This window comes from Pseudarthrobacter sp. TE3704 (assembly GCF_056279405.1).
Window position 1 is genome coordinate 171,641 of record NZ_JBWCCJ010000004.1, and the last position, 111,176, is coordinate 282,816.

The 111,176-nt window shown below is 65.6% G+C and carries 111 protein-coding genes and 1 tRNA gene (2 of these 112 running past the window's edge); 47 read left to right on the forward strand and 65 right to left on the reverse strand.

Annotated features, from left to right (window positions below):
* Positions 1–704, forward strand: partial view of a pirin family protein gene (locus tag ACZ9BC_RS11865; RefSeq protein WP_476246115.1) — the 3' portion only. Its footprint begins 313 nt before the window's first position; only the last 704 of its 1,017 coding nucleotides appear in the window; its start codon lies beyond the left edge, outside the window; the stop codon is at positions 702–704.
* A 44-nt stretch (positions 705–748) separates the two neighbouring features.
* Here ACZ9BC_RS11865 and ACZ9BC_RS11870 read toward each other — a convergent pair whose 3' ends face one another.
* Together ACZ9BC_RS11870 and ACZ9BC_RS11875 are read right to left on the reverse strand one after the other, a co-directional pair.
* Complete coding sequence (locus ACZ9BC_RS11870; RefSeq protein WP_476246116.1) at positions 749–1,690, reverse strand: N-acetylglucosamine kinase; 942 nt, start codon at positions 1,688–1,690, stop codon at positions 749–751.
* An 84-nt stretch (positions 1,691–1,774) separates the two neighbouring features.
* The gene (locus ACZ9BC_RS11875; protein ID WP_476246117.1) at positions 1,775–2,749 is read right to left on the reverse strand and encodes a LysR family transcriptional regulator; all 975 of its coding nucleotides are present in this window, start codon (positions 2,747–2,749) and stop codon (positions 1,775–1,777) included.
* 171 nt (positions 2,750–2,920) lie between these two features.
* Here ACZ9BC_RS11875 and ACZ9BC_RS11880 point away from each other — a divergent pair, with 171 nt between their 5' ends.
* A complete protein-coding gene (locus ACZ9BC_RS11880; RefSeq protein ID WP_476246118.1) occupies positions 2,921–4,159 on the forward strand; it encodes an MFS transporter in 1,239 nt (412 codons plus the stop codon).
* Between the two features lie 154 nt (positions 4,160–4,313).
* Positions 4,314–4,817, forward strand: a complete 504-nt coding sequence (locus ACZ9BC_RS11885) for an Lrp/AsnC family transcriptional regulator (RefSeq protein WP_079597362.1) — start codon at positions 4,314–4,316, stop codon at positions 4,815–4,817.
* 12 nt (positions 4,818–4,829) lie between these two features.
* On the opposite strand, the gene ACZ9BC_RS11890 is transcribed toward ACZ9BC_RS11885, so the two are convergent.
* Positions 4,830–6,080: an MFS transporter gene (locus ACZ9BC_RS11890; RefSeq protein WP_476246119.1), complete on the reverse strand. Its 1,251-nt coding sequence runs from the start codon at positions 6,078–6,080 to the stop codon at positions 4,830–4,832.
* Positions 6,081–6,232: 152 nt separating this feature from the next.
* Here ACZ9BC_RS11890 and ACZ9BC_RS11895 point away from each other — a divergent pair, with 152 nt between their 5' ends.
* From ACZ9BC_RS11895 to corA, 3 genes are all read left to right on the forward strand, one after another.
* Positions 6,233–6,730 carry an Lrp/AsnC family transcriptional regulator gene (locus tag ACZ9BC_RS11895; protein WP_115525159.1) on the forward strand — a complete coding sequence of 166 codons (498 nt, stop codon included), beginning with the start codon at positions 6,233–6,235 and terminating at the stop codon, positions 6,728–6,730.
* 72 nt (positions 6,731–6,802) lie between these two features.
* Entirely contained in the window at positions 6,803–7,228 is a 426-nt protein-coding gene (locus tag ACZ9BC_RS11900; protein WP_476246120.1) for a DUF1761 domain-containing protein, read from the forward strand.
* A gap of 34 nt (positions 7,229–7,262) precedes the next feature.
* Positions 7,263–8,258 (forward strand): magnesium/cobalt transporter CorA, encoded by a 996-nt coding sequence (corA, locus tag ACZ9BC_RS11905; RefSeq protein ID WP_079597366.1) that lies wholly within the window; start codon positions 7,263–7,265, stop codon positions 8,256–8,258.
* A 7-nt stretch (positions 8,259–8,265) separates the two neighbouring features.
* Here corA and ACZ9BC_RS11910 read toward each other — a convergent pair whose 3' ends face one another.
* The 5 genes from ACZ9BC_RS11910 to galU form a co-directional block, all read right to left on the reverse strand.
* Positions 8,266–8,946 carry an HNH endonuclease family protein gene (locus ACZ9BC_RS11910; protein WP_476246121.1) on the reverse strand — a complete coding sequence of 227 codons (681 nt, stop codon included), beginning with the start codon at positions 8,944–8,946 and terminating at the stop codon, positions 8,266–8,268.
* 46 nt (positions 8,947–8,992) lie between these two features.
* Positions 8,993–9,065 (reverse strand) — tRNA-Ala (locus ACZ9BC_RS11915).
* 151 nt (positions 9,066–9,216) lie between these two features.
* Positions 9,217–10,155 carry a hypothetical protein gene (locus ACZ9BC_RS11920; protein ID WP_476246122.1) on the reverse strand — a complete coding sequence of 313 codons (939 nt, stop codon included), beginning with the start codon at positions 10,153–10,155 and terminating at the stop codon, positions 9,217–9,219.
* Between the two features lie 81 nt (positions 10,156–10,236).
* Positions 10,237–10,857 carry a GNAT family N-acetyltransferase gene (locus ACZ9BC_RS11925; RefSeq protein WP_476246123.1) on the reverse strand — a complete coding sequence of 207 codons (621 nt, stop codon included), beginning with the start codon at positions 10,855–10,857 and terminating at the stop codon, positions 10,237–10,239.
* Positions 10,858–10,861: 4 nt separating this feature from the next.
* Positions 10,862–11,767 carry a UTP--glucose-1-phosphate uridylyltransferase GalU gene (gene galU, locus ACZ9BC_RS11930; protein WP_476246124.1) on the reverse strand — a complete coding sequence of 302 codons (906 nt, stop codon included), beginning with the start codon at positions 11,765–11,767 and terminating at the stop codon, positions 10,862–10,864.
* Between the two features lie 110 nt (positions 11,768–11,877).
* Between galU and ACZ9BC_RS11935 the strand changes: the two genes are divergently transcribed.
* From ACZ9BC_RS11935 to ACZ9BC_RS11945, 3 genes are all read left to right on the forward strand, one after another.
* Entirely contained in the window at positions 11,878–12,519 is a 642-nt protein-coding gene (locus tag ACZ9BC_RS11935; RefSeq protein WP_476246125.1) for a 5-formyltetrahydrofolate cyclo-ligase, read from the forward strand.
* A 116-nt stretch (positions 12,520–12,635) separates the two neighbouring features.
* Entirely contained in the window at positions 12,636–12,917 is a 282-nt protein-coding gene (locus tag ACZ9BC_RS11940; RefSeq protein ID WP_275724996.1) for an FmdB family zinc ribbon protein, read from the forward strand.
* Positions 12,918–13,038: 121 nt separating this feature from the next.
* The gene (locus ACZ9BC_RS11945; protein WP_476246126.1) at positions 13,039–13,785 is read left to right on the forward strand and encodes an RcpC/CpaB family pilus assembly protein; all 747 of its coding nucleotides are present in this window, start codon (positions 13,039–13,041) and stop codon (positions 13,783–13,785) included.
* A gap of 38 nt (positions 13,786–13,823) precedes the next feature.
* On the opposite strand, the gene ACZ9BC_RS11950 is transcribed toward ACZ9BC_RS11945, so the two are convergent.
* The 7 genes from ACZ9BC_RS11950 to ACZ9BC_RS11980 form a co-directional block, all read right to left on the reverse strand.
* On the reverse strand, positions 13,824–18,056 hold the full coding sequence (locus ACZ9BC_RS11950) for an AAA family ATPase (protein ID WP_476246127.1): 4,233 nt from the start codon (positions 18,054–18,056) through the stop codon (positions 13,824–13,826).
* Positions 18,057–18,186: 130 nt separating this feature from the next.
* Positions 18,187–19,776, reverse strand: coding sequence for a glutamine-hydrolyzing GMP synthase (gene guaA / locus ACZ9BC_RS11955; RefSeq protein WP_476246128.1), 1,590 nt, complete (start codon positions 19,774–19,776; stop codon positions 18,187–18,189).
* A 107-nt stretch (positions 19,777–19,883) separates the two neighbouring features.
* The gene (locus tag ACZ9BC_RS11960) at positions 19,884–20,387 is read right to left on the reverse strand and encodes a DUF3817 domain-containing protein (protein WP_275731104.1); all 504 of its coding nucleotides are present in this window, start codon (positions 20,385–20,387) and stop codon (positions 19,884–19,886) included.
* Positions 20,384–21,235 carry an SURF1 family protein gene (locus ACZ9BC_RS11965; RefSeq protein WP_476246129.1) on the reverse strand — a complete coding sequence of 284 codons (852 nt, stop codon included), beginning with the start codon at positions 21,233–21,235 and terminating at the stop codon, positions 20,384–20,386. Before ACZ9BC_RS11965 ends, ACZ9BC_RS11960 begins: the two co-directional genes overlap by 4 nt.
* Positions 21,236–21,314: 79 nt before the next feature.
* Positions 21,315–21,803, reverse strand: coding sequence for a PTS sugar transporter subunit IIA (locus ACZ9BC_RS11970; protein ID WP_476246130.1), 489 nt, complete (start codon positions 21,801–21,803; stop codon positions 21,315–21,317).
* Positions 21,804–21,843: 40 nt separating this feature from the next.
* Entirely contained in the window at positions 21,844–23,583 is a 1,740-nt protein-coding gene (locus ACZ9BC_RS11975; RefSeq protein WP_476246131.1) for a glycerol-3-phosphate dehydrogenase/oxidase, read from the reverse strand.
* A 100-nt stretch (positions 23,584–23,683) separates the two neighbouring features.
* Positions 23,684–24,820 carry a GuaB3 family IMP dehydrogenase-related protein gene (locus ACZ9BC_RS11980; protein ID WP_079597380.1) on the reverse strand — a complete coding sequence of 379 codons (1,137 nt, stop codon included), beginning with the start codon at positions 24,818–24,820 and terminating at the stop codon, positions 23,684–23,686.
* Between the two features lie 138 nt (positions 24,821–24,958).
* Here ACZ9BC_RS11980 and ACZ9BC_RS11985 point away from each other — a divergent pair, with 138 nt between their 5' ends.
* From ACZ9BC_RS11985 to ACZ9BC_RS12000, 4 genes are all read left to right on the forward strand, one after another.
* Complete coding sequence (locus ACZ9BC_RS11985; RefSeq protein WP_476246132.1) at positions 24,959–25,831, forward strand: WXG100 family type VII secretion target; 873 nt, start codon at positions 24,959–24,961, stop codon at positions 25,829–25,831.
* A 64-nt stretch (positions 25,832–25,895) separates the two neighbouring features.
* On the forward strand, positions 25,896–26,519 hold the full coding sequence (locus tag ACZ9BC_RS11990; protein ID WP_476246133.1) for a hypothetical protein: 624 nt from the start codon (positions 25,896–25,898) through the stop codon (positions 26,517–26,519).
* A gap of 6 nt (positions 26,520–26,525) precedes the next feature.
* A complete protein-coding gene (locus ACZ9BC_RS11995; protein WP_476246134.1) occupies positions 26,526–27,170 on the forward strand; it encodes a hypothetical protein in 645 nt (214 codons plus the stop codon).
* Positions 27,171–27,179: 9 nt separating this feature from the next.
* Positions 27,180–27,785 (forward strand): hypothetical protein, encoded by a 606-nt coding sequence (locus ACZ9BC_RS12000; protein WP_476246135.1) that lies wholly within the window; start codon positions 27,180–27,182, stop codon positions 27,783–27,785.
* Here the strand turns inward: ACZ9BC_RS12000 and ACZ9BC_RS12005 are convergent.
* From ACZ9BC_RS12005 to ACZ9BC_RS12040, 8 genes are all read right to left on the reverse strand, one after another.
* Positions 27,782–29,641 carry an ABC transporter ATP-binding protein gene (locus ACZ9BC_RS12005; protein WP_476246136.1) on the reverse strand — a complete coding sequence of 620 codons (1,860 nt, stop codon included), beginning with the start codon at positions 29,639–29,641 and terminating at the stop codon, positions 27,782–27,784. The genes ACZ9BC_RS12000 and ACZ9BC_RS12005 overlap by 4 nt on opposite strands.
* A 27-nt stretch (positions 29,642–29,668) precedes the next feature.
* Positions 29,669–30,184: a hypothetical protein gene (locus ACZ9BC_RS12010; RefSeq protein ID WP_476246137.1), complete on the reverse strand. Its 516-nt coding sequence runs from the start codon at positions 30,182–30,184 to the stop codon at positions 29,669–29,671.
* Positions 30,185–30,316: 132 nt separating this feature from the next.
* On the reverse strand, positions 30,317–31,828 hold the full coding sequence (guaB, locus tag ACZ9BC_RS12015; protein ID WP_476246138.1) for an IMP dehydrogenase: 1,512 nt from the start codon (positions 31,826–31,828) through the stop codon (positions 30,317–30,319).
* A gap of 228 nt (positions 31,829–32,056) precedes the next feature.
* The gene (locus ACZ9BC_RS12020) at positions 32,057–34,129 is read right to left on the reverse strand and encodes an acyltransferase family protein (protein WP_476246486.1); all 2,073 of its coding nucleotides are present in this window, start codon (positions 34,127–34,129) and stop codon (positions 32,057–32,059) included.
* 86 nt (positions 34,130–34,215) lie between these two features.
* Complete coding sequence (locus ACZ9BC_RS12025; RefSeq protein ID WP_476246139.1) at positions 34,216–35,334, reverse strand: flavin-containing monooxygenase; 1,119 nt, start codon at positions 35,332–35,334, stop codon at positions 34,216–34,218.
* Positions 35,331–35,675: a hypothetical protein gene (locus tag ACZ9BC_RS12030; RefSeq protein WP_476246140.1), complete on the reverse strand. Its 345-nt coding sequence runs from the start codon at positions 35,673–35,675 to the stop codon at positions 35,331–35,333. Before ACZ9BC_RS12030 ends, ACZ9BC_RS12025 begins: the two co-directional genes overlap by 4 nt.
* 94 nt (positions 35,676–35,769) lie before the next feature.
* Entirely contained in the window at positions 35,770–37,404 is a 1,635-nt protein-coding gene (locus ACZ9BC_RS12035) for a LuxR C-terminal-related transcriptional regulator (RefSeq protein WP_476246141.1), read from the reverse strand.
* 85 nt (positions 37,405–37,489) lie between these two features.
* Positions 37,490–39,013, reverse strand: a complete 1,524-nt coding sequence (locus tag ACZ9BC_RS12040) for an ATP-dependent DNA ligase (RefSeq protein ID WP_476246142.1) — start codon at positions 39,011–39,013, stop codon at positions 37,490–37,492.
* 68 nt (positions 39,014–39,081) lie between these two features.
* Here ACZ9BC_RS12040 and ACZ9BC_RS12045 point away from each other — a divergent pair, with 68 nt between their 5' ends.
* Entirely contained in the window at positions 39,082–39,693 is a 612-nt protein-coding gene (locus ACZ9BC_RS12045; RefSeq protein WP_476246143.1) for a dihydrofolate reductase family protein, read from the forward strand.
* The gene (locus ACZ9BC_RS12050) at positions 39,693–40,292 is read left to right on the forward strand and encodes a dihydrofolate reductase family protein (protein ID WP_476246144.1); all 600 of its coding nucleotides are present in this window, start codon (positions 39,693–39,695) and stop codon (positions 40,290–40,292) included. Before ACZ9BC_RS12045 ends, ACZ9BC_RS12050 begins: the two co-directional genes overlap by 1 nt.
* Before the next feature lie 68 nt (positions 40,293–40,360).
* Here the strand turns inward: ACZ9BC_RS12050 and groL are convergent, their stop codons facing one another.
* On the reverse strand, positions 40,361–41,971 hold the full coding sequence (gene groL / locus ACZ9BC_RS12055) for a chaperonin GroEL (RefSeq protein WP_476246145.1): 1,611 nt from the start codon (positions 41,969–41,971) through the stop codon (positions 40,361–40,363).
* A gap of 77 nt (positions 41,972–42,048) precedes the next feature.
* Complete coding sequence (gene groES / locus ACZ9BC_RS12060; protein ID WP_003805290.1) at positions 42,049–42,342, reverse strand: co-chaperone GroES; 294 nt, start codon at positions 42,340–42,342, stop codon at positions 42,049–42,051.
* A gap of 225 nt (positions 42,343–42,567) precedes the next feature.
* On the opposite strand from groES, the gene ACZ9BC_RS12065 reads away from it, so the two are divergent.
* Complete coding sequence (locus ACZ9BC_RS12065; protein ID WP_476246146.1) at positions 42,568–43,485, forward strand: DMT family transporter; 918 nt, start codon at positions 42,568–42,570, stop codon at positions 43,483–43,485.
* Here ACZ9BC_RS12065 and ACZ9BC_RS12070 read toward each other — a convergent pair.
* Positions 43,425–43,805 (reverse strand): hypothetical protein, encoded by a 381-nt coding sequence (locus ACZ9BC_RS12070; RefSeq protein WP_476246147.1) that lies wholly within the window; start codon positions 43,803–43,805, stop codon positions 43,425–43,427. The genes ACZ9BC_RS12065 and ACZ9BC_RS12070 overlap by 61 nt on opposite strands.
* Positions 43,806–43,858: 53 nt before the next feature.
* On the opposite strand from ACZ9BC_RS12070, the gene ACZ9BC_RS12075 reads away from it, so the two are divergent.
* Positions 43,859–45,097 (forward strand): THUMP-like domain-containing protein, encoded by a 1,239-nt coding sequence (locus tag ACZ9BC_RS12075; RefSeq protein WP_476246148.1) that lies wholly within the window; start codon positions 43,859–43,861, stop codon positions 45,095–45,097.
* A 5-nt stretch (positions 45,098–45,102) separates the two neighbouring features.
* Here the strand turns inward: ACZ9BC_RS12075 and ACZ9BC_RS12080 are convergent, their stop codons facing one another.
* Both ACZ9BC_RS12080 and ACZ9BC_RS12085 read right to left on the reverse strand, forming a co-directional pair.
* The gene (locus ACZ9BC_RS12080; protein WP_476246149.1) at positions 45,103–45,921 is read right to left on the reverse strand and encodes a shikimate 5-dehydrogenase; all 819 of its coding nucleotides are present in this window, start codon (positions 45,919–45,921) and stop codon (positions 45,103–45,105) included.
* Positions 45,922–46,009: 88 nt separating this feature from the next.
* Positions 46,010–47,443, reverse strand: a complete 1,434-nt coding sequence (locus tag ACZ9BC_RS12085; RefSeq protein WP_476246487.1) for a glycoside hydrolase family 3 protein — start codon at positions 47,441–47,443, stop codon at positions 46,010–46,012.
* 386 nt (positions 47,444–47,829) lie between these two features.
* Here ACZ9BC_RS12085 and ACZ9BC_RS12090 point away from each other — a divergent pair, with 386 nt between their 5' ends.
* Positions 47,830–48,981 carry a glutamate--cysteine ligase gene (locus tag ACZ9BC_RS12090; protein WP_476246150.1) on the forward strand — a complete coding sequence of 384 codons (1,152 nt, stop codon included), beginning with the start codon at positions 47,830–47,832 and terminating at the stop codon, positions 48,979–48,981.
* Positions 48,982–49,091: 110 nt separating this feature from the next.
* Here ACZ9BC_RS12090 and tsaD read toward each other — a convergent pair whose 3' ends face one another.
* The 6 genes from tsaD to ACZ9BC_RS12120 all read right to left on the reverse strand — a co-directional run bounded on the left by tsaD (position 49,092) and on the right by ACZ9BC_RS12120 (position 54,406).
* On the reverse strand, positions 49,092–50,180 hold the full coding sequence (tsaD, locus tag ACZ9BC_RS12095; protein WP_476246151.1) for a tRNA (adenosine(37)-N6)-threonylcarbamoyltransferase complex transferase subunit TsaD: 1,089 nt from the start codon (positions 50,178–50,180) through the stop codon (positions 49,092–49,094).
* The gene (rimI, locus tag ACZ9BC_RS12100; protein ID WP_476246488.1) at positions 50,177–50,659 is read right to left on the reverse strand and encodes a ribosomal protein S18-alanine N-acetyltransferase; all 483 of its coding nucleotides are present in this window, start codon (positions 50,657–50,659) and stop codon (positions 50,177–50,179) included. Before rimI ends, tsaD begins: the two co-directional genes overlap by 4 nt.
* 20 nt (positions 50,660–50,679) lie before the next feature.
* Positions 50,680–51,351 carry a tRNA (adenosine(37)-N6)-threonylcarbamoyltransferase complex dimerization subunit type 1 TsaB gene (tsaB, locus tag ACZ9BC_RS12105; RefSeq protein ID WP_476246152.1) on the reverse strand — a complete coding sequence of 224 codons (672 nt, stop codon included), beginning with the start codon at positions 51,349–51,351 and terminating at the stop codon, positions 50,680–50,682.
* Positions 51,351–52,025: a tRNA (adenosine(37)-N6)-threonylcarbamoyltransferase complex ATPase subunit type 1 TsaE gene (gene tsaE, locus ACZ9BC_RS12110; protein WP_476246153.1), complete on the reverse strand. Its 675-nt coding sequence runs from the start codon at positions 52,023–52,025 to the stop codon at positions 51,351–51,353. The genes tsaB and tsaE overlap by 1 nt, the downstream gene beginning before the upstream one ends.
* Entirely contained in the window at positions 52,022–53,242 is a 1,221-nt protein-coding gene (gene alr / locus ACZ9BC_RS12115; RefSeq protein ID WP_476246154.1) for an alanine racemase, read from the reverse strand. The genes tsaE and alr overlap by 4 nt, the downstream gene beginning before the upstream one ends.
* A gap of 72 nt (positions 53,243–53,314) precedes the next feature.
* Complete coding sequence (locus tag ACZ9BC_RS12120) at positions 53,315–54,406, reverse strand: carbohydrate kinase family protein (RefSeq protein WP_476246155.1); 1,092 nt, start codon at positions 54,404–54,406, stop codon at positions 53,315–53,317.
* A gap of 91 nt (positions 54,407–54,497) precedes the next feature.
* Here ACZ9BC_RS12120 and ACZ9BC_RS12125 point away from each other — a divergent pair, with 91 nt between their 5' ends.
* The 4 genes from ACZ9BC_RS12125 (at position 54,498) to ACZ9BC_RS12140 (ending at position 60,185) form a co-directional block, all read left to right on the forward strand.
* Positions 54,498–55,922 carry a family 4 glycosyl hydrolase gene (locus ACZ9BC_RS12125; protein ID WP_476246156.1) on the forward strand — a complete coding sequence of 475 codons (1,425 nt, stop codon included), beginning with the start codon at positions 54,498–54,500 and terminating at the stop codon, positions 55,920–55,922.
* A gap of 74 nt (positions 55,923–55,996) precedes the next feature.
* On the forward strand, positions 55,997–57,262 hold the full coding sequence (gene mshA, locus ACZ9BC_RS12130) for a D-inositol-3-phosphate glycosyltransferase (RefSeq protein ID WP_115525194.1): 1,266 nt from the start codon (positions 55,997–55,999) through the stop codon (positions 57,260–57,262).
* Positions 57,263–57,357: 95 nt separating this feature from the next.
* The gene (locus ACZ9BC_RS12135; protein WP_476246157.1) at positions 57,358–59,034 is read left to right on the forward strand and encodes a formate--tetrahydrofolate ligase; all 1,677 of its coding nucleotides are present in this window, start codon (positions 57,358–57,360) and stop codon (positions 59,032–59,034) included.
* 512 nt (positions 59,035–59,546) lie between these two features.
* Positions 59,547–60,185 carry an endonuclease domain-containing protein gene (locus tag ACZ9BC_RS12140; RefSeq protein WP_476246158.1) on the forward strand — a complete coding sequence of 213 codons (639 nt, stop codon included), beginning with the start codon at positions 59,547–59,549 and terminating at the stop codon, positions 60,183–60,185.
* Between the two features lie 45 nt (positions 60,186–60,230).
* Here ACZ9BC_RS12140 and ACZ9BC_RS12145 read toward each other — a convergent pair whose 3' ends face one another.
* Complete coding sequence (locus tag ACZ9BC_RS12145) at positions 60,231–60,740, reverse strand: DUF2306 domain-containing protein (RefSeq protein ID WP_476246159.1); 510 nt, start codon at positions 60,738–60,740, stop codon at positions 60,231–60,233.
* 100 nt (positions 60,741–60,840) lie between these two features.
* Between ACZ9BC_RS12145 and ACZ9BC_RS12150 the strand changes: the two genes are divergently transcribed.
* A complete protein-coding gene (locus ACZ9BC_RS12150) occupies positions 60,841–61,488 on the forward strand; it encodes a MerR family transcriptional regulator (RefSeq protein WP_476246160.1) in 648 nt (215 codons plus the stop codon).
* A 135-nt stretch (positions 61,489–61,623) separates the two neighbouring features.
* On the opposite strand, the gene ACZ9BC_RS12155 is transcribed toward ACZ9BC_RS12150, so the two are convergent.
* The 8 genes from ACZ9BC_RS12155 to glmS form a co-directional block, all read right to left on the reverse strand.
* A complete protein-coding gene (locus ACZ9BC_RS12155) occupies positions 61,624–62,709 on the reverse strand; it encodes an inositol-3-phosphate synthase (RefSeq protein ID WP_476246161.1) in 1,086 nt (361 codons plus the stop codon).
* Positions 62,710–62,871: 162 nt separating this feature from the next.
* Complete coding sequence (mgrA, locus tag ACZ9BC_RS12160; RefSeq protein WP_476246162.1) at positions 62,872–63,912, reverse strand: L-glyceraldehyde 3-phosphate reductase; 1,041 nt, start codon at positions 63,910–63,912, stop codon at positions 62,872–62,874.
* A gap of 97 nt (positions 63,913–64,009) precedes the next feature.
* Positions 64,010–65,779 carry a malto-oligosyltrehalose trehalohydrolase gene (gene treZ / locus ACZ9BC_RS12165; RefSeq protein ID WP_476246163.1) on the reverse strand — a complete coding sequence of 590 codons (1,770 nt, stop codon included), beginning with the start codon at positions 65,777–65,779 and terminating at the stop codon, positions 64,010–64,012.
* Positions 65,776–68,106 (reverse strand): malto-oligosyltrehalose synthase, encoded by a 2,331-nt coding sequence (treY, locus tag ACZ9BC_RS12170; RefSeq protein WP_476246164.1) that lies wholly within the window; start codon positions 68,104–68,106, stop codon positions 65,776–65,778. The genes treZ and treY overlap by 4 nt, the downstream gene beginning before the upstream one ends.
* Complete coding sequence (glgX, locus tag ACZ9BC_RS12175; protein ID WP_476246165.1) at positions 68,103–70,358, reverse strand: glycogen debranching protein GlgX; 2,256 nt, start codon at positions 70,356–70,358, stop codon at positions 68,103–68,105. Before glgX ends, treY begins: the two co-directional genes overlap by 4 nt.
* A 68-nt stretch (positions 70,359–70,426) precedes the next feature.
* Positions 70,427–72,022, reverse strand: coding sequence for an NAD(P)H-hydrate epimerase (locus ACZ9BC_RS12180; RefSeq protein ID WP_476246166.1), 1,596 nt, complete (start codon positions 72,020–72,022; stop codon positions 70,427–70,429).
* A gap of 33 nt (positions 72,023–72,055) precedes the next feature.
* Positions 72,056–72,403, reverse strand: coding sequence for a holo-ACP synthase (locus ACZ9BC_RS12185; RefSeq protein ID WP_018760400.1), 348 nt, complete (start codon positions 72,401–72,403; stop codon positions 72,056–72,058).
* A 135-nt stretch (positions 72,404–72,538) separates the two neighbouring features.
* A complete protein-coding gene (gene glmS, locus ACZ9BC_RS12190; protein ID WP_476246167.1) occupies positions 72,539–74,431 on the reverse strand; it encodes a glutamine--fructose-6-phosphate transaminase (isomerizing) in 1,893 nt (630 codons plus the stop codon).
* Positions 74,432–74,540: 109 nt separating this feature from the next.
* Between glmS and coaA the strand changes: the two genes are divergently transcribed.
* From coaA to mscL, 3 genes are read left to right on the forward strand one after another with little or no spacing between them, the layout of a single operon-like run.
* Positions 74,541–75,536, forward strand: a complete 996-nt coding sequence (gene coaA, locus ACZ9BC_RS12195; RefSeq protein WP_275726840.1) for a type I pantothenate kinase — start codon at positions 74,541–74,543, stop codon at positions 75,534–75,536.
* Between the two features lie 5 nt (positions 75,537–75,541).
* Positions 75,542–76,411 (forward strand): M15 family metallopeptidase, encoded by an 870-nt coding sequence (locus ACZ9BC_RS12200; RefSeq protein WP_476246168.1) that lies wholly within the window; start codon positions 75,542–75,544, stop codon positions 76,409–76,411.
* A gap of 23 nt (positions 76,412–76,434) precedes the next feature.
* On the forward strand, positions 76,435–76,839 hold the full coding sequence (gene mscL / locus ACZ9BC_RS12205) for a large conductance mechanosensitive channel protein MscL (RefSeq protein WP_115525205.1): 405 nt from the start codon (positions 76,435–76,437) through the stop codon (positions 76,837–76,839).
* 65 nt (positions 76,840–76,904) lie between these two features.
* Here mscL and glmM read toward each other — a convergent pair whose 3' ends face one another.
* The 3 genes from glmM to rplM form a co-directional block, all read right to left on the reverse strand.
* A complete protein-coding gene (gene glmM / locus ACZ9BC_RS12210; RefSeq protein ID WP_476246169.1) occupies positions 76,905–78,266 on the reverse strand; it encodes a phosphoglucosamine mutase in 1,362 nt (453 codons plus the stop codon).
* Positions 78,267–78,759: 493 nt separating this feature from the next.
* Positions 78,760–79,263 (reverse strand): 30S ribosomal protein S9, encoded by a 504-nt coding sequence (gene rpsI / locus ACZ9BC_RS12215; protein ID WP_050054349.1) that lies wholly within the window; start codon positions 79,261–79,263, stop codon positions 78,760–78,762.
* A 38-nt stretch (positions 79,264–79,301) separates the two neighbouring features.
* Positions 79,302–79,745: a 50S ribosomal protein L13 gene (gene rplM / locus ACZ9BC_RS12220; protein ID WP_015937805.1), complete on the reverse strand. Its 444-nt coding sequence runs from the start codon at positions 79,743–79,745 to the stop codon at positions 79,302–79,304.
* 297 nt (positions 79,746–80,042) lie between these two features.
* On the opposite strand from rplM, the gene ACZ9BC_RS12225 reads away from it, so the two are divergent.
* From ACZ9BC_RS12225 to ACZ9BC_RS12310, 18 genes are all read left to right on the forward strand, one after another.
* The gene (locus ACZ9BC_RS12225; protein ID WP_476246170.1) at positions 80,043–80,708 is read left to right on the forward strand and encodes a prepilin peptidase; all 666 of its coding nucleotides are present in this window, start codon (positions 80,043–80,045) and stop codon (positions 80,706–80,708) included.
* A 281-nt stretch (positions 80,709–80,989) separates the two neighbouring features.
* Entirely contained in the window at positions 80,990–81,193 is a 204-nt protein-coding gene (locus tag ACZ9BC_RS12230) for a Flp family type IVb pilin (protein WP_476246171.1), read from the forward strand.
* Positions 81,151–81,690, forward strand: a complete 540-nt coding sequence (locus tag ACZ9BC_RS12235) for a TadE/TadG family type IV pilus assembly protein (protein WP_476246172.1) — start codon at positions 81,151–81,153, stop codon at positions 81,688–81,690. Before ACZ9BC_RS12230 ends, ACZ9BC_RS12235 begins: the two co-directional genes overlap by 43 nt.
* A complete protein-coding gene (locus ACZ9BC_RS12240) occupies positions 81,678–82,646 on the forward strand; it encodes a TadE/TadG family type IV pilus assembly protein (RefSeq protein WP_476246173.1) in 969 nt (322 codons plus the stop codon). Before ACZ9BC_RS12235 ends, ACZ9BC_RS12240 begins: the two co-directional genes overlap by 13 nt.
* 20 nt (positions 82,647–82,666) lie before the next feature.
* Positions 82,667–83,449, forward strand: a complete 783-nt coding sequence (gene cpaB, locus ACZ9BC_RS12245; RefSeq protein ID WP_476246174.1) for a Flp pilus assembly protein CpaB — start codon at positions 82,667–82,669, stop codon at positions 83,447–83,449.
* Positions 83,446–84,645, forward strand: a complete 1,200-nt coding sequence (locus ACZ9BC_RS12250) for a CpaE/TadZ family protein (protein WP_476246175.1) — start codon at positions 83,446–83,448, stop codon at positions 84,643–84,645. Before cpaB (ACZ9BC_RS12245) ends, ACZ9BC_RS12250 begins: the two co-directional genes overlap by 4 nt.
* Positions 84,642–86,099 carry a CpaF family protein gene (locus ACZ9BC_RS12255; protein WP_476246176.1) on the forward strand — a complete coding sequence of 486 codons (1,458 nt, stop codon included), beginning with the start codon at positions 84,642–84,644 and terminating at the stop codon, positions 86,097–86,099. Before ACZ9BC_RS12250 ends, ACZ9BC_RS12255 begins: the two co-directional genes overlap by 4 nt.
* A complete protein-coding gene (locus ACZ9BC_RS12260; protein ID WP_476246177.1) occupies positions 86,099–87,049 on the forward strand; it encodes a type II secretion system F family protein in 951 nt (316 codons plus the stop codon). The genes ACZ9BC_RS12255 and ACZ9BC_RS12260 overlap by 1 nt, the downstream gene beginning before the upstream one ends.
* A 10-nt stretch (positions 87,050–87,059) precedes the next feature.
* Complete coding sequence (locus tag ACZ9BC_RS12265; protein WP_476246178.1) at positions 87,060–87,932, forward strand: type II secretion system F family protein; 873 nt, start codon at positions 87,060–87,062, stop codon at positions 87,930–87,932.
* A gap of 475 nt (positions 87,933–88,407) precedes the next feature.
* Positions 88,408–88,626 (forward strand): Flp family type IVb pilin, encoded by a 219-nt coding sequence (locus ACZ9BC_RS12270; protein ID WP_476246179.1) that lies wholly within the window; start codon positions 88,408–88,410, stop codon positions 88,624–88,626.
* Between the two features lie 97 nt (positions 88,627–88,723).
* The gene (locus ACZ9BC_RS12275) at positions 88,724–89,098 is read left to right on the forward strand and encodes a TadE/TadG family type IV pilus assembly protein (protein WP_476246180.1); all 375 of its coding nucleotides are present in this window, start codon (positions 88,724–88,726) and stop codon (positions 89,096–89,098) included.
* On the forward strand, positions 89,095–90,126 hold the full coding sequence (locus tag ACZ9BC_RS12280) for a pilus assembly protein TadG-related protein (protein ID WP_476246181.1): 1,032 nt from the start codon (positions 89,095–89,097) through the stop codon (positions 90,124–90,126). Before ACZ9BC_RS12275 ends, ACZ9BC_RS12280 begins: the two co-directional genes overlap by 4 nt.
* A gap of 30 nt (positions 90,127–90,156) precedes the next feature.
* Positions 90,157–90,912 (forward strand): Flp pilus assembly protein CpaB, encoded by a 756-nt coding sequence (gene cpaB, locus ACZ9BC_RS12285; RefSeq protein WP_476246182.1) that lies wholly within the window; start codon positions 90,157–90,159, stop codon positions 90,910–90,912.
* Complete coding sequence (locus tag ACZ9BC_RS12290; RefSeq protein WP_476246183.1) at positions 90,909–92,105, forward strand: CpaE/TadZ family protein; 1,197 nt, start codon at positions 90,909–90,911, stop codon at positions 92,103–92,105. Before cpaB (ACZ9BC_RS12285) ends, ACZ9BC_RS12290 begins: the two co-directional genes overlap by 4 nt.
* Positions 92,105–93,625: a CpaF family protein gene (locus ACZ9BC_RS12295; RefSeq protein ID WP_476246184.1), complete on the forward strand. Its 1,521-nt coding sequence runs from the start codon at positions 92,105–92,107 to the stop codon at positions 93,623–93,625. Before ACZ9BC_RS12290 ends, ACZ9BC_RS12295 begins: the two co-directional genes overlap by 1 nt.
* 9 nt (positions 93,626–93,634) lie before the next feature.
* Positions 93,635–94,567 carry a type II secretion system F family protein gene (locus ACZ9BC_RS12300; protein WP_476246185.1) on the forward strand — a complete coding sequence of 311 codons (933 nt, stop codon included), beginning with the start codon at positions 93,635–93,637 and terminating at the stop codon, positions 94,565–94,567.
* Positions 94,568–94,574: 7 nt separating this feature from the next.
* The gene (locus ACZ9BC_RS12305; protein ID WP_476246186.1) at positions 94,575–95,459 is read left to right on the forward strand and encodes a type II secretion system F family protein; all 885 of its coding nucleotides are present in this window, start codon (positions 94,575–94,577) and stop codon (positions 95,457–95,459) included.
* A gap of 91 nt (positions 95,460–95,550) precedes the next feature.
* A complete protein-coding gene (locus ACZ9BC_RS12310; RefSeq protein ID WP_476246187.1) occupies positions 95,551–96,012 on the forward strand; it encodes an Hpt domain-containing protein in 462 nt (153 codons plus the stop codon).
* Between the two features lie 6 nt (positions 96,013–96,018).
* Here ACZ9BC_RS12310 and ACZ9BC_RS12315 read toward each other — a convergent pair whose 3' ends face one another.
* A complete protein-coding gene (locus ACZ9BC_RS12315; protein WP_476246188.1) occupies positions 96,019–96,810 on the reverse strand; it encodes a response regulator transcription factor in 792 nt (263 codons plus the stop codon).
* Positions 96,811–97,063: 253 nt separating this feature from the next.
* On the opposite strand from ACZ9BC_RS12315, the gene ACZ9BC_RS12320 reads away from it, so the two are divergent.
* Positions 97,064–98,728 (forward strand): sensor histidine kinase, encoded by a 1,665-nt coding sequence (locus tag ACZ9BC_RS12320; RefSeq protein ID WP_476246189.1) that lies wholly within the window; start codon positions 97,064–97,066, stop codon positions 98,726–98,728.
* A 25-nt stretch (positions 98,729–98,753) separates the two neighbouring features.
* Here ACZ9BC_RS12320 and ACZ9BC_RS12325 read toward each other — a convergent pair whose 3' ends face one another.
* The 8 genes from ACZ9BC_RS12325 to ACZ9BC_RS12360 all read right to left on the reverse strand — a co-directional run bounded on the left by ACZ9BC_RS12325 (position 98,754) and on the right by ACZ9BC_RS12360 (position 104,003).
* Positions 98,754–99,647 carry a tRNA pseudouridine synthase A gene (locus tag ACZ9BC_RS12325; RefSeq protein WP_476246190.1) on the reverse strand — a complete coding sequence of 298 codons (894 nt, stop codon included), beginning with the start codon at positions 99,645–99,647 and terminating at the stop codon, positions 98,754–98,756.
* A gap of 32 nt (positions 99,648–99,679) precedes the next feature.
* A complete protein-coding gene (gene rplQ / locus ACZ9BC_RS12330) occupies positions 99,680–100,255 on the reverse strand; it encodes a 50S ribosomal protein L17 (protein WP_476246191.1) in 576 nt (191 codons plus the stop codon).
* Between the two features lie 68 nt (positions 100,256–100,323).
* Positions 100,324–101,334 (reverse strand): DNA-directed RNA polymerase subunit alpha, encoded by a 1,011-nt coding sequence (locus ACZ9BC_RS12335; RefSeq protein WP_013601812.1) that lies wholly within the window; start codon positions 101,332–101,334, stop codon positions 100,324–100,326.
* A 130-nt stretch (positions 101,335–101,464) separates the two neighbouring features.
* On the reverse strand, positions 101,465–101,866 hold the full coding sequence (gene rpsK / locus ACZ9BC_RS12340) for a 30S ribosomal protein S11 (RefSeq protein ID WP_009358720.1): 402 nt from the start codon (positions 101,864–101,866) through the stop codon (positions 101,465–101,467).
* A 54-nt stretch (positions 101,867–101,920) separates the two neighbouring features.
* Positions 101,921–102,295, reverse strand: a complete 375-nt coding sequence (gene rpsM, locus ACZ9BC_RS12345) for a 30S ribosomal protein S13 (protein ID WP_003803743.1) — start codon at positions 102,293–102,295, stop codon at positions 101,921–101,923.
* 174 nt (positions 102,296–102,469) lie between these two features.
* Positions 102,470–102,583, reverse strand: a complete 114-nt coding sequence (gene rpmJ, locus ACZ9BC_RS12350) for a 50S ribosomal protein L36 (RefSeq protein ID WP_009358722.1) — start codon at positions 102,581–102,583, stop codon at positions 102,470–102,472.
* A gap of 69 nt (positions 102,584–102,652) precedes the next feature.
* Positions 102,653–102,874: a translation initiation factor IF-1 gene (gene infA, locus ACZ9BC_RS12355; protein WP_009358723.1), complete on the reverse strand. Its 222-nt coding sequence runs from the start codon at positions 102,872–102,874 to the stop codon at positions 102,653–102,655.
* 172 nt (positions 102,875–103,046) lie between these two features.
* The gene (locus tag ACZ9BC_RS12360; protein ID WP_476246192.1) at positions 103,047–104,003 is read right to left on the reverse strand and encodes a P1 family peptidase; all 957 of its coding nucleotides are present in this window, start codon (positions 104,001–104,003) and stop codon (positions 103,047–103,049) included.
* Positions 104,004–104,112: 109 nt separating this feature from the next.
* On the opposite strand from ACZ9BC_RS12360, the gene ACZ9BC_RS12365 reads away from it, so the two are divergent.
* Positions 104,113–104,604: a DUF2975 domain-containing protein gene (locus ACZ9BC_RS12365; RefSeq protein WP_476246193.1), complete on the forward strand. Its 492-nt coding sequence runs from the start codon at positions 104,113–104,115 to the stop codon at positions 104,602–104,604.
* Positions 104,604–104,825, forward strand: a complete 222-nt coding sequence (locus tag ACZ9BC_RS12370; RefSeq protein ID WP_275729757.1) for a helix-turn-helix domain-containing protein — start codon at positions 104,604–104,606, stop codon at positions 104,823–104,825. Before ACZ9BC_RS12365 ends, ACZ9BC_RS12370 begins: the two co-directional genes overlap by 1 nt.
* 76 nt (positions 104,826–104,901) lie before the next feature.
* Here the strand turns inward: ACZ9BC_RS12370 and map are convergent, their stop codons facing one another.
* From map to rplE, 10 genes are all read right to left on the reverse strand, one after another.
* Entirely contained in the window at positions 104,902–105,729 is an 828-nt protein-coding gene (map, locus tag ACZ9BC_RS12375; RefSeq protein ID WP_476246194.1) for a type I methionyl aminopeptidase, read from the reverse strand.
* A gap of 70 nt (positions 105,730–105,799) precedes the next feature.
* The gene (locus tag ACZ9BC_RS12380; protein WP_176156829.1) at positions 105,800–106,369 is read right to left on the reverse strand and encodes an adenylate kinase; all 570 of its coding nucleotides are present in this window, start codon (positions 106,367–106,369) and stop codon (positions 105,800–105,802) included.
* A 5-nt stretch (positions 106,370–106,374) separates the two neighbouring features.
* Entirely contained in the window at positions 106,375–107,685 is a 1,311-nt protein-coding gene (gene secY / locus ACZ9BC_RS12385) for a preprotein translocase subunit SecY (protein ID WP_079596679.1), read from the reverse strand.
* Between the two features lie 216 nt (positions 107,686–107,901).
* Positions 107,902–108,393, reverse strand: a complete 492-nt coding sequence (gene rplO / locus ACZ9BC_RS12390) for a 50S ribosomal protein L15 (protein ID WP_079596678.1) — start codon at positions 108,391–108,393, stop codon at positions 107,902–107,904.
* On the reverse strand, positions 108,394–108,600 hold the full coding sequence (gene rpmD, locus ACZ9BC_RS12395; protein ID WP_028269574.1) for a 50S ribosomal protein L30: 207 nt from the start codon (positions 108,598–108,600) through the stop codon (positions 108,394–108,396).
* 3 nt (positions 108,601–108,603) lie between these two features.
* The gene (gene rpsE / locus ACZ9BC_RS12400; protein ID WP_476246195.1) at positions 108,604–109,326 is read right to left on the reverse strand and encodes a 30S ribosomal protein S5; all 723 of its coding nucleotides are present in this window, start codon (positions 109,324–109,326) and stop codon (positions 108,604–108,606) included.
* Positions 109,323–109,706: a 50S ribosomal protein L18 gene (gene rplR, locus ACZ9BC_RS12405; RefSeq protein WP_079596676.1), complete on the reverse strand. Its 384-nt coding sequence runs from the start codon at positions 109,704–109,706 to the stop codon at positions 109,323–109,325. Before rplR ends, rpsE begins: the two co-directional genes overlap by 4 nt.
* A 2-nt stretch (positions 109,707–109,708) precedes the next feature.
* Entirely contained in the window at positions 109,709–110,245 is a 537-nt protein-coding gene (rplF, locus tag ACZ9BC_RS12410; protein WP_079596675.1) for a 50S ribosomal protein L6, read from the reverse strand.
* An 18-nt stretch (positions 110,246–110,263) separates the two neighbouring features.
* A complete protein-coding gene (gene rpsH, locus ACZ9BC_RS12415) occupies positions 110,264–110,662 on the reverse strand; it encodes a 30S ribosomal protein S8 (RefSeq protein WP_079596674.1) in 399 nt (132 codons plus the stop codon).
* Between the two features lie 88 nt (positions 110,663–110,750).
* Positions 110,751–111,176 carry the 3' portion of a 50S ribosomal protein L5 gene (gene rplE / locus ACZ9BC_RS12420; RefSeq protein WP_050054317.1) on the reverse strand. Its footprint extends 156 nt past the window's final position, so 426 of the gene's 582 nt are visible here — the last part of the coding sequence; the start codon falls outside the window, past its right edge; the stop codon is at positions 110,751–110,753.

Genomic DNA, 111,176 nt, shown 5'->3' on the forward strand with positions numbered 1-111,176 from the left:
TCCGTCCGGGGGAACTGAACATCATGACGGCGGGTCACGGCGTGTCCCACTCGGAGTTCGCGGTGCTTCCGCCTGCCGGTGAGGAACTGCCGGTGCAGCGGGGTCTCCAGTTGTGGGTGGCGCTTCCCGAAGGGGAACGGCACCGCCGGCCGGCCTTCGAACAGCACCGGGCACTGCCCCAGGCCAGGGGCAAAGGCTTTACCGCCACCGTGATGGTGGGTGAGCTCGCGGGAGTCGCCTCCCCGGCCACCATGTACTCACCGATCGTGGGAGCGGACGTTTCCTGCGAGGGGGCGGCGCTGCTGCCGCTGAACCCGGATTTTGAACACGGCATCCTGGTGCTTGACGGCGGCCTGGAGCTGGACGGCCAGGAACTTGCCCCCGGCCCGCTCGGCTATCTGGGCACCGGCCGGCAGGAACTCCAGGTCGAGGCCCTGCCCGGCACGCGCTTCCTGCTCATCGGCGGCGAGCCGTTCGAAGAGGAGCTGCTGATGTGGTGGAACTTCGTGGGCCGCACGCACGAGGAAGTGGAACAGGCCCGGGAGGCCTGGGAAGCCCAGGACGGCCTGCCGGACGCGGAGGCGGCTGCCGCCCGCTACGGCCTGGTAGCGGGCCACGGTCCTGACGCCGGCGCCGAAGCCGGACGCATCCCTGCTCCCCCGCTTCCCGGTGTCCGGCTGACTCCCCGGAAACGCTCCGTCTAAACAGCGGGTCTAAACAGCGCGGCCAGGCCCGGCGCAGCAAACGGTCAGGCCGGCTCCGCCACCAGCTGCAGCACGCCGAAGACCGGTTCCTGGTCCAGCACCCGGACGTCCGTCACTCCGGCATTTTCGAGGTGCCGGCGGAAGGACTCCTGGAGGGGTGCCACGTTCATTCCCAGGCCGCCGCCCAGGATGACGGGGCCGGTGATCCGCAGTTGGTCCAGGACCTGGAGCGCCAGGCCTGCCAGGTCCTGGCCGGCCTGGTCGAGCATTGCCTGGCTCGCGGGGTGTCCCCCGGCTGCGGCTTCCACCACCTGCCGGGCCTGCTGGGCCCAGAAACGGCGGCCGGTGTCCGGGGAATGGAACAGGGCAATGAGCTTGTTGGGGTGGTCCACACCGCAGGATTGCAGCAGCGCTGAGGTGAGCTGGTCGGCCGGCTGGCCCTGGTTCATCTGCCGGAGGCTGTGTCGCACCGTTTCGCGGCCCAGCCAGTATCCGCTGCCTTCGTCCCCGAGCAGGTAGCCCCAGCCGCCCGCCCGGGCCTCATCGCCGTCGGAGTTCCTGCCCCAGGCGGCGGAGCCGGTTCCGGCGATCACCGCCACCCCGGTGCTCGCGTGTCCGGCAGCGAGCAGCAGGCGCGAATCATGCACCACGGTCACCCGGGCGCCGGGAACGTGCGGCTGGATCAGCGAGGCAAGGGCTGCGGCGTCCTCGTCAGTGTCGATCCCGCCGGATCCTGCATACACCTGGGACACGTTGCCGCCACCGATCCGGGCGAAGAGGTGGGCGATGTTGCGCGCGGCCTCGTCGCGGGTGACGTTCTGCACGTTGGAGCTGCCGGCTGATTCATCGGCAACTGCGATCCCGTCCTCGAACCGGATGCCGTGGGTCTTGGTGCCGCCGATGTCCAGCCCAATGATGACGCCGGCGGGCGGACGTGCTGTGGATGGTTCGGCGGGACGTGCGGTGGGGTTTTCGGTGTTGGTCACGTCACAAGGGTACTGGCCGCGAAGGCACCGGACCTCCGGGGCTGGACCGCCGCCGTCGGGTATCCCGTCCTCTTGCCCTGCCCGTCAGCCGGTCCGCTGCCTGGCCAGCCCGGCCAGCAGCCGCGGGCCCTCTGCAACCACCATCTCCCGGAAGAGCCTGACCTGGACCGGTTCGGCATCAGGCTTCCTCCGCCGCCAGCTGATGCCCACCTCGCGGAAGGCCAGGGCGGAATCAAGGGGAACTTCCACCCACCCCAGGTTTCCCGTTGCCGGGCTGACGGTCCGGCCAGGTGCGTCGCCGCCGGGCGGCAGGATGCTGACGCCCAGCCCCGCCGACACGAGCCCGCGGACGGTGTGGGAGTCCTGGCTTTCGAAAGCGATGCGGGGCCGGTAGCCCGCGTCGCGGAACAGCGCGTCGGTCAGCGAGCGCAGCCCGTACCCGGGGCCGAGCGCCACAAACGGCTCGGTCCTGATCTCGTCCAGTCCCGCCGCCGTACGTCCGGCAAGGGGATGGCTGTGGTGGACCACCAGGCGCAACGGCTCACGGTACAGCGGGGAGGACTGCAGGTTCCTGCCGGCCGGCGCCACCGGGGCGGTCAGGGCCAAATCAGCTCCGCCGGTTGCGAGTTCCTCCAGGCAGGCGTTCCGGGAGCCCTGGCTCAGGGTGAAGATGGCACCCGGGTGGCGGCTGCGGAACACACTGATCAGCAGCGGCAGGGTTGCCTCGCCAAACGTGTGCTGGAAGGACACCGAGATCCTGCCCCGGACCACCTCCGATTCGTTGCGGACCAGGTCCAGCCCGGCCTGGAACTCCGCCAGGGCCTGCTCGATGTACGGCAGCAGGGTACGGGCAGCGGGAGTCAGCCGGACGCCCCTGCCGTCCCTCACCAGGAGTTCGGTGCCGACGACGGCGCTGGCCCGCGCGAGTGCCCTGCTCACCGTGGACTGGGGTACTCCCAGCAGTTCCGCCGTTTCCGTCACATGCTCCGTGCGCCCCAGCTCGGCCAGCAGGGGAAGGAGGGGAAGCAGCTGCATGAGTTGCTTGTGGTCTGCTTCCACGGCTTGGCCTCCCTTTCCCCGACTCCCCCCAACTAGGTAGCGCCAACTGTCGTGTTGGGCACCGAAAACGACAGTTGCCGCTACCCAGTTGGGGAAGCATCCGATTTTGCTATCAGTTTTGCACAAAACATGCATTGGAGGTATGTATTGGGCAAGGGCTACGCTGGCGGAATGCCACACAATGCCAGCCTTACCGGCAGCGGTACGGAGCCGCGCTGGGACGGGCATGCCAAGGGATCGCGGGCCTACGGCCGGATCCTCGCGGGCCTGTCCTTTGCCGGCGTGGCGACCTTTGCCCAGCTGTACTCCACGCAGGCGGTCCTGCCGCTGCTGGCAGCGGACCTCCGGATTTCCGCGGCCGAGGCCGCCCTCACGATTTCCCTGGCGACCGTGGGCCTTGCCGTCACGGTAATCCCCTGGTCCTTCCTCGCCGACCGGATCGGCCGCGTCAAGGCCATGACCTGGGGCATCTCCATCGCCACCGTGCTTGGCCTGCTGGTGCCGCTGGCGGACAGCTTCGGCATGTTGCTGGCCCTGCGCCTCCTGGAAGGCATGGCCCTGGGCGGGATCCCCGCCATCGCCATTGCCTATCTCAATGAAGAGGTGACCAAGGCGCACGCGGCGCTGGCGGCGGGAAGCTACGTGGCGGGCACCACGCTGGGCGGCCTTGCCGGCCGCCTGGTGGCCGGTCCCGCCGGAGAGCTCTGGGGCTGGCGCGCAGCGGCCCTGGCCGTTTCCGTGCTGGCAACGCTTGCCGCCGTCGCCTTCCTGGTGCTGGTGCCCCGGGCCCAGGGCTTCGTCTCCACACGGGCCGGCCTGGGCGGCGCGCTGCGCACCCTGGGCGGGCACCTGCGGAACATCCGGCTGCTGGCACTGTACGTCCAGGCCTTCCTCATGATGGGTGGCTTCGTTGCCGTTTACAACTATCTGGGGTTCCGGCTGTCCGGCGGGCCCTTCAGTCTTCCGGCCACCCTGATCAGCCTCATCTTCCTCGCCTACCTGTCCGGCACCGTCTCCTCGCGCTGGGCCGCAGGGCTGACGGTGCGCTTCGGACGGCGGAACATCCTGCTCGCCGGTCTGGGCCTGTCCACGGCGGGACTTGCCTTGACGCTTGCGCCGTCCCTCGCCATGATCCTGGCAGGCCTGGTGGTGTTCACCGGCGGGTTCTTTGCCGCCCACAGCATCGGGGCGGGCTGGACGGGAGCCATCGCCAGCACAGGACGCGCCCAGGCCGCATCGCTGTACAACCTCGCCTACTACCTGGGGTCCAGCGTCATCGGCTGGGCCGGCGGCCTGGTTTTCCAGTCCTGGGGGTGGAATGCCCTGGCGGTGACCGTTATGGTCCTCGCCTGCCTCACAGCGGCCGCTGCCGCCGTCGTCCATTCCCGAACGGAACAGCCCTCCGCCTGACGCGCCGCAGGGCAGGCCGCCTTCCAGCCTGACGAATTATCTGCTCCTGAAAGAATGCTCACGTTCCTGAAATTCGGCCGTGCATGCATATCCGGGCGTGAAAGCGCGGTATCCGCGGTCTAGGATGAACGCACCACCCTTGGAAGGAACCGCAGTGAGCACGAACCCCAGGAACACCAGGCCGGGAGCCCACCTGGAGCCGCTGGACGCCATCGACGAACGCCTGCTGGCTGCCCTCGTGGAGGACGCGAGGATCTCCAACAAGCAGTTGGCCGAACTGGTGGGCATAGCCCCCTCCACAGCCCTGATGCGAACGCGCGCCCTCTCCGAGCGGGGCATAGTGCAGGGCTACGAAGCCAAGCTCAGCCTCTCGGCCATCGGCAGGTCGGTGCAGGCGCTGGTTGCCGTGCGGCTTCGGGCCCACGACCGGGACCAGATTGACAGGTTCACCGCCCGGGTGCCGCACCTGCCCGCCGTGCTGTCCACCTTCCACACCTCCGGCTCCGTGGATTACCTGCTGCACATTGCCGTCGGAAGCACGGAGGACCTGCGGGACTGGGTGCTGGACAACCTCGCAACGGACCCCGTAGTGGGGCATACCGAAACCACGCTCGTCTTTGAGCATATCCAGGGCAACCACGGGCCACTTCCGGAGTAGCGGAAAGTTCAGCTAGCCCTTTCCGGGGTGGCGGCGCACCGTGTGCGCAAGTGTCACGACGGACAGGGCAAGCGCCGCCGTACCGCACACCGCGACGAAACCGGCCACGGCAGGAGCCTGGCCGAAAACCCCTGTTGCCCAGCCGAGCCCCAGGACCGGGACGGCACTGCCGAGGTAGGTAATGACGTACACCGTGCTGACTATCTGGGCGTGGCGGGCAGGCTCCACGCGGGCAGCCACCTCATTGAAGACGGTGCGGAATGCCAAACCCTGGCCGGCACCGGCCGTCGCCGCCGCAAGCACAAGCAGCACGGGGCTGTGCCACGCGCCGGCGGCCCCCAGCAGGAAGACTGACCCGCCAAGCACGGCCAGTCCGGCCGGAACCACGTACCGGCCGCGGACAGCCAGCAGCTGGCTGAGGGCTGACGCGCCCAGTGGGAGGCCTGCGAGCAATCCAATATGGGGCCGGGATTCCGTCCCCAGCACCTGGGCGAAGTAACCGGGAGCCAGCGAAAGGCAGAACCCGAAGACAGCAAAGCTGAGGAAGCCGACGGCGGATGCCAGCCAGAACGCTGCCCGTGCGTTCTGCGACACGGACGGGCGCCGCGGTGCCAGTGCCTGCAGCGGCCTGGACGGCGAGGGCAGCATGATGGCCGGACGGGCCCGGATCAGGTACAGCGGCACCAGAAGCGCCGCGAGCACCACGGAGTACACGGCATAGGGAGCGGTGGTGGCTCCGGGCAGCAGGGACAACAGCCCTCCGATGACCGGTCCCGCAGCTACTCCACCGGCCGAGGCCAGCAGGGTAAAGCGGGACGCCCATTCCGGGCGGGACGGCAGCAGTTCGCGCAGGGCCGCCGCGCTCGCACCCGTGGCCATCGCAACAGCCACCCCTTGCAGCGCCCGCCCGGCACACAGCCCTGCCAACGAACCCGCCCCGGCGAAGACCCAGCCGCCCGCCAAACCGGTGATCACGGCCAGAAGGAGTGCAGCGCGGCGTCCGATGTGGTCCGACCAGTGCCCGGCCAGCATCAACGTGGCCACGAGGGCAAGGACGTAGCTGGCAAAAGCAGCCGTCACGTCCAGGGCGGAGAGCCCCAGCCCGGCCTGCAGGAGTGGATAAAGCGGGGTGGCAAGGTTGGCTCCCACCAAGAGGACAAAAATGACGGCACCCGCCATCACCAGCCGTGCCGTGGTGGAGGCATCCCATCCCGCAGCTGCGGACGGAGCGGGCCGCATACGGAGTTCGCTGAAGACCGTCATGATGCCGCCTTCCGGATTTGCCGCGGCGGGTGGTCCTTGTGGGAGCCCCCCGCGGCGTGAATAGGTGATGGCTCCAGAATGGAGCACTACTGCTCGTTTGCGCGGAAATACATGGAAGAATTGAGCAGGATCGTCAAAACTTGCACCCGCCGATGATGGAGAGTGACCATTTGGACAAGCTGGACCCTACCGACCTGAAGATCCTCCTGGCGCTGATCCGCGATCCCCGGATCCAGGTGGGCGAGCTGAGCGACTCGGTGGGCGTTGCCCGCAACACCGCGCAGTCCCGGGTCCGGCGGCTCATCCGGGCCGGAGTGCTGCGCCCGGGCGGGCGGGAAGTTGACCTGGAGGCTGTGGGCTATGACGTGGTGGCCTTCGTCACCATCGAGGTGTCCCACCGTGAGCTGGACGGCGTGGTAGCGGCGCTGCGGCTGATCCCCCAGGTCCTGGAGGTCCACGAGATATCGGGCCGCGGCGACGTCTGGTGCCGGGTGGTGGCAACGGATACGCACAACCTGCAGGCGTCCCTGCGGCAGGTCCTGCGGATCAAGGGCGTCATCCGGACTGAAACTGTCCTTGCGCTGCACACGCACATCCCCTACCGGACCGAGCCCCTGATCAGTGGACTCGCCAAGGCTGCGGGCAGCTGACCACTCCATCCCCGCCGTCGGCCGACGTTCCGCATCCCGGCCGGCGGCGGCCGGACGGCTAGGATTTCGAGAATGGATTGGCTCTCTTACGTTTCACAGATCAACTGGCTTGCGGTGCTGCTTGCCTTCGCGGCAACGATGGCCATCGGCTTCGTCTGGTACATGCCTGCGGTGCTGGGCAACCGGTGGATGGCCGCCATCGGCAAAAGCGAGGACGACCTGAAAAACATCAGCGGCGGGGCCGGGATCTGGCTCCCCATGATGGTGTTCGCGGCGCTGACTGCCATCCTCCTTGCCGTCCTGATCAGCAAGCTGGGGCTGGACAATGCCCTGGCCGGCGCCTGGTTCGCCCTGGTTGTGGGGCTTGTTTTCAGGGCGGGCGGCCACGCCATCCACAATGGTTTCGCCGGGCGCCCGGCCGCCGTGACGCTGATCGACTCCGGCCATGACCTGGTAGCCATGACAGTCTCAGGGGCCATTATCGGAGCCATGTCCTGAGCATGCGGCATATGCAGACAGGAGGCGCCCGCCCATGACCATCATTGACAACGCCGTTTACGTGGACGGCGTGCGCCATGCCGAACCCGAAAACCTGGAGCAGACGTTCGAAACCCTGGCGCACCACGGCGGTATGGCCTGGATCGGGCTGTACCGTCCTACCGCCGAGGAGATGGCGGCAGTGGCCGCTGAGTTCGGGCTGCACTCCCTTGCGGTGGAGGACGCCATCTCCGCACACCAGCGCCCCAAGATGGAGCGCTACGAGGACAACCTGTTCACGGTCCTGCGGCCCGCCCGGTACCTGGATGCAAGCGAGACGGTGGAATTTGGGGAACTCCATATCTTCACCGGTAAGAACTTCGTGGTCACGGTGCGGCACGCGGAAATGGCCGGCGTGGCCCGTGTACGGAAACGCCTGGAGGCACGTCCGGACCTTCTGCGGCACGGCCCGGAGGCCGTGCTGTATGCCCTCCTGGACAGGGTGGTGGACGACTACGCACCCGTGGTGGCCGGGCTTGAAAACGACATCGACGAGATCGAGGACCAGCTCTTCAGCGGCGACACAACGGTGTCGCGGCGGATCTACGAACTGGCCCGTGAAGTGATCCAGTTCCAGCGTGCCATCCACCCGCTGCCGGACATGATGCACCAGCTGAAGCGGGGGTTCGCGAAGTACGGTGTTGAAACAGAGCTCCAGCACAGCCTCCGGGACGTGGAGGACCACGTGGAACGGGTGATTTCCCGGGCAGACTCCTTCCGGGACCTCCTGCAGAACGCCCTGACCCTGGACGGAACCCTGACGGCCAACCGGCAAAACGAGGCCAGCGCGGAGCAGAACGAGCAGGTGAAGAAGATTTCCTCCTGGGCGGCAATCCTGTTTGCGCCGTCGTTCGTGGCCGGCATCTACGGCATGAACTTCGACCACATGCCCGAGCTGCACTGGGACCTGGGCTACCCGATGGCCATCGGCCTGATGGCGGCGACGGCCTTGGCTATGTATGCCATCTTCAAGAAGAAGGGCTGGCTGTAGCAGGCTCCTAAACGCAGCCGGCCAGGATTCCGGCGATGGCGTCGCGCTCCGCCGGTGTCACCCACAGCTGGTACTTCGCCTTCACCGAGGTCTGGCGTGCAACATACTCACAGCGGAACGCCTTGTTCGGCGGAAGCCACGTCGCGGCGTCCTTGTCACCCTTGGCACTGTTGGTGGGTCCGTCTGCTGCCATCAGGTTCAAGGGGTCATTGGCGAGTTGCCGCCGGTCTTCGTCGCTGAGTTGCCGGGCTCCCTTCTGCCAGGCATCGGAGAGGGCAACGATGTGGTCGATCTGGACCGCCGTGCTGGTGTCCTGGCCGCGGACAAAACTGATGGTGGTGCCGGTGTACTTGTCGGCCAACGTGCCGGTGGCCACCACACAGTTCCGGGTGCCGGGCTTGAACGTCTCATCCTCCAGGTCGCGGGCGAGGATGTCGTTGCGGGTATCGCAGCCGTTGCGGTCCACATCCGCCCATGCGGGCCCAAACTCGTCGCGGCTGTAGCCGGTCTTCGGTGCGCGGCCCTTGACCGGAATGGTTTCCAGCCGGGCCAGGGCGGCAGCGGCTTCTTCAGGGTTGGCTGACGACGGCGATGCCTGGGCTGCAGCATCACAGCCGGCGAGAGTGCCTGCTAAGAGAAGACTGGTGAGAACGGCCATGGACCTGGCAGCGGAGAAATTAATTGTCATGTTCCTTCACGGGTGCGGCGCGCCCGTGGTCTGGCCGTGCATTGTGTGGAGCTAAGGAGATTCGAACTCCTGACCTCTTCGATGCGAACGAAGCGCTCTACCAACTGAGCTATAGCCCCGGAAGTGGCCGCCCTCGCGGTGCGGGTGCGGAACCGGTGACCCTAGGCTACAAATTTTCCCCGCTCAATGCCAACCGGCGCGCCAACAGATACGGATCGCAAGGTGATTGCCGGCGTCGGGCATTGCATCGCGCCCCGCGGCACGTGCTTCCTAGGCGCGGCGGCGCTGCAGGACGTCGTCGAGGTTACTGAGGGCGCTCTGCGCCTTGCTGAGCTGCTGGTCTTCGGCTACCGCGGGGGCAGACGGCGGAGCGGCTGCCGTACCCTGCTTCAGGGAGGGCTTGCCCACGGCTTTCGGGGCCGCAGGCAACGCAAGCGGTTCGGGCTCCGGGCGCTCAGCCTTGGCGGCTTCCACGTACACGGGCTTGGGAACCTCAACGGGCTCCCAGGGAGTGCTTGAAGGAGTTTTCGACGCCGCTGCTGCCGCACTGGCATCACCTGCAGCCACGGCCACGGCGAGGGCTGCCGCGCGAAGTTCCTGTGCTGTGAGCTGCTGGGCCTTAGGCTGGTGCGCCTCGGCGTCAAAAAGGGGGCTTTCCCGGCGGGCAGGAGCAACTTCAGGCTTGGGCGGGATGTGCTCGGTGGCATCAGGCCGCCGTACCGGTGCACTCATTGCCGAGCGAAAGGCCGCATCGACTTTCGCCTTACGGTCCCGGACAGCCAGCCAGCGCAGAATGGCGACGGAGGCCGCGGTCAGCGCTGCGCAGGTCAGCGGGAGGACAGGCGAGCCAAGCCCGAAGGGCAACAGCACTCCGGAGACAAGCGCCGTCAGCAGGGACAGAAACCCGACGAGAGCCAGGGCGGTACGGCCATAGCGGATGTGGAAATGGCCCGAAGGTGCGGAGCTGCCAGCATTGGAAGCCGGTCCGGCGCTCTTCCTGGTTTCCATTGCTTTCTCCTGCTGGGCGGCGATTTTCAGTACCAAACCGGCTGGTGGTTCGGGTCTTTCGTCGGCTGGTGCGTCTGCCGGAAAGTCACCGGCGGGCTGGAACTGGTGCCGGCGGTTCCGGAGGACGTACGGGGCAACCCACACAATCCAGAGCACGACGGCAACCACAAGGATCACTGAGCTGCTAAGGGGGAAGTCCACACTCAAAACCGTATGAGCATCACATGGTATGGCGCCGCATTAGCTTCGGTGTGTCGCGGCCCGGCTCGCAAATGAGTGGATTTATGACGGGCGGGACGCCAGCCACCGGCGGAGCAGGCCGTCCGGAACTTCCTCGGACGTCAGTGCGAAGGACCGGTGATCAGCCCAGTCGCCGTTGATGTGCAGGTAGCGGGGACGGTACCCCTCGTCCCGGAAACCCAGCTTCTCCACCACCCGCAGGCTGGGCCCGTTTTCCGGCCGGATATTGATTTCCATCCGGTGCAGTCCGAGCGTCTGGAAACAGTGGTCGGTGACGAGCGCCACCGCAGTCGGGGCGATGCCCCGCCCGGCTTTCGCCTGGTCCACCCAGTACCCCAGGGTCGCCATCATGGCTGATCCCCACACGATGGACGAGACGGTCAGCTGGCCGATGATGGCCGGGTTCCTGCTGCCTGGCACGCGCTCGGTAATGACGAACGGCAGCGCAGTGGCCTGGGCCGCCTGCGCGTTCAGGGAGCGCACCATCTGCCGGTAGTCCGGCAGGCCTCCCCGCGGGTCCGGGTTGGACGCTTCCCACGGCGCCAGCCACTCCGTGTTGCGGGAACGGACTTCAGTCCACTCTTTTTTGTCCCGGTACCGGATGGGGCGCAGGACCAGGTCGCCACATTCCAGGGTTACGGGCCAGATAGGGCCAAGGCGCATGGTGCTACTTGGAAAGGCCGCTGATGAAGCCCGGCAGCCACTCCCGCAGGCCAGGGCCCAGATCGTCACTGTCGATGGCGAGCTGGACGCACGCTTTCAGGTAGCTCAGCTTGTCGCCTGTATCGTACCGGCGCCCGCGGAACACCACGCCGTAGACGCCGTGGCCTTCACCGTCACCGGTGGCCAGTTCCTGCAGCGCGTCCGTCAGCTGGATCTCGCCGCCACGCCCCGGACCGGTGCGCTCAAGGACTTCGAAGACGGCCTGGTGCAGCACGTAACGGCCAATCACGGCCAGGTTGGACGGTGCTTCGTCGGGGGTGGGCTTCTCCACCAGGCGGTTGATCCGCACGTACCCTTCGCCGTCGATCTCCTGGATATCAGCGCAGCCGTAGGCGCTGATCTGTGAGGGTTCCACTTCGATAAGCGCCACGACGGAGCCCCCGGTTTTGGCCTGCACGTCGATCATGGTGCTGAGCAGTTCATCCCGGGCATCGATGAGGTCGTCGCCCAAAAGGACGGCGAATGCCTCGTCGCCAACATGCTGCTTGGCGCGAAGCACTGCGTGGCCCAGGCCATTGGGGTCGCCCTGGCGCACATAGTGGATGTCACCGAGGTTGCTGGCCGCCTGAATGGACGCGAGCTTTTCGTTGTCACCCTTGTCCGCCAGCGTGGACTCCAGTGCGGGGACGCGGTCAAAGTGGTCCTCCAGCGCCCTCTTGTTCCGTCCCGTGATCATCAGGACATCGTTGAGACCCACGTGGACGGCTTCCTCAACCACGTATTGGATGGCAGGCTTGTCCACTACGGGAAGCATTTCCTTGGGCATGGCCTTGGTGGCAGGAAGGAACCTGGTACCCAGCCCGGCAGCGGGGATGACGGCTTTGCGAACTCTCGGGTTACTGGTACTCACCGGACTAATCTAACGTCAGCGTCAAGCATTCAGTAATCAAAGGACGGGCCGCCACCTGCCTGGGGGCGCCACGGAAACCGCCGAACGGCGGGCAAGGGAGGACATGCACCATGCCGGAAAAGACGAACACGAGGCACGCCTTCGACGCTGCCGCCAAGGACGGCATCCGCACAGAGCACCGGCGGCGGAGGGCAACACTGACTCCCGCCGGCCTGGAGGCCGCCGGGGCTGCCCTCGCCGTCCATGGTGCTGCGTGGGCTGAATCCCTGTCCGGCGGGAAGCCGGCCACGTTCTGCGTGTACCTGGGCATCGGCGTGGAACCGCCCACCCTTCCCCTGATCACCGCCCTGCACGGTAACGGCCACAAGGTCCTGCTTCCCGTCTGCGAACCCGGCAGGGAACTCAGCTGGGTTTTCTGGAGCCCGGAAGCTGCGTTTGAGCGCAGCAAGTATGCGCCCATCCTGGAACCTGCCGGGCCCCGGCACGGACCCGACGTGGCGGGCGAAGCGGCGGCACTGTTCATCCCGGCAACCGCGGTGGATCTTGAAGGCAACAGGGTGGGCCAGGGCGGCGGCTACTATGACAAGTTCCTTGGTCACCTTGCGACCGCCGGGAAGGAAATTCCGCTCGCCGCTGTTATCTACGACGATGAACTGCTTCCGGCCGGGCACATTCCCGCTGAAGAGTTCGACCGTCCCGTACCCGCCGTGCTGGCACCGTCCGGGCTCAGGTCGCTCGCCAGCGGAGTGTAAGCCCAGGTGGCGGGGGCGCCGGAGGATGATAGAATTAGCACTCAGGCCCTGCGACTGCTAATGGATTACCAGGTGGCAGCACGGGACCTCTCGTTTGCCCAAGAGGAGGAGCACCAGTGCCAACATATGCTTACGCCTGCAAGGATTGCGGCCATGCCTTCGATATTGTCCAGTCTTTCTCGGACAGCTCATTGACGTCGTGCCCCGAGTGCGAGGGCACCCTGCGCAAGAAGTTCAACAGCGTGGGCGTCGTGTTCAAGGGCTCGGGCTTTTACCGCACCGACTCCCGCGATTCCAAGGGCAGCACGGTGTCGGCAGCTCCCGCGGCGCCTGCGTCCACCGCACCCGCTCCCGCAGCTGCCCCCGCGGCCTCCGTTCCGGCGGCTGCCGCCAGCTGATTCAGCGTCCGCCATGTCGACGGCGGCCCCGCGCCTTGTGACTGGACGTCCCCTTCGGACGTTGTCCACATAGGCGCGGGGCCGCTGTCGTTTGCTTTCCCGGCGCCCTTAGCGTGGGGTCATGCCTGCACATCCGCTTCGCGCCCGCCGGGACACCCCCGGGTTCCTCCACCGCAACCGGAGGCCCCGTTCGTCCGGCCGTTCCGGGACCAGCCGCCCGGCTGCGAGACTCGCTGGATGGCTGAGCCGCAACCGGCGCCTTGCCGTCGCACTGCTTCTGTGCGCGGCGGCAGCACTCACGGTCCACCAGCTGACTCCGGCACCGGTTTACACCGTGACCGCACTGGCTGCCGCCCGGGACCTGCCTGCCGGGTCAGCCATGGCGGCGGCAGACCTTGCTGAAGTACAGGTGCCGCCGGGCATGCTGGCGGACGGGTTCCTCCGCGACCAGGCCGAGGCGGCCGGGAAACAACTGGCAGCTCCGCTGCGCAAGGGCCAGTTGCTGACGGATGCCCAGCTGGTGGGTCCCGGCCTGCTGACGGGCAGCGCGCCGGGCTCAGCAGCCGTTCCCTTGAGGATGGCCGATCCCTCGTCCATCCAGCTGGTGTCCCCCGGCCAGCTGGTCAACGTGGTGCTGACAGCAGCGAACGGCTTCGACCAGCAGGAACCTTCGGAAGTCCTTGCATCCGGTGTGCCGGTGCTGTGGACGTCCACAAAGGGCGGCCAGGGCGGGCAGGGCGGGCAGTGGCTCGGAACCCAGGAGACCGACGGCCTGATTGTGGTGGCCGCCGATGCAGCACAGGCAGCCCGGCTCGCCGGGGCGTCAACCCAGGGCAAACTGTTTTTCGTCCTGGTGGGACCTCCCTGACCGGCCGCATAAACCCGCTCCAGAGCTACCGCTCGGCGTCAGCCCCAGTGCGGCGGCTTCTGTTCCTTCAGCCAGGCATCGTGGTCATCCTCGCGGTCGCCCCAGGCGCGGGGATCGTCTTCCGACGCCGTCCTGGGCAGGATTCCTTCGGTACCACCCTGCGCGGACCCGGGAGCCGGAGCAGCCGCGGTGTCAGCCGATGCCGGCCCGCCGTCGGCAGCGCTGTTGTTCTTCTCTTCACTGGCCATGTGGCCCGCCTCCTTGCTGCTGCCCGTTCCGCCCTGCACCGTTTCACCCTGCACCGGCTCACCCTCGCCGGGCTCAACCCCGGCGTGCCCGCCGCCAGGCTGCCCAACCTGGACGTCGCCCGTGTCGCCGGCCCGGCGTCCCGAAGCCGGGCGGGTGGAATGCCTTACATACGAAACCGGGGCGGGCTGGGCGGCGTCAATATCATTGAGCGCCTGATCAACGTCGTCGTCAAGGAAACCGACAGACGCCGGCCGCGATGGAAGCGCCATCTTTTCCAGGCCCAGGTACCCTGCGATGCGGTCTGCGCAGGCTGACGGATCGGTGAACACCTCAATGGTCCACAGCGGCATGTACCGCCAGCCCAGGCGCTCCAGCAGCTGCGGCCGCAGCCGGCTCCGCTCCCGGACACTCATGGTGCGGTACTGTTCGGTGCCGTCGGACTCAATGGCCACCGGCCACGGGAGGTCGGCGTCGTCCTGGCCCATGGTGTTAAGTGGATCAGCGGCTGCCACCACATCAATGGCGCCGTCGTACTGGTGCCACACCCGTGCACCGCGTGCACGCAGGCGGTCCCCCAGATCCGCAACCAGCGGGTCTGCGCCAAGGGCCTGCTCGCTGGCGGCGGCGCGCGATGCGGGAGTGCCGAGATCGGTGTTTCCCGAGATCTCCCGGTTTAGGAGCGCGTACAGGTCCACGGCTCCGTGCGTCAGCCGGGTGTGGTCCAAGTCCTCCGGACGGAAGCACGTCAGGACATGCATGGAGCGCCGGGCACGGGTCATGGCCAAGGCAAACTTTTCGCGACCACCCTCGGCCGAGAGCGGCCCGAAGCTGTGCAGGGCACGCCCGTGCGGGGTCCGGCCAAAGCCCGGCGAGAAAATGACATGGTCCCGCACCAGGCCCTGCGCCCGTTCCAGGTCGACGACCCGGAAGGACTCGGGGCCGGCGCCGAAGAATCCCGCGAGGCCCGGATGGTTGGGCAGCTGAAGGCGGATGGACTCACCGATCCGGGCGGCGTGCCGCAGGCTGGCAGTCACCACGGCGAGGGAGGTACGCGGCCGCAGCCGTGCGTGTTCGAAGACCAGCTCCACAACACGGTTGACTTCTGCAACCACGGACTCGACGCCTTCGTGGTCTGCACTGGGCAGCCCTGTTCCGTCCGGCAGGTATTCCACCAGCAGGGACCGGTCCAGCCCTGTGGCGGACTGGCCCTCCGGCAACCGGCGCAGGCCGCCGTCGTAAAAGTTCTTGCTCAGCTGCAGGACCAGGTCCTCGTCCACCGCGCGGTAGACGAAGTTCAGCCGCCACACCGGCAGCACGGCCGACAGGGCAGTGAACGCGCTCTCAACACGGTGGTGCGCCGACTCCCCCGGGGCCAGCCGTTCCACGCCCACGGTGAAGGTGCGGGGGCTCGCAATCCGGGAGTCGCCGAAGGCGATCACCTGGCGGGCGCGGGCGATGGACGGCAGGACGGCCTGCAGCGAGGTGGCTTCGGCGTCGAGGATGACGACGGCGTCAAAATGCTGTTCGGCCGGAAGCAGTCCGGTCATCAGGTAGGGACTCACGGACCACACGGGAACCAGGGTCCCGATCAGATCAGGCGCCTGTGCCGTCAGTGCCGGCAGGGACACCCGGCCGTCCTTGAGCAGGCTGCGCAGGAGGTCGGCCTGGCGGGGCTGGTCCGCGATCGCTGCCCGCCACCGCTCTGCGAGGTCCCAGCGAAGACGTGCGGCGCCGCTGGCAATGTGCGCGTTGTCGGCCAGCCGGTACTCGGCTTCCAGTTGCCGGAGGGCATCGCCGTCGGACATCGCCAGGTAGTCATCGCCGCTGATCATCGCTTCGAGGGCCGACTGCCACCAGGCCAGTTCCAGCTCCGCTGCCACGGAACCCGCGGGAACTTCCCGTTCGGCGAGGTCGGCCAGGAGCTCCCCCAGCCCGTGCTCGCGCATGTTCTCCACCAGGAGCGTGCGTTCCGGCAGGGTCTTGAGCGTGTCCGTGTCCGCCACCAGGCGCTCGAGGCGCTCCATGAGCTCTTCATAGCGGACGCGGGACAGTGCGCCGCCCGCTTCCGTGTGCTTCAGGGCCTCGCCCAGCTGGGTGAGCTGGCGGTCCAGTTCCCGGTACATGGCATTCATTTCGGCGAGCCCGGAGGGAACGGCAGGATGCCTCTGGGTGGTGGCATAGCCGGCCCACAGTGCCCGTTGTTCCTGCACCAGCACCAGCGAGCTGTGAAGGTCGGCGATGTGGACTCCCGGCCGGACGTATTCCTTGGCCACCCTGCGCAGGCGCGACCGCTGCATGGACGTCATCTCGATGCCGCGTTCCCGCCGCCATGCGGACGGAGCGGTAGCGGAGATCAGGTCAGTGACAGGCCTGTCGAAGATGTCCGGAGTGAACTTGTCCAGGCTCCCGCGGACGGCCACCAGCAGCTCGAGCTGTTCGCCCCACTCGGCGAAGGAAGCACCCAGCCGGATTTCCGCGTGCTCGGCGACGGCGTTCATGCGGTCCCGCAGGAGGGGCAGGCTCTTCTCCACGGAGCGGACAAGATCCTGGGCTTCCTCGGTTTCCTTGCGGGTGAGGAGCCGGGCGCCGTGCCACGGGCTGGTGGTGGAGGCTTTGCTGAAGCTGCCCAGCTCTGCCGCCCGGCGGAGCCTGCCGGCGAGCTCGTCGCGGTCGCGGATGTTGTCCAGGACGCTCCGCTTCAGCCGCACGGTGGTGGCGGGGGCCGGATGGATGGACGTGAGCTCGGCCAGGGACTGCATGGCCTGGTAGGGCGAGCACCCCCAGCGCTGGCGGACGTTGTGCAGCGATGCCACATGGTCCATCAGGGCGTGGCGGTGTTCGGTCAGCGTGGTGTGCAGGTTCCCAAGCTGGGGTTCCAGGGACTTCTCGTTGCGGACGATGGCCCGCACCAGCTGGGCCTTCAGTTGCTGGGCCGTGACGTTCCCGGACAGCTGGAACAGGATGGACTCGAGGCCGAGGGACTCCAGCTGGCCGGAGACCTCGTTCAGGCTGGCGCGGCGGTCCCCCACTACCAGGACGGTCTTGCCCTCATCCACCAGGGCACCGATGGTGTTGATGGCGGTCTGCGTCTGTCCTGTTCCGGGCGGACTGCTCACCACCAGGGAGTCGCCGGCGCGGACGGCGTCGATGACGTACTGCTGGTCCGTGTCAGCGTCCAGCAGCAGGAGTTCGTCCTGCGGGTGCCTGCTGTCCAGGGGCGGGAAGCGGGACGGATCCGGCTCCTCGACGTCCACCACTTCGCCGCCCGCGGCGGTGGCCAGGGCGGACACGAGCGGGTTGGTGTCATTGATCCAGGGATCGTCGAGGTTTCCCGAAAGGTCAGCGAAGGTGGAAACCAGCAGGTTGTGCTGGGCCTCGGCTCCGTGGATGGGCCTGATCAGGGTGCCGAGCCGGTCCAGCACGGGCTGCGGATCGAAGCGGGCGGTGCTGTAGGCAAGGCGGGTGACGGCGTTAACGTCAAAAACGATGCCGTGCACGTTTTTGAGATGCCGCACCAGGGCCGGGTTGATGTGGGCCTGTTCGGTCAACTGGAGTTCGTAGTCGTCCTCCCCCGGCCGGACGGTCAGGGAAATGGCGGTCAGCATCACCGGCGCCGAAACGCGCTGGGGCTTGCCTCCGACGGCGGATGTCCACACCACGGTGCCGGCGGAGAGGTAGCCGGCGTCGATCCCGCGGTCATTGGCGAGTTCGAAGATCTTGGACCTGATGTTGCGCGAGGCCCTGGCAGCCACCACGTATTGCTGCCGGTCCCGGATGAGGGTGGACAGCCGGGTGCGGCGCCCGGCCATGAGCTGCGCCAGGCCTGAGGGGTGGGCGTGGGTGAGGTCGATTGAGCCTTCGGGGGTCTTCGTAAAGCGCAGCATCGTGTCTGCCCCGGTGACGGGTTTAAGCCCGGACAGCCATTTGCGAAGCTCTTCCGAGCCTTCCGGGTGGCCTTGACCAACTGACACTACTGCCTTCTTTTCTGCGTTTGCACGTGACGTCCTGGACCATACCGGCATAGGTTCGAGCGTAGCCGCTTCCACGCCCGGACTGAGAGACCGCAACACTGCAGTGCCCTAAATTGCGGGAGATTTCACCCCGGAACAGCAGTGGCCGGCCTCCTTTGACGGAGGCCGGCCACTCAGAATGCTATTCCCACTCGATGGTTCCCGGCGGCTTGCTGGTGACATCGAGCACCACGCGGTTGACGCCCTCCACCTCATTGGTGATCCGGTTCGAGATCCTGGCCAGGAGCTCGTACGGAAGGCGTGACCAGTCAGCGGTCATGGCGTCCTCGGAGGAGACCGGGCGGAGGACGATGGGGTGGCCGTAGGTGCGGCCGTCACCCATGACGCCGACGCTGCGGACGTCCGCCAGCAGGACCACGGGCATCTGCCACACTTCGTTGTCCAGCCCTGCGGCGGTCAGTTCGGCGCGCGCGATGGCGTCCGCCTTGCGCAGCAGGTCCAGCCGTTCCTTGGTGACTTCACCGACGATGCGGATTCCCAGGCCGGGGCCGGGGAAGGGCTGGCGTCCGACGATTTCCTGCGGCAGGCCAAGCTGGGCACCGACGGCGCGGACCTCGTCCTTGAAGAGGGCGCGCAGCGGTTCCACGAGTTCAAACTGCAGGTCCTCGGGAAGGCCGCCCACGTTGTGGTGGCTCTTGATGTTGGCTGCACCTTCGCCGCCGCCGGATTCGACAACGTCCGGGTACAGGGTGCCCTGGACCAGGAATTTGATCTTCTCGCCGTGGGCGGCGGCCTCGGCGATGATGGCCAGCTCCGCTTCCTCGAACGCGCGGATGAACTCGCGGCCGATGATCTTGCGCTTGGTTTCCGGGTCGCTGACGCCGGCGAGGGCGGACAGGAAGCGTTCCTGCTCGTTCGCGACGTACAGCTTCACGCCGGTGGCGGCAACAAAGTCGCGCTCCACCTGCTCCGCTTCGCCTTCGCGCAGCAGGCCGTGGTCCACAAAGACACAGGTGAGCTGGTCACCAACGGCGCGCTGCACCAGGGCTGCAGCGACGGCGGAATCCACGCCGCCGGAAAGGCCGCAGATGACGCGGGCGTCGCCGATCTGCTTCCGAATCCGCTCCACCTGCTCCTCGAGGATGTTGCCGGTGGTCCAGTTGGGTTCGATCTTGGCGCCCTTGAAAAGGAAGTTCTCAAGGACCTGCTGGCCATAGGCGGAGTGCTTGACCTCCGGGTGCCACTGCACGCCGAACAGGCCCTTCTCCTCGTTGGCAAAGGCAGCCACTTCGGCGCCCGCCGTCGTCGCAAGGACTTCAAAGCCCTCCGGCGCCTCGTGGACGGAATCGCCGTGGCTCATCCACGTGTTCTGGTGCTGGGGCATGCCCTCAAGGACGGAACGTCCCTCGCCCAGGATGGTGGTTTCCGTGGAGCCGTACTCCCGCAGCCCGGTCTTGTCCACCTTGCCGCCGAGTGCGTTGGCCATGGCCTGGAAGCCGTAGCAGATGCCGAAGACGGGAACGCCGGCTTCAAAGAGGTCGGCACCCACGCTCGGAGCGCCGTCGGCGTAAACGCTGGACGGGCCGCCGGACAGGATGATGGCGGCGGGGTTCTTGGCGAGGAGCTGCTCGGTGGAATAGGTATGCGGAACCACTTCCGAATACACATTTGCTTCCCGGACGCGGCGGGCAATCAGCTGCGCGTACTGGGCACCGTAGTCAACAACCAGCACCGGCTTCTGGGAAGTCTGGGATGCAGTGGGAGTAGTCACCGTAATAGCCTACTTTGCGCCGTTGCACCGGCGCACCTTGAGAGGCTGCGCTGTGACGCACCAAACGTTGGCGGCCCCGGAAAGGCGCCCCGACGCGGGACCGCGGCTCAGTAGCGCTGCGGCGCCTGCGGGTTGGCTGCGAGCTCGGCCTCCACCTCGGCGTGGAATTTCTTCTCCACGATGAAGGACAGGAACGGAACCACGCCGCCCAGCGCCAGCAGGATCAGCTTCAGGAACGGCCAGCGCATGAGCGACCACAGCCGGAAGTTGGAGATCAGGTACACCACATACATCCAGCCGTGCACGATGAGGACTGCGACGGAAAGGTTGACCCCGCCCAGCACGCCGTGGGGTTCAGCATCCGCAAAGCCAAAGCCGAAGGGCTGGCCGGTGACCGCGTTGGTTCCGCCCGCGAACAGGTACTGCCCGAACCCGTAGCGGGCGATCAGTTCGGCGCAGAGCAGCAGCAGCATGGCACCGGTGAGGTAGGCCAGGACCTTGTAGAACTTCAGGGCTGAGCGGATCTGGGCCTCGGTACCGCCGAAGCGCCGCTTTTTGCCGGCCGTTTTTCCGGTGGCCTGCGTGGGGGTGGCCGGTTTTGGATCGATCATGGCTGTACCTTTTGCTGGTTCTGTTCAGGGTGCTGGGGCTGCTCTGGGGAGATGGCATCGTGCTCTTCGTCGAGGCTGTCCTCGAGGTCCCGGTGGTAGTCGTCCTTGACCAGCCGCCACCAGATGAAGAGGGCGAAGCCGGCGAACACTACCCATTCCAGGGAGTAGAAGAGGTTGAGCCAGTTGATCTGCTGTGCGGGGGGCTGGGGGCCGATGTTCAGTGGCAGCAGGTCTCCGGGCACCGCGGCGGGGCTGACGTCCGCTCCCCCGGCCACCTCGGCGGTGGCAGCTACGAAGCCCGGGTAGCTGCTCACTTCCCAGTAGTTGATCAGTTCCGCCACCGAAACGGCGGTGGCCTCCCCGGGTGCGGGTGCCTTGCCGGGCAGCGGGGCTTCGGATGGCAGGAGCCGTCCGGTCAGTTCGATAAGGCCCGACGGCGGTGCTGCCGCGTCACCGGGTTCCGCCACCCAGCCGCGGGCCACGGGGATCCACGTCCGGGGCGAGGCGGCGGCGCCGCTCAGTGCCGGGGCTCCGTCGACGGCGAAGGCGGAGACCACCCAGTAGCCGGTCTTTCCGCCGTGCAGCCGTCCCGGGACCAGGACCTGCTTGGCCGGGTCATAGGTGCCCTGGGCGCTGACCATCTGGTCGGCGTCGGTCCCGTGGAAGAATTCGCCCGGCTGCAGGGTGTCCGTCAGCGCCTGGACCTGCTCGGTAGCGGGGTTGACCGGCACCTCGGGCGATGTGGAGCGCCCGAACTGCCACTGGCTGAGCAGTACGAAGACCCCGGATATGGCGATCGCGAAGACGAAGCCTGCGATCCATCGGGGCTTAAGGGCAGTTTTCCACACGTCTTAACCGTACTTCGTACTTCTGTAGAACAACTAAACGCCGGCCCTGAAAGGTAGCCTTGGCCGGCCCGGCACCGGCTCAGTGGTCGAAGAACACCAGGCTGGAGTTGATGAGTTCGGCGATGACCTCGGCGTCGTAGGCACGGCGCAGCGATTCGCGGAACGATTCCTTGGACAGTGACCGGGCCAGGGTTGCCAGTACCTCAAGATGGTCGGAGAACGAACTGGCCGGGGTGGCGATGAGCAGGATCACGGTGGCGGGACCGTCCGTCGCACCGAAGTCCAGCGCGTGGCCGTACTTGGCGATTCCTACGGCGATGGACGTGCGGGAGACGAACTCGCTGCGGGCATGCGGCAGGCCGATGCCGCCCGGCAGTCCGGTGGCCAGCTGGTGTTCCCGGGCGTTGACGTGTTTGAGGAACCCCTCCAGGTCCGAGACGCGGCCGGCGGCGAACAGCCGCTCGGCCAGCTGCGTGGCGGCGTCGGCCTTATCGGATGCCTCCAGTTCCAGGATCACCATCTCCGGGGTGGTGAGGTCGGCATCATACGGGTCAAGTGGTTCCGCCAAGGCGTATCCCTTCGGTCAGCAGTGCTGGGCTATCAGCCCCTCAGCGCAAGGGCACGATGTCTTCCACGCCCAGGCGGGCGGCGTCTGCGGATTCGTCGTCCGGCTGTTGCTGGCTGAGGCGTTCGGCCTCTACACGCGCAATGTAGTGCCGGACCTCATTTTCTCGCTGCGCGTCGCTCCAGCCAAGGACGTCACCCATCAGTTTAGCGACAACCGGAACGGCGGACACACCCCGGTCCCAGGCTTCGATGGAGATCCTGGTCCTCCTGGTCAGGACGTCATGGACGTGGCGGGCCCCCTCGTGGGTGGCGGCGTAGACGGCCTCGGCCTGGAGATAGTCGTCCGCTCCCGGGATCGGTTCTGCCAGGGACGGGTCCTCTTCGATGATGGCCAGCACCTCGGGCGTCATGGACCCGTACCGGTTGAGCAGGTGTTCAATCCGGGCCACGTGCACACCGGACTCCTCGGCGGTGCGGTTGCGCCGGTTCCAGGCGGCCCTGAAGCCCTCGGCGCCGAGCAGCGGGATGGTTTCCGTGCAGCTGGGCGGAACCCGTTCGTCCATGGTGCGGGTCGCCTCGTCCACGGCGTCCTTGGCCATGACCCGGTAGGTGGTCCACTTGCCGCCGGCCACCACCACGAGGCCGGGGACGGGGTGGGCCACCACGTGTTCGCGGGAAAGCTTGGCGGTGGAGTCGTTTTCGCCAGCAAGCAGGGGCCGCAGCCCGGCATACACGCCCTCCACGTCTTCCCAGGTGAGCGGCCGCTTGAGGACCTGGTTGACGTGCTCAAGGATGTAGTCGATGTCCTTGCTGGACGCCGCGGGGTGGGCTTTGTCCAGGTTCCAGTCGGTGTCGGTGGTTCCGATGATCCAGTGCCGGCCCCAGGGGATGACGAACAGCACGGACTTCTCGGTCCGCAGGATCAGCCCCACGGTGGACTGGAACCGGTCCCGCGGCACCACCAGGTGGATGCCCTTGGATGCCCGGACCTGCAGCTGGCCGCGCTCGGTCACCATGGCCTGGGTTTCATCCGTCCAGACCCCGGTGGCGTTGATGACCTGCTTGGCGCGGATGTTGAACTCCGTTCCGTCCTCGCGGTTGACCACCTTCGCCCCCACCACCCGTTCGCCCTCGCGCAGGAAGTCCACCACGGCCATCTGGTTCACGGCGTGTGCACCGTAGTAGGCAGCAGTCCGGATGAGGTTGGCAACGTACTTGGCGTCATCCACCTGGCCGTCGTAGTACCGGATGGATCCCACGAAAGCATCGTTTTTCAGGCTCGGGGCGGCCCGCAGGGTGCCACGCCTTGTGAGGTGTTTGTGGAAGGGAACGCCGCGGCTGTGGCCGCTGGAAATCGACATGGCGTCGTACAGCGCGATGCCTGCGCCCACGTATGGCCGCTCGATGAAGGGCTTGGTCAGCGGGTAAAGGAAGGGCACCGGGCGGGCAAGGTGGGGCGCCAGCTCGGAGAGCAGCAGTCCGCGTTCCTGCAGGGCTTCCTTGACCAGCCCGAAGTCGAGCATTTCGAGGTAGCGCAGGCCGCCGTGGATAAGTTTGGAAGACCGCGAGGACGTGCCGGCTGCCCAGTCGCTTGCTTCGACGATGCCGACGCTCAGCCCGCGGGTCACGGCGTCAAGGGCCACTCCCGTGCCAACGATGCCGCCGCCGACAATGAGGATGTCCAGTTCCTGGCCAGGCTGGGAAGTGTCCCGGAGCCGCTGGATGGATGCTTCCCGGGCTGCCGGGCCGAGGGCTCCGCCGTGTGCAGGAACAGTCTTCATTGAACGCCTCCAGTGCCGGTAGTAAAACCACAGTACTTGCTTGCAGCACGCTTGGGCAGGCTGGCCAGGGGCATGTGCGGCCCCTGGCCAGCCGCAGTCATCAGTTCCCTGAGTAGGGGGAAACGACGACGTCGACCCGCTGGAATTCCTTCAAATCCGAGTAGCCGGTGGTCGCCATGGAGCGGCGGAGCGCGCCGATGAGGTTGGACGTTCCGTTGGTGTGGTGGCCCGGGCCGAAGAGGACTTCCTCCAGCGGCCCGACGGTCCCGACGTTGGCGCGGTCGCCGCGGGGCAGTTCCAGGTGGTGGGCTTCCTGGCCCCAGTGCCAGCCCTTGCCGGGAGCCTCTTCGGCGCGCGCAAGCGCGCTGCCCAGCATGACGGCGTCGGCGCCCATCGCGATCGCCTTGACGATGTCGCCGGAGGTGCCCATGCCGCCGTCGGCGATGACGTGCACGTAGCGGCCGCCGGATTCGTCCATGTAGTCGCGGCGGGCGGCTGCGACGTCGGAGATGGCGGACGCCATCGGGGAGTGGATGCCCAGCGCGCGGCGGGTGGTGGTGGTGGCGCCGCCGCCGAAGCCGACCAGCACGCCGGCTGCACCGGTGCGCATGAGGTGCAGTGCGGGCGTGTAGCCCGCGGCGCCGCCCACGATCACCGGAACATCCAGCTCGTAAATGAACTGCTTGAGGTTCAGGGGCGCGTGGTCCTTGGACACGTGCTCGGCGGACACGGTGGTGCCGCGGATGACAAAGATGTCGACGCCGGCGGCCAGGACAGTCTTGTAGTGCTCCTGGGTGCGCTGCGGGGTGAGGGAGCCGGCAACGGTGACGCCCGCTTCGCGCATCTCGGCGAGGCGGGACGTGATCAGTTCAGGCTGGATGGGCGCCTTGTACAGTTCCTGCATCCGTCCGGTGACGGCAGGGCTGTTGGTCTCGTCCTGCAGCGCGCCGATCTCGTCCAAAATGGGCTGCGGGTCCTCGTAGCGAGTCCAGAGGCCTTCGAGGTCCAGGACTCCCAGGCCGCCCAGCTTGCCCAGGGCAATTGCGGTGGCCGGGGACATGGCGGAATCCATCGGCGCTGCGATGACGGGCATGCTGAACTGGTAGGCATCGATCTGCCAGGAGACGGAGACGTCCTTGGGGTCGCGGGTACGACGGTTAGGGACGATTGCAATGTCATCCAGGGAGTAGGCACGACGCCCACGCTTGCCACGGCCGATCTCGATCTCGTAAGTCACTGCTCTAGGTTATCCCAGCAACGTGTTGACCTTGTTTGGCATGGGCAGCGGTGCCCATGGCAGCGGCCTCAAGAAGTCCGTAACCTAGGTCCGGGGGCTCGGAAAACGCTCCCGTGCCCGATTCCAAGGAGAACAACCATGGCCCCTGGCCTTTACGGTGCCGACATCGAACAGTTGCGCTCGCTCTCCAAGTCCATGGGTCAGTCAGGGCAGCAGCTGCTGAACACGGAGCGCCAGGTCAGCAGCCTGATCTCAAACGCCGCCTGGAAGGGCAGCGACGCGGCCAACTTCCGCCGCGAGTGGAGCAGCAACCTGCGCCCCATGCTCAACAAAACGTCCCAGTCCCTGATCGACGCCTCCCGTACTCTCTTGACGCAGGCCGATGAACAGGAAAATGCCAGCACCAACGGGGGCACGGTCGGTCCCGGACCGGGTGCCCCAACCCGTCCGGCAGGGCCCGGAAATCCCGGGGCAACTCCGTCCACCGGGCTTGAAGGCATCCTCTCCGTCGCCGGAAGCCCGGAATGGTGGGCCGCCAACGCCGCAGTGACCGCGGCAGGCCTCTATACGGACAGCCTCCTGGCCACCATGGCCAAAGGCGACCTCCTCACGAAACTGACCAACTGGCCCTGGCTGACCGCGCAGTACGCCCAGGCTCCCGGGGCTGGCTATGTGCGTGGAACACAGCTCCTGAACGGCACTTCGATGCTGGGACGCCTTTCCGGCGGACTCGGGATGGTCACAGGTGCGTTGCAGATCAGGCAAGGCGTCGCAACGGGCAACACCGGGATGGCGATCGACGGCAGCATCTCGACCATCCTGGCTGCAGGAAGCTTCATTCCAGGCGCCGGCCCCTTCTTCGCCGTTGCCGGCATTGCCTGGGGTGGCATGGGCCTGCTTGCCACGAACCTCGGTTATGGTTCAGCCTCGGAAATGGTGGGCGATGCGGCCACAAAGACCGTCGATGCCGTAGCCGAGGGCGCGAAGAAGGTCTGGGGTTGGCTCACCTGACACCCCGGCTTCCCTGGAAGCTTCCATAGAATAAGTCCCGAGACCTGTCTACCCAAAGGCTGCTGTGACCACTCAAGAAGACGCACCCCTGCTCATTACTGAACACGAACTCATTGCCCTGATCGCCCTGGCGGGAACCAGCGCAGCACTGAGGTGCCAGAGCCTGTTCAGGCTCGACGACGCCGCGGGTGCACCGCTTGAGCAGGCGGGAGTCGCGACGCTCCTGGAACGGGGCCTCATGAAGGTGGAAGGCGAGAGCCTCGTCCCGGCAGGTCCCGCCACCAGCGTCGCGGCTGTATTGGCAACCTCCAATGCCTGGCTGGAGGCCGCCCTGGTCACACCCAAAGCGGAACATGTCTACTTCCTGTTCGGTTCCGGGGAAGGCGCACTGATCCTCAGCCTCAGCAAATACGGTGTCCACGAACTGCGTCCCTTGACCAATGCCGACGGCATGTTCAAAACAGCCATCGAAATGGTCACCTTCTATCTCGGCTCCGCTCCGGATGGACGCCCCGCCGCGGCAACGCTCCGGCGGCACCTTGCGGATAAGTCCTTCCGTTCAGTCCACGTCAAGGCGGGTCGGGACGGTTCGCTGGAAATGGCAGCAGGTGATGGGGAAGGCCTGGCCACGGAGTCCCTGCCTGCCGATGACCTGGAGAACCGGGTACGCAAAGGCCTGGGTCTCTAGGCCGTTATGACAAGTCAAACCCCCCATCACGCCCGGCCCGCCCATCCCCTTGAGTACTGGCTCTCCCCCGATCTGGCACAGGTGAGTCCACCCAACGCACCGTCCCGATTGCGGCAACTGGCCGACGCCCAGGGCACCGTGGCAGCAGGCTGGAGCAGCGCGATCGCCGGCGGACCTGTCCTTGCCTTGGCCGGCGCGTTCTACTCAGCTACGTCAGGTAATCCTGCCGCCCTTGCCGTCCTCGGCCCCTTGGGTGCAGCCCTGGCGGCGCTCGGCCTGTTGTTCTGGAAGCGGGTACGCACAACGCTACCCAATACCGATAAGAGCCTCATTACCCGCGGACCTGGATCAGCCCGTGGCGGCATCGTCATGGTGTCAGTACTGTCGGCCATCATTGGCGGGATCCTCTTGACGCCCCTGCCGGCGGCCGCCGACAGGGGAGACGGCACTGTGCTGGTACTGGCCGGCACCTTCCTGCTGATCGTGGCCCTCCTGGTGGCCTGCATCCTCGTCCCCTCCGTGGTGTTGGGCCGGGCACGGCAATCCTTCCGGCAGCGGGTCCAATCGAACCCGGAACTGCGCAGCGCTGTGGAACAGGACCTAGCCGTGTGGCGCGATCCCTACGGCAATGCCGGCTACGGTCCGCTCTGAGGTGACCGGGTGGGCAGGCGGTGGGTTTTCGACGGGCACATTGCCGGCATCGGCACCGCCTCCGGTCTCCGCGCCGTAGTAGGGATCTGGCAGCACTCCCCTTTCGGGTCCTTCGCGGACGTTATGCTCCAGCAGCCGTCCGGGCACCGGCTGCTGTTGGCGCCCACCCAAGAAGCCGCTGACTTCATTTCAACCACCTATAGCTTCGACGAAGTCCAGGTGCTGGACGTGTCAGCGGAGCTGGACCGTCATCGGCTCGCTGTGGACGCCGGGCCCTTGGCGATCCGCGCGGAAGTAGGACCCAGAACCTTGCTGGGGACCGCGCTGCGGGCAGTCCCCCGGCGCCTCGCTGTCCATCCCCGCTGGCTGAGCGGCGTCAGCCCGCTGGCGGCTTTGGCGGCCCCGGGCGCCCGGACGTTCGGGACCGCCGGCAACGGGCGGCTCGAATACTACGGGGTCAGCGACCTGCACCACATCACCTCCGCCGTCGTGACCTGGGAAGGGGCCGACGCCGGTGCCCTGGCGCCCATCCGGCCGGCGGTGACGTTTGGGTTCAGCAGTGTCCCGCCGCGTCCCAGCCTGGCACGGGTGCGCACCACTGTTGTGGAGGCCTAGGTTCCGGTCGCTTCCTCTACGCTGAGCTGGGATTCGAACATCCGGAAGTAGCGGCCGCGGAGCGCCACCAGTTCCCGGTGAATGCCCTGCTCCACGATCCTGCCGTCTTCGAGCATGTAGACGATGTCCGCCTTCTCAATGGTGGCCAGGCGGTGGCTGATGGCAATGATGGTGCTGCTGCGGTCCGCGAAGAGCCGGGTGAAGATCCGGTGTTCGGCCAGGGCGTCGATGGCTGATGTTGGTTCGTCCATCACCATGAACGAGGCGTCCCGGTAGAAGTTGCGGGCCATGGCCAGACGCTGCCACTGCCCCCCCGACAGGCCACTGCCCTTCCGGCCCCGCGGGTCCTCCATCCAGTTGCTGACGTGGTTCTCCAGGCCATTGGGCAGTTTGTTGATGAAGTCCAAGGCTTCGGCATCTGCGGCAGCGTGTCGTATCCGCGCGTCGTCCCTAGGCGAGTCGACGTCGCCGAAGTAGATGTTCTCCGCGGCCGTGGCGAACTCGTACTTGAGGAACTCCTGGCTCAGCACCGCAAGGTGGCGATGCCAGGAGGTGACGTCGACGGCGGCGAGGTCCACGCCGTCGAGCATGACCTGCCCTGAGTCCGGCCGGTAGAGGCCCGCAAGGATGCGGATCAGCGTGGACTTTCCGGCACCGTTCTCCCCCACAATGGCGATGTGCTGGCCTTCGCGGATGGTCAGGCTGATCCCTCGGATCACTTCCATCTCGCTTCCGGTGTAGGTGAAGCGGATGTCCTTCAGCTCCACCTCTTTCGGCGGTCCCAGCAGCGGAGGTGCGTGCTCGGAATGGACCGGCAGGGCCATGAACAGCTCGTAGTCCTTGAGGTTCGCCAGGTCCTCGTCGATGGAGCTGAGGGAAGACACAAGATTGTTGGCGGTGGATAACGCCCGGCTGACGATCTGCTGCACATAGAGGAACTGGCCCACCGGCTGCGCCCGTGCGATGATCTGCCCCACCATCCAGATCAGCGAAACCACCTCGGCGCCGTACTGCAGGGCGTCGGCGGCCAGCTGCTTGGGAATGTAGCGGCGCTGGAAATCAAGACGGCGGCGCTCATCCGCGTCACGCAGCCGCGAACGGAGATCCATCAGGAAGCCGACGATGCCATAGAGCCGCATCTCGGCGATGTGCTGCGGTCGGAGCAGGTTTTGTTCGATCATCCGCCGTTGGCGGCGGGAGTCCACCTGGGTGTTCCAGTGCGCGATCTGCTCCCGCGACAGCTTGAACTGCAGGTAGACGCTGGGCACGATGGCCACCAGGACAATCACCGCGATCCACCAGCTGACCAGCAGCAGTGCGCCTACGGCCAGGATCACCGAAACGAGTTGGGTGAAGATCGCCGCGATCCGGTCCAGGACCCGCGCGTAGGAGTCGGAGAACCGCTTGGCGCGGTCGTAGAGGTCCACGGTTTCTTTGTCGTCATACCGCCAGAACTCGAGGGCGAGGAACCGTTCGTACATCTGGTCCCCGACGATGGCGCCCACCTTGAAGCTCATCAGTTGCTGGATGTAGCGGTCAACGCTGGTGAAGGCACCCCAGAAGAGTCCCAGGGCGGCAGTGATGATGACGTAGACGATGGCCAGCTGACCTGCACCGGCATCCCCTGAGTAGGCGGCCGCGAGTGCCGTGGTGGTGAGGGCCGCGAAATAGGTGGTGACCAGCGGCAGCACGGCCGAGATGAGCGAGCCGAGCACCTTCATAATCACAGCGCCCGGGGAGGCACGGAAGCTGACGCGCAATACCTGCGCCACGGCGCGGGCATAGGGCCGCAGGGCAAGGCGGCGCTGGGGCTCCCTTTTAGGGGTTAATTCGGCCGGATGGCCTGGTGAGGACATGGCTCCAGCCTAGCCCCGGCGCGTGTCCTAGTATTTTTCGCCGTACTCGTACTCCGGGAAGTCGAAGCAGACGCTGAAGCTGTCGACCTGGAGGCTCTCAGGCCCGTCCCAGATACCCACGATCAGATGCGTGCCGTCGTCATGCAGCAAGTCCACGACGCGGTCGCCGTCCTTGTCCGTGTCGTCGCTGGCTGTCCAGCCGTCCTGGCCGGAAAGGCTCTCCCGGACCTCGTCGAGGAACTCGTTGCGGTCCAACCCGGGCCGCAGCTCAACCTGTCCGGTACCGCTCCATTTTTTCCGGTCGACCCCGCATGACAGAAGGCTCGAGGAAGTACTTTCGAAGACGGAAATCACCAGGTCCTCGGGAACCCGCTGGACAATCTCATGCTGGAGGGAAAGAACTTTCGTTTTTGCTTCTTCCAGCGTGATGTCGGACGTGTCATCGCTTGCTCCTGCTGCTGCGCACGATGAAAGGCCCAGTGCCAAAGTGGTTGCTACCGCGGCCTGCTGCCATGTTGCACCCCACTTGCGAGGATCCCTCACGGATAGATTCCTTCCTGATATCCCTCATTGCCATGCCGTTCTTTGTAAGAGCATTTATCCACCGAATGTACTTTAGGGCAGAAAAAACCGGGATGGGCAGAAATGCCCATCCCGGCTTCAGTGCACGTGGTCCTAGCGCGAACCGTAGTTCGGCGCCTCGACCGTCATCTGGATGTCGTGCGGGTGCGATTCCTTGAGCCCGGCCGGGGTGATCCGGACGAACTTGCCCCGGGCCTTCAGCTCGCTGATGGTGGGAGCGCCGGTGTAGAACATGGTCTGGCGGAGGCCGCCCACCAGCTGGTAGGCGACGGAGGCGAGCGGACCGCGGTAGGCCACGCGGCCTTCAATGCCTTCAGGGATCAGTTTGTCGTCACCGGACACGTCCGCCTGGAAGTAGCGGTCCTTGGAGTAGGACGTGTTCTTGCCGCGGGATTGCATGGCACCGAGGGACCCCATGCCGCGGTAGGACTTGAACTGCTTGCCGTTGACGAAGATCAGTTCGCCCGGCGACTCGTCGCAGCCTGCCAGGAGGGAACCAAGCATCACGGTGTCGGCTCCGGCAACCAGCGCCTTGCCGATGTCGCCGGAGTACTGCAGGCCGCCGTCGGCGATCAGGGGAACACCGGCAGGGATGGCTGCCTTGGCGGATTCGTAGATGGCGGTGATCTGTGGGACGCCCACACCGGCCACCACGCGGGTGGTGCAGATGGAGCCCGGCCCCACGCCCACCTTGATGCCGTCAGCGCCTGCGTCGATCAGGGCCTGGGCGCCTTCACGGGTGGCTGCCTGGCCACCGATGATGTCCACGTGGGCCGCAACGGGATCGGACTTGAGGCGGCGGATCATGTCCAGCACGCCCTGGGAGTGGCCGTTCGCGGTGTCAACGAACAAGGCGTCGACGCCGGCATCAACAAGTGCCATGGCGCGCTCCCAGCCGTCCCCGAAGAAGCCGATGGCGGCGCCCACGCGGAGCCGGCCCTCGTCGTCCTTGGTGGCCAGCGGATACTGCTCGGCCTTGGTGAAGTCCTTCGTGGTGATCAGGCCCTTGAGCCGGCCCTGCTCATCAACGAGGGGAAGCTTCTCGATCTTGTTGGTGGCCAGCTTGTGCGAGGCTTCCTCGCGGCTGATGCCCACGTGCCCGGTGACCAGCGGCATCTTGGTCATCACGTCGCTGACCAGCCGCAGCGGGAAATCCGACTCCGGGACAAAGCGGGTGTCGCGGTTGGTGACGATGCCGAGGAGGCGGTTTCCCTCGTCAACCACCGGCAGGCCGGACACCCGGTACTGGGCACACAGGTTGTCCAGCTCCAGCAGCGTTGCTTCGGGGCGGATGGTCAGCGGGTTGGTGATCATGCCCGACTCACTGCGCTTGACGCGGTCCACCTGGTCCGCCTGGTCGGCGATGGACAGGTTGCGGTGCACCACGCCCAGGCCGCCCTGGCGTGCCATGGCGATGGCCATCCGTGACTCGGTCACGGTGTCCATGGCGGCGGACAGCAGCGGGGTCTGTACGGTGATCCGCTTTGAAATCCGCGAGGAGGTGTCGGCCTCGGACGGGATGACGTCCGTGTGGCCCGGCAGGAGCAGGACGTCATCGTAGGTCAGGCCGATGAAGCCAAAGGGGTTGTGTTCGGGCTCGGTCATGAGTGCGCCTCTTACCTTGGTTGCTGGGGCGGGCAGGGGTTGCAGCCGATGACCAGCCCGTCATTACGGAACTGGCCTGTGCAGAAGATGGGGACACCGCGATGAACGGCGTTCCGGGGCAGAAAGTGTTGAGTAAATATTAGAACCTCCGCGCCGATCCCCCTATTCCACGGCTGCAATGTGAGCAACCGCACGGCCCCGGGCTGTGTAGGCCCGGCCAGCGGCGGCTCAGCTCCAGCCCGTGGCGGCCAGCAGGCGCTGCTCGAACATGGGGATCATGCTCTCCACGTAGGTCCGGGTCAGGTGGTTGTCGTCCTTATAGACGTAGACGTTCCCCACCACGGCCGGGCAGACTCCGCGGGCGCAGATGAAGTCGCTCAGGTCCATCAGGTGCAGGCCGTCGAGCTTGCCCCGGTAGCTTTCCAGGGGCGAAGGCTCCACGAGCGACTCGCTCAGGGCAGGGTTGCATTCGGGCGCGTCGGCACCGTTCCGCTGGACGCACTCGGGCATGTTGAACGTGAAGCGCGGATTGTCCCGGATGCCCACCACCTCGATGCCTGCCTCGGTGAACGGGCGGACGCCGTCCAGGTAGCCGGGAACTTCGGTTTCGAACGGTGCCTCTTCATGGGTCAGCGAGGCAACGGTGAACACCGCGTCAGGCCGGTGTTCCAGCACGTACGCGGCGCTGGCGCGGTTGTAGGCGTTGCATTCGGCGTTCCTGGTTTCCGACTCGGCCCCGAACCGGCAGGCCGGCATCAGCAGGGTGACCAATTCCCAGCCCCGGGCTTCCGCGATGGGTGCCAGCGCGCCCAGGTACTGCTGGGAATGGGAATCACCGAGCACGACGATCCGCTTGGTAGCGCCTTCATCAGGGACTGCCTGCCGGCACCCTTCCAGGATGGGGTCGGCGGTGGCGTTCGCGCCGGCGCAGGGGGCGTGGATGCCGGCCCAGTCGTTATCCAGCGCGGACGGGCCCGGAATGATCTTCGCCCCAGGCGCAGGCATGGCGGCGTTCTCCGGGCTGAGTGCCGCGGCCCCGGGCGTGAGCTCGCGCGGCTGTGCCGCCGTCGCCGCTTCCTCTGCAGTGAGCGTCGTCTGCCATACGGCCACGGGTCCGGCAAGGACGGCACCGCAGGCAACAATGACGACGGCGGTGCGCCACGCCCGCAGTTTGGGCCAGTGCCAGTCGCGCAGCGGCTTTTCCACAAAACGCGTGGTGAGGACGGCAAGCACGATGGAGGCCCCGACGATGGCCAGGCCCTGGACAAGGTTGGGCGCCTCGACGCCGGTGGCGGCGAGCGCCAGCACCAGGACCGGCCAGTGCCAGAGGTACAGCGCATAGGAGTTGTCGCCCAGGGCCACGGCCGGCTTGCTGCCCAGGAAGCGGTCCACGCCAAACCGGCTGCCGGTCTGTCCCGCCACGATAATGGCGGCCGCCGCCAGAGTTGGCCACAGCGCCACGAAGCCGGGGAAGGACCGGTCCACCGTCAGCAGCAGGCCGCAGGAGACCATGGCCGCCAGGCCCGCCCAGCCCAGGACCACGCGCAGGGCCCGGCCGGGTTTGAGGTACGGCAGTGCAAGGGCGAGCAGGGATCCCAGGGCGAATTCCCAGAGCCTGGCCCGGGTATCGAAGTAGGCGTATGCCTGGTTGGTGGCGGTCTGCTCAACGGAGTATGCCAGCGAGACCGCGAAGACCGCGCCGAACGCGAGCGCCAGCAATCCCCGGTAGGTCAGTCCGCTGAAGGCAGGCATGCGGCGCAGCAGCGCCAGCAGGACGGCGGCGCCGGCGAAGACCAGCGGCCACAGGATGAAGACCTGGCCCTGGATGGACAGGGACCAGAAGTGCTGCAGCGGGCTGGCGCCGGCATGGTCCTGCGCGTAGTAGTCCACAGCCGTGTTGGCGAGCAGCCAGTTCTGGCTGTACAGCAGCGAGGCCCACGCCTGGTCCAGCACCTGCGGCCAGCGGCTTTGCGGAATGATGAGCCACGTCCCGGCCAGGACGCCGAGGATGACAACGACGGCGGCCGGCAGCAGCCGCTTGAACAGGTGCAGCCAGTGCCGCAGGAGGTTGAGCGGGGTGCCGGCTTCGACCTTCCGGACGAAGGACAGGGTGAGCAGGAAGGCCGAGATCAGGAGGAAGACGTCCACGCCGCCGGACACCCGTCCGAGCCACACGTGGTAGGCCACCACCATCAGTACTGCGAGTGCGCGGAGGCCCTGGACTTCGGGACGGAACGTGGGTTTCCGGCGGGAGCCGGCAGTGTCCGCCGGACGGCCCGGTGCAGCCTCTGTTCGCGCAATCAACACAAATGACCCCTCAAAACCGGCTGGCAAAAACATCAAGCCTACGGGCCTGCGACGCCGGATAGCCAATCATGAGAGACCCGTCACGCTTCCTTTTCTCCTGCGTGGGCACTTTCGCGGGCTGCCACCGGGGGCCGCGGAATCCGGCGGGCCAGGTGGCGCGCGTCACGGGCTGTGCCGGGGAGGGTGGCTGACGCCGCCGCGTACTGGAATTCCTGTCCCAGGAAGAACAGGCCCGGCGTCCGCAGGGCGACGCCGCGGTGCTGAGGGGGCAGCGCGCCGCCGTCGAGCATTCCCGGATCGATCCAGCTGAAGTCATCCCGGTAACCCGTGCACCACACCACGTTGGACACTTCCATGCGTGTCCCGTCCGCCAGGACGGGCATCCCGTCCTGCATTCCGGCCACCCGCGGCACGAACTGGACGCCGGCCGCGGCCAGGTCCTTGGACTTGGTCCTGATCAGCGGCGTGGCGTGCGCCTTGAAGGCGGGCGCAGCCTTGCGGCCGAGGGGTGTGCTGAGGGTCAGGACGTGGAGCCCCAGGAACCGCACGATCGGCAGGAAGTAGCGTGCCGCCGTCGGGCCGTGCTTCACCGGGAGCTCTCCCCCGGGATTGCCGGCCACACTTGTGGGATGGGTGCGGCTTACCTCGAGGGCGATTTCTGCCCCGGAGTTCCCGAGTCCCACCACCAGCACCGGGCCGGCCTGCAGCTGCCCGGCATTCCGGTACTGGCTCGAGTGCAGCTGCACGACGGAAGCGTCCAGGTCAGCGGCAAAGCCCGGGACCTTCGGCGCCTGGCTGCAGCCGGTGGCTACGACCACGTTGTGGGCCTCCCAGCGTTGGCTGTTGGAGGCGGCGACGAAACGGTCCGCCTCCCGCCACAGCCGCTCGACGCGGACGCCCCGGATGACAGGCAGCGCGAACCGTTCCGCATAGCCTTCCAGGTACCCTGCCACCTCGTCCTTTGTGGGGAAGGACAACGGATCCGCCGGGAAGGGGACCCCCGGCAGGCCGTCGTACTTGGCGGGGGTGAACACCCGGAGTGAATCCCACCGCTGCCGCCAGGCGTCTCCGGTGCGCGGATTCGCGTCCAGGATGAGGAATGTCCGGTTCTGTTCCTTGAGATAGTGGCCCATGGCGAGGCCTGCCTGGCCGCCGCCGATGATCATGGTGTCCAGCATTCCTGTCTGGTTGGTGTTCATGACTGTGCTCCTTGGTGGATTGCGGGAATATCTGCAGCTGAACCGTCAGGCTGTCCGGCCTCCGCGCCTGATCCTTCATGCCCGGCCTCCCGGTACCGCAGCCACCAGGCGAGCATCAGCGCGGATGCCACGATGTAGGCCAGGTGGAGGACCCAGATGGGACCGGCCGGAAGGTTGAAGACGTAGATGGAATGCACGGCATTGGCAACGTTGCTCAGGACCAGGTTGCCGAGGCTGTAGGAGGCGAGGTCCCGGGTACGGGCGGCCTTCACCAGCATGGGCAGCATTCCCAAGGCGAACAGCACCGTGGAGAGGGTGCCGGCAAGGACTGGAAGGTTCATGTTTTGAGGCTATGGCCGGGGCCTTAGAGTCCGCGTCGGCCGGATTACGCAAGTGTCCGGCCTGGTCCGGATGGGTAAAAATGTGCAGAACCCGTCAGCCCGCGAGTCCGTGCTCAAAGGCGTACCTGGTGGCCGCCGCCCTTGAGGAGAGGCCAAGCTTCAGGAAGATGTTGCTGATGTGCCTGGCCACGGTCTTCTCGCTGAGGAAGAGGTCTGCCGCGATGGCCCGGTTCCCCTGGCCGGACGCCACGTGCCGAAGCACCTCCGCCTCCCTGGGCGTCAGCGGCCCCGGAGTCCCGCCGTCGTCCTTCCGCATGAGCGTGGCCGCCCAGGCAGCGGCCGGAGCCGCTCCCAAGTCCAGCAACTCCATGTGCGCCGCCTCGAATTCCATCAGGGCAGACGCCTCGTCGCCGAGCTCCCGGCAGGCCCGCCCGATGAGGACCCGGCAGCAGGCAGCCTCAAAGGGGACACCGAGTCCAACCCACAGGTGCCATGCCTGGCGCAGCGTCTGCGATGCCCCTGTTAAGTCCCCCTCCTCAAGCCGGACGGCGCCGTCGGCCTGCTTTGCTACAGCGCGGATCATGCGCCTGGGGCATTCCCGGGCAAAGGTGATCAGCTCCTCGGCACCCTGGCGGGCCGCGGGCACGTCAGGCACTGCCAGTTCGATCTGCACGAGCGCCGGCAACAGGTGCCGGCGGGTGGCGGCGTCAGCCACCCCGGCCGCCCGCCGGATCATCGACTGCGCCTGCTGTGCGTCCCCGCGCGCCAACTGCAGGAGTGCCAGGCCCGGCTGGGGTTCATAGCCGCTGCGGGCAGCATGGCTGTAGGAAGCCTCGGCGGCATCCAGGTGGCCGCTCAGCCTCTGCACTTCAGCCTGCTGGTAATAGCCGCCATAGAGCGCCCACGGATCCCCCCTGGTGGAGCGCTCCTGGGCGACGGCGGCGGCCTGCAAAGCTTCGGTCCACGCCCCATGCAGCCGGAAGAGCTCAGCGCGGTGTGCCTGGCATTGGCCACTGAAGGCTACGGTGTCCGGGCGGGCACGGCACCAGCGGTCCAGCTCGGCGGTCCATTCAAGGGCCCGCTCAAGGTCGAAGGCGATCTGGCAGTTGCCGATGACTGCGCAGTAGATAATGCCCGACGGCACCGCGGACAGTTCGCCCGCAGTCACGGCCACCATGACCTCGTCGAACATCCCAAGGCCTTCCTCGGCACGGCCCAGTGCCAGTGTCGCCTGGCCTGTTCCCAGCAAAGCGAGCGCTGACAGGTCCTTGTTCCGGAATTGCCGGCCGAAGTCCGCGGCCTGGGAGAACAGCTCGAGGGCGGCCTGGGGATCTCCGCCGTACAATTTGCCCAGTGCAACAGGCACGAGCATAAAGCCTTGTACCGCGTCGGGTTCGGGGAGTTCGTTCACCAGTTTCTGGCCACGGGCCAGCCATCCCCCGGCACGCGCGGCCTCTCCGGCATTCGCCAGGTGCAGCACCATCCAGGCGGCGCACCGTGCAGCACCCACCACATCGCCAACCATCAGGTATTCCTCGTGGGCACGGGTGAGGGTGTCCAGGCCGGTGCCTGTGTTGCCTGTCAGGATCTCCGCCGTTGCCAGCCGTTCAAGGTCCGCCGCCGGCAGGCCGCCCTGCTGGTCGGCGTCACGGAAGTTTTGGAAGGCCTCGGTCCAGCGGTGCTCCTGGAACGCTGACCGGCCCCTGTCAATGCCCGTTTCCGCTGACACCTGGCCTCCTTCCGGATACCGCCCCCAGCCGGTTAAGCGCCACGGTACGCCCCGCAGGGGAACCGGCACAAGCGGCCCCCAGGTGCTACGACCGCAGCAGCCCGCGCAGCGTCTGAATGGTGTCCGCCTCCGCCGCCGTCTTGTCATCGCGGTAACGTTTGACACGCGCGAACCGGAGGGCGATGCCGCCCGGATAGCGCGTGGAACGCTGCACGCCGTCGATCGCGATCTCCACCACGCTGACAGGCTCCACCCATACGGTGTTAGATGTGCGCCGCACCTCGATCTCCTGGAACCTCTCCGTCTGCCAGCGCAGCAGCTCGTCCGTAAGCCCCTTGAACGTCTTGCCCACCATGACGTAGCCGCCGGGTTCGCCGAATTCGCCAGCGGGGTCGAGGGCGCCGAGGTGCAGGTTCGACAGCAGCCCCGTGCGGCGTCCCGAACCCCACTCACAGGCGAGCACCACCAGATCGTAGGTGAGCACCGGCTTCACCTTGATCCAGTTGGAACCGCGCCGCCCGGCTGCGTAGGCCGATCCCACCGCCTTCACCATCACGCCCTCGTGGCCCGCGGCGAACGCATCGCGTGCCACCCTCTCCGCAACGGCGGGATCCGCGGTGACCTCCCCCGGGATCCGGTGCCCGGGGGCAATGCGCTCCAGCACTCCGATGCGCTCGGACAGCGGTTCCTCCAGCAGGTCCCGCCCGTCGATGTGCAGCACGTCGAAGAACCACGGATGCAGCAACGTGGTGCGCACCGCATCCGCCCCAAACCGGGACATCGTCTCCTGGAAGGGCCGGGGCCCGCCGTCCTCGTCGAGAGCGAGGGTCTCGCCGTCGAGGATGACATCGCTCACCGGCAGCCCGCGCACCACGTCCACCACCTCAGGCAGCCGGTGGGTCACGTCGGCCAGGGTGCGGGTGAAGATGCGCACCTCACCGCCGGTGCGGTGCACCTGGATGCGTGCGCCGTCGAGCTTGTATTCCACGGAGGCTTCCCCGGTGACCTCCAGCGCCGCACTGGCGCTGGCCGCAGTGGCGGCGAGCATGGGCTGTACGGGACGTCCGACGACGAGGCCTACCTCCTCGAGCTCGGCCGCCGTGCCCGTGAGCGCCAGGAGGGCGGTCGCGCCCAGGTCGCCGGAGAGCATTGCCGCGCGGCGTACGGAGTCCACCGGCCGGTCGGCGGCGCGGGCAATGGCATCCGTCAGCACACCCTCAAGTGCACCGGTGCGCAGTTCACCGAGCAGCACTCCGGCGATGAATGGTTGCTCGCGTTCGGTGGCTGCCGCGGTCAGCTCGCGGAGGGTCGCGGCGCGCTCCGCCGCAGATCCTGCGCCTGCGGCGGCGAGCAGCCGGTCCAGCGCAGCATCCACGTCGGCGACGGTCAGGCCCGGTTCGGCAGCCGGTTCCCCCATAGCCGCGGTCAGGCCGTGCCAGCCAATCCCTACCCGGCCCTGCCGCGGCCTGGCAATGAGCATGCCAACGGCAGCCGGGATTTCAGCGGGCTCGAGCCGGCGTAGGAGGCCGGCCAGGAGGTCCACCTTCGCGAGCCGGGAGCGGGTGGACGCGACGGCGTCCGTGGTTGTCACGAGCTCGTCGAGCAGCATGGCACCAGTTTGCCATGCCCATCCCGTCCACTATGGACAGCTCCGGAAGGCAGTTCCAGACTGGACGCATGGGAATCATCGTCGCGAACCTGTTCATCACGCTCGACGGCGTCTACCAGGCGCCCGGTGGCAGTGAAGAGGACACCGAGGGAGGTTTTGGCTTCGGCGGCTGGCAGGCCCCGGTGTCCGATGACGAGGCCGACGCAGCCATCGGAGCGGAGATCGGCCGCATCGACGCCCTGCTTCTGGGCCGGAAAACCTACGACATTTTCGCGTCGTACTGGCCACAGCAGTCCGACACTGTCGGCACCACGTTCAACCGGGTCCCCAAGTTCGTCGTTTCCAGCAGCCTGACCGCTCCGGGGTGGGCGGGCACCACTGTGCTGCCCGACGCCGCGGCCGCCGGCCGGCTTCGTGAGGAGTACGGCGAGGTGCACATGTTCGGCAGCGGCGTCCTCATCCGTGCACTGCTCAAAGAAAATGTGGTCGACCGCCTTCACCTTTGGCTCTATCCGCTCACCCTGGGGCAGGGCAAACGCCTCTTCGACGGCGGGACCATCCCCGCCTCCTTCCGCCTCGCCGAGCCGGCGCGCACCTTCCCCAAGGGATCGGTGTCGCTGGTCTACGAGCGCGCGGGCGACGTCAGGACGCAGGACATGCCGGCCACTCAGGGCGCGTAATGGCCAAGGTCATCGCAGCCATCAGCACGTCGGTTGACGGTTACATCACCGGCCCCGACGACGGTCCCAGGTACGGCCTGGGCAAGGGCGGAGAGCGCCTGCACTACTGGGTGATGGGCGGCCCCTGGACCTACGACGGCGGACATGACTTCGCGATGCAGGGCAACGATAAGGATTTCTATGACGAGCTGGAAGCGGGCTTGGGTGCCGGCATCGTCGGCCGGGGCATGTATGACGCCGCAGGGGCATGGGGAGGAACCAACCCGTTCGGCGGCCCGCTGTTCGTGCTCACCCACCGGGTACAGGACCAGCCGGCGGCGGCGTCCGGGTTCACTTTCGTGTCAGGGCTGGATGAAGCCCTGGCGCGGGCGATTGAGGCGGCAGGGGACAAAGACGTATCGATCGGCGGCGGCGCGGACGTGATCCGGCAGGCGCTTGCCGCCGGAAGGGTGGACGAACTGGTGCTCTCGACGGCACCGGTGATCCTCGGCGCCGGCAAGCGCCTGTTCGACGGCTTCAGCCACGACATCAACCTCGGCATCATCAAGACCGTCAGCTCGGCGTTCGCCACGCACGTGCGCTACGCAGTCAAGAAGTAAAGGAGACACAAAAACCGGCCCAGCAGATGCTGGACCGGTCTTTGTGCGGGTTACACAGAGGCTGCAGCTCAGTGGCTGTGGCCTGCGTGCTCGTCTTCCTCAGCGGGCTTTTCCACAACCAGGGTCTCGGTGGTGAGAACCAGGGCAGCGATGGAGGCTGCGTTGCGGAGGGCTGCACGGGTGACCTTGACGGGGTCGATGACGCCGGCAGCGATCAGGTCCTCGTACTCGCCCGACTTGGCGTTGAAGCCGTTGTTGGTTTCGAGTTCGGCAACCTTGGCGGTGATGACGTAGCCGTCGAAGCCTGCGTTCTGGGCGATCCAGCGCAGCGGCTGGACCAGCGCGCGGCGGACGATGCCCACTGCAGCGGCGGCGTCGCCTTCGAGTGCCTTGACGGCCGGGTCCTCGTCGAGGGCCTTCAGCGCGTGGATCAGGGCGGAACCGCCACCGGCCACGATGCCCTCTTCGAGGGCGGCGCGGGTGGAGGAAACAGCATCTTCGATGCGGTGCTTCTTTTCCTTCAGCTCAACCTCGGTGGCTGCGCCAACCTTGATGACACCGATGCCGCCGGCCAGCTTGGCCAGGCGCTCCTGGAGCTTTTCGCGGTCCCAGTCGGAGTCGGTGCGGGTCAGCTCGGCACGGAGCTGGGCAACGCGTGCAGCAACGTCCTCGGCAGCGCCGGCGCCGTCCACGATGGTGGTGTTGTCCTTGGTGACCGTGATGCGGCGGGCGGTACCCAGCACCTCAAGGCCAACGGAGTCCAGGCTCAGGCCCAGTTCCGGGGAAACAACCTGCGCACCGGTGAGGGTGGCGATGTCCTGCAGCATGGCCTTGCGGCGGTCGCCGAAGCCCGGAGCCTTGACGGCCACCACGTTGAGGGTGCCGCGGATGCGGTTGACGATCAGCGTGGACAGGGCCTCGCCGTCGACGTCCTCGGCGATGATGAACAGCGGCTTGGAGCTCTGCAGCGCCTTCTCCAGCAGCGGCAGGAATTCCTGGATCGAGGAGATCTTGCCCTGGTTGATCAGGATGAGGGCGTCCTCGAGGACTGCTTCCTGGCGTTCCGCGTCGGTGACGAAGTACGGGGACAGGTAGCCCTTGTCGAACTGCATGCCCTCGGTGAGGACCAGTTCGGTCTGCGTGGTGGAGGATTCCTCGATGGTGATCACACCATCCTTGCCCACCTTACCGAAGGCCTCGGCCAGGAGCTCGCCGATCTCATCGCTCTGCGCCGAGATGGCCGCAACGTTGGCAACCTGGGTGCCTTCAACGGGACGGGCATTCTCCAGCAGGCGTGCAGCGACGGCTTCGACGGAAACCTCGATGCCGCGCTTGATCTGGCCGGGAGCAGCGCCGGCAGCTACGTTGCGCAGGCCTTCCTTGACCAGCGCCTGGGCCAGGACCGTGGCGGTGGTGGTGCCGTCGCCGGCAACATCGTTGGTCTTGGTGGCTACTTCCTTGGCCAGCTGTGCGCCAAGGTTTTCGTACGGGTCGTCCAGCTCGACTTCGCGGGCGATGGTGACGCCGTCGTTCGTGATGGTGGGCGCGCCCCACTTCTTGTCCAGGACAACGTTGCGGCCGCGGGGGCCGAGCGTCACCTTGACGGTGTTGGCGAGCTTGTCGATGCCGGCTTCAAGAGACCGGCGGGCAGCGTCGTTAAACGCAAGCTGCTTTGCCATGGTTTTGTCCTTTCAAGACAGAACCCCGCGCAGCTGACCAGCAGAGAGCATGACCAGCGGCACGGGGATCCGGAGAGTTACTTTACGACGATCGCCAGGACGTCGCGGGCGGACAGCACGAGGTACTCGGTGCCGCCGGTCTTGACTTCGGTTCCGCCGTACTTGGAGTAGATGACGACGTCGCCGACGGCTACGTCGACAGGAACGCGGTTGCCATCCTCAAAGCGGCCGGGGCCAACTGCAACAACTTCGCCTTCCTGCGGCTTCTCCTGTGCGGAGTCCGGGATGACCAGGCCGGAAGCCGTGGTCTGCTCGGCTTCGAGCGGGCGGACAACAATACGATCCTCAAGAGGCTTAATAGAGACCGACACTCGGACCTCTCCTTTTCGTCAGCAAATTCGTGGACTGGAAAGCTTTCCGCCCTGGCTGGCAAACCGTCGTCGCGGTGCCGGCAGCAGCCTGGCTGGCAGCTCTTCATGTGTTAGCACCCTCCTAGGGAGAGTGCTAATGAAGACTCTATGTGCGGGTTAGCACTCGGTCAAGGCGAGTGCCAGCGTTTCGTCATCCGCGTACACGGCGGCGTGTACATTGAAGCGGTGCGAGCCGCTGTATACCTGATCCTTGCGAACCTGTTCTGGGCCGGAAACTTCGTGGTGGGCCAAGCCGCGATGCAGACCATGGAGCCGTTGCAGCTGACCTTCTGGCGTTGGGCCCTGGCCGCGGTGCCGCTGCTCCTGCTGGCGCAGGCCGTTGACCGGCCGGACTGGCGCGCCGTGCTGCGCCGCTGGCCGGTACTGCTGCTGCTGAGCGCTCTGGGCATGAGCGGCTACACCCTGCTGCTGTACAGCGCACTGCAGCACACGTCGGCCCTGAACGCTTCCCTGGTGACGGCGGCCAACCCCGCCTTGATCATGGTGCTGGCCGTGGTCCTGCTCAAGGACCGGCCGCGCCCGGCGAGCTGGCTGGGCATCGCGCTGGGCCTGGCCGGCGTGCTGATGGTTTTGACAGGCGGCGACGTGGCCCGCCTGCTGACCTTTTCCATCAACACCGGAGAGCTGCTGATTGTGGCAGCCATCACCGTCTGGGGTTTCTACACGATCGTCGCCAGGCGGCTTGCCCTCCCCGCCATTACCGCAACGGCCGTGCAGGTGGCAATGGCGGCCGTGGTCCTGGCACCCATCGCGGCAGCAACCGGGGCCGGACTGCCGTCCACTCCGGCCGAAGGCTGGTCCCTGGCGTTCATCGCCCTGTTCCCCTCGCTGGGCTCCTACCTGCTGTGGAACCTGGCACTCAAGCGGACCTCTGCGGCCAATGCCGGCAACTACCTGAACCTGATTGCCGTCTTCACCGCCATCATCACCGTGCTGCTGGGCCAGCCCATCACCACGGCGCAGGTGTTGGGCGGGCTCCTGGTGATATCAGGGGTCCTGCTGACCAGCGCCGGCCAGCGGCCTCAGCGTCCCAGGTCGTCGAAGTCCACGTCCTCGCCGCCGTCGGAATCCCGCATCCCCTGATTCCTGCCGCGGTAGAGCACCACGGCCGCAACGGCGGCAGCGAGCAGGGACGCCACCAGGAACACGATGCTTCCCGCCCGTGCACCGGCATACAACCCGCGGATGTCGCTGGCTTCCTGGGTGTCGTCCTGAATGTCGTTGCCCCCCACGGAATAGACGGTGGCGTTGAAGGTATCCAGGAAGAAAATGATCACCAGCAGCGCGATGCACACCACTGCCACCAGAGAAGCCCCAATGAGGGCGGGACGGGCATACCTGGCGGGGCCCCGGTCCGTGGGTTGCTGTTCTCCGGACTGCTGGGGGCCTGCGCTGTCTTCCATGCTTTCAACACTATCGGCATAGCGCCGGGCCCTCCTCCACTAGGCTGGAACCCATGCCCCACGCTCCCCAGGACCAGATCGCACCGCTGCTCACCCCGGAAGGCTGGGAGCTGCTGGCGTCCCTGGGTCCCTACCAGGAGGACTCCTCCTTCGAGCTCAATTCGGCCCTCCGGAAGGCCGGCCACTCCCCAGACCTGGTCTCCGCCGTCCTGACCCAGTCCAGGCTCCGCACCAAGGCCGAAGCAAAATTTGGGGAGTTTTCCCGGCAGATGCTCTTCACACAGGCAGGCCTGGAACAGGCCACCCGCCTGAACGTGGCGGCCCGGCATGCGCAGCGGTTCGCCGGCGCGGGGGTCAGCCATGTGGCGGACCTGGGCTGCGGGCTGGGTGCTGATTCGCTCGCCCTGGCGTCCCTTGACGTGACCGTCACCGCCGTCGAAATGGATGAGACCACGGCCGCCTGCGCCACCGTGAACCTCATCCCGTTCCCGAACGCCACGGTGGTCCATGCGGACGCCACCGCGGTTCCGCTGGACGGCATCGACGGCGTCTGGCTGGACCCCGCCCGCCGGGTCACCTCCACGTCAGGCACCAAGCGCATCTGGGATCCTGAAGCCTTTTCGCCTCCGCTGTCCTTCGTCGAAGCCCTGGCCGCGTCCGGCAAGGCCGTGGGGGTGAAGATGGGGCCCGGCATGCCGCATGACTCCGTCCCGCACAACTGCGAGGCACAGTGGGTCTCGGTGGCCGGCGACGTCACCGAGGTGGCATTGTGGTTCAACGCCGTGCGGCGGCCCGGAGTCCGCCGCGCAGCCCTGGTGCTTGGGCCCAGCGGCGCCGCCGAGCTGACCAGCGGCGAGGACTTCGGGGCCGGGCCGGAAGCACCGGTGGGTCCCGTGGAAGGCTACCTGTACGAACCCGACGGCGCGGTCATCCGCGCAGGGCTCGTGGCCGACGTCGCGCTTGAGCTCGGTGGCCACCTGGTGGATGAGCACATCGCCTACATCTGCGCCCCCGCCCTTGTGGACACCCCGTTCGCGCGGGCATACGAGGTGCTGGACGTGATGCCGTACAACGTCAAGGCGCTCAAGGCGTGGGTGAAGGCCGAAGGCATCACGGTGCTGGACATCAAGAAACGCGGCACCGCCGTCACTCCCGAGGAACTCCGGAAGCAGCTCCTGCCCGGCGGGAAAAACCCTGCGAAAAAGGGTGGCACCAAAACCGCCACCCTGGTCCTCACCCGCATCGGGGAAGACAGAGTGGCCATCGTGGTGGGACCCGTTACTGCGGTTTAAGGCCGTTACTGCGCCCGCATGAACTCCTCGGCCGCGCGCACCTGCTCAGGGCTTGGCCGCACTCCGGTGTACAGGACGAACTGTTCCAGCGCCTGGATGGTGGCCACCTCCGCACCGGTGATCACCGGCTTTCCGGCGGCGCGGGCGGCCCGGATCAGCGGGGTTTCGGCGGGCAGTGCCACCACGTCGAAAACGAGCCGCGCGGCGTCAATGGCCTCGGCCGGGAAGGACAGCGCGTCCGCTTCCGTCCCGCCGGCCATCCCCACGGGGGTGACGTTGATGATCACGTCCGCCGTGCCGCCGTCGAGCGCTGCACGCCACTGGAACCCGTACTGCCCGGCAAGCGCCCGCCCTGTCGCTTCGTTCCGCGCGATCACCGTGACGTCGGTGAACCCGGCATCCCGCAGCGCCGCCACGGTGGCCTTGGCCATGCCGCCCGCACCCTGGACCAGGACCGAGTAGCCGGTAGGCACCGAGTTGGTGGCGAGCAGCTGTTCGATGGCGGTGTAGTCCGTGTTGTACGCCTTGAGGTGGCCGTCGGTGTTGACGATGGTGTTCACGGAATCGATGGCCTTGGCGGAGGGGTCCATCTCATCCACCAGCGCGATGACGTCTTCCTTGTAGGGCATGGAGATGGCGCACCCGCGGATGCCCAGCCCGCGGACTCCGGCGATGGCCTGCTCCAGGTTGGTGGGGGCAAACGCCTTGTAGATCCAGTTGAGCTCCAGCTGTTCGTACAGGTGGTTGTGGAACCTGGTCCCGTTGTTGCTGGGACGGGCCGAGAGCGAGATGCAGAGGGTCATGTCTTTATTCAGAATGGGCACCCGACCATTAAACCCGCACTCCCCCAACTGGGTAGCGCCAACTGCCGTTTTGAGCCGCCTAAACGACAGTTGACGCTACCCAGTTGGGTTAGGGGCAGCCGGTTCCGGCGGGGACGCTTCCGACGGCGGCGGGCAGCTTTCCGGGTGCCGTCGCCTTGCCTGCCAGCACGGCCGCGAGCGCGTCGAAGGCAGCGTCGGTGCGGCCGTACAGCGCCAGTCTGACCGGCGCCGGCGAACCCTGCAGCGTCCAGGGGGCGTCCAGGGCCACCTCGATGTCCCCTCCGGCGGGTCGCCCGCCGTGGCCGATCAGGTTCACCAGCGGCCCTGAACCAAGGGCGAGACCAGCGCGGGCGGCGGCCGCCTCGAACCGTTCCCGGTCTCCGGGCCCGCCGCCGGCCACCCGGACCGCTCCGGGAACCAGGGGCCCGGCGCACGGCCCGGACACAACGGTGACGGCGGAGGCCGAGACCCGGGCGGACACGGCTGCGCTGCTGCCTGCAGGGATGCCTGCCGCGGAACCCCGCCTGCCCTGCCAGACCATCATGGTGGCCACCCGCAGGGCGGCTTCGTCCAGCCTTTCCGGGGACAGGTTCCCGGACTTGACCGCTCCAACGATGGCCGCGTGCGCCTGGCCCACGTCGGCGGGCATCAGCAGCAGGTCCGCGCCCGCCCGGAGCGCCATGACGGCAGCAGATCCGCTCGGGTACTGCTTGGCCACGGCGCCCATGTTCAGCGCGTCCGTCACCGCCACGCCCTTGAACCCCAGGCCGCGCAAAGCGGCATACGTGGGGGCAGAGAGCGACGCCGGGACGCCGGGTTCCAGCGCAGGAACGGCAATGTGCCCTGTCATCACCATGGGTGTCCCGGCGGCGATGGCGGCCTGAAACGGTTTCCAGTCCCTGCCGCGGAGTTCCTCGATGCCGGCCAGCTGCACCGGCAGGCTGAGATGGGAGTCTGCGGTCACCGAACCGTGGCCCGGGAAGTGCTTAACGGTCGGGAGGACTCCTGCGGCGAGCATGCCCTGGGAGAACGCCACCCCGTGCACAGCAACGGCGGCGGGATCCGCGGACATGGCCCGCGCCCCGATGGTGGGGTCCTTGGGCCCCATGGTGACGTCCGTGTCCGGTGCGAAGTCGGTATTGAAGCCCAGCGGCACCAGTTCGCCGGCCAGGCCCTGCCCCGCCTCCCGGGTGAGGGCCTCATTGCCGGCCGCGCCGTAGCTCATCGGGGCGGGCCACTCCGTCAACGGCGTGCCCAGGCGCGCCACACTGCCGCCTTCCTGGTCCACCGCGATCATGCCGGGCCAGGGGTCGCCGTCCGCAACGGTGGCCTGCGCCAGCCGCTGGTTGATGGCGGCCATGCCGGCAGCGTCCACCCTCCCGTGCGGGTCCCGGGGAACGTTATCGCCCATGATGATGGATCCCGCGAGGTGCAGCCGCTCCATGGTGGCCGCGTGGGCCTCCACGTCCTTGCCCGTGAAAAACGGCAGCAGGACCTGCCCTGCTTTTTCCTCGGGTGTCATGCCGGCCACGGCCGCCGCGGCGGCATCCTGGTCCCGCTGGAGCGGGCCCCAGCCCAGGGGCCGGGAACCCGGATCGGGTGAGGGGGACGCAGTGGTGGGGGACGGCGTCGTACGCGGTGTTGGGGTGGGCGACGCGGACGGTGAAGGTGCCGCGGTGGCCGCGGGCGACGACGGCCCTGGCGCGGGCGCGGGGGTGCAGGCGGCGAGTGCCAGGGCGGATACTGCCGCGAGGAGGGGGAAGGTTTTGTGGGTACTGTCACGCAGTTGTTGGAACGGGACCATCAATACGATGCTACCCCTGCACTAGACTTGAACCACCCGTTCGCCTGCCGGCAGCAGCCCGTGAGCGGCGTCAGCCAGCGGCAAACCGGACAGTAAGGAAACGCGTGAAGATTGACTTCGCTTCATCGAGGCAGTCAACCCTTGGTGTTGAATGGGAGCTCGCGCTGGTGGACGGCAGCACCGGCGAGCTCGCCTCTGTGGCCAACGAAGTGCTCCGCGGCGTGGCCTCCCGCCATCCGGAATTGAACGAGGACGACGAACACCCCCACATCAAGCAGGAACTGCTGCTGAACACGGTGGAGCTGGTCACGGGTATCTGTGAAACGGCCGCCGAAGCCAAGGAGGACCTGAGCCGGTCCCTGGCCGCCGTCCGGGAGATCACGGACCCGATGGGCGTGGAACTCTTCTGTGCGGGCAGCCACCCGTTCAGCCCGCCGCAGCTGCAGCCGGTGACGGACAAGGCCCGCTACGCGAAGCTGATCGACCGTACCCAGTGGTGGGGCCGGCAGATGGTGATTTACGGCGTGCACGTGCACGTGGGGCTGGACCGGCGGGAGAAGGCCCTCCCGGTACTCGACGGGCTGGTCAACTACTTCCCGCACTTCCAGGCGCTCTCCGCGTCCAGCCCGTTCTGGGGCGGCGAGGACACCGGCTACGCGTCCCAGCGCGCCCTGATGTTCCAGCAGCTGCCCACGGCCGGCCTGCCGTTCCAGTTCCAGTCCTGGGCTGAATACGAGTCCTACGTCCAGGACATGTTCACCACCGGCGTGATCGACACCCTCTCCGAGATCCGCTGGGACATCCGGCCGGTCCCGAACCTGGGCACCATCGAAATGCGCATCTGCGACGGCCTGGCCACGCTGGAGGAGGTGGGCGCCATCGCCGCGCTCACCCAGTGCCTCGTGGACGAATTCTCCACCACCCTGGACAACGGCGGCACCATCCCCACCATGCCGCCCTGGCACATCCAGGAGAACAAGTGGCGGGCCGCCCGCTACGGCATGGACGCCATCATCATCCTCGACGCCGCGGGCAAGGAACAGCTGGTGACGGACCACCTGCTGGAGACCCTGAACCGGCTGGAGCCTGTGGCGGCCAAGCTTGGGTGCGCGGACGAACTCGCGGACGTGGAGAAGATCATCAGCCGCGGCGCCGGCTACCAGCGCCAGCGGAAGGTGGCCGCCGAGCACGGCGGGGACCTCCAGGCCGTGGTGCTGGACCTCGTCAAGCAGATGCGGAACGGCCCCACCGCCTGACCTCCCCCGCCGTAACGGGGCACTTCGGCACGGACACGCCGGCCGCCGTCGTGATTCACGACGGCGGCGCCCCCAAAGTGCCCCGCGACGGTTCGCCGGGCCTGCAGGCTTCAGGCGGGAAGCGACACCGAGGTGACCGGCATGGAGGAGTCCGGCGCGAAGCTGATTCCACTCGGTTCCACTCCGGCCATCACCAGCTGCGCGCCGAGCGCGGCCACCATGGCGCCGTTGTCCGTGCACAGGTCCAGGGGCGGCACGTGGAGCCGGATGCCCGCCGAGGCGCAGCGCTGGCCGGTCAGTTCACGCAGTCGCGAGTTTGCCGCAACGCCGCCGCCCAGCAGGACGTCCTTGATGCCGTGCTCCCGGCAGGCCAGGACGGCCTTGGAGGAGATGATGTCCACCACGGCTTCCTGGAATGCGGCGGCGATGTCGGCCACCGGGATGTCCTCGCCCCGTGCCTCGAACTGCTCCACGCAACGGGCCACGGCGGTCTTCAGCCCGCTGAAGGACCAGTCGTAGCGGTGCTTGCCCGGCTCCTCCGCCGTGCCCATGTACTTGGGCTGGCTGAGGCCCCGGGGGAAGCGGATGGACTTGGGGTTGCCGGTGCGGGCCACCTTGTCGATGGCCGGTCCGCCGGGATAGCCCAGGCCCAGGATGCGGGCCACCTTGTCGTAGGCCTCCCCCGCGGCGTCGTCGATGGTGGAGCCCAGCAGCACAACGTCGTCGGTGATGCTGTTGATCCTGAGGATTTCGGTGTGTCCGCCGGATACCAGCAGGGCGCCCAGGTTTTCGGGCAGCTGCGGGGCCTCGTTGCCGTTACTTTCCAGGAGCCCCACGCCCACATGCGCCACCAGGTGGTTGATGGCGTACAGCGGCTTCCCGGTGGCCACCGCCAGTGCTTTCGCGGCGCAGACCCCCACCATCAGTGCGCCTGCGAGTCCGGGGCCGGAGGTGACGGCGATGGCGTCCACCTCGTCCAGGCTGACGCTGGCGTCGGACAGCGCCTGCTCCAGCGTTGGCACGAACGCGTCCAGGTGGGCCCTCGAGGCGATCTCCGGGATGACGCCGCCGAAGCGGACGTGCTCGTCCATGGATGAGGACACGGTGTTGGTCAGGAGCGTGGTGCCGCGGACGATGCCTACGCCGGTCTCGTCGCAGGATGATTCAATGCCCAGGACCAGTGGCTGGGAACGGTTCATGGCTGGCCTCCTTCACGTGTTTCCTCGTCGCCGGTGAGCTGGAGCCTCATGATCAGGGCATCGACGCCGTCGCGGTAGTACCGGGGGCGGACGTGGATCTGCTCGAACCCGAAGCGCAGGTAGAGCCGTTGCGCCCGCGGGTTGTCCGCGCGGACTTCGAGGAGGAGGTCTGCGGCGTACCGGCGGCGGGCTTCATTGATGAGGGCGGACAGCAGCGTGCTGCCGATCCCCCGGCCCTCGTAGTCAGGGACGACGGCGATCGTCTGGACGTCCGCGATGGGTTCGATGCACATCAGGCCGGCGTACCCCACGATGCCGTCGGCGCTTTCGGCCACGAGGTAGCGCCGCGTGTCCGGCTGTGCCAGCTCATCCAGGAACATCTGCAGGGGCCAGGCGTCGATGGGGAACAGTTTTTGCTCAAGGACGCTGACGGCGGTTACGTCGTTGAGGGTCATGTCCCGCACGGTGATTCCATCCATGCGCGGATCCGGTGCGGTGCTCACAGTGCCCTCTTCCTCGGTCCGGGCACCTGCGCATCGGATTCACGCAGGTACAGCGGCGTGGAATCCAGGAGGCCGTTGCCGGATGCCAGCCGGGCCAGCGCGAACTGGCCCAGATAGAGCGCGTCCGGCTGCTCCTGGGCGAATTCGGGATCTGCGCGCAACGTGTCGGCGTAGAGCCCGGCGCCGGCCCCAAAGGCTGGAAGGTCCGGCAAGTCCGCCGCGAAGCCGACGTGGGGACCGTCCTCGAGCCGGGGCAGCTTCCCCTCGGCCAGGCTGTAGCGGGCCCAGTAGACCTCCTTGCGCCGCGCGTCGGTCACCACCAGGAATTCGGGGACGGCGGCGGTGGACTCAGCCACTTCCAGGGCCACGGCGTCCAGGCTCATCAGGCCGTGCAGGGGCTTGCCCCAGACAAAGGACAGGGTGCGGGCCGTTGCAATTCCGGACCGCAAGCCGGTGAACGGGCCGGGCCCCACGCCCACCACCAGGGCGTCGATGTCCTGTCCGGTGACGCCGGCGTCCGCAAGCATGTCCGCGATGCCGGGTGCCAGCACTTCGGCATGGCTGCGGGTGTCCTCAGTAGAGAAGCTCGCAACCACGCCTTCCAGCGCATCATCCGAAACCAGCGCTGCGCTGGCAACGGCGGAGGTGTCAATAGCGAGGATCAGCATCAGTTTTTCCCTTCCGGGGCGCCGGGTTCCGGGGTTTCCGGGTCCGGGGTTCCCAGTTCCGGGGCGGCCGGCCATCGCGGACCGTACCCGCGCATCACGATGGTGCGGGGCTCGTCGGTGTCGTCAGTATCAAAGTCCAGGGTGCCGGCTCCGTTGCCGGAGGACGTGCCGGCACCGAGGTCACCCGGAGCAGAGTCGCCCAGGCCAGCGTCGCCCTGAGCAGTGGCGTTGAGTCCGATGGCACGGTGCAAGTCGATTTCGAGCCGGCTGTCGCTCAGGTGCTCCACCCGGTCATGTCCCCACTCGACCACCGTCACCGATGAGTCCATGGTGTTTTCCAGGTCGATGTCGTCGATCTCTGCGGCTGAGCCGAGGCGGTAGGCGTCCACGTGCACCAGGTCGGGGCCGCCGGGGCGCGGACCGTCCGGCAGGTTGGGATGGATGCGGACCAGGACGAACGTGGGCGAGATGACTCCGGCACGGACGCCGAGCCCCTCCCCCAGCCCCTGGGTGAAGGTGGTTTTCCCGGCACCCAGCTCGCCGGACAGCACCAGCAGGTCCCCGGCCCCAAGCACCCCGGCGAGGGCGGCGCCAAACGCGTGGGTCTGGTCCGCCGTCGTCGCCGTGAAGGTCTTTTCCCAGTTGGGCACGGCCGGCGGTTGGAAGGCGTTCACGCGGCACCCTCCGTGTGGAGGGCGGCGGACGCGTCCTGTTCGTTGACGAAGCGGCGCGGGACGCGGGGACTGATGCGGGTGACGATTTCGTAGTTGATGGTCCCGGCGGCGCGCGCCCAGTCATCGGCAGTGGGGCCGCCGTCGTCCCCGTTCCCGAACAGCTCGGCCTCGGCACCCAGCAGACCGGTGCCGGCCGGACCGGCGTCGCCAAGGTCGATCACCATCTGGTCCATGGCGATCCGGCCCACCACGGGGTATGTCCTGCCGGCCACCCGGACGGGGCCGCCGGTTGCAACGCGCGGCACGCCGTCGGCGTAGCCCATGGGGATGAGGGCAAGTGTGCTGCGCCCGCTGGTGTGGTAGCGGAGGCCGTAGGACACGCCCTGCCCGTCCGGCACCTCCTTGCACTGGGACACCAGGGTCCGGAGCGTCATGGCGGGGCGGAGCCCGAGTTCCGCGGAGGTCTGGCCGTCGAAGGGCGAGAGCCCGTAGATGCCCAGGCCTGCCCGGACCAGGTCGAAGTGGGTGTCCGGCCGGGAGAGCGTGGCAGGCGTATTGGCCAGGTGCCGGACCTCCGGGTCCACACCCGCGTCCTCGGCAACAGCCAGGGCTTCGCGGAACGCCGCCAGCTGCTGGTCGGTTTCGGGCCGCTCCGGCTCATCTGCGACGGCCAGGTGCGAGAAGATGCCCACCACGCGCAGCAGCCCCTGGTCCTGGTACTCCATGGCTTCGCCCACCAGGTGGTCCCAGGTATCGAGGGTGGCGCCGTTGCGTCCCAGACCGGTGTCCACTTTCAGGTGGATGCGGGCGGGGCGCTCCTGGTCCCGGGCTGCCGCCACGATACGTTCGAGTTCCCACCCTGAGCAGCCGATGTCGACGCCGGCGGCCACCGCGGCGCCGAAGTTGCTGTCCACGGTGTGCAGCCAGGCGAGCAGCGGCGCCTCGATGCCGGCGGCCCGCAATGCAAGGGCTTCGGAAATGTGCGCAACGCCCAGCCAGGAGGCACCGGCCTCAATTGCTGCCCGCGCCACGGGAACGGCGCCGTGCCCGTAAGCGTCGGCCTTGACGACGGCCATGACTTTCGCCGGGGACGCGGCAGCAGCGAGCCGGCGGACGTTGTGCCGGATGGCCTCAAGGTCGATCACGGCGGACCGCTCGTAGCGGGGTTCCTGTCCGGGGGCAGCGCTGAATTCACCGGTTGTTGCGGGGTAAGTCACCTTAGTGATTCTAGTGCGGGCACTTGTTGCCGAATAATCACGGCCGGGCGGGCTGGTTTCCGGAACAGGCGGTTAGGCGTCCGAGAGATGCGCGATGGTGGCAGCGGCCCTGCGCTGCGCTGCCAGCGGGACGTCCTGGATGATTTCCGCGAGGAACCCGAAGCGCCGCAGCCACTGGCTCATCTGCCGTTCGGGCCGGGCGTTGGCGCGTTTCCACCAGTCGGCGATGTCCCCCCAGCCGGGTGCAGCAAGCGACCCGCCCACCTCCTGCACGGCCAGCGAGGCGCACAGGTTGGCGAAGCGGAGCCGGTTGCCCAGCGGCCAGCCGGCCAGGCTGCCCACGATGAACGCGGCGTCGAAGCAGTCACCGGCTCCGGTGGGATCGAAAGCCTTCACGGGAAGGGACGGCACCCACTCCTCCTCCCCCGTCTCGGAATCCACCGCCATGGCACCCTGAGGGCCGAGCGTCACCACTGCCACCGGGACCCGGTCCGCCAGCGCGTACAGCGCGCTCCACGCATCATCTTTACCGGTAAAAGCCATGGCCTCGCGCTGGTTGGGCAGGAACGCGTGGAAGTACTGCAGGTTCTCCAGCCGGACCGGCGCCCATTCCCCTGTGGGGTCCCAGCCGACGTCGCCGAACAGCTTCACCCCTGCCCGGTGCGCCGCCTTCGCCCAGGGCTCCACCTCAACCCCCACCTCCGCAATGCCGGCGAGCGCGGGAGGAGGGATGCCGATCAGTTCCGAGGACGTCACCGGAGCGGCGTGCCCGTGGGTCACCATGGACCGGTCCTTCTCCACGCAGAGCGAGACGGTTACCGGCGAGTGCCAGCCGGGGACGCGCCGGGACAGGCTGAGGTCCACGTGTTCCTGGCTGGAAAGGATTTTCCAGTTGAAGTCGCCGTAGCCGTCGTCGCCAAACGCGGCGGCCAGGCCCGTCCGGAGTCCCAGGCGGGCGGCGGCGATTGCCTGGTTGGCCACGCCGCCGGGGCAGCTGCCCATGCCGTCGCTCCAGATTTCGGTGCCGGGCTCCGGGCTGTGGGGAAGGCCGGTGAAAATGATGTCCTGGAACACCGTTCCGGCCAGGAGGAGGTCAAACCCGGGTTCGGAGGGCGAGCGGACGCCGGCCAGGGGGTCGAAAGGCCGGGCTGGGATCGCTTCCATGTCCGGCACGATACGCCCTGCCGCTGACATCCGATAGTGGACGCCCTGCTTTGCCTTAGGGACAAGCCAATCCGGGCCTAGACTGCTGGTTATGCGGCTTCTGATTGCCGGCGGCGGGGGTTTCCGGGTGCCGCTCATCTACCGGGCACTGGTCTCGGGCCGCTTTGCCGGCCTCGCCGCCGAACTGGTGCTGTACGACGTCGACCCCGCCCGCCTTGAGGCCGTCACCGCCGTGCTGCGGAGCATGCCCGCCGGACCGGGTGCGCCTCTTCCGGTCCGCGCCACCACCAGCCTTCCGGACGCCCTCGCAGGAACGCAGATGGTGTTCGCGGCCATCCGCCCCGGCGGCACCGCCGGCCGGGTAGCGGATGAACGGGTGGCCCAGGACCTCGGTCTGCTGGGGCAGGAAACCACCGGGGCCGGGGGCATCTCCTACGCGCTGCGGACTATCCCACGCATGCTGGAGCTTGCCCGGCTGATGAAGGAACACTGTCCCGAGGCATGGCTGATCAACTTCACCAATCCGGCCGGCATGGTCACCGAGGCGCTGCTTCCCGTGCTGGGCCGCCGGGCCATCGGCATCTGCGACTCGGCGGGCAGCCTGGTGTACCGCGCCGCGCATGCGGCCGGGGTGGCGCTGCCTGAGGGACGGCTCGACGGCGTGGGCTACTACGGGCTGAACCATCTCGGCTGGCTCTACCGGCTGGAGTCCGCCGGGCGGGACGTGCTTCCGGATCTGCTCGCCGACCCCCGCGCCCTGCAGTCCTTCGAGGAAGGCAGGCTGTTCCCGCAGCCCTTCCTGGCGAGCCTTGGCGCGCTGCCCAACGAGTACCTGTATTACTACTACCGGGCCGGGGAAGCGCGGCAGGCAATGCAGGCGATGGCCAGCACGCGCGGGGAGACCATCCACAGCCAGCAGCAGGAGCTGTATCCGCGGCTGGCCGCTGCCGGTGGGGAGGCGTTCCGTCTCTGGGAGGAGGCACGGCAGTCCCGGGAGGAAGGCTACCTGGCCGAGGCCCGGGCCGACGGCGAACACCGGGACGAGGACGATCTGGCTGGCGGCGGCTATGAACGCGTCGCGCTGGCCGCAATGAGCGCGCTCTCCGGAGGAGGCACCACCCAGCTGATCCTCAACACCCGAAACTCCCTGCCCGAGGCAGCCGAGCCCGCCGCGGCTGAAGCAGCCGAGCCCCGGGCCGCCATCCCGGGACTGCCGGCGGACGCCGTCGTCGAACTTCCCTGCACGGTAACCCCCGACGGCGCGCTGCCGCTGCCCCAGCAGGCGCCGCCCGAACCGCAGCGTGAGCTGCTTAGCCGTGTCAAGGACGTCGAACAGCTCACGGTCCGGGCCGCGACGGAGGGCAACCGGGATGCCACGCTGCAGGCCTTCGCCCGCCACCCCCTCGTCGATTCGGCGGACCTGGCCGGAAAGCTCCTGGCTGGTTACGAGCACGCCTTCCCTGCCCTGCGGGAGCTGTGGGCAGGGCCTGGACTTAACACACATCGGCCGGCGTGAGGGGAGGGAGTAGTGTTTTATCGAATGCGCACTGAACCGGCACCCACTCGCGCCGGCGGCCGGAAGGAGGTCCCGTGGCATTGATCCGCAGGGTCGCTTTGCTCTCCCTCCACACCTCCCCCATGGAGCAGCCCGGGTCCGGCGACGCGGGCGGGATGAACGTCTACATCCGGGAACTGGCGTCCGCCCTGGCCGAAGCGGGCGTCGAGGTGGAGATCTTCACCCGCGCCACCTCGGCCGGCCAGCCCGCCGTCGAACATCCCGATCCCGGGGTCTGCGTGCACAACGTCCTGGCCGGCCCGCCGAAAAAGATTCCCAAGGAAGAACTTCCCGGCCTGCTGCACAGCATGGTGGCCGAGATTGAACAGATCCGCCGCCGGCAGCCGCACGGCCGGTACGACGTCATCCATTCGCACTATTGGGTGTCGGGGATCGCCGGCCTGGAGCTCTCGGAACTGTGGGGCGTCCCGCTGGTGCACACCATGCACACCATGGCGAAGGTCAAGAACCTGCTGCTGGAGTCCGGCGAGCAGCCCGAGCCGCGGCGGCGCGAGCTCGGGGAGCACCGCATCGTGGACGGCGCGGAGCGGCTGATCGCGAACACCAGCTCGGAGGCGGCGGAGCTGGTGTCGCACTACGGAGCCACGTACGACCGCATTGATATCGCCCCGCCGGGTGTGGACCTCAGTACGTTCACGCCGGCATTCCGGACCCGGTCACGGGCCGAGCGCGGCATCGCGCCGGGCACATTCCACCTGCTGTTCGCAGGGCGCATCCAGCGGCTGAAAGGTCCCCAGATCCTGGTCAAGGCCGCCGCCCTGCTCCGGCGCCGGCGGCCGGACATCGATCTCCGGCTCACCATTCTGGGGTCGCTGAGCGGGAACAAGGAGTTCAACCTGCGGCGGCTGGTTGCCGAGGCGGAAATGGACGACGTCGTCACGCAGCTTCCGCCGGTGAAGGCGCCGGAGCTGGCGGCCTGGTTCCGCGCGGCTGACGTTGTGGTGATGCCTTCCTTCAGCGAATCCTTCGGACTCGTGGCCCTTGAGGCCCAGGCCTGCGGCACCCCCGTGGTGGCCACCCGCGTGGGCGGACTGTCCCGGGCCATCTTCCACGGCCGGACCGGGCTGCTGGTGGACGGGCATCACGCCGCCGACTGGGCCGACGCACTCGAAGCCCTGTACGACGATCCCGCCACCCGCGAGGACATGGGGCGCGCCGCGGCCATCCGTGCCCAGAACTCCGGCTGGGCCCGCACCGCCGCCATCACGCTCGAAAGCTACCATGCCGCCGTCGACCGCCACGTTGGGCCCCGGCTCGTCCCGGCCGTACCCGCATCCTGATTTTCTCTTGCGGGTGCTGGTGCTGTTGGGCTGTTAGCTTAGGGGCAGGTGCTCCGGCAGGTTCGTGGCGCCAGCCGCTCCAGGAAAGGACAACGATGTCTGATTTCCCAACCGACCTCGAGATCGCCCGCGCAGCCCGTATCCGGCCCATCGGGGAGGTCGCTGCCGCTGCCGGGATCAATGCCGACGCCGTTGAACAGTACGGGCGGTTCAAAGCGAAGATCGATCCCGCGCGGCTGGACGCCCCGCCTCCCGCCGGGAAGGTAGTGCTGGTCTCGGCCATGTCCCCCACCCCGGCAGGTGAAGGAAAATCCACCACCACCGTTGGCCTTGCCGACTCGCTTGCCCGGGCCGGGCACCGGGTGATGATCGCGCTCCGGGAACCCTCACTGGGGCCGGTCCTGGGCATGAAGGGCGGCGCCACCGGAGGCGGCTACTCGCAGGTGTTGCCCATGGACGAGATCAACCTGCACTTCACCGGCGACTTCCATGCGATCACGTCAGCGAACAATGCGCTGATGGCCCTGGTGGACAACCACATCTACCAGGGCAACCAGCTGAATATCGATCCCCGGCGCATGACGTTCAAGCGCGTCCTGGACATGAACGACAGGACCCTGCGCGAGGTGGTCATCGGCCTTGGCGGGCCCACCCAGGGAGTCCCCCGGCAGGACGGTTTCGACATCACAGTCGCATCCGAAATCATGGCGGTGTTCTGCCTTGCCACGGATCTTGCCGATCTCCGGGAACGGCTGGGACGGATCACTTTCGGGTACACGTTTGACCGCTCTCCCGTCACCGTGGCTGACCTTGGCGTCCAGGGTGCCCTGGCACTGCTGTTGAAGGAGGCCATCAAGCCCAACCTGGTGCAGACCATCGCAGGCACGCCGGCGCTGGTCCACGGCGGTCCGTTTGCCAACATTGCCCACGGCTGCAACTCCCTGATCGCCACGCAGACGGCGCGCCGGCTGGCGGACATCGTGGTGACCGAAGCCGGGTTCGGCGCTGATCTGGGTGCTGAAAAGTTCATGGACATCAAGGCCCGTGTTGGCGGTCTGGCACCGTCCGCCGTCGTGGTGGTGGCCACGGTGCGGGCCCTGAAGATGCAGGGCGGGGTGGCCAAGGACCAGCTGACCCGGCCGGACTTGGCGGCCCTTGAGTCGGGAGTGGCGAACCTGCGCCGGCACGTGCGGAACGTGGAGAAGTTCGGCGTCACCCCTGTCGTGGCCATCAACCGGTTCTCCTCCGATACGCAGGAGGAGCTCGACTGGCTCCTGTCGTGGTGTGCCGCCGAAGGGGTTCCTGCCGCTGTTGCGGACGTCTGGGGGCGCGGCGGCGGCGGTGACGGTGGGGACGAGCTGGCCGCGTTGGTTGCACAGGTGCTGTCCCGGCCCAACAGTTTCCGGCACCTTTATTCGCTGGAACTGTCTGTGGAGGACAAGATCCGGACCATCGTGCAGGAGATCTACGGGGCGGACGGGGTGGATTTTTCGGTGCCGGCGCTGAAGCGACTGGCCGATATCGAGCGGAACGGCTGGGGCGGCATGCCGGTGTGCATGGCCAAAACTCAGTACTCCTTCACCGACGACGCCTCCCGGCTGGGCGCCCCCAAGGGCTTCACCATCCACGTGCGGGACCTGCTGCCCAAGACGGGCGCCGGATTTATCGTCGCGCTGACCGGTGCCGTGATGACCATGCCCGGCCTCCCCGCCGTCCCGGCCGCCCTGCACATGGACGTGGACGACGCCGGCAACCCCGTAGGCCTCACCTAACCCCCGCCCCCAAACCCTCTCTCACCTTTCGCAGGTTTCCCCACGACCCTCTCTCACCTTTCGCACCTTTTCCCATGACGCTCTCTCACCTTTGGCAGGTTTTTTTACGACCCTCTCTCACCTTCTTTAGCGGGCTAACGCCCTGTGGATAACTTCTGCAGTCCCACCCCAATTTGGGTAACAATCGCAGGATGCATATGCGTGATGCTCTACCTTCGCCTATGGCTACAGCGCCCTTCACAATCGGTGCAGCACGGGCCTCGGGGGTCCCCGGTTCCAGGCTTCGCAGAGCCGACGTCGTTCATGTGAGCCGGGAACTCTACCGGCCGTCGGACTGGAGCTTTGAGCTAGAGGCCGCTGCACGTGCGTTGTCCCAGGCATCGCCTGGAGCCTGGATTTCGCACGTCACTGCAGCCCGACTTCGCTGCCAACTGCTGCCCCCTTGGCTGTCGGATTCAACCGAACTGCACCTGAGCAAGCCCAGGGAGTTGCCCTCGGTACGGCGTAAGGGCGTGATCGGCCATACGGTCATCGCCAGGGATGAAGACATTGAATCGCTCGATGGCATCCGAATCAGTACGCGATCACGGACTTGGCTCGACATGTCGAGGCGCCTGTCCCTCATCGACCTGGTGTGCATGGGCGACGAGATCATCCGCATCCCAAGAACCGAATTTGAGGGCAGATCACAACCGTTTGACACAATGGACGGGCTCCGTGCTTTAGTAGCGCGGCACCCCAACCTGCAGGGCGTCGTCCGCGCCCGGGAAGCCCTTGAGCTGATGCGGGTCGGGGCCGACTCCGCACCCGAAACTATGCTCCGCCTGGCAATGGCGGACGCAAACCTGCCGGAACCAGACCTTCAGATTGACCTCTGGCCGCAGAATGCCATATCTCCGACAGCCGACCTCGGCTACCGTCACCGTCGCCTGGCGCTCCAGTACGACGGCGACCATCACCTCTTGATCGCCCAGTCCATGAGCGACAGACGGCGGGACAAGGCCTTCGAACTGGCTGGCTGGACGGTCCTGGTGCTCAACAAGGAGGACTTGGCAGACGGCTTCGAACTGGCCATCAACAAGATTAGGCGCCACCTGCGTACCGGGTGGACCGATCATCCGCATGCATCCGGTTTTGCCGGCATCAAGTGAAAGAGCGTTGGGCCGGATCCTGCAGGAGGTGAGAGAGGATGGCGCTCAGACCCGCAGGAAGTGAGAGCGCGTCGGATTCCGTTCGCCATGACGTACCGGCGCGCCCCCGCCGCGCTTGAGCGAAACGAAAATTACGACGACGGCGAGAACCACCAGACCTGCAACAAAGGCAGCAGTGCCCGGGTCTTCCGCCAGGAGCTGCGGGATGGCCCTCCCGGGCACGGCAATGGCGAAGACGAATGCAACGGCGATGCCGATGTAGCTGCCGATCATGTTGCCCAGATGGGACCGGATATTGCGGCGAACGGCGCTGACGAGACCCAACGTGACCGTCACGATGGTGAAGGCGGACAGCCCGTGCAGCCAGGTGAAGTGCCCGGCCGTCACAATCCAGAAACTGCTGAAGCAGACGTAGTACATCGCTGCCACCCAGAGGTATCCCATGGTGCGGTGGATGCGGTCACGACGCCTGCGAAGGATTTGGAAGGGGCCAATGGCGAGGACGAACAGGGCCGCAATCACGTGGCTTACAAGCAGTGCATTCCAGTGCTCCATACTCATAGGATAGAGCTACTATCTTATGTTGCATATCAAGATAGCGGCGGGCGGGTCCGCTATCCCACGGGTTCACCCCCTGGCAGGAGGATTGGCAGGCATGCAGCTCAAAGACTTGAGTGAGCAGTCGGGAGTCCCCGCCGCCAGCATCAAGTTCTACCTGCGCGAAGGCCTGCTCCCGGCGGGCGAGGCCATTCATGCCACCCGCGCGGAGTACTCCGCCCGACACCTGGAGCGCCTGCGGCTGATCCAGACGCTGCGCCGCGTCGTCGGGCTGAACATCGAACAAATCCGAAGCCTCCTCAGGATGGCCGACGACGGCGCCCCGCGGCTGAGCCTCCTGGCGGCGGTTCAGCGCGTGGTGCTGAAGCTGGACACGGCTGCCGCCGGCAGCGGCGGGAGGGGAACCCAGGCGACTGACGCCGTCGTGCATCTCCGGAACTGGCCGGACTACCCCAGCGATGCCAGAAACGGCCTGAACAGGCATCTCGAGCTGATGGACAGCCTCGACATTGAGCTGACCGATGAGGTCCTGGACATTTACAGCAAGGCGATGGACGACGTCGCACGGTATGACATTGCCGCTACCACCACTCCGGAAAGCGTCGACGAACTTATCCTCACAGCTGCCGTCGGGATGCATATGCACAGCCAACTGCTGCTGAAGGTGCTGGCCCTCGCGCAGGCAAGCCACGCCATTCGGCGTTACGAAGGGGACACATCAGGCACCGCAGCCCCTCAAGGGTGAGAGAGGGTTCCTAAAAGACCTACAGGAAGTGAGAGAGCGTCCCGGGAAAACCTGCAGGAGGTGAGAGAGCGTCGGATACGGCAAACGCTCCCCCACCCGAAGGTGAGGGAGCGTCAAGAAACCGTGAGGAGGGGGTTAGCGCTCCAGGTCGCCGCGGATGAAGGCTTCCACCTTTTCGCGGGCGAGGTCGTCGTTGAACTGCTCCGGCGGCGACTTCATGAAGTAGCTCGAGGCGGACAGCAGCGGGCCGCCGATGCCGCGGTCCAGGCCGATCTTCGCAGCGCGGATGGCGTCGATGATCACGCCGGCGGAGTTGGGCGAGTCCCAGACTTCCAGCTTGTATTCGAGCGAGACCGGTGCGTCGCCGAAGTTGCGGCCCTCGAGGCGGACGAAGGCCCACTTGCGGTCGTCGAGCCACTGGACGTAGTCGGACGGGCCGATGTGGACGTCCTTCGCGGCCAGTTCGGCCTCGACGTTGGAGGTGACGGCCTGGGTCTTGGAGATCTTCTTGGACTCGAGGCGGTCGCGCTCCAGCATGTTCTTGAAGTCCATGTTGCCGCCGACGTTCAGCTGGTACGTGCGGTCCAGGGTGACACCGCGGTCTTCGAAGAGCTTTGCCATGACGCGGTGCGTGATGGTGGCACCGATCTGGCTCTTGATGTCATCGCCAACGATCGGGACACCGGCGGCGGTGAACTTGTCAGCCCACTCCTTGGTGCCGGCGATGAAGACGGGGAGGGCGTTGACGAAGGCAACACCGGCGTCGATGGCGCACTGGGCGTAGAACTCGGCTGCTTCCTGGGAGCCAACGGGCAGGTAGCAGACCATGACGTCAACGTTGGCGTCCTTGAGGGCCTGGACCACGTCAACGGGTTCCTCGGTGGACTGCTCGATGGTCTCGAGGTAGTACTTGCCCAGGCCGTCCAGAGTGTGGCCTCGCTGGACGGTGACACCGGTGGGCGGGACGTCGGCGATCTTGATGGTGTTGTTTTCGCTGGCCAGGATTGCGTCGGCGAGGTCGTTGCCGACCTTCTTGCCGTCCACATCGAATGCTGCGACGAACTCGACGTCACCCACGTGGTACTGGCCGAACTCAACGTGCATCAGGCCCGGGATGGTGGCCTTGGGGTCAGCGTCCTTGTAGTACTGGACGCCCTGGACCAGCGATGCGGCGCAGTTGCCTACGCCGACGATTGCGACACGGATCGGATGTGAAGACACGGAACTCCTTTAAAGACAAAATGTCAGCCGGCCGGGTGCGTCGGGGAGAGTGCGACGGCGGCCGGCTGGTACGGCGCCGCGCGGCGCCTTTTCATAGTACCTAACAGAGCGGGACCGGGCTTTGTTCCGCCGGTCCCGCCCCGTAACGATTCTTCCGGGCTGTCAGACGGGCTGCTTCCACAGGTTGATGTCCGATTCCACGGCGAATTCGTCGATGGCCGCCAGTTCCTCGGAGGTGAAGTCCAGGTTGTTGATGGCGGACAGCGTGTCCTCAAGCTGGCGGACGCTGGATGCACCGATCAGCGCCGATGTCACAGGCGACCCCTTCGGCTGGTCACGCAGGATCCACGCGACGGCCATCTGCGCGAGCGACTGCCCGCGGCCCTCGGCGATGGCGTGCAGCCCCCGGATCCGGGCGAGCTTGTCGTCGGTGATGGCGTCCTCGGAGAGGAACCGGGCCTTCGCGGCGCGCGAGTCGGCGGGGATGCCGTTGAGGTACCGGTCGGTGAGCATGCCCTGCGCCAGCGGCGAGAACGCGATGGAACCGGCGCCCACCTGGTCAAGTGCCTCATACAGGTTCGGCGACCCGTCCTCCGTCCACCGGTTCAGCATGGAGTAGCTGGGCTGGTGGATGAGCAGCGGCGTCCCGAGTTCCTTCAGGATGCGGGCCGCCTCGATGGTCTGCTCCGGCGTGTAGGACGAGATGCCGGCATAGAGGGCCTTGCCGGAGCGCACGGCGTAATCCAGGGCGCCCATGGTTTCTTCCATCGGGGTTTCCGGGTCCGGGCGGTGGCTGTAGAAGATGTCCACGTAGTCCAGGCCCATCCGCTGCAGGGACTGGTCCAGGCTGGAGATCAGGTACTTGCGGGAGCCCCACTCGCCGTACGGGCCAGGCCACATGTAGTAACCGGCCTTGGTGGAGATGACGAGTTCGTCGCGGTAAGGCTTGAAATCGTCCTGCAGGTGCCGGCCGAAGTTCGTCTCAGCCGAACCGTCCGGCGGACCGTAGTTGTTGGCCAGGTCGAAGTGGTTCACGCCGAGGTCGAAGGCCCGGCGGAGAATGGCGCGCTGCTCGTCGAAGCGCTTGTCGTCGCCGAAGTTGTGCCATAGGCCAAGGGAGATGGCCGGAAGCTTCAGTCCGCTGCGGCCAACGCGGCGGTAGGGCATGGATTCGTAGCGGTCCTCCGCTGCAGAAAAAGTCATACGTTCCATCCTGCCAGTTGTGACCGGCGCTACATTACAACGTGGGAGAAGTTACGCCGCGGGCTGACAATCACCCGCGGCGCAACTTCGGAAAACGTCAGGACTTGAGGATTGCCGCGCTCCATGGCGCGAGGGCCAGAGACTCACCCTCCAGGGCGGTCCCGTCGTCCGTTGCCAGCAGGACAGTCCCGCGGGCATCGTCCAGCCGGATCTTCGCGTCGGAGAAGTTCAGCAGCACCTCCACCGTCCCGCGGCGGAACCGCAGCCAGCGCTCGTCGTCGTCGAACGCCACCTCCGTCTCCTCGAAGCCGAGCCCGGCAAGCTCCGCATGCTCGCGGCGGAGCGCGGTCAGGGACCGGTACAGCTCCAGCAGCCGGGCGTGGTCACCAACGGAGGCTTCGTCCCATTTCAGCTTCGACCTGCTGAAGGTTTCCGGGTCCTGGGGATCGGGCACGACGGCGGGATCCCACCCCATGCGTTCGAACTCCTTGATCCTGCCCTCGGCGGTGGCTTTGCCGAGTTCGGGCTCCGGATGGGAGGTAAAGAACTGCCAGGGGGTGCTGGCCGCGAATTCCTCGCCCATGAACAGCATGGGCGTGAACGGGGACGTGAGCGTCAGCACCGCGGCCAGGGCCAGCTGCCCGTGGGACAGGGACTGCGAGAGCCTGTCCCCCGTTGCCCGGTTGCCGATCTGGTCGTGGTTCTGGTTGCAGACCACCAGCGCCGCAGGGTGCACCAGCGATGTGTTGATGGGCCGCCCATGGTGCCGGCCGCGGAAGCTGGAGTAGCTGCCGTCGTGCAGGAACCCGTCCTTGAGGACCTTCGCCAGCACGGCCAGCGATTCAAAGTCGGAGTAGTACCCGCTGGTTTCGCCGCTGACGTTGACGTGGACCGCGTGGTGGTAGTCGTCGCTCCACTGCCCGGCAAGCCCGTAGCCGTTGACGTCCCGCGGGTACAGCAGGCGCGGATTGTTCAGGTCAGACTCCGCGATCAGCGTCTTGGGCAATCCCGTTTCCGCGGACACCGCGTCCCCCAGGGCACCGAATTCCTCAAGGATGTGCACGGCGCGCTCGTCCCGCAGGGCGTGCACCGCATCCAGGCGGAGCCCGTCAACGTGGTAGTCCCGCAGCCACAGGGCCGCATTGTCCAGGATGTACTCCCGGACCACGTCGGAGCCGGGCCCGTCCAGGTTGACGGAGTCTCCCCAGGTGTTGGCGTCGCCCTGCTTCAGGTACGGGCCGAACTTCGGCAGGTAGTTGCCGCTGGGACCGAGGTGGTTGTAGACCACGTCCTGGATCACGCCGATCCCCGCAGCGTGGGCGGCATCTACGAAGCGCTGGTACGCGGCCGGTCCGCCGTAGCCCTCATGGACGGCGTACCACTGCACGCCGTCGTAGCCCCAGTTGTGGGTTCCGTTGAAGCCGTTGACGGGCAGCAGTTCCACGAAGTCGACGCCGAGGTCCGTCAGGTAGCCCAGCTTTTCCGCTGCGGCGTCCAGGGTTCCCTCCGGGGTAAAGGTGCCGACGTGGAGTTCATAGATGACCGACCCCTTCAGCTCCTTGCCGCGCCAGCCGGAGTCCTGCCACGAATGGCTAGCCGGATCGAACGTCCTGGAGAGCTCATGGACGCCGGACGGCAGGCGCCGGGATCGCGGATCGGGCACCGGGGTGGTGTCGCCGTCGAGCAGGTAGCCATAGTCCACCTCGCCGCCGGCAGGGGCGTCGGGCGCGGACCACCACCCTTCGGTGCCCGGCGCCGTCTCCTTCTTCTGCATGGGGTACTGCCGGCCGTCCGCCAGCAGGGTCACTGTCGTGGCGTCGGGGGCCCAGACGTCGAAGCGTTCGGGTCCAACGTTGACCAGGGTCATGCCTTCTCTCCATCCACCGGTACCAGCAAAGCCACGGGGTAGGTACCCAGGACGTCCACCACTGAAACGGTGCCGGGTCCGTAGCCGGCCCCGGTCAGTTCGTCACGCATGGGAGCGGAAAGTTCGACGGCGGTGTCCCGCCACCCGCCGTCCGCTTCCAGTCCGGCGGGGAGCCGGGTGGCCAGCGTCAGGGCGCCGACTGAGCTTTCGGAGGCACCGCGGTGGAACGCCAGGAGGTGGCCGGCAGCCGCCCCTGTGACCGAAACCGGGGTGTAGCCCTGGAACAGTTCCGGCCGGTCCCGGCGGAGGCGGAGCGCCCGGGAGGTGGCAAGGAGCTTGCTGGCTTCCGTCCCGGCTTCCGGCAACGTCCCGCCGTCGAGCTTTGCCAGCTCTTCCCGGCGGAGCGCGAAGTCCACGGGCCGACGGTTGTCCGGGTCGGTCAGGGACCGTTCCCAGAATTCGCTGCCCTGGTAAACGTCGGGCACACCCGGCATGGTGAGCTGGACCAGCTTCGCGGACACCGAGTTGGAAGCGGCGTAGGCGTCGATCCGTGCCACGAACTCCTCCACCACTTTGGTGACCCGGGCGTCGTCGAACGCCGCATCCACGGCGGCCTTGACGGCTGACTCAAAGTCCTCGTCCGGCTGGGTCCACATGGTGGAGTTGCCGGCTTCCCGGGCGGCCTTTTCCGCGTATCCCTGCAACCGTTCACGGCTGGCAGGCCATGCCCCGATGACGGCCTGCCAGAGCAGGTTCTCGTACGGGCCGTCCGGGATGGGCGCCAGTTCCCGCAGCGTGCTCAGGGTGGCGGTCCATTCCTGCGGGAGCTCCGCGATGACGGAGATCCGTGCCCGGGCATCCTCGCTGCGCTTGGTGTCGTGGGTGGACATGGTGGTCATGGACAGCGGCAGGTCCTCCTGCCGGCGCCTCATCCGGTGGTGGAACTCCTCGGTGGACACGGCGAACTCGGTGGGTTCTGCCCCCACCTCGGTGAGCGTACCCAGCCTGGTGTATCGGTAGAAAGCAGTGTCTTCCACGCCCTTGGCCATCACCATGCCGGAGGTCTGCTGGAACCGGACGGCGATCGCGTTCGAAGGATCCAGGAGCAGCGGCAGCAGTGTCCCCACCGCAACAGCAAGGTCCGGCCGGTGTTCAGCCGCGGACTCGCATGCTTCCTTCAGAACCTCGGCGCCGGTGGGCAGGTAGGTCCGGTACACCGGGAAGGACGCGATGATTTCGGCGATGGCATCCGCCGCCTGCTCCATAGAAAGTCCGTGGGACTCGGGCACCAGGCGGGCCAGGCGGAGCACCTCGGACCGCAGGATGCCGTCGGCGATCATGCGCTTGGTGCCGCGGATCATCTCCGCGTAGTCCGCCGGGCTATCGGCTCCCCGCAGGGCTGCGTCCAGCGCATCCAAAGCAGCCTGCCCGGCGGGGTCCACGAAGACCCGGTCCACGTCCGCCAGGGCGTCATACCCGGTGGTTCCCTCGCAGGAGAACTCGCCCGGCAGGACCTCGCCCGGCTCCAGGATCTTTTCCACCAGCACGTAGGTCCCGCCGGTAAGGTCCTTGAGCCAGCGCAGGTAGCCGGCCGGATCGGCGAGCCCGTCCGGGTGGTCCACGCGGAGCCCGTCAACCAGCCCGTCACGGAACCAGCGGCCAACTTCGGCATGGGCTTCCTCGAAGACCTGCGGGATTTCCACCCGGATGCCGGCCAGCGTGGTGACGGCGAAGAAGCGCCGGTAGTTGAGTTCGGCGTCGGCGCGGCGCCAGTCCATCAGCTCGTAGTGCTGGCGGCTGTGCACCTCCTGCGGGGAATCCCCCTCGGTGTACGTACCGGCAGCGATCGGAAAGCGGTGGTCGTAGTAGCGGAGTTCGCCATCCACTACGTCCAGCTTGTCCAGGTCCGCATCGGAGCCAAGCATGGGCAGCCGGATTTTTCCGCCGCCCAGGTCCCAGTCGACGTCGAAGGCTTCGGCGTAGCGCGAGCCGCGCCCTTCCTTCAGCAGGGACCACCACCACGGGTTCTGGGCTGGCGTGGCAACGCCCACGTGGTTGGGGACGATGTCCACCAGCACACCCATCCCGTGCTCACGGGCAGCCTTGGACAGGGCCAGGAGACCCTCGGGGCCGCCGCGGTCGGGGTCCACCGAGGAGGGGTCGGTCACGTCGTAGCCGTGGTCCGAGCCCTTTTCCGCGGTGAGGATGGGCGAGAGGTACACCCAGTCCACGCCAAGCAACTTCAGGTACGGGACCTGCTCCGCGGCGTCGAACAGGGTGAAGCCGCGCCGGATCTGCAGCCGGTAGGTGGATGCCGGCGCCCTCACTTCTGCGGAGCCTTCCGCTCCCCGATCTTCGTGGTCTTCCCCGGCTCAGCCACCATGGGGGTGGTGAGGGATTCAGTCTCGCTCGTGGACGTCTGCGTCAATGCCGCCAGGGACGCTGCAACCGAGTGGTCCGGTTCTACCTCCTCCACGGTGTGCGCCCGCAGGACCACCAGGGATTTGGCTTCCACGGGCAGGGGCTGTCCGGCGGAGACGGGCTCGGTGTCGGCGTTCTGCCCTGCGGTGTCAATGATGACGTCCCAGGCCGGAGCGTACTCGTCGGATGGCAGGGTGAACTTGACCGTGTCATCGTGCGCGTTGAAGTAGAGCAGGAAGTTCACGTCGGTGATCCGCCGGCCGCGGCTGTCCTTGCCCTGGATGCCGTTGCCGTTCAGGAAAACGCCCACCGAGCGGCCGAAACCGCTGTCCCAGGCTTCTGGTTTCATGGTTTCGCCGTCGGGGTCAAGCCATACGATGTCCGGCAGGCGTTCGCCCTCGCCCCTGAGGACGGGCCGTCCGTCGAAGAACCGGCTTCGGCGGAAGGTCGGGTGCTTGGCGCGGAGCGCGTTGACGGCTGCCGTGAACTCGATCAGCGGCTGATCGACGTTGTCCCAGTTGATCCAGGTCAGTTCCGAGTCCTGGCAGTAGCCGTTGTTGTTGCCCTGCTGGGTGCGGCCCATCTCGTCGCCGTGCAAGAGCATGGGCACGCCCTGGGACAGCAGCAGCGAGGCAATGAAGTTCCGCTGCTGGCGTGCCCGCAGCGACAGTACCTCGGGATCGTCCGTGGGGCCCTCAACGCCGCAGTTCCAGGAGCGGTTGTGGGATTCGCCGTCGTTGTTGCCCTCGCCGTTGGCGTCGTTGTGCTTCTCGTTGTACGACACCAGGTCCGCCAGGGTGAAGCCGTCGTGCGCGGTGACGAAGTTGATGGACGCCACGGGGCGGCGGCCGGAGTGTTCGTAGAGGTCTGCCGAACCGGTGATGCGGGAGGCGAATTCGCCCAGCGTGGCGGGCTCGCCGCGCCAGAAGTCGCGGACGGTGTCGCGGTACTTGCCGTTCCATTCGGTCCACTGCGGCGGGAAGTTGCCCACCTGGTAGCCGCCGGGGCCAACGTCCCACGGCTCGGCGATGAGCTTGACCTGCGAGACAACCGGGTCCTGCTGGATGAGTTCGAAGAAGGTGGACAGCTTGTCCACATCGTAGAACTCGCGGGCCAGGGTGGAGGCGAGGTCGAAGCGGAAGCCGTCAACGTGCATCTCGGTGACCCAGTAGCGCAACGAGTCCATGAGCAGCTGCAGGGAGTGCGGCTGGCGGACGTTCAGCGAGTTGCCGGTGCCGGTGTAGTCCATGTAGTGCTTCTCGTCGCCCTCCATCAGCCGGTAGTAGGCGGCGTTATCGATGCCCTTGAAGGACAGCGTGGGGCCCAGGTGGTTGCCTTCGGCGGTGTGGTTGTACACCACATCCAGGATGACTTCGATGCCGGCCTTGTGCAGCGAGCGGACCATGGCTTTGAAGTCCTGGACCTGCTGGCCGGTGTCGCCGGTGGAGCTGTAGGTGTTCTGCGGTGCGAAGAAGCCGATGGTGTTGTAGCCCCAGTAGTTGTTCAGGCCCTTGTCCTGCAGCGTGCCGTCGTTGACGAACTGGTGCACCGGCATGAGCTCGATGGCGGTGACGCCAAGCTTCTGCAGGTGCGAGATGACGGCGGGGTGCGCCACGCCGGCGTAGGTTCCGCGCTGTTCCTCGGGGATCTCCGGGTGCAGCTGGGTGAGGCCCTTGACGTGGGCTTCATAAATCACGGACTGGTGGTACGGGATCCGGAGGTTCTGGTCGCCGTCCCAGTCGAAGAACGGGTTGATGACCACGCCCATCATCATGTGGGAGGCGGAGTCCTCGTTGTTGATCGAGTCCTCTTCGCCCAGGTTGTAGGTGAACAGGGACGGGTCCCAGTCAACCTGGCCGTGGACGGCTTTGGCGTAGGGGTCCAGCAGGAGCTTGTTGGGGTTGAAGCGGTTGCCGGACGCGGGGTCGTACGGGCCGTGGACGCGGTAACCGTACTTCTGGCCGGGCTGGACCTGCGGGATGTAGCAGTGCCATACATAGCCGTCCACTTCATCCAGGGTGATGCGGGTTTCCTTGCCGTCTTCGTCGAAGAGGCACAGTTCCACTTTTTCTGCTCGTTCGCTGAACAGGGCAAAGTTGGTGCCGGTTCCGTTGTACGTGGCGCCAAGGGGATAAGCCGATCCGGGCCAGACTTCCATAATGCTCCTCATATCTTGGTGGCAACTGAGGACATCGGAACGCCCTCGCTGCCGATGCGAACTAGTGCCTACCGTAATGGCTGGCTGTGACTATTACGTTTCCGGCGTCCAGAGTTACTAAGCATGCTGACATTACCCCAAGTTTCAGGTAGGGCATCGGCAATTCCGCCAGCAGCGATCGGCCCGCCAAAGGAAATGTCCGACGCCGCCCTCCCGGCTTTGCCGTGCAGCGCAGCCCCCAGCGCGGCAATCGCAGCCCAGCGGCCGTCGTCGTCAATGTCCAGGGAACGGAACCGCCCGACGTCGGGAACGGCCTGGGCGAGCAGCGCACCGATGACGCCGGCCAGGACGTCGCCGCTTCCGGCGGTGGCCAGCCACGCAGTGCCGTCCGCCTGGCTGTATACGTCGCCGCCGGGCGTGGCCACGAGGGTGGTCGCGCCCTTAAGCAGGACAGTTGCCCCGGTGACGGCCGCGGCGCGGCGGGCGGCGTCCAGAGTCCCGGCTTCCACGGCGTCCCGGTCATCTGCGCCTCCCAGCCGTTGCAGGAGGGCGGCGAGTTCCCCGGCGTGCGGGGTCAGGACGACGTGCGGGGCCAGCTGGTTGGGAAGGGCGGGCAGGGCGCCGGCGTCCGCCACGGTGGGCAGGCCGGAATCGATGGCGTCCCGCGCACGCGCGAGCTGGTCGGAGTCTTCGGGGCCCATGCCGGAGCCCACCAGCCAGGCCTGCACCCGGTTGTCCGCCACGGAGCCGGTGCTGCACACAACTTCCGGGCACGACTGCCGCACCAGGTCCGCCACGTCGGGCGGGCCGAGGTAGCGCACCATGCCTACCCCGGCGGCGAGGGCTCCCCGGCAGGTTAGAACAGCGGCGCCGGGGTACTGAACCGAGCCCGCCACCACGCCCAGCACTCCGCGGGAGTACTTGTGTGCGCGGCGCTCGGGCCGCGGCAGGAGCATTGCGAGGTCTGCCTCCTCGAGCCTACGCAGCGAGGGGCGCGCCAGGTGTTCTTCGATACCGATGGGCACCATGTGGACGCGGCCGGCGTAATCGGCGCCGGGGTCCGCAAGCAGCCCGGCCTTGGCAACCCCGAAGGTGACGGTCAAGTCAGCGGGCAGCACAGGTTGGGCGGCCGCGCCGGTATCGGCGTCCACGCCGCTGGGAAGGTCGCAGGCCACCACGAACCCCTCCGAATCCGCGGAACTGCGGGCCTTGGTGATGGCGTCCACCAGCGCGGCGGCACTCCCCCGCAGCCCGCCCCTGGCGCCGGTCCCCAGGACGGCATCAATCACGACGTCGGCGCGGGCGGCTTCGGCGGCAAGCCCGCCGAGTGTCTCCTCGGTCAGTTCCTCCGTAAATCCGCCGGCACGTTCAAAAGCAGCCAGCGCAGCGGGATGTCCCGTGCCGGAGGTGAGGACCGCCGTCGTACGCATTCCGCGTGCGGCGAGGAAAGCGGCGGCATACAAGCCGTCGCCGCCGTTGTTGCCCTTGCCGGCCAGCACCACGAGGCGTGCGCCGTAGATGCGCCGGCCGCGGGCGCGAAGCTCGGTGATGACGGCGTTGGCCAGGCCGTGGGCGGCGCGCTGCATCAGGACATCACCGAGCCCGGCAGCCAGGAGCGGTTCCTCGGCTGCCCGGACCTGCGTTCCGGTGTAGGCGCTGATCATGTGGTCAGGTCCAGGGGCGGGCCCGGGGCCGGGTCAGCCCTCGGCCAGGACCGTGGCGGTGGCGATTCCGCCGTCGTGGCTGATGGAGAGGTGCCAGCGCTTGACGCCCTTGGCCTCGGCAACTGCCAGCACGGTGCCCTTGACCTGGACGGTGGGGCCGTTCTGGTCCAGGCCAATCCAGCAGTCCTGCCAGTTCATGCCGGCGGGCGCACCGAGGACCTTGGCCACAGCTTCCTTCGCAGCGAACCGCGCGGCCAGGGAGCGGGTGTTCAACTCACGCTCCGCAGGGACGAACAGCCGGTCCCGGAGGCCCGGGGTGCGCTCAAGCTGGCGGCCGAACCGCTCGATGTCTACTACGTCTACGCCAATGCCAACGATCATGTGGCTTAGTCTACGGTGGCGATCCCGGCCTCCCGCGCAGAGCTCGCCGAGGCCCTTTAAGCAAGCAGTCTCGTTTAAAGCAGCAGCCCCGAGCCGGAGAGGCTCGGGGCTGCCTGTGCTTATTGCCAGAAGGACTTACTCGACCGTGACGCTCTTGGCGAGGTTGCGCGGCTGGTCCACGTCGTAGCCCTTGGCGGCGGCCAGTTCGGCGGCGAAGATCTGCAGCGGGACGGTGGTCAGCAGCGGCATCAGCAGCGTCGGGGTTTCCGGGACGTAGAAGACGTGCTCGGCGTAGGCCTTGACGGCTTCGTCGCCTTCCTCGGCGATCACCATGGTCCGGGCGCCGCGGGCACGGATTTCCTGGATGTTGCTGATGACCTTGGCGTGCAGCGATTCGCGGCCGCGCGGGGACGGAACTATCACGAAAACCGGCTTGCCTTCATCGATCAGCGCGATGGGGCCGTGCTTGAGTTCACCGGCGGCGAAGCCCTCGGCGTGGATGTAGGCGATTTCCTTGAGCTTCAGCGCACCCTCCAGGGCGACGGGGTAGCCGACGTGCCGGCCCAGGAACAGGACGGACGTTTCGTCCTTCATGCTGCGGGCCAGCTCGCGGAGCGGGCCGGCGTTGTCCAGGATGGTCTGGATCTTGGCCGGGATCTTGTTCAGGTCCGCCAGGACGTCCTTGATCTGCCCCGAGAAGATGTTGCCGCGCAGCTGTGCCAGGTACATGCCCAGCAGGTACGCCGCGGTGATCTGGGCCAGGAACGCCTTGGTGGAGGCCACCGCGATTTCCGGGCCTGCATGCGTGTAGAGCACGGCGTCGGATTCCCGCGGGATGGTGGAGCCATTGGTGTTACAGATCGAGATCGTCTTCGCACCCTGTTCCCGGGCGTACCGGACAGCCATCAGGGTATCCATGGTCTCGCCGGACTGGCTGATCGACACCACCAGGGTCTTCTCGTCCAGGATCGGGTCACGGTAACGGAACTCGTGCGCCAGCTCCACCTCGGTGGGGATCCGGCACCAGTTCTCGATCGCGTACTTCGCCACGGTGCCCGCGTACGCGGCGGTGCCGCAGGCCAGCACGATGATCTTGTTAACCTGCTTGAGCAGCTCCGGATCGATCCGGATCTCATCCAGGGTCAGCTTCCCGTCCAGGTCAGACCGGCCCAGCAGGGTCTGCGCCACGGCGTCGGGCTGGTCATGGATTTCCTTCTCCATGAACGAGGAGAAGCCGCCCTTTTCCGCCGAGGCCGGGTCCCAGTCCACGTGGTATTCCTTGCCCGCGGCCGGGTTGCCGAAGAAGTCCGTGATGTCCACGGTGTCCGCGGTGATCGTGACGATCTGGTCCTGGCCCAGCTCCACAGCCCGGCGGGTGTAATCGATGAAACCGGACACGTCCGAGCCCAGGAAGTTCTCCCCCTCACCCAGACCCACCACCAGCGGTGAGTTCCGGCGGGCGGCAACCACCACGTCGGGCTGGTCCGCATGGACGGCAAGCAGCGTGAACGCGCCCTCAAGCCGCTGGCAGGCCAGCTCCATGGCCCGGGTCAGGCCGCCGTTGGAGGCGTCGCCGCCCAGCTTGTTCCGGAAAATGTCCGCCAGCAGGGCCGCCGCCACCTCAGTGTCCGTCTCGGAGAGGAACTCCACGCCCTTTTCCAGCAGCTCGAGCTTCAACTCGGCGAAGTTTTCGATGATGCCGTTATGAATGACGGCGAGCTTGCCGCCGTCGGCCAGGTGCGGGTGGGCGTTGCGGTCCGTCGGGCCACCGTGCGTGGCCCAGCGGGTGTGACCGATTCCGGTCACCGTCTCCGGCAGCGGCCGCGCCTCCAGCTCGGCAATCAGGTTGCTCAGCTTCCCCGACTTCTTCCGCGACTCAATAGCGCCCTGAGACACCACAGCCACCCCGGCGGAGTCGTAGCCCCGGTACTCCAGGCGGCGCAGCCCCTCAAGGACAACATCCAAAGCACTGTGACCGTCAATTACACCGTCAACAGAACGGCCCACATATCCCACGATTCCACACATAGCCCCAAGACTATCGGCTGGGAGCCGCCAGCTGTAAACCGTGTGGTCCGCCCGCGCGTGCCTCGTATGTTGCGGGACCAGCCGGGCGCCCGGCGGCCTGCATTTCGCTATGTGCCGGGCGCGGGGCAGAATCTCTAACGTGACTTTGCAACGCAATGAGGCGAATGGAGAGGGTGTCTCCCCGTTCGTCGAGCTGGACCGGCAAACCTGGTCCCGGCTCGCAGACGAGATGGAACAGCCTCTAAACGAAGAGGACATCATCCGCCTGCGCGGCCTCGGGGATCCCCTGGATATGAAGGAAATCCGTGAGGTCTACCTTCCGCTGTCCAGGCTCCTGCACCTGTATGTCGAGGCTGCGGGACAGCTGCATGCCGCCACCACCACGTTTCTTGGCGAGCACACCCAGCGCACCCCGTTCGTCATTGGCGTGGCCGGTTCCGTAGCGGTGGGCAAATCCACCATTGCCCGTGTTCTCCGCGAGATGCTGCGCCGCTGGCCCGGCACCCCCAATGTGGAGCTGATCACCACCGACGGGTTCCTCTATCCCCTGGCCGAGCTCAAGCGCCGCCAGCTCCTGGACCGCAAGGGCTTCCCGGAATCCTACGACCGCCGCGCGCTGCTGCGGTTCGTGAGCGAGATCAAGGGCGGCGCCGAGGAAGTCCGCGCGCCCTGGTACTCCCACGTCACGTACGACATCGTCCCGGACAAGGAAGTGGTGGTCCGCCGCCCGGATGTCCTCATTGTGGAGGGGCTGAACGTGCTGGCTCCGGCCCGCCCGCGCCACGACGGCAAGCAGGGGCTGGCGCTGAGCGACTTCTTCGACTTCTCCATCTATGTGGACGCCAAGACCTCCTACATCGAGGAGTGGTACGTGGAGCGGTTCCGCAAGCTCCAGAGCACCGCGTTCGCGCAGCCGGAGTCCTACTTCCACCGCTACGCCACCTTGTCTGAGGAGGAGGCGGAGAGCACCGCCCGGGACATCTGGAAGCGCATCAACGAGCCCAACCTGGAGGAGAACGTCCTTCCCACCCGTGGGCGGGCACAGCTGGTGCTGACCAAAGAGGCCGACCACTCCATCCGTCGCATGCTGCTGCGGAAGGTGTAGCACGGGTGTGCCACGACTGCGCACCTGAACCGGGGACTGCGGGCACCAGCCGCCGCAGCTTCGCGCGGTTCCTTGCGGCGGGGGCCGGACTGACTGTCCTGACGGCGTGCACGCCCGAGGCACCCAGGGCGGCGCCGCCGTCGTCGGCCTCTCCTTCCGCGTCCCCCTCCGCCGTTGCCGCCACCGCATCGGCAACCCCGGCGGCGGATCCCACCACGGCGCCCGCCGCACCTTCCGAGCCAGCACCGTCGCCCTCCGCCGCTTTGCCGCGGCAGTTCTCCCTGACCGACCCGGCGAGCCCATGGCTCATCGTCAACAAGCACCGGCCGCTGGTCCCCGCCGCCTACGCGCCGGCTGACCTGGTGCGCCCCGGCGTCGCGACGACCGCCTCTGGGGAGGCTGCGCTGCTAAACGGTACGACGGCGGCAGCGGCCGAGGCGATGTTCGCGGCTGCCGCGGCGGACGGCGTGTCCATGGTGCTGGCCAGCGGGTACCGCTCGTACAGCACGCAGGTGGCCACGTACAACGGCTACGTCGCCTCGCGGGGACAGGCCGACGCCGACACGGCCAGCGCGCGCCCTGGCTACTCGGAGCACCAGACCGGGTGGGCGTTCGACATCGCCGACGGCAACGGCGTGTGCGGATTTCAGCCGTGCTTCGCGGACCAGCCCGCCGCGGTGTGGGCGAAGGCGAACGGGCACCGGTTCGGGTTTGTGGTGCGGTATCCCTGGATGTTCCACCCGATCACGGGGTACTACTACGAGCCGTGGCACCTGCGGTACATCGGGGTGGAGGCCGCCACGGACATGGCTGCGCGTGGGATTTTCACGCTGGAGGAGTATTTCGGCGTGGAAGCGGCGCCGGGGTACCCGTAGGGCGATGGGTTAGCGTGGTTCCTATGCTGACTGGATTCAAGAATTTCATTATGAAAGGCAATGTCGTTGATCTTGCCGTGGCCGTCGTCATTGGCACCGCCTTCGGCGCGGTGGTGACGGCGCTGGTCAACAAGGTGCTGATGCCCTTTATCGCGGGGCTGGTGGGGTCGCCGAATTTCGACAGCTTCGCCAAGGTGGACCTGAACGGAAATGCCATTGAATTCGGTGTCCTGCTGACGGCAATCGTCAATTTCCTGCTGATTTCCGCGGCCATTTACTTTGTGGTGGTGATGCCGATGAACCTGATGATTGAGCGTCGCAACCGCAGGCTGGGGATCAATCAGGACGTCAAGAAGGAGTCCGCGGAGGACCCGCAGATTGCCTTGCTGACGGAGATCCGCGACGCGCTGAAAGACAGGGCCGTCTAGGTTTTCCCAGGGTGCAAAAATGGTCCGCTTTCCATTTCCGGAAAGCGGACCATTTCTGTTTTGACCTATTCGCTGACGAGTTCCAGCGCGAGCTCAGTCCGGACTACCTGGGCGAGGTGCTCGGCGATGGACTGCGCCGTCTCTTCGTCGGCGGCCTCCACCATGACGCGGACCACGGGCTCGGTGCCCGAGGGGCGGAGCAGGACACGGCCGGTGTCGCCGAGTGCGGCTTCGGCTGCTGCCACGGCCTGGGCGAGCACCTCGTTGCTCTTGACCCCGGCGCGGTCCACGCCCTTGACGTTGATCAGGACCTGCGGAAGCTTGGTCATTACGGTGGCCAGTTCCTTGAGCGGCTTGCCGGTCAGGGCGATCTGGGCGGCGAGCTGCAGGCCGGTGAGGACGCCGTCGCCGGTGGTGGCGTGGTCGGCGAAGATCACGTGGCCGGACTGTTCGCCGCCAAGGTTGAAGCCGCCGTCGCGCATTTCCTCGAGGACGTAGCGGTCACCCACGGCCGTTTCGCGGATGCTGATGCCTGCGTTGCGGAGAGCGATCTTCAGGCCGAGGTTGCTCATGACGGTGGCCACCAGGACGTCGTCCTTCAGCTTGCCGGAGGCTTTTAGGGCGACGGCGAGGATGGCCATGATCTGGTCGCCGTCCACCTCGTTGCCCTCGTGGTCCACGGCGAGGCACCGGTCGGCGTCGCCGTCGTGGGCGATGCCGAGGTCGGCACTGTATTTCACGACGGCGTCTTTGAGGGCGCCGAGGTGGGTGGATCCGACGCCGTCGTTGATGTTGTGGCCGTCGGGATCGGCGCCGATCACGATGACGTCCGCGCCGGCGTCCTTGAAGACCTGGGGTGAGCAGCCGCTGGCGGCGCCGTGGGCGCAGTCAAGGACCACCTTGAGTCCGTCGATGCGGTGCGGAAGGGTCTGGAGGAGGTGGACGATGTAGCGGTCCTCGGCGTCGGAGAAGCGCTGGATGCGCCCGACGTCGGCGCCGACAGGGCGGACGGCCTCCTTGGACATCTGCGCCTCGATGGCGTCCTCCACCTCGTCGGGGAGTTTCTGGCCGCCGCGGGCGAAAAACTTGATGCCGTTGTCCGGTGCCGGGTTGTGGGAGGCGGAGATCATCACGCCGAAGTCTGCGTCCAGGTCAGCCACCAGGTAGGCGGCTGCGGGCGTTGGAAGGACGCCGGCGTCGTAGACGTCCACACCCGAGCTGGAGAGCCCCGCCTCCACGGCTGCGGCGATGAACTCGCCGCTGGCGCGCGGGTCGCGGGCCACCACGGCGCGTGGCCGGCTGCCGTTGGAGTTGCGGTCATGGCCGAGCACGACGGCGGCCGCCTGGGCCAGCTGCATGGCCAACTCTGCTGTCAGCAGGCCGTTGGCCAGCCCCCGGACACCATCAGTTCCAAATAATCTAGACACCGGACAAGTCTAGAGGATGGGGGTGGTTGGGCTTGAAACGGCTGGCCAGCAGGACGAACGGTTGGGCCCGACGGCACGTCATATCGATTAGGCCGACTTTCTAGCTGCTCTGCCGGAAGCCTTCTTCGATGTGAGATGCCACATCTTGCACTCCGGGCAGCGATATACACGGACCGGCACTTTGCGTCCAGCGGCAGTGTCCTTTTGCCTGATTCTTTCAAGCACAAGGTTGGCTAGCTGGGGGGACGGATAGCTGATTTTTGCGCAAAGAGCCACAACGCAAGTCCTGTTCCAAGGAATGCGCATGGCTCATATCCATACTTGCGGCGCGGTTTATTACCAATACCGCCAGAATCCACTCGAAGTGGCTGATCGACCTCACAATATCACTCAGGCCTTCGGGATATGAGGAAACGATCCTAGCCCCTATATGTGTGTTTAAAGGCAAAAGCCCGCCCCGCCAATGGCGGGACGGGCTTCTGTGCAAGCGGACTTAGCGCTTGGAGTACTGCTGAGCCTTGCGGGCCTTCTTGAGACCGGCCTTCTTGCGCTCGATGACGCGGGCGTCGCGAGACAGGTAGCCGGCCTTCTTCAGGGTGGCGCGGTTGTTCTCGACGTCAATCTCGTTCAGCGAACGGGCGATTCCGAGGCGCAGTGCGCCGGCCTGGCCGGAGATGCCGCCGCCGTGGATGCGGGCGATAACGTCGTAGGCGCCTTCGAGATCAAGGATCTTGAAGGGCTCGTTGACGTCCTGCTGGTGCAGCTTGTTCGGGAAGTAGTTGTCCAGCGCGCGGCCGTTGATGGTCCACTTGCCGGAGCCGGGAACAACACGGACGCGTGCAACGGCTTCCTTGCGGCGGCCAACAGCTGCGCCGGCAACGGTCAGGGCCGGGCGCTCCTTCTTCGGCGCAGCTTCGGCAGCTGAGCTTTCAGAGGTGTAGCTGGTCAGGGTTTCCTCAGCCTCAACGGCTTCGGTGGTCTCTTCGTTCTGAGCCACGATTCTCCTTGTATAGATAAGTTGTTTGGTGGCCAGGACTACTGGGCGACCTGGGTGATTTCGAAAGTCTTGGGCTGCTGGGCGGCATGCGGGTGCTCAGCACCGCGGTACACCTTCAGCTTGCCCAGCTGCTGTGCAGCGAGGGAGTTCTTGGGGAGCATGCCCTTGATGGCCTTCTCAACGGCGCGGACCGGGTTGGATTCCAGCAGTTCCGCGTAGTTGACGGAGGTCAGGCCGCCCGGGTAGCCAGAGTGGCGGTAAGCGCGCTTCTGCTCCAGCTTGGCGCCGGTCAGGGCAACCTTTTCAGCGTTGATGATGATGACGAAGTCGCCCATGTCCATGTGGGACGCAAAGGTGGCCTTGTGCTTGCCGCGCAGCAGGATTGCGGTCTGGCTCGCGAGACGACCAAGGACAACGTCTGTGGCGTCAATGACGTGCCACTGGCGGTTGATATCGCCGGGCTTCGGGGTGTACGTACGCACGGTGTTTGCCTCGTTCTTATTCTGGCGTTCTGGTTTAGGCGCCGCTCAGGGGCGGACACCTACTATCTGCGCGCTACCGGAACAGAGGTGAGGGCTCCATGTAACCAGTCATCCTGTGGTTCCGAATGTGCACGTTGAGTAGTCATCCTGCAACCGGATTCTCAAGCGGGCACGCACCATCGGAATAGGACACGCACAACGACTACCAAGATTAGCGCGTTAAGGGGTTCAGGGTCAAAATGGGGTAGCCGGCTGCCAGCACAGCACCTGCCGGCCTTACCGACGCAGGGGGTCGCGGTGTTTACAACGGGCAATGAGGGTTCCACAGGGTGGCTCCTGGTTTTTGCCGTCGGCCTCTTGGGGGTGGCCCTCTCCCCTGTCGCCGAGATCCTCATCGCCAAGCACCTGCCCAGGCTGGGCGGCCTCCCAGCCCTCCCTGTCAGGATCACGACGGCGGCACTCACTGGCCTCGCATGCGCCGCCTTTACCCTGCGCTTTGGAATAGGCCTTGCCCTGCCGGCTTTCATATTCCTGGCCGCATTGGGCGTACAGCTCGCCCGCATTGACGTTGCATTGCATTTGTTGCCGAACCCGCTGGTGCTAATGCTGCTCACGGGTGGTTTTGTACTCTTCGTAATGCCCGGACTGCTCAATAAGCAGGCTGATGACCTTATCCGGGCGGTGCTTGGTGCAGCCATTTTGTTTGCCGGTTACCTTATTTTGGGGCTTATTTCTCCCGGCGGCATCGGAATGGGCGACGTGAAGCTCGCAGCCCCCGTCGGCCTTTACCTCGGGTACCTAGGCTGGACCCAACTGCTCTACGGAGGACTCCTGGGCTTCGTCCTGAACGGCGTCGCCACCGTGCTGATTCTCCAGCGAAAAGGCCCGAAAAAAGCGTCAGAGGTGGCCCACGGCCCCTATATGCTCGGCGCTACAGCAGCTGCGACGCTCTTCCTCCTGTAGCTTCCTGCGGCGGCCCGTAGAGGCTTCGCTGTGGCCTAGGACGATACCGCCTCCAAGTAGTGGCCTTGTGTACTCGCTTCCCGTAGTGAGTACCACCCGCAGTTTCCGAGTACGTACTTTTTGCGCCTTAAGAAAAAGTCGAGTACCACTACGCATTGTTGCCTCTACCCCATGAATGACAATCTCTTCTTAGCGAAATCCAGCAGCTAAAGATTTATGGGGGCAGCTGGAAATTCGTTGAAATCAATTCAATCTATTTCACCGAATTAAAGGAAAATACAATGACTTCTCTCATGGTCTCAATGACTGCTTTCATCGCCGGCGTCAAGGCACGTTTCGAATCCGAGAAGGGCGCAACTGCCACGGAGTACTCACTCCTCGTTGGTCTTATCGCGTTGGGAATCGTTATCGGCGTCACAGCGTTCGGAACGGCTTTGGACGCATGGTTCACCGGCCTCGCCGGCACCGTTGCCGGCTGGGTATAACCCAGTACCAGTGTCACCCGACGGTGTGCTGTACCCGTCAGCTATGGCGGGTACAGCACACTTCTTCATTCTTAGTAGTACCGACCGGGAGAGGCACAGTGATACGCCAACGCAGCCTTTGTGATCCAAATAAGCGAGAGCGTGGCGCTGTCGCTGTGGAGTTTGCCCTTGTCGCACCATTCCTCTTGGCATTGATAGTCGCCATTGTGGAGTTTTCAAATGCTTACAACATACAGGTGTCAGTAACACAGGCCTCGCGTGAGGCGGCGCGGACCATAGCAATAACGAATGACGCTGCCATGGCGACTGCTGCAGGAATCGCCGGAGCACCTTCAATCGACACGGACTTACTGAGTTTCGACTTCTCTGGAGCTACATGCGCGAGTGCAGCAGCGACTGCCGTCGTCTCGGTTACCTACACCGGACAATCTCTAACCGGGGTCTTTGGCCCTGCACTGACCCTTTCTGGACAAGGAGCAATGCAATGCGGTGGCTGACAAGGGTGACTGTTGCCAGGGAAAACGAGCGCGGAGCGGCAGGCGTGATTGTAGCTGTGATGATGGTCGTCTTGATCGGCGCCGGCGCGGTTGCCGTTGACGTAGGGCAGATATACGTCGAACGAGCCCAGCTGCAAAACGGAGCGGATGCCGGGGCGCTTGCAGTGGCGAAGAGTTGCCAGGCCAGCTCATGTAACCCGACATTGGCTGAGGGCCTCGCGAACGCCAACTCAAACGATGGGGCCAGCAATGTGAACAACGTTGACCTGAGCGTTACCGGACAGGTCACCGTCACGACTGCTACAAAAAATGGTTCGTCCAGTTTCCTGTCAAATATGTTCGCGGATGCGTTCGGCGGGGACCCAGTAACCGTAGGTGCCAAGTCGACCGCATCCTGGGGTTCCCCCGGCGCTGGTCCGGCAGCCCTCCCACTGACCTTTGCCCCTTGCCAGTTCGACGTTGACGGAGGGCTTCAGACCATACTGACGCACGGTAGCGAAACCTGCGTCAGCGACAGCCCATCCGGTGCTGTAATTCCAGGCGGATTTGAGTGGCTGACGCCCAATCCTGGTGTATGCAGCACAACCGTCTACGCGGACGACACAAGTACGGCAGGCGTTGTGGACCCCTACGCCAAAACGAGTACCGGCCTCAGCATGCCCACTGCATGCAAGACGGTTATCGCAAGCTATCTCAACACTATTGTCTTGTTTCCCGTCTTCTCGACCGCTGCTGGAACTGGGGCAGGCGCCAAGTACTACATCAAAGGATTCGCTGCTTTCCGGCTCCTAGGTTACAGATTTCCCGGTGCTTCAGACGGCGATCTGACGGGCCTCGGCGGAAGTAATAACGGCGTCCGCGGACAGTTCGTCAGCTGGGTAGCCGATCCAACTTCCTACACAGGCAGCGGCTACTCAGGCGGCGGAGTCACATTGCCGCCCCACCTCGTCAAGTAAGAACTATCAAGGGATAAACGATGAAAGCACGCCTACTGGGAGGCATTGCCGCATTGGTTGTAGCAATCATAGGCACAATCCTTCTATTCAATTACGTACAAGGCGCTGACCGTCGCGCCTTAGCCAATACAGAAACAAAAGACGTCTGGGTGGTCAAAGAGCCAGTCGCCGCGGGGACACCAGCAAATCAGCTCAGTCAATACCTCACCACAAAGCTCATGCCCCGAACCGCAGTGGCCGAGGGGGTTGTGGCGGACCTCAATTCGCTAGGCTCCAAAGTGACTTCGGTAGCTTTAGCACCGGGTGAGCAGTTGCTTAGCAGTCGCATGGTTGACGCCAACGCGTTCCTGGGCCCAGCCAGAGTCGAGGTCCCTGATGGTCTTCAAGAAATTACGTTAAGTCTCGGCATAGATCGAGTCGTCGGCGGTCGACTCCAAGCTGGGGACACAGTAGGCGTATTCCTTTCCGTTGAAGGAACCGCCTCCGAACAAGGCAAGACCAGCAGCGCAACCCAGCTGACGTTTCACAAGGTACTCGTTACCAGCGTTCAATTTAGCTCCGGCCAAGCAGTGCAAACGCAGGGTGAAGCAACTCAGGCAAGTTCGGCGGGAGCAGATAAAGCAGCCAGCAAGGACAAGCCGACTTCGACCGACACCTACCTCATTACGGTCGCGAGAAACGCGGTGGATGCTGAGAAGCTGGTGTATGCCGCCGAATTCGGCAAAATTTACCTTTCCAAGGAGCCGGCCGACGCCATAGAGGGCACCAACGGAGTGGTTGACCAGACAAGGGTATTCCGATGAGCCGCTTCATTTTGATCTGCCCGTCAGCAGACTACGAACACAAAGTCCGGGCATCAGTAGCCCCGCTCACTGGATCCCTTCAATTCTTTCAGGCCGCCTATCTGCCCGAAACCCCCGAGGACATCCTTCGTCAGCAGGCAGGGGAGCCACCGGAGGTTTTGATTCTGGGGCCTGGTCTGCCCAAAGACGAAGCCCTGAAGTTTGCTGCCGTTATGGATCTTCAGTACCCGGAGATCAGCATCGTGCTCGCTGCTGACGACGACGGGGAGTTGGCTTTGAACGCCATGCGCTCGGGGATTCGGGACCTTATTCCTCCGTCCGCTGACGTGGATCAGCTACGTGTTTTAGTGGAACGTGCCAGTCTTGCAGCCGCTGGCCGGCGCCGGGGAATGGCCCCAAACACCGCCGAGCGTCCCACATCTGACGGCGGACGCGTCATTGCCGTGATGTCCCCTAAAGGAGGAGTGGGCAAGACAACGGTGGCTAGCAACCTAGCCATCGGTTTGGGTCAAATTACACCGATGAGCGTCGTGGTTGTGGACCTCGACCTTCAGTTTGGTGACATAGCCAGCGGGCTAATGCTTGACCCTCAGTTCACCATAACGGAAGCAGTGGTTGGCGCCGCCAGCCAAGATGCCATGGTCCTCAAAACCTATTTGTCCCTCCACGCTGGAAACATCTACGTCCTCTGCGCTCCCCGGAATCCCATTGAAATGGACAGAATCGGCGGGGAACACGTCAGTCATTTACTGCGACAGTTGCGCGCCGAGTTCCAATATGTGGTGGTGGACACCGCCCCGGGGTTGGGGGAACATGTGTTGGCCACTCTGGAGCAAGCTACTGATGCCGTTTGGGTCTGCGGGATGGACGTGCCAAGTATTCGTGGTTTACGCACTGGGTTCCAGATCCTGTCCGAGCTTGATTTGCTCCCGGATAACAGGCACGTTGTGCTCAATATGGCGGACCGAAAGACCGGGCTCACAGTGCAGGACGTTGAAGCCACCATCGGTGCTCCGGTGGACGTTGTTTTGCCGCGCTCCCGCGCAGTTCCCTTCTCAACCAACAAAGGCGTTCCCCTTCTCCAAGACGGCAGCCGGGACACCGCTGCAAAGGGCTTAAGGCAGTTGGTGGAGCGATTCAAACCAAACTGGGAAGCTCCTCGGAAGAAGCTTCATAGAAGGGCGGTAGTGCAGTGACACTTTCACACCGATTTGCAAAGTTGCGGGGCGACGAAGGCACTGGACTTGATCTGTCCGGCACAGCCGCATTCCAGCCGGCTGCGTCCACCCTGGGCGCCATCCAGCAAGCACAGGCGGCGGAACAGTCGCAGGCGCCTTTAGCCGTGGAAGTGACCGGAGGCAGCGCAAGTGAAGCCCTCGCTGGTCTAAAGGAGCGCGCCAGCCAGGCCCTTTACGAACGGCTCGGTTCTCGGATCACCGACTCCTCACTTGAAGAAACCGAGCTCCATCAGTTCGTAAAGGATGAGCTGAAGTCGGTAGTGGACGAGGAACAAGTTCCCTTGTCGCAAGGTGAACGCCAGCGGTTGACGAGGGAAATTATCGACGATGTATTGGGGCACGGTCCTCTGCAGCGGTATCTGGATGACCCGTCAGTAACTGAAATCATGGTGAACCGCGCAGACCAGATTTATGTGGAGAGAAGCGGCCACTTGTTCCTCACTGATACGAAGTTCAACAGCGAGGAAGCCCTCCGCCGCGTAATTGAACGCATCGTCACACGTATCGGCCGCCGCATTGACGAGTCATCACCTTTGGTAGACGCGCGCTTGGCCGACGGGTCACGCGTCAACGCGATTATTCCTCCGCTAGCGGTAAATGGTGCATCACTGACAATTCGTAAATTTGGCCGTGAGGCTCTTACAGTTCGCAAGCTGATCGAGTTCGGAAGCCTGTCACCCGAGATGGCAGAACTGCTCCAGGCCTGCGTTCAAGCCCGAATGAACATTATCGTCTCCGGAGGTACGGGAACCGGAAAAACGACCATGCTGAATGTGCTTTCTTCCTTTATTCCTGTCACAGACCGCATAGTGACAATCGAGGATGCAGTCGAGCTGCAGCTCCAACAAGATCATGTGGTCCGGCTCGAAAGCCGGCCTGCCAACATCGAGGGCAAAGGCGAAGTCTCGATTCGCGACCTTGTTCGCAACTCGCTTCGGATGCGGCCCGACCGAATCGTTATTGGTGAAGTCCGCGGCGGTGAATCATTGGACATGCTTCAGGCCATGAATACTGGACATGATGGCTCTATTTCAACGGTGCACGCCAACTCCCCACGCGATGCCGTAGCCCGTTTGGAGACACTAGTTCTCATGGCAGGTATGGATCTTCCCCTGAGAGCAATTCGGGAACAGATAGCCTCAGCAGTAAACCTGATCGTCCATATCTCTCGCCTCCGGGACGGGTCTCGCCGCGTAACTCACGTTACTGAAGTGCAAGGCATGGAAGGAGACATCGTCACGCTTCAGGATGCCTTTGTTTTCGACTACTCAGCGGGTATCGATGCAAATGGACGTTTCCTCGGGAAGCCGATCCCTACGGGCGTGCGACCCCGGTTCACCGACAGATTCGAAGAACTCGGAATAAAAATCTCTCCCGCTGTATTCGGTGCCCAAGCGGTCAGGGGACGCTGATGGAGAATGCAGAAGCTCCAGTGATGATGGTAGCGGGCCTCTTGATGATATTCACTGCCATCATCGTCCTGTTCGTGGTCGTACTGAAACCGGCAAACGGAATCCCCCTCTCACGGCGCAGGCCGGATGTCGCCACAGAAAGCTCCAAGTTGGCCGTCCTGACCGAGTCAGCGGTAGGAGTCATCAACAAACAGTTGAAGGGAAAAAAGGACTTCCTGGTCAGCCGGGAAAAACTCGAGCGGGCAGGCCTTAAGACCCAACCTGCCGACTTCCTGCTGATGATGGGGGCCAGCGCCCTTGCTGCAAGCGTCTTCGGTTTCCTTCTGGGTGGACTGCTTTTTGCAGTCCTGATGATTGCCGTGGTTCCGGCCGGCATGCTGGCTTATCTTTCCGTCCGGACCTCACGGCGAAAGAGCAAGTTCGACGAACAGTTGCCGGATACCCTACAGATGCTGACCGGAAGCATGCGGGCAGGGCACTCACTCCTCCGTGCGATTGACGCATCCGCACGCGAAACAGACGCCCCCATGTCTGAGGAATTGAGCAGAATTGTCAATGAGACAAGGATTGGGCGAGACCTTAGAGAATCAATGACCGACGTGTCTGCCCGTACCTGCAGTGAAGACTTCGCATGGATTTCCCAAGCGATTGAGATTCATCGGGAAGTGGGCGGAGATCTTGCTGAGGTGCTTGACCATGTAGGCGAAACCATCCGCGACCGGAACCAGATTCGCCGCCAAGTTAAGGCCCTCAGCGCCGAAGGAAAAATGTCCGCAGGCGTTCTCATGGCGCTTCCGCTGGTCCTCTTTTTCGCCCTGATGCTGATCAACGGAGAGTACGCGAAAACCTTTACGAGCACAGTTCCCGGGTTCCTGATGCTAGGTGCGGCTGGGGTAATGCTCACAGCCGGCGGCTTCTGGCTCAGCCGACTGATCAAACCAAAGTATTAGGAGCATCGACATGTCACCAATGGCACTCGGAGCGATTTTTACCATCGTCCTGCCCCTCACATACCTAGTGTGGTCGATTGCCGCTACCGACAGGGTTGCCTTGCGGAATATCCAGGCAAATCTCGGACAGCGCGCCAGAAATGCCGCGCCACAAGACCTCTCAACAGAATTCCGTACCATTGCCCGCAAAATTACTCCAGTCGGATACGTTGCTTGGCTGGACAAGCAACTAGCCGCGGTCGGACGGCCTAAGGAATGGCCACTGGAGCGCCTTCTGGCCGTGAAACCGCTGCTGGCACTCGGCTTTGGGCTCCTGGGCCTGTTCAATTTCTTCGCCTCACCAGCGCCTGCGCGCTTTGCTATCCTCATCGCCGCGACGGCTTTCGGATACTTCGCGCCGGACCTACTGGTCCGCAGCAACGCAGAAAAGCGGAGAGCCAAGATCCGCCAGGAGCTGCCAAACACCCTGGATCAGATGCTGATCTCGGTGCAAGCTGGTCTCGGATTTGAAGCTGCAATGGCACGTACCGCCCAAAATGGCAGCGGACCTCTGGCAGATGAAATGACTCGGACCCTACAAGACATGCAGGTTGGGCGGTCACGAAAGGAGGCCTATCTAGCGATGTCGGACAGGGTCGACGTTCCCGATCTTCGTTCATTCATTCGTGCCATTGTGCAAGCTGACGCCTATGGGATCGCAATTGCAAAGGTTTTAAGAGTACAAGCAAACGAGATGCGTATAAAACGACGCCAACGTGCCGAGGAACATGCTATGAAGATCCCGGTGAAAATCCTCTTTCCGCTGATCTTTTTTATCTTTCCAACCCTCTTCATCATCCTTCTCGGTCCAGCAGTCATGAGCATTATCGCCACCTTCTCATAGGAGGAAACATGAAGTGTATCGCCAAACTGCTCTCGATCCCTTCAGCCTCAGTCTGTCGGATCTAAGAAAGTGAACGAGGCGCCACTGTTACCGAGTACAGAATCCTCGCAATTGTGATTGTTGCTGGTGTTGGCACTTTTGGTTTGTTGCTTTACGGCGTATTCGCCGGCTTAACAACTCAGGTCAATCTTCCACTGGGTATCCCCTAACAACTGATGCCCGACGCGCCCCAATCGGCGCCCCATAGACCGGACCCCCTCGGCACCCAGAACCGAGGGGGTCCGTTTGTGTGCCCTCGGACCTACAAATCCCAGCGTTGGCGCAGGGAACACCAAGTGAAAGCGCAGGAAAAATACAGCCCGGAAAGCCTTTGCGCAGGATGCCCCAAGATACCGATTTTGGCCCGTTTCTCGTTGCTAACTTCGTATCAGTGCTGGTGCAGGACCAGCCATCCGTCTCGCTCAGGAGTCACAAAATGCTTTCTCTCTACACCAACCTCATGATCCGCCTTCGCAGCGAAGAGAAGGGCGCCACGGCCGTTGAATACGGCATCATGGTCGCGCTCATTGCCGTGGTTGTCATCGTTGCTGTCAGCACTTTGGGCGGTCAGCTCGGCGACCTCTTCACAGATGTCAACACCGATATCGCCACTCCGCCGGAACCCACGACTGCCGCTCTGCGTCCCGCTAGCTGAGTCTGTCCTGAGCATCGGTTCCGGCCCCCCATATCGGAACCGCACCGGCTCGCGCAGCAAGACACGATAACGAGACATTAGAGAGGAGGTGCAGCAGGTGGCAAGCGATTCCGAACGCGGAGCAGCCGCCGTCGAATTCGCCCTCCTGTTGCCCCTCCTCTTGATGCTGGTACTGGGAACCATCGAATTCGGGCGCGCCTACAACGCCCAGATCACCCTGACCAACGCCGCCCGCGACGGCGTTCGGGTCATGGCCATCGCCAACGATCCAACCGGCGCCAAGACCGCGGCAATGAACGCGGCCGCATCCGTCAGCACCACCATTCCCTCTTCTGACATCACGCTCAGCACCACCGCGTGCAGCACGGGAAACCAGGTAACGCTCACCATCAACTACAACCTGTCCACCATCACCGGCATCGCGGGCCCGTTCCCGATGACGGGCAAGGGGGTCATGCTGTGCGGCGGATGACCAGCGATCAGACAAGCAGCGAACACGGTGCTGTCAGCGTCATCGTGGCCATCCTCCTGGTGACCCTCCTCGGCTTCGCGGCGATCGCCGTCGACGTCGGGGTCATCTACTCCGAGCGCGCGCAGCTGCAAAGCGGTGCGGACGCCTCGGCCATCGCGACGGCGCAGAAATGCGCCCGCGACGCCACTGACACAAACTGTTCGACGACGTCAACGCTAGCCACCAGCCTCGCCAATCAGAACGCGCTGGACGGCATGAGCAATGTGCACAGCATCCAGCTCGACAAGACGGCACGGACAGTCTCAGTCACCACAAGCGCGAGGGAAACGGGCGGACAAGACAACTCTGTCTCCCTCTTCTTCGCGGACGTCCTCGGGATCCCCACCAAGGAAGTCGGCGCCCAGTCCAAAGCCGCCTGGGGCAGCCCCAAGGCCGGCCGCACCGCTTTCCCCCTGGCGTTCTCCATCTGCCAGGTCAAGGACAACATCGGCGGCAGCCTCCAGCTCCTTCAGGAACACGGCAACAACGCCAACGAGGACTGCAACTACGGTCCCTCCGGGGCCGCGGTGGCCGGCGGCTTCGGCTGGCTGGCACCGGACGCCGGAAAATGCGGCGGCAGCATCGACCTCGCCACCAGCGAGGGCGGCAGCGACACCGGCAACAACGCCCCGGGCCACTGCTCCACCGAACTGACCCACTGGGCAAATGAAATCACGGCCGGACGGAAAATCATCGTCCTCCTGCCAGTCTTCAACAAGGTCGTCGGAACCGGTTCCGGCGCCGTCTACAGCCTGATCTCCTTCGCAGCCTTCGAAGTCACCGGCTGGAAGTTCAGCGGCAACAGCGGCCTCCCCTACGAGTTCCGCAGTGAAAAGTCGACGACGACGGGCGTCACCACCGCCACGGAGTGCAAGGGCAATTGCCGCGGCATCATCGGCAAATTCGTCAGATACGTCTCGCTCGCCGACGGCTACACGCTGGGCCCGGTGGACCAATACGGCGCCACCATCGCCCGCCTCACCCTCTGACCACAACATCCCGAACCACGGAGTAACACAGTGAAGTCTCGCCTGCTCGCCGGAACGGCCGCGGTCGCTTTGGCGCTCGTGGGAGCCCTCCTCATCATCTTCTACGCCAACGGCGCTGACCAGCGTGCCTTGGCCACCACCGAGCCGGCGGACGTCCTGGTGGTGAAGACCGCCATCCCGGCCGGCACCCCGGTCAACGACATGGCAGCCTCGCTGGTCATCGAGAAGGTCCCGGCCGCCGGCAAGTCAGACACCGCCCTGAGCACCCTGGACAACAAGGCCGGAACTGTCAGCGCCGTGGACCTCGTCCCCGGCGAACAGCTCCTGGCCGAACGGCTCGTGGCACCCGAAGAGGTCAAGACAGAAGGCGTGGCGAAGGTCCCCGCCGGTCTGCAGGAAGTCTCCTTCGAAGTGGAACCGAAGCGCGTTGTGGGAGGCCGAATCAATGTCGGAGACCACGTGGGCATCTCCCTCAACTTCCAGAACGGCGCCTACAAAGCAAAAGCCGAGGACGCCACTACCCAGCTCACGCTCCGCAAAGTCCTGGTCACCGCCGTGCAGCGGGCCCCGCAGGCCGCGAGCGCCGAGAAGCCGGCCGACGGTTCCGACCCCGCAGACACCACCCTCCCGGAAGGATCACTGATGCTCACGGTCGCCGTCACGGACATCGACGCCGGCAAGATCATCTTCACCTCCATCAACGGCGAGCTCTGGCTCACCAAGGAACCCCTGGACGCCCAGGACAACGGACCGCGCGTCGAGCGCAAGGAAGTGGTGTACAAGTGAGCCGCTTCGTCCTCCTTTCCCCCAACGGCGACTTCGACCAGAAGCTGCGCGCCGCCGTCGCGCACGGCCTCCGCGGCACCGTGCAGACCATCGCCTCGGACATCCTCCCCGCCGGCCCAGCCGAACTCTTCGCCCTCCTCAACCAGGAACAGCCCGAAGTCCTGATCATCGGCCCGGACGTCCCCTACGAGGAGGCCCTCCGGTTCGCCAAGGTCTTCGACGTCCAGCTCCCCGGCCTCAGCCTGGTGCTGGTGAGCGACGTGGACCCGTCCTTCCTGCTGCACGCCATGCGCGCCGGCATCCGCGACATCCTCAGCCCCAACGCGGATGCCGCGGAAATCCGGGTCCTGCTGGAACGCGCCTGCCAGTCCTTCGCCACACGGCACCGCAACCACGAAGCACCGCCGTCGGAAAATGCCGGCAAGGGCCTGGTGATCGGCGTCTTCTCCCCCAAGGGCGGCGTGGGCAAGACCACCCTGGCCACCAACATTGCCATCGGCCTGGGCCAGATCGCGCCCATGAGCGTGGTCATTGTGGACCTGGACCTGCAGTTCGGCGACGTCGCGTCCGGCCTCTACCTCAACCCCGAGCACACGGTCACGGACGCCGTCACCCCCGCGGCAAGCCAGGACTCCCTGGTCCTCAAGGCCTTCCTCACGGTGCACCCCGCCGGAATCTACGCCCTGTGCGCCCCGCCGAACCCCGTTGACGCGGACCACATCACCCCGGAACAGATCAGCCGGCTCCTCGAGCAGCTGGCCCAGGAGTTCCAGTACGTGGTCCTGGACACCGCCCCCGGCATGCCCGAAATCGGCCTCGCCGCCATGGAGCAGTGCACCGATGTGGTGTGGGTCAGCGCCATGGACATTCCCAGCTTGCGCGGCCTCCGGGGTGGCCTGGATGTCCTCCGACAGCTGGACATCATGCCCGAATCCCGCCACGTGGTCCTGAACATGGCCGACGCCAAAGCCGGGCTCAGCGTCCAGGACGTCGAGTCGACCATCGGCGCGCCCGTGGACGTCAGCGTCCCCCGCTCCCGCGCCGTGGCCCTCTCCACCAACCGGGGCATCCCCGTCCTCCAGGAATCAAAGAAAGACCCCGCCGTCAAAAGCCTCCGCCAACTGGTGGAACGCTTCAACCCGGCGTGGCGTACCCAGACCCAGCGCAAGCTTCACCGAAGGGTGGTCATCTGATGAAACTCTCCGAGCGCATCAACGCGGTCCAGGACCGCAACCAGCCGTCCGGCACGTCCACGGCCCTGCTCGAGCGGCCCCGCACCACCGCCGCGTCCATCGCCTCCCCGGGCCCGACGGCGGAGGGGCACCTTCCCGAGCCTGCCGCCGTCGTGGTTCCAACGCACGACGGCGGAACGCAGCAGGTGCCCAAGGCACCAGGCGTGGACGTCTTCGCAGCCATGAAACTTCGGGCGGCTACGGCACTTTTCGAGCGGATGGGCACGCGCTTCAACGATGCTGCCGTCACCGAGCAGGAGCTCAGGAGCACCGCCAAGGAGGAACTGTCCCGCATCATCGACGCCGAGCAGGTCCCCCTGACTCCCGAAGAGCGGACCCGCCTGGTGCGGGACGTTGCCGACGACGTCCTGGGCTACGGCCCACTCCAGCGCCTGCTGGACGATCCTGCCGTCACCGAAATCATGGTGAACCGGATGGACCAGATCTATGTTGAGCGCAAGGGCAAGCTCACGCTCACCGAGTCCCGGTTCAGCTCCGAGGAGCACCTGCGCAAGGTCATTGAACGCATCGTGTCCAAGGTGGGCCGCCGCATCGATGAGTCCTCCCCTCTGGTGGATGCCCGCCTCGAGGACGGCTCCCGCGTGAACGCCGTGATCCCGCCGCTGGCGGTCGGCGGGTCCTCGCTGACCATCCGTAAATTCAGCAAGGTCCCCCTGACGGTCCGCAACCTGATCGACTTTGGAACGCTGACGCCGGAGATGGCCGAGCTGCTGAACGCCTGCGTCAAGGCCAAGCTCAACATCATCGTTTCCGGCGGTACAGGCACGGGCAAGACCACTCTCCTCAACGTCCTGTCCTCCTTCCTTCCCGCGGACGAGCGGATCGTCACCATCGAAGACGCCGTGGAACTGCAGATCCAGCAGCAGCACGTGGTCCGCCTCGAAAGCAGGCCGCCGAACACCGAGGGCAAGGGCGAGGTGACCATCCGGGAGCTGCTCCGGAACTCCCTGCGTATGCGGCCCGACCGGATTGTGGTGGGCGAGGTCCGCGGCGGCGAATCGCTGGACATGCTGCAGGCCATGAACACCGGCCACGACGGGTCGCTCTCCACCGTGCACTCCAACTCTCCCCGCGACGCCGTGGCAAGGCTCGAAACGCTGGTGCTTATGGCCGGCATGGACCTGCCGCTGCGCGCCATCCGGGAACAGATCGCGTCCGCCGTCAACCTCATCGTGCAGATCTCCCGCCTGCGGGACGGCTCCCGGCGCATCACCCACGTCACCGAAGTGCAGGGAATGGAAGGGGACATCGTGACCCTCCAGGACGCCTTCGTCTTCGACTACTCGGCCGGCGTGGACGCCCATGGTCGGTTCCTCGGCAAACCCGTGGCCACCGGCATTCGGCCGCGGTTCATCGACCGGTTCGAGGACCTGGGCATCCACGTCTCGCCCGGCGTCTTCGCCGGACCGCAGGCTCTCACGGGACAACCACCCGTTGCCCAGAACCAGACCGGAAGATAGGGCACCGCCGTGATTCTCGCTGTTGGAGCCGTCATCCTGCTGGTATCCGTCTGCCTGCTCGGCGTTGCCGTGATCCTGCCGGCCGCCCCCTCGGTGCCGCTGGACCGCCGTCGTCCGTTTGAGGCCGAGCCGCCATCCTCGATCTCCCGGCTGGCGCTCTCCGCCGTCCGCTCCTTCGAACGGCCCCTTGCCGGACGCAACGTGAAGCTGTTCGCCCGCACGGAGCTGGAGGACGCCGGGCTGCGCCTGAGCCAGGCCGAGTTCTTCCTGCTGGTGGGCATCGGCGCCGGCATCGGAATGCTGGTGGGTACTGTCACGGTTGGACCGCTGGTGGGGCTGCTCCTGGCACTGCTGGCACCTTTCGTCGGAAAACTCGTCCTCGGATTCCTGGCCGGGAAGCGCCGGGCGGCCTTCGACGGCCAGCTCGGCGACACCCTGCAGCTGCTCTCCGGCGGTTTGCGCGCGGGCCACAGCATCCTGCGCGCCATCGATGCCGCTGCCACCGAGTCGCAGAAGCCGACGTCCGAGGAGATGCGCCGCGTCATCACCGAGACCAGCCTGGGCCGCGACCTCCTGGCAGCCCTCAACGACACCGCCGAGCGGATGAAGAACGAGGACTTCGTCTGGATCTCCCAGGCCATCCAGATCAACCGTGAAGTGGGCGGCAACCTGGCGGACGTCCTGGACCAGGTCAACGAAACCATCCGCGAGCGCGCCGAAATTAAAGGCCACATCAAAGCCCTGGCGGCGGAAGGCAAGTTTTCGGCCTACATCCTCATCGCCATGCCGTTCGGCATCGTGGCCATGCTCCTGTCCGTGAGCCCCAGCTACATGAACTCCATGTTCACCCACCCCTTGGGCTGGGCCATGATCGGAGCGTCCTTTGTCCTCATGACCATCGGTGCGCTGTGGATGCGCAAGATCATCGACCTGAAGTTCTGAGGACACCATGAACCTGATTGTGCTTCTGTCCATCCTGATGGTCTGCGCCCCCGTGGGCGTGCTGGCCTGGTCCGTGCTGACAGTGGACCGGCAGGGCCGGCTCGCCGTCAGCGATCTCCTGTCCCGCGGTGCCGCACCCGTCGCTGTTGCTCCCGCCGGCAAGCCCGGGATGCTGGAAGGCGTCGGCCGGCGCCTCACTCCCCCTGCATACGTGGCGTTCCTGGACCGTCTGCTCTCCCTCGCAGGCCGCCCGGCGTCCATGCCGCTGGGCAAAGTCCTGGGCTCAAAGCTTGCCCTCGGGCTCACGGGGGCCGGGCTGGGCTTCTACCTGACCGCCATCGGCAGCAGCCCGATGATGAAACTGGCCGGGCTCTTTGTGCTGTTCCTGGGCTACTTCATCCCGGACCTCCTGCTCTACAGCAAGGGCCTGGAGCGCCAGAAGACCATCCAGCTGGAACTGGCCAACACCCTCGACCAGATGCTCATCTCGGTGGAGGCGGGCTTGGGCTTCGAAGGTGCAATGGCACGCGCCGGCGAAAACGGGAAGGGCCCGCTGGCCGAGGAGCTGGTGCGCACGCTCCAGGACATGCAGGTGGGCCGCAGCCGCCGGGAGTCCTACATCGCGCTGGCCGAACGGACCAATATTCCGGAGCTGCGCAGCTTTGTGCAGGCCGTGGTCCAGGCGGACACGTACGGCATCGCCATCAGCCGGGTGCTCCGGGTCCAGGCAAAGGTCATGCGCGTCAAGCGGCGGCAACGCGCCGAGGAAAAGGCCATGAAACTGCCCGTCATGATCCTTTTCCCGCTGCTCTTCTTCATTTTCCCGGTCCTCTTCATCGCCATTCTGGGACCGGCCGTTGTTAATACCGTGATGACGTTCAGTGGCCAATAAGGCCGCAGGTCCGGCTGAAGGATCGCTCAAGGTTGTCAAAGGATCACCCCAAACAGCACAATTCAAGAAATTCAGGAAGTAGCCTTGAACAATGCACAGTCCAGCTCCCGGCTCCAGCGACGAGGCGGCACCTGCGGCCTTCGAGCCCGGGATCATGCCAGCCGGCCTCAGCGGATCCTCACAGGAAGCGGCCGGGCTCTTGCCGCTCGTTGACGCCGCTGTCCTGGAGGAGCTGGAGGACGAGCTGGCCGGCTCGGGGCTCGCCCAGCGCTTTGCCCGTGACTACGCGGCCATGTGGCACCATCGGTACTCCCGCCTGGAGGCAGCCGTGCACAGCCAGGACAGCGCCTCCGCCCTGGATGCCGCCATCAGCCTGAAGATCAGCTCCACCATGGTGGGCGGGATGCGGCTGGCCAAGCTGGCCGAGCTGCTGGAAGCCGTGATCCGCCAGGGCGACTTCGGCAAGGGACAGATGCTGATGGAACGGGTAGCCCAGGACGGTGGCCAGACCATTTCCGAGCTCCAGGCCACCTACATCCTGGAAAACGACTAGCCCCTCCTACCACTCGTGCGGGCGGCCCGGAGCGAGCCTGTAGCCCACCCCGCGCACCGTCTGCAGCCACCGCGGTGACAGCTGGTCCTCCTTGAGTTTCCGGCGCAGGTTGCCGATGTGGACTTCGACGGCGCGCTCGTCCGCTTCGCTGATGTAGGTGTCTTCGTCGTAGAACTCGCCGCGTACCGCCCGCACCAGGTCGGCCCGGGTGCACACCGCGCCGCCGCCACGCAGCAGCACGTGCAGCAGGTCAAACTCGCTGCGGGTGAGCGCCAGCGGTTCCCCCTGGACTTCCACGGTCCGCGTCCGGTGGTTCAAGACCAGGCCGTTGTGCTGCAGGACGGCGGTATCGTGCTGGCGCGGGGCGGGGGCAGCCGGAGCAGCCGGCCACATGGCCTGCGCCGGCTTGTGGCCGCTGGTTTCATGGCGGGGCCGGCGCATCATCGCCGCCACCCGCGCCCGCAGTTCCCGGGGCCGGAATGGCTTCGCGATGTAGTCGTCCGCGCCGGCATTGAGCGCGGACAGCAGGTCCGGCTCCTCTGTCCTGCCGGTCAGCATCACCACATACGCATTGCTGAAATGCCGGATCCTCCGAAGGACTTCAAACCCGTCAATATCCGGCAGGCCGATGTCCAGTGTCACCACGTTCGCCTGCTTGCTGCGGACCACTTCAACCCCGGCCCGCCCGTCAACCGCTGTATGAACCTCGAAGCCGGCCTGGCTCAAAACCCCTTCGAGGAGGTTTCGAACGTCAGCGTCGTCTTCGATGACTACAGCCACACCAAGATCGTCGTCCATGTACTATCCCTGAGCCAGGCGGACATGGCCCCCCATCGGCCCAGCGCCAATGCCATATCCGCTCCAACTCTTTATACGCTACAAGCAAGCCGCTTTAATGACATCTGTTTCAACTTTGCATTTGAAAAGTCAATTATTATGACAAGGATGTGGATTACGAGCCGGAAAGGATGCGCCACGTTGCCCAGAAGGAATTCGGCGGCACAGACGGCGGCCGTTCATGTGATGATCCACCGTGGCCATGGCCCGTGTCATGGCTGAACGGCTTTATCCCCGTGGGCCTGCCCGCTTCTTCCAGCGGCTCGGGCCCAGGTCGCAGGTTGCCCTCTGCCAGCTTCCCCTGACCTTGATCGTCGCGGCACTGGCGATTGCCACCCCGTTCGCGTGGCCAGAGCTTTTGCACAGTCCGCTGTACCTGGGCGGCATTGTCCTGCACGCCGTCCTGATCCTGGCCTGCTTCCTGGTCCCGTGGGAGCGGCTGGCGCACCGCCCGTACCTGCTGATCCCCATCCTGGACTTCGTGGCAATCGGCTTGCTGCGCAACGGGGCTGCGCCCCTGCTCCCCGGCCTGGCGGTCCTGGCGGTCTTCCCGGTGATCTGGCTCTCGGCCTCCGGAATGCTGACCCGCAGCAGCCTGGTCCTTAGCTTCGCGGGCCCGTTCTTCATCATGCTCCCGTCCGTGGCCGGAAAACTCCCCAACCGCACGGCCTCGGACATCACCACCGTGTTCCTCTTCCCGCTCATGATGCTCTCCGTGTCGCTGGCCATCAGGTTTGCGAGTGTCCATCTGCGCATGCAGCAGCGGGAGCTGGCGGAAAAGGACTTGGAGCTCCGGAGGCTGCTGGGCGAAAGCCGGGACCGGGAAAAGCTGCTGCAGACGGTACTGGACGCCACCGACGTCGGCATTGTCGCCGTCGATACGGCCGGGAACCATCTCCTGATCAATGACCGGCAGCGCCTGTTCCGGGAGATCGCCAGCGGGCCTGAGGACCGCGACGAAGCACAGCAGGCCATCTTCGCCCTGGACAAACAGACTGCCCTGCCCGAGGACAAGCGCCCCGTCAGGCGGGCCGTGCACGGCGAGTCCTTTGCTGACTACCTCATCTGGATCGGCGAGGGCACCGACCAGCGGGCCATCTCCACTGCCGCCCGGCAGCTCGCCGGCGATGACGGCCGCCCCAGCGGCGCCGTCGTCGTGTTCAGTGACGTGACCGGCCTGGTGGAGGCGCTGGCCGCGAATGAGGAACTGGTGTCCAACGTTTCCCACGAATTCCGGAGCCCGCTGAATTCGATCATCGGCAACGTGGACATGGTGCTCGACGACGCGGCGGACCTCCCGCCGCATGTGGCCCGGCGCCTGATGGTGGTGCAGCGGAATTCGGAGCGGCTGCTGGCGCTGGTTTCCGACCTGACGGCGTCAGCATCGGCTGCCTTGAACGTCCACCCGAAGCGGACGGACCTGGCAGGCCTCGTGGAAACGAGCGTGGGCTCCGCACAGGCACAGGCCGAGCGGGCGCACATCGAGCTCACCGCGGACGTTCCGTCCCCTCTCTGGGCCTACGCCGATCCGCTGAGGATCGGGCAGGCGCTGGACAACCTGGTGTCCAACGCCATCAAGTATTCCCCCGACGGCGGGAAGGTCAGCATCAGCGCCAGCACCGGCAACGACTGGATCCAGCTGAGCGTCAGCGACACCGGGATGGGGATGACCAATGAGGACGCCGCCCGGGTGTTCAAGCGGTTCTACCGCACCGAGGCCGCCCGCAAAGCGGCCATCTCCGGTGCCGGGCTGGGGCTGTCCATCACCAAACTGATCGTGGAACGGCACGGCGGCACCATCACCTGCCAAAGCGGCCACGGCGAAGGCAGCACCTTCACCCTGACCCTGCCCGCCGACGAACCCCCGCCGTCGTTCTAGGTTTCGACAAGCTCAACCGCCCGGGTCACGTCTCCCGCAGCGCCCTTGTCAGCTCGGCGCGGGCCAGCAGCTCGTCGTCGGACGGGTAGGCCACTTCCTCCAGCACCAGGGGGTGCGGCGCGGCGAGCACGGACTTCGCGTCGCGTTTCTTCGCCAGCAGCCGTTCATGCAGCCAGCCCGGTTCCACCACGCCCTCCCCCACGTACAGGGCGGAGCCGATGAGGGCGCGCACCATGTTGTGGCAGAACGCGTCGGCCTGCACGGTGGCGACGATGACGCCGTCCTCCGCGCGGGTGAACTCGAAGCGCTGTAGCTCGCGGATGGTGGTGGCCCCCTCCCGCGGCTTGCAGAAAGCCAGGAAGTTCTGGAGCCCCAGCAGCTTGGAGGCACCTTCGTTGAGCAGTGCCACATTTAGCGGGTTCTTGTGCCACAGGGTGGAGTAGCGGCCAAGCGGGTCCCAGAGAGCGGGACCGTCGGCGATCCGGTAGCTGTAACGCCGCCAGAGGGCCGAGAAACGGGCGTCGAAGCCGGGAGGCGCCAGCGAAATCCGGTGCACCTCGACGGCGCCGGTGAGGTCGCCGAGGATGCGGCTCAGTGCCCCGCGGATCCTGCGGAGCATGGCGACGGCGGGATCGAGTTCGTGCCCGCGCGGAAGTCCCAGCCACTCGGCTTCCGTGAGGTCCAGGTGGACCACCTGCCCGCGGGCGTGGACGCCGGCGTCGGTCCGCCCGGCAACGGTGACGCGGATGGGGCGGCGGACCAGGAGCTGCAGCGCTTCCTCCAGGACGCCCTGGACTGTCCGCAGGCCCGGCTGCAATGCCCACCCGCTGAAGGGGCCGCCGTCGTAGGACAAATCAAGCCGGACACGCAAAAACCCGCCGCCCCCCAAAACGGGGGCCGCGGGTTTTTGGTCGTTCATAGACTTAAGTCTATGCGAAGAAAATCAGCGAATTACTTCGCATCCTTTTCCTCGGCAGCGGAAGCTTCAGCAGCTTCCTCAGCGGCCGGAGCCTCTTCGGTGGCAGCTTCTTCAGTCGCAGTTTCTTCAGCGGCGGGAGCCTCAGCAGCTTCGGTCTCGGCGACCTCAGCCTCGGGAGCTTCCTCGGCAGCCGGAGCAGCCTTGGCAGCAGCCTGGGTAGCCTCGGCGACTACGGCCTGCTTGGCGGAAACCGGCTCGAGAACCAGTTCGATGACAGCCATGGGAGCGTTGTCGCCCTTGCGGTTGCCGATCTTGGTGATGCGGGTGTAGCCGCCGTCGCGGTTCTCCACTGCCTGGGCAATGTCGGTGAACAGCTCGTGGACGACGCCCTTGTTGCTGATCAGGCCCAGGACGCGGCGGCGTGAAGCCAGGTCGCCGCGCTTGGCGAAGGTCACCAGTCGCTCTGCGTACGGCTTCAGGCGCTTGGCCTTGGTCACCGTGGTGGTGATCCGCTTGTGCTCGAACAGGGATGCTGCCAGGTTCGCGAGCATGAGGCGCTCGTGAGCCGGGCCGCCTCCGAGGCGCGGACCCTTAGTGGGGGTAGGCATAATTGTTTCTCCTCATGTGGAAGCCGTGGGCCGCACACCATGGTGCAGCCCGCCGGCCAAGGTCTGGTTTAGAGTTCGTCGTCGCCGAAGGCGGCGTCGTCCTCTTCGATTGCTGCGGCGCGTGCTGCGAGGTCAAAACCGGGAGGCGAGTCCTTGAGGGACAGGCCCAGTTCAACCAGCTTTGCCTTGACCTCGTCAATGGACTTTGCACCGAAGTTGCGGATGTCCATCAGGTCAGCCTCGGAGCGTGCAACGAGTTCACCCACGGTGTGGATGCCCTCACGCTTGAGGCAGTTGTAGGAACGGACGGTGAGGTCCAGATCCTCGATCGGCAGTGCCATGTCGGCTGCCAGGGCAGCGTCGGTGGGTGACGGGCCGATCTCGATACCTTCAGCTGCGGTGTTCAGCTCACGGGCCAGACCGAACAGTTCCACCAGGGTGGTCCCTGCGGAAGCGACGGCATCGCGCGGGGCGATGGCCTGCTTGGTCTCGACGTCGACAATCAGCTTGTCGAAGTCGGTGCGCTGCTCAACACGGGTTGCTTCCACGCGGAAAGTAACCTTCAGCACCGGCGAGTAGATGGAGTCGACCGGGATACGGCCGATCTCTGCGTCGCCGGACTTGTTCTGAGCTGCCGAAACGTAGCCGCGGCCGCGCTCGATGGTCAGTTCGAGTTCGAACTTGCCCTTCGAGTTCAGCGTGGCAATGTGCAGATCCGGGTTGTGGAATTCGACGCCGGCCGGCGGAGCGATGTCCGCGGCGGTGACGACTCCGGGGCCCTGCTTGCGCAGGTATGCGACAACCGGCTCGTCGTGCTCGGAGGAAACCGAGAGGCTCTTGATGTTCAGGATGATCTCAGTGACATCTTCCTTGACACCCGGAACCGTGGTGAACTCGTGCAGCACGCCATCGATCCGGATGCTGGTTACGGCAGCACCGGGGATGGAGGAGAGCAGGGTACGGCGGAGGGAGTTTCCGAGGGTGTAGCCGAAGCCCGGTTCCAGCGGTTCAATGATGAAACGCGAACGGTTTTCGGAGACTACCTCTTCGGAGAGGGTGGGGCGCTGTGCAATGAGCACTTAGGTTTCCTTTCGGCGAGCATCCGCTATATGACGCAACACAGGTGGTGGAAATTCGGTCTGAAGACTTAACGCGCTGGGCTTGCCCGGACCATCGACGGTCCGGGCAAGCTCATGCGGCGGGAAAGCCTTAGACGCGGCGGCGCTTCGGCGGGCGGCAGCCGTTGTGTGCTGCGGGGGTGACGTCCTGGATGGAGCCAACCTCGAGGCCAGCGGCCTGCAGCGAACGGATTGCCGTCTCGCGTCCGGAACCCGGACCCTTGACGAAAACGTCTACCTTGCGCATGCCGTGCTCCTGCGCACGCTTGGCAGCGGCTTCAGCAGCCATCTGGGCAGCGAACGGGGTGGACTTACGCGAGCCCTTGAAGCCAACCTCACCTGAGGAAGCCCAAGAGATAACAGCTCCGGTCGGATCCGTGATGGAAACGATGGTGTTGTTAAACGTGCTCTTGATGTGCGCCTGGCCAAGCGCGATATTCTTCTTGTCCTTCTTACGCGGCTTGCGAACCGCGCCACGAGTCTTCGGGGGCATTTTTTCTCCTACAGAAAGTTATTGGGGAAAGCTCCGTTAATCCCGGACGGGATTTTAACGGGCCTTCTTCTTGCCGGCGACAGTACGCTTCGGGCCCTTGCGGGTACGTGCGTTGGTCTTCGTACGCTGACCGCGTACGGGCAGGCCCTTGCGGTGGCGCAGGCCTTCGTAGCTGCCGATTTCAACCTTGCGGCGGATGTCAGCTGCTACTTCGCGGCGAAGGTCACCCTCAACCTTGTAGTTGCCTTCAATGTAGTCACGCAGCTCAACCAGCTGGGCATCGGTGAGGTCCTTAACGCGGACGTCAGCGCTGATGCCAGTGGCAGCCAGGGTTTCGTGTGCACGGGTCTTGCCCACGCCGTAGATGTAAGTAAGCGCAATTTCCAGCCGCTTTTCGCGGGGAATGTCTACGCCAGCGAGACGAGCCATAGTGGCAGTACTCCTTGATAAACCGGAGGTCGTAGGCAGTACACCCGCACGTTCTGTGCGGCCCCAGCCTCCGACCGGGGGTTAGCTGCCCGGGCTCCATACGTCCCAGATCAGCTTGTGCTGCCTTTATTTACTTGCGTGGGTTAGCAACCCAGGATTTCCCGATGAAGGGAATTAGCCCTGGCGCTGCTTGTGGCGCGGGTTCTCGCAGATCACCATGACCCGGCCATTACGGCGGATCACTTTGCACTTTTCGCAGATCTGCTTGACGCTCGGCTTGACCTTCATGGCATTCCTTTGCGTGTAACAGTTGGTCAACTGGAGCGGCAACAGCTCGCGCTGAAGCCGCCCAGCAATTTACTTGTAGCGGTAGACGATACGACCACGGGTGAGGTCGTACGGGCTCAGCTCCACCACTACGCGGTCCTCGGGGAGGATCCTGATGTAGTGCTGACGCATCTTTCCAGAGATGTGTGCCAGAACGATGTGCTTGTTGGTGAGCTCAACGCGAAACATCGCGTTAGGCAGCGCCTCGGTCACAACGCCTTCGATCTCAATGACCCCGTCCTTCTTGGCCATACCCTCCGCTAACTGTTGTTGCCGCAGCCCTGCCGGATTGCACCGGGCATGACCACGAACGTTTTTGTTGGATCGATTGCCTGCTCCAGGCCCAAAGAGGGCGCGGCAGTCCAGACAACCAACAAACAACACTACTCTGTCTCGCCGTAAAAGTTAAATCGGCAATAGTAACCTACTCGGCACCGTACACACCATAATCCCCGGCCGGAGTGCTGACGGGTTCCGCACTGGCCACGCCATCCAGGATGGCCAAGCGGACGACGTCGGCTGCCGCGCTTTGCAGCGTGATGAGACTGATCTGCCGGGCTGTTTCGTCGCTCCGGTCGAGCGCCAATCCTCCCGTTGCCAGGCAGAAGACGGCGTCCCCGTCAGCGAGGGTGTGGCTCGGATTAAGCGCCCGGGCGATCCCGGCGTGCGAAGCGGCAGCAGTCCGCTTGCACTCGGCCGCGTCCAGAACGGCATTGGTGGCGACCACAACAAGGGTCGTGTTCAGCGGCCGCGGGTGATTGAGCTTGTCGAAATCCAGCGTTTTGGCAGGCTCAACCACCGGAGTGGGGTTAACTATCGGCAGCCCGAGGGCATTAACCACGGCCAGCGCCGCAACCACAATGCCGCTTTCCAGGGTGACTGACGCCGTGCCTACGCCACCCTTGTAGGTCCTGCCCAGAAGCGCCCCGGTGCCGGCACCCACGTTGCCGCGCCCGACGTCGTGCCCTTCCTTCTCCCCCGCAGCCGCCGCCGTCGCCGCGTAGCCCATGGCCGGCGTCGGACGTGCGGAAAAGTTGCCGCCGCGGCCCAGGTCGAAGATCCCTGCCGCCGGGACGATGGGAACCACTCCCCCGGGAACGGCGAAGCCTCTGCCGTTCTCCTCGCACCACCTCTGGACGCCGCCAGCGGAGGCGAGGCCGTAGGCGCTGCCGCCGGTCAGCACCACGGCATCCACAACACTGACAAGGCTGGTGGGATCCAGCGCATCGGTCTCGTGCGTGGCCGGCCCGCCGCCCTGCACATCAACCGAGCCCACAGTGCCCGGCGGCGGCAGGACCACCGTCACCCCGGTGAGCCAGCCGGCGTCGTTCCGCTGGACATGGCCAACCCGGATACCGGGCACATCAGTGAGGGATCCCATGCGCCCATTCTGCCCCGCCCCGCACCGCCGGCCCGCCGCCGCAGCACGGCATTGCCCAACCTATTGAGTATCGATAGAATCCGATTGTTGCCCGATAAAGGAGAAGTTCATGGGAAAGCTAACGGTCCTGGCGCTGCGCATCGTCATTGCGCTGGTCCTCGCCGGTTCACTGTTCGTGCAGGTATGGATGGTGCCGCTGCTGTCCATCGACATGGAGGAAGCGGGCGCACCCACCGGCCCGCGCATCGCGCTGCTGGCGATTGTGGTCCTGGGCATCGTCTGCGTCCAGGTCACGGCGGTATGCGTCTGGCGGCTGCTGACCATGGTGCGCAAGGGGACGGTCTTCTCCCACGGCGCGTTCCGCTACGTTGACGTGATCTTCGGCGCCATTGCGGTGGCGTCGCTGCTGATGTTCGGGATCGCCGTGCTGCTGGCTCCGGGAGAGGTGGCGCCTGGCGTCGTCCTGCTGATCTGCGGCGCATCGCTCATGATCGCTGGCGTGGCACTGATCGTGCTGGTGCTCCGGACGCTCCTGGCGCAGGCGGTGGCCCGTGAGGCCGAGGCCAAGCACCTGCGCTCCGAGCTGGACGAGGTGATCTGATGGCGATCATCGTTGATATCGATGTGGCGCTGGCCAAGCGGAAGATGCCGGTCGGCGTGCTCGCCGAGCGCGTGGGGATCACGCCGGCGAACCTGGCGGTACTCAAGAACGGGCGGGCCAAGGCGGTCCGGTTCACCACGCTCGAGGCCCTGTGCGAGGTGCTGGAGTGCCAGCCCGGCGACCTCCTGCGGTGGGTGCCGGACGGCGCTTCGGAAGACTAAGAGGGCGTTCCCCAACTAGGTAGCAGTAGTTGTCGTTTTGGCGCGCTATAACGACAACTACTGCTACCTACATGCGCTAGGGGATGGGCACGGGGGTGACGCCGAGCGGCACAAGGTGCTCCGCTCCGCCGTCGGGCGCCGAAAGCACCCAGATGCCCTTCTCGTGGACGGCTACGGAATGCTCCCACTGACAGGAACGCTTGCCGTCGGTGGTCACCACGGTCCAGTCGTCTTCGAGCACGGCGGTCTCAATGCCGCCGCGCACCAGCATGGGCTCGATCGCGAGGCACAGGCCGGGCTTGATCTTGGGCCCGCGGTGGTTGGTGCGGTAGTTCAGGACGTCCGGCGCCATGTGCATCTCGGAGCCGATGCCGTGCCCCACGTAGTCCTCGAGGATGCCCAGTGGCTTTCCGGGGACGGAGGAGACATAGTCGTCGATGGCCGCGCCGATGTCGCCCACGTGCGTGCCGGTGGCCAGCGCCGCGATCCCCCGCCACATGGCTGCGTTGGTGACGTCCGAGAGTCGCTGGTCCTCGGGATCGGCGGTTCCCACGATGACGGTCCGCGCCGAATCGGAGTGCCAGCCGTCCACGATGGCACCGCCGTCGATCGAGATAATGTCTCCGTCCTGCAACACGCGGCTGCCCGGGATGCCGTGCACCACCTCGTCATTGACGGACGTGCAGATGGTGGCCGGGAAGCCGTGGTACCCGAGGAAGTTGGACTTCGCGCCGGCTTCGTTCAGGACGGCGGCGAACACGTCGTCGAGGTGCTTGGTGGTCACACCGGGCACCGCGGCGGCAACAGCAGCGTCCAGGGCACGGCTCAGGACCAGTCCTGCCTCGTGCATGGTGCGCATCTGGGCGTTGTTCTTGTATTCGATGCGGGGCTGGCCAAAGGCCATGGTGTGTTCCTTTCAAATGGCTGAGGCTCCTCCCGTGTACCGGGAGGAGCCTCGGAAATCAGTGCCTGGATCAGGCCGCCTGCGCCGCCTTGATGGCCTGCATCACGCGGTCGGTCACTTCATCGATCGGGCCGATGCCGTCAACCTGGGTGAGGATGCCGCGCTCGGCGTACTTCGCCACCACGGCTTCGGTCTGCTCGTGGTAAAGGTCAAGGCGGTGGCGGATGACGGCTTCGTTGTCGTCGCTCCGGCCCGTTTCCTTGGCCCGGCCGAGGAGGCGGTGGACCAGCTCCTCATCATCGGCAGTCAGCTGCAGGACGACGTCGAGCTTCTCGTCGCCCTTGGCGAGGATCTCGTCGAGGTAATCCACCTGCGCGGTGGTGCGCGGGTAGCCGTCCAGCAGGAAGCCGCTTTCGACGTCGGCCTCGCTGAGGCGGTCGCGCACCATCTTGTTGGTGACGCTGTCCGGAACAAAGTCGCCCGCATCCATGTACTTCTTGGCTTCGATGCCAAGCGGCGTTTCGCCCTTTACATTGGCGCGGAAGATGTCGCCGGTGGAGATCGCAACAACGCCGAGGCGCTCCGAGATCCTTTCCGCCTGCGTACCCTTGCCCGAACCGGGAGGTCCAATAATCAGCATTCTCGTCATCGCAAAAGCCCTTCGTAGTGACGTTGTTGTAGCTGCGCATCAATTTGCTTGACGGTCTCCAGGCCAACGCCCACCATGATCAGGATCGAGGTGCCACCGAACGGGAAGTTCTGGTTTGCGTTGATCAGTACCAGTGCCACCAGCGGAATCAGTGCCACGAAGCCCAGGTAGAGGGCGCCGGGCAGGGTGATCCGGGAGAGCACGTACTGCAGGTAGTCAGCGGTCGGTTTACCGGCGCGGATACCTGGAATGAAGCCGCCGTACTTCTTCATGTTGTCGGACACTTCTTCAGGGTTGAAGGTGATCGCGACATAGAAGTAGGTGAAGAACACGATCATGGCGAAGTACAGGACCATGTAGATCGGTTGGTCGCCGCGGACCAGGTTGTTGTTGATCCATTCGACCCACGGCTGGAGCTGCTCACCGGCGGCGGGCTGGTTGAACTGTGCAATCAGGCCGGGCAGGTAGAGCATGGAGGAAGCGAAGATCACCGGGATAACACCGGCCATGTTCACCTTGATGGGAATGTAGGTGCTGGTTCCACCCACGGTGCGGCGTCCGATCATGCGCTTTGCGTACTGCACCGGGACACGGCGCTGTGACTGCTCCACGAAGACCACCAGTGCCACGGTCAGCAGGCCGACGGCCAGGACGGTGAAGAACGTTGCCGGCCCCTGCGAGCTCCAGATGGCGCCGAGGGAGGTGGGGAACGTCGCTGCGATGGAGGTGAAGATGAGCAGGGACATGCCGTTGCCCACGCCCTTCTCCGTGACGAGCTCGCCCATCCACATGATCAGGCCGGTGCCGGCCGTCAGGGTGATGATGATCAGGATGGTGGTGATGACGCTGTCGTCAGGGATGATCGGGAGCGCACAGCCGGGAAGCAGCTGCCCGGAGCGGGCCAGGGACACCAGGGTGGTGGCGTTCAGCAGGCCCAGGGCAATGGTGAGGTACCGGGTGTACTGGGTCAGTTTGGACTGGCCCGAAGCGCCTTCTTCGTACAGCTGCTGGAAGCGGGGAATGACCACCCGGAGCAGCTGGACGATGATGCTGGCCGTGATGTACGGCATGATGCCCAGGGCGAAGATGGACACCTGGAGCAACGCGCCGCCGCTGAACAGGTTAACGAGCTGGTAGAGCCCGCCTGCCGTCTGACCGTTCTGCAAGCATTGCTGGACATTCTGGTAGTCCACACCAGGCGAGGGAATGAAAGCACCCAAGCGGAAGATGGTGATGATTCCCAGCGTGAACAACAACTTGCGTCGCAGATCAGGCGTGCGAAAGGCCCGGCCAAATGCGCTAAGCAAGCGTCCTCCTGTGGTGTTTATAAGAGTGGTGTGATGGGGCTCAATAATCCCAACAACCGAGTCTAACGGTTGGATGCGCCATGCGAACAATCCGCGGCGGCGCCCGTGCGCCCGGTGGCGGGAAAAATACGTCGGGTGGATGTGAAAAACTCCCGGTGACCAGGGCCTTGGCCCCGGTCACCGGGAGTTCAACAACGGGCTTGGCGCCCACCGGCTCTAGAGAGCGGTGGTGCTTCCGCCTGCTGCAGCAATCTTTTCAGCGGCGCTGGCCGAGAATGCGTGGGCGGTGACGTCAACCTTGACGGTGATGTCGCCGGTGCCCAGCACCTTGACGGGCTGGTTCTTGCGAACTGCACCCTTTTCGACCAGGTTCTCCACGGTGACTGCGCCACCTTCCGGGAACAGCTCGTTGAGCTTGTCCAGGTTTACAACCTGGAACTCAACCCGGAACGGGTTCTTGAAGCCGCGCAGCTTCGGCAGGCGCATGTGCAGCGGCAGCTGGCCGCCGGCAAAGCCAGCCTTGACCTGGTAGCGGGCTGCAGTACCCTTGGTGCCACGACCGGCGGTCTTACCCTTGGATGCCTCACCACGACCAACACGGGTCTTGGCGGTCTTGGCACCCGGAGCGGGACGCAGGTGGTGAACCTTCAGGGCGTTCTGCTTGTCAGCAGCGGCGCTCTGTGCCTTGTCAGCAGTGTTCTCTGCCATTTACTTCGCCTCCTCTACCTTTACCAGGTGCGGAACCGTGTTGAGCATTCCGACGGTGACGGCGTCGGCGGTGCGGACAACGGTGTGTCCGATCCGCTTCAGGCCGAGGGACCGCAGGGTGTCGCGCTGGTTCTGCTTGCCGCCAATGGCGGACTTGATCTGAGTGATCTCCAACTGGGTGTCGGAGGGGATCAGGTTCTTAGCCATAACTTAGACACCTGCCTTCGGGTTCAGGAGGGCCTTCACCAGTGCCGGCGGAGCGATCTCGTCGAGGGGCAGGCCGCGGCGTGCTGCCACTGCTGCCGGCTCTTCGAGGCGCTTCAGGGCATCAACGGTCGCGTGAACGATGTTGATGGCGTTGGAGGAACCGAGCGACTTGGAGAGGATGTCGTGGATGCCCACGCACTCCAGTACTGCACGGACCGGGCCACCGGCGATAACACCGGTACCGGCGGAGGCCGGACGCAGCATTACGACGCCTGCAGCAGCCTCACCCTGAACGCGGTGCGGGATGGTGTTGCCAACGCGGGGAACGCGGAAGAAGGACTTCTTGGCCTCTTCAACGCCCTTCGCGATTGCGGCAGGAACTTCCTTAGCCTTGCCGTAGCCCACGCCGACCATGCCGTTGCCGTCACCGACGACGACCAGAGCGGTGAAGCTGAAGCGACGACCACCCTTGACCACCTTGGAAACGCGGTTGATGGTGACGACGCGCTCTACGAACTGGCTCTTCTCGGCTTCACGGCCGCCGTCGCGGCCACCACGGCCACCACGCTCGCCGCGGCCCTGGCCACGGTCGCCACGCTCGCCGCGACGAGCGCCACCACGGCGGTCGTCGGCAGCTGCGGGGGCAGTGGTCTCAGCGGCAGCTACGGTTTCAGTAGCCTTCTGATCTGCAGACACAGTGTCCTTTTCCTTGTTTGCTTCCGTCACAGTGACAGCCCACCTTCACGTGCACCGTCAGCGACGGCGGCGATCCGGCCGTGGTACTTGTTACCACCGCGGTCGAAGACAACAGCTTCGATACCGGCAGCCTTGGCACGCTCGGCGACGAGCTCGCCAACGCGCTTGGCCTTGGCAGTCTTGTCACCGTCGAATGCACGAAGGTCGGCTTCCAGAGTGGACGCGCTCGCTACGGTCAGGCCCTTGGTGTCATCGACAACCTGGACGAATACGTGGCGTGCGGAGCGGTTGACGACCAGACGAGGACGTACAGCCGTACCGGAGATGCGCTTACGGATACGAAGCTGGCGGCGGCTGCGCGAAGCAGACTTGCTCTTGTTCGTACGCTTCTTGTTAATTGAGATGGCCATGGTTACTTACCAGCCTTTCCGACCTTGCGGCGGATGACTTCGCCGGCGTAACGGATGCCCTTGCCCTTGTAGGGGTCCGGCTTCCGCAGCTTGCGAATGTTGGCAGCAACCTCGCCGACCTGCTGCTTGTTGATACCTGAAACAGAGAGCTTGGTCGGGGTCTCAACTGCAAAGGTGATGCCCTCCGGTGCGGAGACGTTAACCGGGTGGCTGAAACCGAGAGCGAACTCAAGGTCAGATCCCTTGGCCTGAACGCGGTAACCGGTACCGACGATTTCAAGCTTCTTCTCGTAGCCCTTGGTGACGCCCTCGATCATGTTGGAGATCAGGGTGCGGGTCAGGCCGTGGAGAGAGCGGGATGCGCGCTCGTCGTTCGGGCGGGCGACGGTCAGGGTGTCTGCTTCCAGGGAGACCTCGATCGGGCTGGCCACAGTGTGGTTCAGCTCGCCCTTGGCACCCTTGACGCTGACGACAGAGCCGTCAACCTTGACCTCAACGCCGGCAGGAACGGTGATGGGGAGACGTCCAATACGTGACATTATTCTCTTCCTTTCCCGTTACCAGACGTACGCGAGGACTTCGCCGCCCACGCCCTTCTTGCCGGCCTGCTTGTCAGTCAGGAGGCCGGAAGAGGTGGACAGGATTGCGACACCCAGGCCACCCAGCACGTGCGGCAGGTTGGTGGACTTTGCGTAAACACGCAGGCCCGGCTTGGAGATACGGCGAACGCCAGCGATGGAACGCTCGCGGTTCGGTCCGAACTTGAGCTCGATGGTCAGCTTCTTGCCGACCTCCGCGTCTTCTTCCTTCCAGCCGGCGATGAAGCCTTCGGCCTTGAGGATGTCGGCGACGCGTGCCTTGAGCTTGCTGTACGGCATGGACACGGTGTCGTGGTATGCCGAGTTTGCGTTGCGCAGACGCGTGAGCATGTCTGCGACAGGATCTGTCATTGTCATTGTGGGCTCTTGCCCTTCCTCATAACGGTTTCCGCGGTGCCGCTTCCACAGGTGGGAGCCGTACCGCCGGACCTTTTACGTAGTTAGATTAGTCTTCGGCCTTGAACGGGAAGCCAAGCGCCTTCAGCAGCGCGCGGCCTTCGTCATCGGTCTTTGCAGTGGTAACAACCGTGATATCCATACCGCGGGTGCGGTCGATCTTGTCCTGGTCGATTTCGTGGAACATAACCTGCTCGGTCAGACCGAAGGTGTAGTTGCCGTTGCCATCGAACTGCTTGCCGGACAGGCCGCGGAAGTCGCGGATACGGGGCAGTGCGAGGGTGACCAGGCGGTCCAGGAATTCCCACATGCGGTCACCACGGAGGGTAGCGTGTGCACCGATGGGCATGCCTTCGCGCAGCTTGAACTGTGCGATCGACTTGCGGGCCTTGGTTACCTGCGGCTTCTGGCCGGTGATCTGGGTCAGATCGCGGACAGCGCCGTCGATCAGCTTGGAGTCCTTGGCGGCATCTCC

What these genes read in the sequence shown, in the direction of transcription:
- ACZ9BC_RS11880 (WP_476246118.1), top strand. Translation starts at nt 2,921, where the DNA reads ATGCCACACAATGCCAGCCTTACCGGCAGCGGTACGGAGCCGCGCTGG.
- ACZ9BC_RS11890 (WP_476246119.1), bottom strand. Translation starts at nt 6,080, where the DNA reads ATGACGGTCTTCAGCGAACTCCGTATGCGGCCCGCTCCGTCCGCAGCT.
- ACZ9BC_RS11895 (WP_115525159.1), top strand. Translation starts at nt 6,233, where the DNA reads ATGATGGAGAGTGACCATTTGGACAAGCTGGACCCTACCGACCTGAAG.
- ACZ9BC_RS11900 (WP_476246120.1), top strand. Translation starts at nt 6,803, where the DNA reads ATGGATTGGCTCTCTTACGTTTCACAGATCAACTGGCTTGCGGTGCTG.
- corA (WP_079597366.1), top strand. Translation starts at nt 7,263, where the DNA reads ATGACCATCATTGACAACGCCGTTTACGTGGACGGCGTGCGCCATGCC.
- ACZ9BC_RS11910 (WP_476246121.1), bottom strand. Translation starts at nt 8,946, where the DNA reads ATGACAATTAATTTCTCCGCTGCCAGGTCCATGGCCGTTCTCACCAGT.
- ACZ9BC_RS11925 (WP_476246123.1), bottom strand. Translation starts at nt 10,857, where the DNA reads ATGCGCCTTGGCCCTATCTGGCCCGTAACCCTGGAATGTGGCGACCTG.
- ACZ9BC_RS11935 (WP_476246125.1), top strand. Translation starts at nt 11,878, where the DNA reads ATGCCGGAAAAGACGAACACGAGGCACGCCTTCGACGCTGCCGCCAAG.
- ACZ9BC_RS11945 (WP_476246126.1), top strand. Translation starts at nt 13,039, where the DNA reads ATGCCTGCACATCCGCTTCGCGCCCGCCGGGACACCCCCGGGTTCCTC.
- ACZ9BC_RS11950 (WP_476246127.1), bottom strand. Translation starts at nt 18,056, where the DNA reads ATGCCGGTATGGTCCAGGACGTCACGTGCAAACGCAGAAAAGAAGGCA.
- ACZ9BC_RS11960 (WP_275731104.1), bottom strand. Translation starts at nt 20,387, where the DNA reads ATGATCGATCCAAAACCGGCCACCCCCACGCAGGCCACCGGAAAAACG.
- ACZ9BC_RS11975 (WP_476246131.1), bottom strand. Translation starts at nt 23,583, where the DNA reads ATGAAGACTGTTCCTGCACACGGCGGAGCCCTCGGCCCGGCAGCCCGG.
- ACZ9BC_RS11985 (WP_476246132.1), top strand. Translation starts at nt 24,959, where the DNA reads ATGGCCCCTGGCCTTTACGGTGCCGACATCGAACAGTTGCGCTCGCTC.
- ACZ9BC_RS11995 (WP_476246134.1), top strand. Translation starts at nt 26,526, where the DNA reads ATGACAAGTCAAACCCCCCATCACGCCCGGCCCGCCCATCCCCTTGAG.
- ACZ9BC_RS12005 (WP_476246136.1), bottom strand. Translation starts at nt 29,641, where the DNA reads ATGTCCTCACCAGGCCATCCGGCCGAATTAACCCCTAAAAGGGAGCCC.
- guaB (WP_476246138.1), bottom strand. Translation starts at nt 31,828, where the DNA reads ATGACCGAGCCCGAACACAACCCCTTTGGCTTCATCGGCCTGACCTAC.
- ACZ9BC_RS12025 (WP_476246139.1), bottom strand. Translation starts at nt 35,334, where the DNA reads ATGAACACCAACCAGACAGGAATGCTGGACACCATGATCATCGGCGGC.
- ACZ9BC_RS12030 (WP_476246140.1), bottom strand. Translation starts at nt 35,675, where the DNA reads ATGAACCTTCCAGTCCTTGCCGGCACCCTCTCCACGGTGCTGTTCGCC.
- ACZ9BC_RS12040 (WP_476246142.1), bottom strand. Translation starts at nt 39,013, where the DNA reads ATGCTGCTCGACGAGCTCGTGACAACCACGGACGCCGTCGCGTCCACC.
- ACZ9BC_RS12045 (WP_476246143.1), top strand. Translation starts at nt 39,082, where the DNA reads ATGGGAATCATCGTCGCGAACCTGTTCATCACGCTCGACGGCGTCTAC.
- ACZ9BC_RS12050 (WP_476246144.1), top strand. Translation starts at nt 39,693, where the DNA reads ATGGCCAAGGTCATCGCAGCCATCAGCACGTCGGTTGACGGTTACATC.
- groL (WP_476246145.1), bottom strand. Translation starts at nt 41,971, where the DNA reads ATGGCAAAGCAGCTTGCGTTTAACGACGCTGCCCGCCGGTCTCTTGAA.
- ACZ9BC_RS12070 (WP_476246147.1), bottom strand. Translation starts at nt 43,805, where the DNA reads ATGGAAGACAGCGCAGGCCCCCAGCAGTCCGGAGAACAGCAACCCACG.
- ACZ9BC_RS12075 (WP_476246148.1), top strand. Translation starts at nt 43,859, where the DNA reads ATGCCCCACGCTCCCCAGGACCAGATCGCACCGCTGCTCACCCCGGAA.
- ACZ9BC_RS12085 (WP_476246487.1), bottom strand. Translation starts at nt 47,443, where the DNA reads ATGACACCCGAGGAAAAAGCAGGGCAGGTCCTGCTGCCGTTTTTCACG.
- tsaD (WP_476246151.1), bottom strand. Translation starts at nt 50,180, where the DNA reads ATGAACCGTTCCCAGCCACTGGTCCTGGGCATTGAATCATCCTGCGAC.
- rimI (WP_476246488.1), bottom strand. Translation starts at nt 50,659, where the DNA reads ATGGATGGAATCACCGTGCGGGACATGACCCTCAACGACGTAACCGCC.
- tsaB (WP_476246152.1), bottom strand. Translation starts at nt 51,351, where the DNA reads ATGCTGATCCTCGCTATTGACACCTCCGCCGTTGCCAGCGCAGCGCTG.
- ACZ9BC_RS12120 (WP_476246155.1), bottom strand. Translation starts at nt 54,406, where the DNA reads ATGGAAGCGATCCCAGCCCGGCCTTTCGACCCCCTGGCCGGCGTCCGC.
- ACZ9BC_RS12125 (WP_476246156.1), top strand. Translation starts at nt 54,498, where the DNA reads ATGCGGCTTCTGATTGCCGGCGGCGGGGGTTTCCGGGTGCCGCTCATC.
- ACZ9BC_RS12135 (WP_476246157.1), top strand. Translation starts at nt 57,358, where the DNA reads ATGTCTGATTTCCCAACCGACCTCGAGATCGCCCGCGCAGCCCGTATC.
- ACZ9BC_RS12145 (WP_476246159.1), bottom strand. Translation starts at nt 60,740, where the DNA reads ATGGAGCACTGGAATGCACTGCTTGTAAGCCACGTGATTGCGGCCCTG.
- ACZ9BC_RS12150 (WP_476246160.1), top strand. Translation starts at nt 60,841, where the DNA reads ATGCAGCTCAAAGACTTGAGTGAGCAGTCGGGAGTCCCCGCCGCCAGC.
- mgrA (WP_476246162.1), bottom strand. Translation starts at nt 63,912, where the DNA reads ATGACTTTTTCTGCAGCGGAGGACCGCTACGAATCCATGCCCTACCGC.
- treZ (WP_476246163.1), bottom strand. Translation starts at nt 65,779, where the DNA reads ATGACCCTGGTCAACGTTGGACCCGAACGCTTCGACGTCTGGGCCCCC.
- glgX (WP_476246165.1), bottom strand. Translation starts at nt 70,358, where the DNA reads ATGGAAGTCTGGCCCGGATCGGCTTATCCCCTTGGCGCCACGTACAAC.
- ACZ9BC_RS12180 (WP_476246166.1), bottom strand. Translation starts at nt 72,022, where the DNA reads ATGATCAGCGCCTACACCGGAACGCAGGTCCGGGCAGCCGAGGAACCG.
- ACZ9BC_RS12185 (WP_018760400.1), bottom strand. Translation starts at nt 72,403, where the DNA reads ATGATCGTTGGCATTGGCGTAGACGTAGTAGACATCGAGCGGTTCGGC.
- glmS (WP_476246167.1), bottom strand. Translation starts at nt 74,431, where the DNA reads ATGTGTGGAATCGTGGGATATGTGGGCCGTTCTGTTGACGGTGTAATT.
- coaA (WP_275726840.1), top strand. Translation starts at nt 74,541, where the DNA reads ATGTGCCGGGCGCGGGGCAGAATCTCTAACGTGACTTTGCAACGCAAT.
- mscL (WP_115525205.1), top strand. Translation starts at nt 76,435, where the DNA reads ATGCTGACTGGATTCAAGAATTTCATTATGAAAGGCAATGTCGTTGAT.
- ACZ9BC_RS12230 (WP_476246171.1), top strand. Translation starts at nt 80,990, where the DNA reads ATGACTTCTCTCATGGTCTCAATGACTGCTTTCATCGCCGGCGTCAAG.
- ACZ9BC_RS12235 (WP_476246172.1), top strand. Translation starts at nt 81,151, where the DNA reads ATGGTTCACCGGCCTCGCCGGCACCGTTGCCGGCTGGGTATAACCCAG.
- ACZ9BC_RS12240 (WP_476246173.1), top strand. Translation starts at nt 81,678, where the DNA reads ATGCGGTGGCTGACAAGGGTGACTGTTGCCAGGGAAAACGAGCGCGGA.
- cpaB (WP_476246174.1), top strand. Translation starts at nt 82,667, where the DNA reads ATGAAAGCACGCCTACTGGGAGGCATTGCCGCATTGGTTGTAGCAATC.
- ACZ9BC_RS12250 (WP_476246175.1), top strand. Translation starts at nt 83,446, where the DNA reads ATGAGCCGCTTCATTTTGATCTGCCCGTCAGCAGACTACGAACACAAA.
- ACZ9BC_RS12260 (WP_476246177.1), top strand. Translation starts at nt 86,099, where the DNA reads ATGGAGAATGCAGAAGCTCCAGTGATGATGGTAGCGGGCCTCTTGATG.
- ACZ9BC_RS12265 (WP_476246178.1), top strand. Translation starts at nt 87,060, where the DNA reads ATGTCACCAATGGCACTCGGAGCGATTTTTACCATCGTCCTGCCCCTC.
- ACZ9BC_RS12270 (WP_476246179.1), top strand. Translation starts at nt 88,408, where the DNA reads ATGCTTTCTCTCTACACCAACCTCATGATCCGCCTTCGCAGCGAAGAG.
- ACZ9BC_RS12280 (WP_476246181.1), top strand. Translation starts at nt 89,095, where the DNA reads ATGACCAGCGATCAGACAAGCAGCGAACACGGTGCTGTCAGCGTCATC.
- ACZ9BC_RS12295 (WP_476246184.1), top strand. Translation starts at nt 92,105, where the DNA reads ATGAAACTCTCCGAGCGCATCAACGCGGTCCAGGACCGCAACCAGCCG.
- ACZ9BC_RS12305 (WP_476246186.1), top strand. Translation starts at nt 94,575, where the DNA reads ATGAACCTGATTGTGCTTCTGTCCATCCTGATGGTCTGCGCCCCCGTG.
- ACZ9BC_RS12310 (WP_476246187.1), top strand. Translation starts at nt 95,551, where the DNA reads ATGCACAGTCCAGCTCCCGGCTCCAGCGACGAGGCGGCACCTGCGGCC.
- ACZ9BC_RS12315 (WP_476246188.1), bottom strand. Translation starts at nt 96,810, where the DNA reads ATGGACGACGATCTTGGTGTGGCTGTAGTCATCGAAGACGACGCTGAC.
- ACZ9BC_RS12320 (WP_476246189.1), top strand. Translation starts at nt 97,064, where the DNA reads ATGGCTGAACGGCTTTATCCCCGTGGGCCTGCCCGCTTCTTCCAGCGG.
- ACZ9BC_RS12325 (WP_476246190.1), bottom strand. Translation starts at nt 99,647, where the DNA reads ATGAACGACCAAAAACCCGCGGCCCCCGTTTTGGGGGGCGGCGGGTTT.
- rplQ (WP_476246191.1), bottom strand. Translation starts at nt 100,255, where the DNA reads ATGCCTACCCCCACTAAGGGTCCGCGCCTCGGAGGCGGCCCGGCTCAC.
- rpsK (WP_009358720.1), bottom strand. Translation starts at nt 101,866, where the DNA reads ATGCCCCCGAAGACTCGTGGCGCGGTTCGCAAGCCGCGTAAGAAGGAC.
- rpsM (WP_003803743.1), bottom strand. Translation starts at nt 102,295, where the DNA reads ATGGCTCGTCTCGCTGGCGTAGACATTCCCCGCGAAAAGCGGCTGGAA.
- rpmJ (WP_009358722.1), bottom strand. Translation starts at nt 102,583, where the DNA reads ATGAAGGTCAAGCCGAGCGTCAAGCAGATCTGCGAAAAGTGCAAAGTG.
- infA (WP_009358723.1), bottom strand. Translation starts at nt 102,874, where the DNA reads ATGGCCAAGAAGGACGGGGTCATTGAGATCGAAGGCGTTGTGACCGAG.
- ACZ9BC_RS12360 (WP_476246192.1), bottom strand. Translation starts at nt 104,003, where the DNA reads ATGGGATCCCTCACTGATGTGCCCGGTATCCGGGTTGGCCATGTCCAG.
- ACZ9BC_RS12365 (WP_476246193.1), top strand. Translation starts at nt 104,113, where the DNA reads ATGGGAAAGCTAACGGTCCTGGCGCTGCGCATCGTCATTGCGCTGGTC.
- ACZ9BC_RS12370 (WP_275729757.1), top strand. Translation starts at nt 104,604, where the DNA reads ATGGCGATCATCGTTGATATCGATGTGGCGCTGGCCAAGCGGAAGATG.
- map (WP_476246194.1), bottom strand. Translation starts at nt 105,729, where the DNA reads ATGGCCTTTGGCCAGCCCCGCATCGAATACAAGAACAACGCCCAGATG.
- ACZ9BC_RS12380 (WP_176156829.1), bottom strand. Translation starts at nt 106,369, where the DNA reads ATGCTGATTATTGGACCTCCCGGTTCGGGCAAGGGTACGCAGGCGGAA.
- rplO (WP_079596678.1), bottom strand. Translation starts at nt 108,393, where the DNA reads ATGGCAGAGAACACTGCTGACAAGGCACAGAGCGCCGCTGCTGACAAG.
- rpmD (WP_028269574.1), bottom strand. Translation starts at nt 108,600, where the DNA reads ATGGCTAAGAACCTGATCCCCTCCGACACCCAGTTGGAGATCACTCAG.
- rplR (WP_079596676.1), bottom strand. Translation starts at nt 109,706, where the DNA reads ATGGCCATCTCAATTAACAAGAAGCGTACGAACAAGAGCAAGTCTGCT.
- rplF (WP_079596675.1), bottom strand. Translation starts at nt 110,245, where the DNA reads ATGTCACGTATTGGACGTCTCCCCATCACCGTTCCTGCCGGCGTTGAG.
- rpsH (WP_079596674.1), bottom strand. Translation starts at nt 110,662, where the DNA reads ATGACAATGACAGATCCTGTCGCAGACATGCTCACGCGTCTGCGCAAC.